This is a genomic window from Kribbella sp. NBC_01510, from assembly GCF_045040325.1.
Lineage (GTDB): Bacteria > Actinomycetota > Actinomycetes > Propionibacteriales > Kribbellaceae > Kribbella.
In genome coordinates this window covers 7,724,242-7,838,512 of the sequence record NZ_CP109418.1, presented here as the reverse complement: position 1 = coordinate 7,838,512, position 114,271 = coordinate 7,724,242, and the positions used below count along the sequence as shown (strand labels likewise).

General features: G+C 68.7%; 109 protein-coding genes (2 of these 109 running past the window's edge). 72 read left to right on the top strand and 37 right to left on the bottom strand.

The window, feature by feature from the left end:
* A protein-coding gene (locus OG558_RS38365; protein WP_329476207.1) for a MarR family transcriptional regulator crosses the window boundary here: on the top strand, nt 1-165 show its 3' end. It extends 333 nt beyond the left edge of the window; 165 of the gene's 498 nt are visible here — the last part of the coding sequence; its start codon lies beyond the left edge, outside the window; its stop codon occupies nt 163-165.
* Between the two features lie 5 nt (nt 166-170).
* Nucleotides 171-1,373 carry a methyltransferase, FxLD system gene (gene fxlM / locus OG558_RS38360; protein WP_405067394.1) on the top strand — a complete coding sequence of 401 codons (1,203 nt, stop codon included), beginning with the start codon at nt 171-173 and terminating at the stop codon, nt 1,371-1,373.
* On the opposite strand, the gene OG558_RS38355 is transcribed toward fxlM, so the two are convergent.
* Nucleotides 1,357-2,076 (bottom strand): hypothetical protein, encoded by a 720-nt coding sequence (locus tag OG558_RS38355; RefSeq protein WP_405067393.1) that lies wholly within the window; start codon nt 2,074-2,076, stop codon nt 1,357-1,359. The genes fxlM and OG558_RS38355 overlap by 17 nt on opposite strands.
* A gap of 135 nt (nt 2,077-2,211) precedes the next feature.
* Here OG558_RS38355 and efp point away from each other — a divergent pair, with 135 nt between their 5' ends.
* Together efp and nusB are read left to right on the top strand one after the other, a co-directional pair.
* On the top strand, nt 2,212-2,775 hold the full coding sequence (gene efp, locus OG558_RS38350; RefSeq protein ID WP_405067392.1) for an elongation factor P: 564 nt from the start codon (nt 2,212-2,214) through the stop codon (nt 2,773-2,775).
* Nucleotides 2,776-2,801: 26 nt separating this feature from the next.
* Complete coding sequence (nusB, locus tag OG558_RS38345; protein ID WP_328520027.1) at nt 2,802-3,212, top strand: transcription antitermination factor NusB; 411 nt, start codon at nt 2,802-2,804, stop codon at nt 3,210-3,212.
* Nucleotides 3,213-3,436: 224 nt separating this feature from the next.
* Here the strand turns inward: nusB and OG558_RS38340 are convergent, their stop codons facing one another.
* Nucleotides 3,437-3,949 carry a transcriptional regulator gene (locus OG558_RS38340; RefSeq protein ID WP_134119831.1) on the bottom strand — a complete coding sequence of 171 codons (513 nt, stop codon included), beginning with the start codon at nt 3,947-3,949 and terminating at the stop codon, nt 3,437-3,439.
* A gap of 205 nt (nt 3,950-4,154) precedes the next feature.
* On the opposite strand from OG558_RS38340, the gene pyrR reads away from it, so the two are divergent.
* From pyrR to OG558_RS38295, 9 genes are all read left to right on the top strand, one after another.
* Nucleotides 4,155-4,790: a bifunctional pyr operon transcriptional regulator/uracil phosphoribosyltransferase PyrR gene (gene pyrR, locus OG558_RS38335; protein ID WP_329476211.1), complete on the top strand. Its 636-nt coding sequence runs from the start codon at nt 4,155-4,157 to the stop codon at nt 4,788-4,790.
* Nucleotides 4,790-5,731, top strand: coding sequence for an aspartate carbamoyltransferase catalytic subunit (locus OG558_RS38330; protein ID WP_329476212.1), 942 nt, complete (start codon nt 4,790-4,792; stop codon nt 5,729-5,731). The genes pyrR and OG558_RS38330 overlap by 1 nt, the downstream gene beginning before the upstream one ends.
* Nucleotides 5,728-7,020: a dihydroorotase gene (locus OG558_RS38325; protein ID WP_405067391.1), complete on the top strand. Its 1,293-nt coding sequence runs from the start codon at nt 5,728-5,730 to the stop codon at nt 7,018-7,020. Before OG558_RS38330 ends, OG558_RS38325 begins: the two co-directional genes overlap by 4 nt.
* On the top strand, nt 7,017-7,508 hold the full coding sequence (locus OG558_RS38320; protein ID WP_405067390.1) for a hypothetical protein: 492 nt from the start codon (nt 7,017-7,019) through the stop codon (nt 7,506-7,508). The genes OG558_RS38325 and OG558_RS38320 overlap by 4 nt, the downstream gene beginning before the upstream one ends.
* Nucleotides 7,505-8,626, top strand: a complete 1,122-nt coding sequence (carA, locus tag OG558_RS38315; protein WP_405067389.1) for a glutamine-hydrolyzing carbamoyl-phosphate synthase small subunit — start codon at nt 7,505-7,507, stop codon at nt 8,624-8,626. Before OG558_RS38320 ends, carA begins: the two co-directional genes overlap by 4 nt.
* Nucleotides 8,626-11,931, top strand: coding sequence for a carbamoyl-phosphate synthase large subunit (carB, locus tag OG558_RS38310; RefSeq protein ID WP_405067388.1), 3,306 nt, complete (start codon nt 8,626-8,628; stop codon nt 11,929-11,931). Before carA ends, carB begins: the two co-directional genes overlap by 1 nt.
* The gene (locus OG558_RS38305) at nt 11,924-12,964 is read left to right on the top strand and encodes a quinone-dependent dihydroorotate dehydrogenase (RefSeq protein WP_405067387.1); all 1,041 of its coding nucleotides are present in this window, start codon (nt 11,924-11,926) and stop codon (nt 12,962-12,964) included. Before carB ends, OG558_RS38305 begins: the two co-directional genes overlap by 8 nt.
* 23 nt (nt 12,965-12,987) lie before the next feature.
* On the top strand, nt 12,988-13,824 hold the full coding sequence (gene pyrF / locus OG558_RS38300) for an orotidine-5'-phosphate decarboxylase (RefSeq protein ID WP_405067386.1): 837 nt from the start codon (nt 12,988-12,990) through the stop codon (nt 13,822-13,824).
* A gap of 112 nt (nt 13,825-13,936) precedes the next feature.
* On the top strand, nt 13,937-14,899 hold the full coding sequence (locus OG558_RS38295) for a DUF4037 domain-containing protein (RefSeq protein WP_405067385.1): 963 nt from the start codon (nt 13,937-13,939) through the stop codon (nt 14,897-14,899).
* Here OG558_RS38295 and OG558_RS38290 read toward each other — a convergent pair.
* Nucleotides 14,872-15,741: a LysR family transcriptional regulator gene (locus OG558_RS38290; RefSeq protein ID WP_405067384.1), complete on the bottom strand. Its 870-nt coding sequence runs from the start codon at nt 15,739-15,741 to the stop codon at nt 14,872-14,874. The two genes, OG558_RS38295 and OG558_RS38290, sit on opposite strands and share 28 nt — an antisense overlap.
* Nucleotides 15,742-15,809: 68 nt before the next feature.
* Here OG558_RS38290 and OG558_RS38285 point away from each other — a divergent pair, with 68 nt between their 5' ends.
* From OG558_RS38285 to OG558_RS38250, 8 genes are all read left to right on the top strand, one after another.
* Nucleotides 15,810-16,781, top strand: coding sequence for an EamA family transporter (locus tag OG558_RS38285; protein ID WP_405067383.1), 972 nt, complete (start codon nt 15,810-15,812; stop codon nt 16,779-16,781).
* Nucleotides 16,782-16,789: 8 nt separating this feature from the next.
* Entirely contained in the window at nt 16,790-17,158 is a 369-nt protein-coding gene (locus OG558_RS38280) for a hypothetical protein (RefSeq protein WP_405067382.1), read from the top strand.
* A 100-nt stretch (nt 17,159-17,258) separates the two neighbouring features.
* On the top strand, nt 17,259-17,633 hold the full coding sequence (locus OG558_RS38275; protein ID WP_328520041.1) for a hypothetical protein: 375 nt from the start codon (nt 17,259-17,261) through the stop codon (nt 17,631-17,633).
* 116 nt (nt 17,634-17,749) lie between these two features.
* Nucleotides 17,750-18,064: an integration host factor, actinobacterial type gene (gene mihF, locus OG558_RS38270; RefSeq protein ID WP_329476222.1), complete on the top strand. Its 315-nt coding sequence runs from the start codon at nt 17,750-17,752 to the stop codon at nt 18,062-18,064.
* 44 nt (nt 18,065-18,108) lie between these two features.
* Nucleotides 18,109-18,747, top strand: a complete 639-nt coding sequence (gene gmk, locus OG558_RS38265) for a guanylate kinase (RefSeq protein WP_405072269.1) — start codon at nt 18,109-18,111, stop codon at nt 18,745-18,747.
* A gap of 3 nt (nt 18,748-18,750) precedes the next feature.
* Nucleotides 18,751-19,053: a DNA-directed RNA polymerase subunit omega gene (rpoZ, locus tag OG558_RS38260; protein WP_325039561.1), complete on the top strand. Its 303-nt coding sequence runs from the start codon at nt 18,751-18,753 to the stop codon at nt 19,051-19,053.
* Between the two features lie 90 nt (nt 19,054-19,143).
* A complete protein-coding gene (gene coaBC / locus OG558_RS38255) occupies nt 19,144-20,382 on the top strand; it encodes a bifunctional phosphopantothenoylcysteine decarboxylase/phosphopantothenate--cysteine ligase CoaBC (RefSeq protein ID WP_405067381.1) in 1,239 nt (412 codons plus the stop codon).
* Between the two features lie 329 nt (nt 20,383-20,711).
* Nucleotides 20,712-21,650 carry a type IV toxin-antitoxin system AbiEi family antitoxin domain-containing protein gene (locus OG558_RS38250; protein ID WP_405067380.1) on the top strand — a complete coding sequence of 313 codons (939 nt, stop codon included), beginning with the start codon at nt 20,712-20,714 and terminating at the stop codon, nt 21,648-21,650.
* Nucleotides 21,651-21,830: 180 nt separating this feature from the next.
* On the opposite strand, the gene OG558_RS38245 is transcribed toward OG558_RS38250, so the two are convergent.
* Nucleotides 21,831-23,216 carry an IS110 family transposase gene (locus tag OG558_RS38245; RefSeq protein WP_405067379.1) on the bottom strand — a complete coding sequence of 462 codons (1,386 nt, stop codon included), beginning with the start codon at nt 23,214-23,216 and terminating at the stop codon, nt 21,831-21,833.
* Nucleotides 23,217-23,612: 396 nt separating this feature from the next.
* Between OG558_RS38245 and OG558_RS38240 the strand changes: the two genes are divergently transcribed.
* The 3 genes from OG558_RS38240 to OG558_RS38230 all read left to right on the top strand — a co-directional run bounded on the left by OG558_RS38240 (nt 23,613) and on the right by OG558_RS38230 (nt 28,191).
* Nucleotides 23,613-24,722 carry a winged helix DNA-binding domain-containing protein gene (locus OG558_RS38240; RefSeq protein WP_405067378.1) on the top strand — a complete coding sequence of 370 codons (1,110 nt, stop codon included), beginning with the start codon at nt 23,613-23,615 and terminating at the stop codon, nt 24,720-24,722.
* A gap of 179 nt (nt 24,723-24,901) precedes the next feature.
* Complete coding sequence (metK, locus tag OG558_RS38235; protein ID WP_329476227.1) at nt 24,902-26,095, top strand: methionine adenosyltransferase; 1,194 nt, start codon at nt 24,902-24,904, stop codon at nt 26,093-26,095.
* 62 nt (nt 26,096-26,157) lie between these two features.
* On the top strand, nt 26,158-28,191 hold the full coding sequence (locus tag OG558_RS38230; protein WP_405067377.1) for a primosomal protein N': 2,034 nt from the start codon (nt 26,158-26,160) through the stop codon (nt 28,189-28,191).
* Nucleotides 28,192-28,309: 118 nt separating this feature from the next.
* Here OG558_RS38230 and OG558_RS38225 read toward each other — a convergent pair whose 3' ends face one another.
* Nucleotides 28,310-28,501, bottom strand: coding sequence for a hypothetical protein (locus OG558_RS38225; protein WP_405067376.1), 192 nt, complete (start codon nt 28,499-28,501; stop codon nt 28,310-28,312).
* Between the two features lie 170 nt (nt 28,502-28,671).
* A complete protein-coding gene (locus OG558_RS38220; RefSeq protein ID WP_405067375.1) occupies nt 28,672-29,832 on the bottom strand; it encodes an FAD-dependent monooxygenase in 1,161 nt (386 codons plus the stop codon).
* Nucleotides 29,833-29,921: 89 nt separating this feature from the next.
* On the opposite strand from OG558_RS38220, the gene OG558_RS38215 reads away from it, so the two are divergent.
* Nucleotides 29,922-30,539, top strand: a complete 618-nt coding sequence (locus OG558_RS38215; RefSeq protein ID WP_405067374.1) for a TetR/AcrR family transcriptional regulator — start codon at nt 29,922-29,924, stop codon at nt 30,537-30,539.
* Between the two features lie 20 nt (nt 30,540-30,559).
* Here the strand turns inward: OG558_RS38215 and OG558_RS38210 are convergent, their stop codons facing one another.
* Nucleotides 30,560-31,549, bottom strand: coding sequence for a helix-turn-helix domain-containing protein (locus OG558_RS38210; protein ID WP_405067373.1), 990 nt, complete (start codon nt 31,547-31,549; stop codon nt 30,560-30,562).
* A 72-nt stretch (nt 31,550-31,621) separates the two neighbouring features.
* On the opposite strand from OG558_RS38210, the gene OG558_RS38205 reads away from it, so the two are divergent.
* Genes OG558_RS38205 through OG558_RS38195 form a run of 3 tightly spaced genes read left to right on the top strand, consistent with a single transcriptional unit; the run spans nt 31,622 to nt 34,057 of the window.
* Nucleotides 31,622-32,836, top strand: coding sequence for an MDR family MFS transporter (locus OG558_RS38205; RefSeq protein WP_405067372.1), 1,215 nt, complete (start codon nt 31,622-31,624; stop codon nt 32,834-32,836).
* Nucleotides 32,837-32,883: 47 nt separating this feature from the next.
* On the top strand, nt 32,884-33,501 hold the full coding sequence (locus OG558_RS38200) for an HAD family hydrolase (protein WP_405067371.1): 618 nt from the start codon (nt 32,884-32,886) through the stop codon (nt 33,499-33,501).
* A 13-nt stretch (nt 33,502-33,514) separates the two neighbouring features.
* Nucleotides 33,515-34,057 carry a DUF1707 domain-containing protein gene (locus OG558_RS38195; protein ID WP_405067370.1) on the top strand — a complete coding sequence of 181 codons (543 nt, stop codon included), beginning with the start codon at nt 33,515-33,517 and terminating at the stop codon, nt 34,055-34,057.
* Between the two features lie 9 nt (nt 34,058-34,066).
* Here the strand turns inward: OG558_RS38195 and OG558_RS38190 are convergent, their stop codons facing one another.
* Together OG558_RS38190 and OG558_RS38185 are read right to left on the bottom strand one after the other, a co-directional pair.
* Nucleotides 34,067-35,197 carry a hypothetical protein gene (locus OG558_RS38190; protein WP_405067369.1) on the bottom strand — a complete coding sequence of 377 codons (1,131 nt, stop codon included), beginning with the start codon at nt 35,195-35,197 and terminating at the stop codon, nt 34,067-34,069.
* Entirely contained in the window at nt 35,197-36,351 is a 1,155-nt protein-coding gene (locus OG558_RS38185) for a C39 family peptidase (RefSeq protein WP_405067368.1), read from the bottom strand. The genes OG558_RS38190 and OG558_RS38185 overlap by 1 nt, the downstream gene beginning before the upstream one ends.
* 382 nt (nt 36,352-36,733) lie before the next feature.
* On the opposite strand from OG558_RS38185, the gene def reads away from it, so the two are divergent.
* The 4 genes from def to OG558_RS38165 are packed head-to-tail and all read left to right on the top strand — an operon-like array spanning nt 36,734 to nt 40,627.
* Complete coding sequence (def, locus tag OG558_RS38180) at nt 36,734-37,282, top strand: peptide deformylase (protein WP_329476238.1); 549 nt, start codon at nt 36,734-36,736, stop codon at nt 37,280-37,282.
* A complete protein-coding gene (gene fmt / locus OG558_RS38175) occupies nt 37,279-38,211 on the top strand; it encodes a methionyl-tRNA formyltransferase (RefSeq protein WP_405067367.1) in 933 nt (310 codons plus the stop codon). Before def ends, fmt begins: the two co-directional genes overlap by 4 nt.
* Nucleotides 38,208-39,590 (top strand): RsmB/NOP family class I SAM-dependent RNA methyltransferase, encoded by a 1,383-nt coding sequence (locus OG558_RS38170; RefSeq protein WP_405067366.1) that lies wholly within the window; start codon nt 38,208-38,210, stop codon nt 39,588-39,590. Before fmt ends, OG558_RS38170 begins: the two co-directional genes overlap by 4 nt.
* A 47-nt stretch (nt 39,591-39,637) precedes the next feature.
* Nucleotides 39,638-40,627 carry a DMT family transporter gene (locus tag OG558_RS38165; protein ID WP_405067365.1) on the top strand — a complete coding sequence of 330 codons (990 nt, stop codon included), beginning with the start codon at nt 39,638-39,640 and terminating at the stop codon, nt 40,625-40,627.
* Between the two features lie 385 nt (nt 40,628-41,012).
* Here OG558_RS38165 and OG558_RS38160 read toward each other — a convergent pair whose 3' ends face one another.
* Nucleotides 41,013-41,969 (bottom strand): DMT family transporter, encoded by a 957-nt coding sequence (locus OG558_RS38160; protein ID WP_405067364.1) that lies wholly within the window; start codon nt 41,967-41,969, stop codon nt 41,013-41,015.
* Nucleotides 41,970-42,098: 129 nt separating this feature from the next.
* Here OG558_RS38160 and OG558_RS38155 point away from each other — a divergent pair, with 129 nt between their 5' ends.
* The 4 genes from OG558_RS38155 to OG558_RS38140 all read left to right on the top strand — a co-directional run bounded on the left by OG558_RS38155 (nt 42,099) and on the right by OG558_RS38140 (nt 47,452).
* Nucleotides 42,099-43,301, top strand: a complete 1,203-nt coding sequence (locus tag OG558_RS38155) for a cysteine desulfurase-like protein (protein ID WP_405067363.1) — start codon at nt 42,099-42,101, stop codon at nt 43,299-43,301.
* Between the two features lie 38 nt (nt 43,302-43,339).
* Entirely contained in the window at nt 43,340-44,911 is a 1,572-nt protein-coding gene (locus OG558_RS38150) for a hypothetical protein (RefSeq protein WP_405067362.1), read from the top strand.
* Nucleotides 44,912-44,981: 70 nt separating this feature from the next.
* Nucleotides 44,982-46,169 (top strand): ROK family transcriptional regulator, encoded by a 1,188-nt coding sequence (locus OG558_RS38145; protein ID WP_405067361.1) that lies wholly within the window; start codon nt 44,982-44,984, stop codon nt 46,167-46,169.
* Nucleotides 46,166-47,452 carry a glycoside hydrolase family 125 protein gene (locus tag OG558_RS38140; protein WP_405067360.1) on the top strand — a complete coding sequence of 429 codons (1,287 nt, stop codon included), beginning with the start codon at nt 46,166-46,168 and terminating at the stop codon, nt 47,450-47,452. The genes OG558_RS38145 and OG558_RS38140 overlap by 4 nt, the downstream gene beginning before the upstream one ends.
* Here OG558_RS38140 and OG558_RS38135 read toward each other — a convergent pair.
* Nucleotides 47,445-48,290, bottom strand: a complete 846-nt coding sequence (locus OG558_RS38135; protein WP_405067359.1) for an ABC transporter permease subunit — start codon at nt 48,288-48,290, stop codon at nt 47,445-47,447. The genes OG558_RS38140 and OG558_RS38135 overlap by 8 nt on opposite strands.
* On the bottom strand, nt 48,280-49,188 hold the full coding sequence (locus OG558_RS38130; protein ID WP_405067358.1) for an ABC transporter ATP-binding protein: 909 nt from the start codon (nt 49,186-49,188) through the stop codon (nt 48,280-48,282). Before OG558_RS38130 ends, OG558_RS38135 begins: the two co-directional genes overlap by 11 nt.
* 98 nt (nt 49,189-49,286) lie before the next feature.
* On the opposite strand from OG558_RS38130, the gene OG558_RS38125 reads away from it, so the two are divergent.
* Nucleotides 49,287-49,871: a GNAT family N-acetyltransferase gene (locus tag OG558_RS38125; RefSeq protein WP_405067357.1), complete on the top strand. Its 585-nt coding sequence runs from the start codon at nt 49,287-49,289 to the stop codon at nt 49,869-49,871.
* 3 nt (nt 49,872-49,874) lie between these two features.
* Here the strand turns inward: OG558_RS38125 and OG558_RS38120 are convergent, their stop codons facing one another.
* The 4 genes from OG558_RS38120 to OG558_RS38105 all read right to left on the bottom strand — a co-directional run bounded on the left by OG558_RS38120 (nt 49,875) and on the right by OG558_RS38105 (nt 53,359).
* On the bottom strand, nt 49,875-50,540 hold the full coding sequence (locus OG558_RS38120) for a response regulator transcription factor (RefSeq protein WP_329476250.1): 666 nt from the start codon (nt 50,538-50,540) through the stop codon (nt 49,875-49,877).
* A 21-nt stretch (nt 50,541-50,561) separates the two neighbouring features.
* Complete coding sequence (locus OG558_RS38115) at nt 50,562-51,218, bottom strand: response regulator (RefSeq protein ID WP_405067356.1); 657 nt, start codon at nt 51,216-51,218, stop codon at nt 50,562-50,564.
* A gap of 76 nt (nt 51,219-51,294) precedes the next feature.
* Nucleotides 51,295-52,443, bottom strand: a complete 1,149-nt coding sequence (locus tag OG558_RS38110; RefSeq protein ID WP_405067355.1) for a sensor histidine kinase — start codon at nt 52,441-52,443, stop codon at nt 51,295-51,297.
* Between the two features lie 217 nt (nt 52,444-52,660).
* A complete protein-coding gene (locus tag OG558_RS38105; protein WP_405067354.1) occupies nt 52,661-53,359 on the bottom strand; it encodes a FadR/GntR family transcriptional regulator in 699 nt (232 codons plus the stop codon).
* 246 nt (nt 53,360-53,605) lie between these two features.
* On the opposite strand from OG558_RS38105, the gene OG558_RS38100 reads away from it, so the two are divergent.
* The gene (locus OG558_RS38100) at nt 53,606-54,817 is read left to right on the top strand and encodes an alpha-hydroxy acid oxidase (RefSeq protein ID WP_329476255.1); all 1,212 of its coding nucleotides are present in this window, start codon (nt 53,606-53,608) and stop codon (nt 54,815-54,817) included.
* Here OG558_RS38100 and OG558_RS38095 read toward each other — a convergent pair.
* The 3 genes from OG558_RS38095 to OG558_RS38085 all read right to left on the bottom strand — a co-directional run bounded on the left by OG558_RS38095 (nt 54,764) and on the right by OG558_RS38085 (nt 57,957).
* Nucleotides 54,764-55,963 (bottom strand): sensor histidine kinase, encoded by a 1,200-nt coding sequence (locus OG558_RS38095; protein WP_405067353.1) that lies wholly within the window; start codon nt 55,961-55,963, stop codon nt 54,764-54,766. The two genes, OG558_RS38100 and OG558_RS38095, sit on opposite strands and share 54 nt — an antisense overlap.
* A gap of 78 nt (nt 55,964-56,041) precedes the next feature.
* Nucleotides 56,042-56,680, bottom strand: a complete 639-nt coding sequence (locus tag OG558_RS38090; protein ID WP_405067352.1) for a pyridoxamine 5'-phosphate oxidase family protein — start codon at nt 56,678-56,680, stop codon at nt 56,042-56,044.
* On the bottom strand, nt 56,680-57,957 hold the full coding sequence (locus OG558_RS38085) for an MFS transporter (RefSeq protein WP_405067351.1): 1,278 nt from the start codon (nt 57,955-57,957) through the stop codon (nt 56,680-56,682). Before OG558_RS38085 ends, OG558_RS38090 begins: the two co-directional genes overlap by 1 nt.
* 143 nt (nt 57,958-58,100) lie before the next feature.
* On the opposite strand from OG558_RS38085, the gene OG558_RS38080 reads away from it, so the two are divergent.
* Entirely contained in the window at nt 58,101-58,553 is a 453-nt protein-coding gene (locus OG558_RS38080; protein ID WP_329476259.1) for a hypothetical protein, read from the top strand.
* Between the two features lie 25 nt (nt 58,554-58,578).
* On the opposite strand, the gene OG558_RS38075 is transcribed toward OG558_RS38080, so the two are convergent.
* Nucleotides 58,579-59,226 (bottom strand): alpha-ketoglutarate-dependent dioxygenase AlkB, encoded by a 648-nt coding sequence (locus tag OG558_RS38075; protein ID WP_405067350.1) that lies wholly within the window; start codon nt 59,224-59,226, stop codon nt 58,579-58,581.
* Between the two features lie 224 nt (nt 59,227-59,450).
* Here OG558_RS38075 and OG558_RS38070 point away from each other — a divergent pair, with 224 nt between their 5' ends.
* Nucleotides 59,451-60,431 (top strand): VOC family protein, encoded by a 981-nt coding sequence (locus OG558_RS38070; protein WP_405067349.1) that lies wholly within the window; start codon nt 59,451-59,453, stop codon nt 60,429-60,431.
* 54 nt (nt 60,432-60,485) lie between these two features.
* Here the strand turns inward: OG558_RS38070 and OG558_RS38065 are convergent, their stop codons facing one another.
* Nucleotides 60,486-62,084 carry an alkaline phosphatase family protein gene (locus tag OG558_RS38065; protein ID WP_405067348.1) on the bottom strand — a complete coding sequence of 533 codons (1,599 nt, stop codon included), beginning with the start codon at nt 62,082-62,084 and terminating at the stop codon, nt 60,486-60,488.
* Nucleotides 62,085-62,353: 269 nt separating this feature from the next.
* Here OG558_RS38065 and OG558_RS38060 point away from each other — a divergent pair, with 269 nt between their 5' ends.
* Nucleotides 62,354-62,530 (top strand): hypothetical protein, encoded by a 177-nt coding sequence (locus OG558_RS38060; RefSeq protein ID WP_405067347.1) that lies wholly within the window; start codon nt 62,354-62,356, stop codon nt 62,528-62,530.
* Nucleotides 62,531-62,630: 100 nt separating this feature from the next.
* Here OG558_RS38060 and OG558_RS38055 read toward each other — a convergent pair whose 3' ends face one another.
* Nucleotides 62,631-63,347 carry a hypothetical protein gene (locus OG558_RS38055; RefSeq protein ID WP_405067346.1) on the bottom strand — a complete coding sequence of 239 codons (717 nt, stop codon included), beginning with the start codon at nt 63,345-63,347 and terminating at the stop codon, nt 62,631-62,633.
* A 259-nt stretch (nt 63,348-63,606) separates the two neighbouring features.
* Complete coding sequence (locus tag OG558_RS38050; RefSeq protein WP_405067345.1) at nt 63,607-66,483, bottom strand: S8 family serine peptidase; 2,877 nt, start codon at nt 66,481-66,483, stop codon at nt 63,607-63,609.
* A gap of 157 nt (nt 66,484-66,640) precedes the next feature.
* Between OG558_RS38050 and OG558_RS38045 the strand changes: the two genes are divergently transcribed.
* The 3 genes from OG558_RS38045 (at nt 66,641) to OG558_RS38035 (ending at nt 68,890) form a co-directional block, all read left to right on the top strand.
* Entirely contained in the window at nt 66,641-66,985 is a 345-nt protein-coding gene (locus OG558_RS38045) for a YciI family protein (protein WP_329476266.1), read from the top strand.
* A gap of 58 nt (nt 66,986-67,043) precedes the next feature.
* Complete coding sequence (locus OG558_RS38040) at nt 67,044-67,853, top strand: dienelactone hydrolase family protein (RefSeq protein WP_405067344.1); 810 nt, start codon at nt 67,044-67,046, stop codon at nt 67,851-67,853.
* A gap of 257 nt (nt 67,854-68,110) precedes the next feature.
* Entirely contained in the window at nt 68,111-68,890 is a 780-nt protein-coding gene (locus OG558_RS38035; RefSeq protein WP_405067343.1) for a hypothetical protein, read from the top strand.
* A 24-nt stretch (nt 68,891-68,914) separates the two neighbouring features.
* Here the strand turns inward: OG558_RS38035 and OG558_RS38030 are convergent, their stop codons facing one another.
* A complete protein-coding gene (locus OG558_RS38030; RefSeq protein ID WP_405067342.1) occupies nt 68,915-69,181 on the bottom strand; it encodes a hypothetical protein in 267 nt (88 codons plus the stop codon).
* A 133-nt stretch (nt 69,182-69,314) separates the two neighbouring features.
* On the opposite strand from OG558_RS38030, the gene OG558_RS38025 reads away from it, so the two are divergent.
* Genes OG558_RS38025 through OG558_RS38010 form a run of 4 tightly spaced genes read left to right on the top strand, consistent with a single transcriptional unit; the run spans nt 69,315 to nt 73,962 of the window.
* On the top strand, nt 69,315-70,586 hold the full coding sequence (locus OG558_RS38025; RefSeq protein ID WP_405067341.1) for an ROK family protein: 1,272 nt from the start codon (nt 69,315-69,317) through the stop codon (nt 70,584-70,586).
* 27 nt (nt 70,587-70,613) lie between these two features.
* Nucleotides 70,614-71,777: a Gfo/Idh/MocA family protein gene (locus OG558_RS38020; protein WP_405067340.1), complete on the top strand. Its 1,164-nt coding sequence runs from the start codon at nt 70,614-70,616 to the stop codon at nt 71,775-71,777.
* On the top strand, nt 71,774-72,934 hold the full coding sequence (gene xylA / locus OG558_RS38015; RefSeq protein ID WP_329476272.1) for a xylose isomerase: 1,161 nt from the start codon (nt 71,774-71,776) through the stop codon (nt 72,932-72,934). The genes OG558_RS38020 and xylA overlap by 4 nt, the downstream gene beginning before the upstream one ends.
* Nucleotides 72,935-72,960: 26 nt before the next feature.
* Nucleotides 72,961-73,962, top strand: coding sequence for a sugar phosphate isomerase/epimerase family protein (locus OG558_RS38010; protein ID WP_329476273.1), 1,002 nt, complete (start codon nt 72,961-72,963; stop codon nt 73,960-73,962).
* A 31-nt stretch (nt 73,963-73,993) separates the two neighbouring features.
* Here the strand turns inward: OG558_RS38010 and OG558_RS38005 are convergent, their stop codons facing one another.
* Nucleotides 73,994-74,938, bottom strand: coding sequence for a LysR family transcriptional regulator (locus tag OG558_RS38005; protein WP_405067339.1), 945 nt, complete (start codon nt 74,936-74,938; stop codon nt 73,994-73,996).
* A gap of 96 nt (nt 74,939-75,034) precedes the next feature.
* On the opposite strand from OG558_RS38005, the gene OG558_RS38000 reads away from it, so the two are divergent.
* The 7 genes from OG558_RS38000 to OG558_RS37970 are packed head-to-tail and all read left to right on the top strand — an operon-like array spanning nt 75,035 to nt 80,131.
* Complete coding sequence (locus tag OG558_RS38000) at nt 75,035-75,922, top strand: acetaldehyde dehydrogenase (acetylating) (protein ID WP_405067338.1); 888 nt, start codon at nt 75,035-75,037, stop codon at nt 75,920-75,922.
* Entirely contained in the window at nt 75,919-76,929 is a 1,011-nt protein-coding gene (gene dmpG, locus OG558_RS37995; RefSeq protein ID WP_405067337.1) for a 4-hydroxy-2-oxovalerate aldolase, read from the top strand. Before OG558_RS38000 ends, dmpG begins: the two co-directional genes overlap by 4 nt.
* On the top strand, nt 76,926-77,789 hold the full coding sequence (locus tag OG558_RS37990) for a 2-keto-4-pentenoate hydratase (protein ID WP_405067336.1): 864 nt from the start codon (nt 76,926-76,928) through the stop codon (nt 77,787-77,789). Before dmpG ends, OG558_RS37990 begins: the two co-directional genes overlap by 4 nt.
* On the top strand, nt 77,786-78,529 hold the full coding sequence (locus OG558_RS37985) for an aspartate/glutamate racemase family protein (protein WP_405067335.1): 744 nt from the start codon (nt 77,786-77,788) through the stop codon (nt 78,527-78,529). Before OG558_RS37990 ends, OG558_RS37985 begins: the two co-directional genes overlap by 4 nt.
* Nucleotides 78,526-78,996 carry a RidA family protein gene (locus tag OG558_RS37980; RefSeq protein WP_405067334.1) on the top strand — a complete coding sequence of 157 codons (471 nt, stop codon included), beginning with the start codon at nt 78,526-78,528 and terminating at the stop codon, nt 78,994-78,996. The genes OG558_RS37985 and OG558_RS37980 overlap by 4 nt, the downstream gene beginning before the upstream one ends.
* 24 nt (nt 78,997-79,020) lie before the next feature.
* Nucleotides 79,021-79,341: a hypothetical protein gene (locus OG558_RS37975; RefSeq protein WP_405067333.1), complete on the top strand. Its 321-nt coding sequence runs from the start codon at nt 79,021-79,023 to the stop codon at nt 79,339-79,341.
* 40 nt (nt 79,342-79,381) lie between these two features.
* Nucleotides 79,382-80,131, top strand: coding sequence for a YqjF family protein (locus OG558_RS37970; RefSeq protein WP_405067332.1), 750 nt, complete (start codon nt 79,382-79,384; stop codon nt 80,129-80,131).
* Here OG558_RS37970 and OG558_RS37965 read toward each other — a convergent pair.
* Entirely contained in the window at nt 80,103-80,903 is an 801-nt protein-coding gene (locus OG558_RS37965) for a hypothetical protein (protein WP_405067331.1), read from the bottom strand. The two genes, OG558_RS37970 and OG558_RS37965, sit on opposite strands and share 29 nt — an antisense overlap.
* 98 nt (nt 80,904-81,001) lie before the next feature.
* Between OG558_RS37965 and OG558_RS37960 the strand changes: the two genes are divergently transcribed.
* The 3 genes from OG558_RS37960 to OG558_RS37950 all read left to right on the top strand — a co-directional run bounded on the left by OG558_RS37960 (nt 81,002) and on the right by OG558_RS37950 (nt 82,697).
* Nucleotides 81,002-81,499 carry a MarR family winged helix-turn-helix transcriptional regulator gene (locus OG558_RS37960; protein WP_405067330.1) on the top strand — a complete coding sequence of 166 codons (498 nt, stop codon included), beginning with the start codon at nt 81,002-81,004 and terminating at the stop codon, nt 81,497-81,499.
* A 78-nt stretch (nt 81,500-81,577) separates the two neighbouring features.
* Nucleotides 81,578-81,760 carry a hypothetical protein gene (locus tag OG558_RS37955; RefSeq protein ID WP_329476284.1) on the top strand — a complete coding sequence of 61 codons (183 nt, stop codon included), beginning with the start codon at nt 81,578-81,580 and terminating at the stop codon, nt 81,758-81,760.
* Nucleotides 81,761-81,902: 142 nt separating this feature from the next.
* Complete coding sequence (locus tag OG558_RS37950; RefSeq protein ID WP_405067329.1) at nt 81,903-82,697, top strand: GNAT family N-acetyltransferase; 795 nt, start codon at nt 81,903-81,905, stop codon at nt 82,695-82,697.
* A gap of 1 nt (nt 82,698) precedes the next feature.
* Here OG558_RS37950 and OG558_RS37945 read toward each other — a convergent pair whose 3' ends face one another.
* Both OG558_RS37945 and OG558_RS37940 read right to left on the bottom strand, forming a co-directional pair.
* Nucleotides 82,699-83,283 (bottom strand): GNAT family N-acetyltransferase, encoded by a 585-nt coding sequence (locus OG558_RS37945; protein WP_405067328.1) that lies wholly within the window; start codon nt 83,281-83,283, stop codon nt 82,699-82,701.
* A complete protein-coding gene (locus OG558_RS37940; protein ID WP_405067327.1) occupies nt 83,280-84,077 on the bottom strand; it encodes an SGNH/GDSL hydrolase family protein in 798 nt (265 codons plus the stop codon). Before OG558_RS37940 ends, OG558_RS37945 begins: the two co-directional genes overlap by 4 nt.
* A gap of 57 nt (nt 84,078-84,134) precedes the next feature.
* On the opposite strand from OG558_RS37940, the gene OG558_RS37935 reads away from it, so the two are divergent.
* Nucleotides 84,135-87,131 carry a sacsin N-terminal ATP-binding-like domain-containing protein gene (locus OG558_RS37935; RefSeq protein ID WP_405067326.1) on the top strand — a complete coding sequence of 999 codons (2,997 nt, stop codon included), beginning with the start codon at nt 84,135-84,137 and terminating at the stop codon, nt 87,129-87,131.
* On the opposite strand, the gene OG558_RS37930 is transcribed toward OG558_RS37935, so the two are convergent.
* Nucleotides 87,099-88,874, bottom strand: a complete 1,776-nt coding sequence (locus tag OG558_RS37930) for a BTAD domain-containing putative transcriptional regulator (RefSeq protein ID WP_405067325.1) — start codon at nt 88,872-88,874, stop codon at nt 87,099-87,101. The genes OG558_RS37935 and OG558_RS37930 overlap by 33 nt on opposite strands.
* Before the next feature lie 53 nt (nt 88,875-88,927).
* On the bottom strand, nt 88,928-89,743 hold the full coding sequence (locus OG558_RS37925; RefSeq protein ID WP_405067324.1) for a class I SAM-dependent methyltransferase: 816 nt from the start codon (nt 89,741-89,743) through the stop codon (nt 88,928-88,930).
* 313 nt (nt 89,744-90,056) lie between these two features.
* Here OG558_RS37925 and OG558_RS37920 point away from each other — a divergent pair, with 313 nt between their 5' ends.
* Nucleotides 90,057-91,898, top strand: a complete 1,842-nt coding sequence (locus tag OG558_RS37920; RefSeq protein ID WP_405067323.1) for an ABC transporter substrate-binding protein — start codon at nt 90,057-90,059, stop codon at nt 91,896-91,898.
* Nucleotides 91,895-92,989, top strand: a complete 1,095-nt coding sequence (locus OG558_RS37915; protein ID WP_405067322.1) for an ABC transporter permease — start codon at nt 91,895-91,897, stop codon at nt 92,987-92,989. The genes OG558_RS37920 and OG558_RS37915 overlap by 4 nt, the downstream gene beginning before the upstream one ends.
* A 37-nt stretch (nt 92,990-93,026) precedes the next feature.
* Here OG558_RS37915 and OG558_RS37910 read toward each other — a convergent pair whose 3' ends face one another.
* Complete coding sequence (locus OG558_RS37910; protein ID WP_405067321.1) at nt 93,027-94,217, bottom strand: RNA-guided endonuclease InsQ/TnpB family protein; 1,191 nt, start codon at nt 94,215-94,217, stop codon at nt 93,027-93,029.
* Nucleotides 94,218-94,321: 104 nt separating this feature from the next.
* Between OG558_RS37910 and OG558_RS37905 the strand changes: the two genes are divergently transcribed.
* The 3 genes from OG558_RS37905 to OG558_RS37895 are packed head-to-tail and all read left to right on the top strand — an operon-like array spanning nt 94,322 to nt 96,895.
* Nucleotides 94,322-95,200, top strand: a complete 879-nt coding sequence (locus OG558_RS37905; protein ID WP_405067320.1) for an ABC transporter permease — start codon at nt 94,322-94,324, stop codon at nt 95,198-95,200.
* Nucleotides 95,193-96,011, top strand: coding sequence for an ABC transporter ATP-binding protein (locus OG558_RS37900; RefSeq protein WP_405067319.1), 819 nt, complete (start codon nt 95,193-95,195; stop codon nt 96,009-96,011). Before OG558_RS37905 ends, OG558_RS37900 begins: the two co-directional genes overlap by 8 nt.
* Complete coding sequence (locus OG558_RS37895) at nt 96,008-96,895, top strand: ABC transporter ATP-binding protein (RefSeq protein WP_329476296.1); 888 nt, start codon at nt 96,008-96,010, stop codon at nt 96,893-96,895. Before OG558_RS37900 ends, OG558_RS37895 begins: the two co-directional genes overlap by 4 nt.
* A gap of 572 nt (nt 96,896-97,467) precedes the next feature.
* On the opposite strand, the gene OG558_RS37890 is transcribed toward OG558_RS37895, so the two are convergent.
* Nucleotides 97,468-99,501 carry a phosphocholine-specific phospholipase C gene (locus OG558_RS37890; protein WP_405067318.1) on the bottom strand — a complete coding sequence of 678 codons (2,034 nt, stop codon included), beginning with the start codon at nt 99,499-99,501 and terminating at the stop codon, nt 97,468-97,470.
* 235 nt (nt 99,502-99,736) lie between these two features.
* On the opposite strand from OG558_RS37890, the gene OG558_RS37885 reads away from it, so the two are divergent.
* From OG558_RS37885 to OG558_RS37865, 5 genes are read left to right on the top strand one after another with little or no spacing between them, the layout of a single operon-like run.
* Nucleotides 99,737-101,977: a GAF domain-containing protein gene (locus OG558_RS37885; protein WP_405067317.1), complete on the top strand. Its 2,241-nt coding sequence runs from the start codon at nt 99,737-99,739 to the stop codon at nt 101,975-101,977.
* Complete coding sequence (locus OG558_RS37880) at nt 101,974-102,357, top strand: response regulator (protein ID WP_328520112.1); 384 nt, start codon at nt 101,974-101,976, stop codon at nt 102,355-102,357. The genes OG558_RS37885 and OG558_RS37880 overlap by 4 nt, the downstream gene beginning before the upstream one ends.
* On the top strand, nt 102,354-103,472 hold the full coding sequence (locus OG558_RS37875) for a response regulator (protein WP_405067316.1): 1,119 nt from the start codon (nt 102,354-102,356) through the stop codon (nt 103,470-103,472). The genes OG558_RS37880 and OG558_RS37875 overlap by 4 nt, the downstream gene beginning before the upstream one ends.
* Nucleotides 103,469-105,061, top strand: a complete 1,593-nt coding sequence (locus OG558_RS37870; RefSeq protein WP_405067315.1) for a peptide ligase PGM1-related protein — start codon at nt 103,469-103,471, stop codon at nt 105,059-105,061. Before OG558_RS37875 ends, OG558_RS37870 begins: the two co-directional genes overlap by 4 nt.
* A gap of 8 nt (nt 105,062-105,069) precedes the next feature.
* Nucleotides 105,070-105,693, top strand: a complete 624-nt coding sequence (locus tag OG558_RS37865; protein WP_405067314.1) for a histone deacetylase — start codon at nt 105,070-105,072, stop codon at nt 105,691-105,693.
* Nucleotides 105,694-105,696: 3 nt separating this feature from the next.
* On the opposite strand, the gene OG558_RS37860 is transcribed toward OG558_RS37865, so the two are convergent.
* From OG558_RS37860 to OG558_RS37850, 3 genes are all read right to left on the bottom strand, one after another.
* Entirely contained in the window at nt 105,697-106,206 is a 510-nt protein-coding gene (locus OG558_RS37860) for a hypothetical protein (protein ID WP_405067313.1), read from the bottom strand.
* Nucleotides 106,207-106,345: 139 nt separating this feature from the next.
* Nucleotides 106,346-107,239 carry a hypothetical protein gene (locus OG558_RS37855; protein WP_405067312.1) on the bottom strand — a complete coding sequence of 298 codons (894 nt, stop codon included), beginning with the start codon at nt 107,237-107,239 and terminating at the stop codon, nt 106,346-106,348.
* A gap of 262 nt (nt 107,240-107,501) precedes the next feature.
* Entirely contained in the window at nt 107,502-109,622 is a 2,121-nt protein-coding gene (locus OG558_RS37850) for a M6 family metalloprotease domain-containing protein (protein ID WP_405067311.1), read from the bottom strand.
* Nucleotides 109,623-109,814: 192 nt separating this feature from the next.
* Here OG558_RS37850 and OG558_RS37845 point away from each other — a divergent pair, with 192 nt between their 5' ends.
* Complete coding sequence (locus tag OG558_RS37845; RefSeq protein ID WP_405067310.1) at nt 109,815-110,720, top strand: universal stress protein; 906 nt, start codon at nt 109,815-109,817, stop codon at nt 110,718-110,720.
* Between the two features lie 313 nt (nt 110,721-111,033).
* Nucleotides 111,034-111,930: a hypothetical protein gene (locus OG558_RS37840; protein ID WP_329476305.1), complete on the top strand. Its 897-nt coding sequence runs from the start codon at nt 111,034-111,036 to the stop codon at nt 111,928-111,930.
* Here the strand turns inward: OG558_RS37840 and OG558_RS37835 are convergent.
* Nucleotides 111,870-112,526 (bottom strand): excalibur calcium-binding domain-containing protein, encoded by a 657-nt coding sequence (locus tag OG558_RS37835; protein WP_405067309.1) that lies wholly within the window; start codon nt 112,524-112,526, stop codon nt 111,870-111,872. The two genes, OG558_RS37840 and OG558_RS37835, sit on opposite strands and share 61 nt — an antisense overlap.
* 174 nt (nt 112,527-112,700) lie before the next feature.
* Here OG558_RS37835 and OG558_RS37830 point away from each other — a divergent pair, with 174 nt between their 5' ends.
* Complete coding sequence (locus OG558_RS37830) at nt 112,701-113,240, top strand: PaaI family thioesterase (RefSeq protein WP_405067308.1); 540 nt, start codon at nt 112,701-112,703, stop codon at nt 113,238-113,240.
* Here OG558_RS37830 and OG558_RS37825 read toward each other — a convergent pair.
* Nucleotides 113,231-114,271: the 3' portion of an aminotransferase class I/II-fold pyridoxal phosphate-dependent enzyme gene (locus OG558_RS37825; RefSeq protein ID WP_405067307.1), read on the bottom strand. 222 nt of this gene lie beyond the right edge of the window; only the last 1,041 of its 1,263 coding nucleotides appear in the window; its start codon lies off the right edge, out of view — the gene reads right to left on this strand; it ends in the stop codon at nt 113,231-113,233. The genes OG558_RS37830 and OG558_RS37825 overlap by 10 nt on opposite strands.

The following is a 114,271-nucleotide window of genomic DNA, read 5'->3' as shown; positions in this document are numbered from 1 at the left end:
CGGGTGACGCTGACCGCCGAGGGTCTGCGGTTGATCGATGCCGTGCTGCCGACCCACGTCGACACCGAGAGCCGGCTGCTCGCCGGGCTGTCCGGGGCCGAGCGCGACCAGCTCGCCGGTCTGCTGCGGACGCTGCTGGAATCGCTCGGGGACCAACAGGACTGACCGCCATGGCTGCCCTCGGCAACGACTCGGCCCAGGCGGAGTTGTTGCGTGCGGCCCTCATCCGGCATTTGGTTGCCGAAGGCACCATCCGCGACGAGCGGGTGGCTGCCGCGTTCCGGACGGTGCCGCGGCACCTGTTCGTCCCGTACACTCCGCTCGACCTCGCGTACGCCGACGATGTCGTGCTGATGAAGCGGAACCAGGCCGGCGTGGTGATCAGCTCGGTGTCGCAGCCGAGCATCGTCGCACTGATGCTCGAGCAGGCCGGGATCGAGCCCGGTGACCAGGTGCTGGAGATCGGCTCCGGCGGCTACAACGCCGCCCTGATGCGGGAGCTGACCGGGCCGAAGGGATCCGTGACCACGGTCGACATCGACCCCGAGGTCACCGCCCGCGCCCGTGCGCTTCTGGACCAGGCTGGGTACGACGACGTCCTGGTCGTGCAGGCGGACGGCGAGTACGGTGCGCCGGGTCAGGCGCCGTACGACCGGATCGTGGTGACCGTGACGGCCTGGGACATCCCGCTGGCTTGGATCGACCAGCTTCGGCCTGGTGGGCGGATCGTCGTACCGCTGCGGGTGCGTGGGCAGACGCGGGCGATCGCGTTCGACCGGGTGCACGGTCACCTGGACAGCCGGTCGATGACTTGGTGCGGATTCGTCTGCATGCAAGGGGCCGGTGCGAACTATGAGCGGCTCGTCCCGATCAGGGGCGACGAGGTGGGCGTCTGCTTCGACGAGGATCAGGAGGTCGACGCGCATCCGTACGACGGTGTGCTGGAGCAACCGGGGGAGCGGGTCTGGTCAGGGGTGGTGGTGAACCGCGAGGAGCCGCTGTTCGATCTCAACCTCTGGCTCGCGACCACACTGCCTGGGTACTGCGTTCTGTCCGGTGACGGACCGGGTGTCGTCGCGCCGACGCCGCACTGGGGAGCCGCAGCGGTGGCGACCCGCGACAGCGTCGCCTATCTGACGTCCCGTCAGGCTCGGAGCGCCCTGGCCTCGTTCGTGGAGCTGGGATGCAACGGCCACGGCCCGGACGCACGTGACCTGATCGATCGGATGGTCGACCAGGTGCGGATCTGGGACGTCCATCACCGGCGTGGTCCTGGGCCGGCGTTCCAGGTGCACCCGGTCGGCGACGAACTGCCGCCGGGCTTCCACATTGGCCGGCGGCACAGTTACATCACGGTCAGCTGGCCGGAGTGACTCCGGGGCGCGGCGGGTTGCGGACGGTCTGCCAGAGTTCGTCGATGTCGGAGCGGTCGTCGGGCTCGGGGGTGTCGACCCAGCCACTGGCCCAGACGTCCTCCTCGCGGTCCAGGTCGAAGATCGACTCGGCGAACGCGGCCGAGCCGACGTACCGGGACTCGTCCTCGTCCGGCTCGGCGTCCGCGGACTGCGGCGAGCCGGCGGTGGTGCCGGTCGGCGCGACCAGGGCGCGGGCGTACTTCTGCGCGTCGAGGATGCCCAGGTCCCGCTCGTCGCACAGCAGCCTGATCGCGCCCACCTCGTGGCCGGTGCGCATCAGCTCGCGCACCCGGGTGTCGAGATCCTGCTTCGGTGCGGGCAGGTTGTTCTGCGGCGGGCGATGCGCGGGCGGCTGATTGGCCGGCGACCAGGTCTCAGCCGGCTGGTACTGCGGGGCCGACTGGGCCGGCAGTTGATTGGACTGGCCGGGTGACGTCCGCTCACCCAGGTGCCGCGGCTGGCGGCCGGCCTGCATGCTCTGCTGGAGCGCGGCGGCCACCTGCTGACTGCCCGGCGCGGTCCCCTGCTGCGCCTGGATCCGCTCGATCAGCTTCTGGACCCGCGGGCTCGGCGTACCGGTGCGCTTGGTCGACTGCTGCTTCAGCTTCCCGATCACGCTGAGCACGATCATGATGACGATGAAGATCGCGAACTCGGCCACCGGGTGCCTCCGTAGTGCTCGGGACTGCCAGCGTAGTCGCCGCCAGGGCCGCCGGCCGCCACGGAATCGGAGGAAAGCGGTGGTGACCGCTACAATCCGGTGTTACCGCTGATCGATTTCGAAGGGCATACCCGCGTGGCAACGACGAACGACCTCAAGAACGGCATGGTGCTCGACCTGGACGGGCAGCTGTGGTCCGTCGTGTGGTTCCAGCACCACAAGCCGGGCAAGGGCGGCGCCATCGTCCGGACGAAGCTGAAGAACGTGCTGTCCGGCAAGGTGGTCGACAAGACCTTCAACGCCGACGTCAAGGTCGACGTGGCCACGGTCGACAAGCGTGACATGACGTACCTGTACAACGACGGCTCGGCGTACGTGTTCATGGACAAGAGCACCTACGACCAGCTGCAACTGCAGCCCGAGGTGGTCGGCGACGCCGTGCACTTCCTGCTGGAGAACCAGGACGCCATCGTCGCCGTGCACGACGACCTCCCGCTGTACGTCGAGCTCCCGGCCTCGGTCGAGCTCACGGTGCAGTACACCGAGCCGGGTCTGCAGGGCGACCGCTCCAGCGGCGGCACCAAGCCGGCCAAGCTGGAGACCGGCTACGACATCCAGGTCCCGCTGTTCCTGACCACTGGTGAGAAGGTCAAGGTCGACACCCGCACCGGGGACTACCTCGGCCGCGTCACCTCCTGAGGCTTTGAGAGAGCTGACAACAGAACATGTCTGCCCGTAGCAAGGCCCGCAAGCGCGCACTGGACGTGCTGTTCGAGTCGGAGGTCAGGGGACTGCCGGTCGGCGGCACCCTGGCCGACCGGGTGGCTGACAACGATCCGCCGGTGAACGAGTTCACCGTGGCGCTGGTCGAGGGTGTCGCGAAGCACATCGACGTGATCGATGACCTGCTGGAGACGCACTCGGTGGGCTGGTCGCTGGACCGGATGCCCGCGGTCGACCGGAACATCCTGCGGATCGGGACCTACGAGCTGTTGTTCGACGACCAGGTGCCGGACGTGGTCGCGGTGAGCGAGGCGGTGGCCATGGCGCGGGACCTGTCCACCGACGAGTCGCCGGCGTTCGTCAACGGGCTGCTGGCCAGACTGCTGCAGTTGAAGCCCACCCTCGGCGTCTGAAGAAATTTCGAGCTGAGGAACGAGGGGGGGCGAGCCCTCCGGGAAGTCAGGCCCGAAACCGTCTCGGTACGGTCTCGGGCCGGGTCTACGTCCCCGTAGTGATGGCGCGGGGGGAACGGCCCCGGCGTCGATGGTGCTGTTGTGACGTACTGCGGTACTGCGAGGCGGGCGGCCGTGGGCCAGCTGCTACGAGCCCCGACCGTCTCTGCTGCCTCCGTCCGGCGTCAGGCGCCGGCTGCCTCGGACTCCTCGACGTCGCCCTTCGCCTCTGGGTTCAGCACACCCCAGGAGATGAAGCGCTCGGTCAGAGTCGTCGGCGACTCGTCGTAGATCACGGCGAGGGTCCGCATGTCGTCCTGACGGATCGACAGCACCTTGCCGTTGTAGTCCCCACGCTGAGCCTGGATCGTGGCCGCGTACCGCGTCAGCGGACCGGCCTCGCTCGCGTCGAGGTGTTGCAGGGCCTCCAGGTCGAGGATCAACCGGGGAGGAGCGGCAGCCGCGGCGGCCGCGCTGGCGTTACCAGGCAGCAACTCACGGATCGGCACGCCGTAGAAATCGGCGAGCTCGGCGAGCTTCTGGACCGTGACGGCTCGATCGCCGCGCTCGTACGAGCCGACGACGACCGCCTTCCAGCGACCCTTGGACTTCTCTTCCACGCCATGCAGCGACAACCCCTGCTGCTGGCGGATGGCGCGTAGCTTGCCACCCAGTGTCTTCGCGTATTCGCTAGGCACGCTGGTTCTTCCCTCCGACTAGATTTCGTCATGTCCGGCCCGCCGGAACGGGCCGGTCGGTGAAACCCCCTCGATTACTGAGAGTAACAATATTCTGGGCCGGAGGCCAGCGTCAAGACGGCGTGTCACATCCGATACCATGTCAATCGGTCCGAACCTGCTTTAAAGACCCGTCCAGAGAGGCGGGAAAGGAGGAACGGTTGCGATGAACCATGCCCACAACGCCGCGCCCCAACCGGCGCCGCGCGAGGTCCTGGACGCTTCCGACATTTCCCGGGCGTTGACCCGGATCGCGCACGAGATCCTCGAGCGCAACCGCGGTGCCGACCCGGTCGTCCTGCTCGGCATCCCCACCCGAGGCGTCGGCCTGGCCGCACGCATCTCCGCCCGGATCGCGGCGGTCGAGGGGCAGAGTGTGCCGACAGGGTCACTCGACGTGACGATGTACCGCGACGACATCGGCCTCAAACCACCCCGCGGCCTGGAACACACCGACATCCCGCCGGGCGGTATCGACGGCAAGGTCGTCGTGCTGGTCGACGATGTGCTGTTCTCCGGCCGCACCATTCGCGCGGCCCTGGACGCCATCGGCGACATCGGCCGTCCGCGCGCGGTCCAGCTCGCGGTGCTCGTCGACCGCGGCCACCGCGAACTGCCCATTCGCGCCGACTACGTGGGCAAGAACCTGCCGACCTCCCTGGTCGAGCGGGTCACCGTCCACCTGACCGAGTACGACGGTGCCGACGCGGTGCTGATCGCCGACAAAACGACGCCGACGTCCGAAGATCCGAGGTTCAGGACCCACGGTTCTTCGGACGTAAGGGATGGGGTGAGGTCGTGATGAAGCATCTGCTGAGTGCGGGGGATCTGAGCCGGGACGAGGCGAACCTGATCCTGGACACCGCCGAGGAGATGCGGTCGCTGGCCGACCGCCCGATCAAGAAACTGCCGGCCCTGCGCGGCCGGACCGTGGTGAACCTCTTCTTCGAGGACTCCACCCGGACCCGGATCTCGTTCGAGGCCGCCGCCAAGCGGCTGTCGGCGGACGTGATCAACTTCTCCGCCAAGGGCTCCAGTGTGAGCAAGGGGGAGAGTCTCAAGGACACCGCCCTCACGCTGCAGGCGATGGGCGCGGACGGCGTGGTCTGCCGGCACGGATCCTCCGGGGCGCCGCACCTGCTCGCGACCTCGGGCTGGATGACCGGGGCGGTGGTCAACGCCGGCGACGGCACCCATGAGCACCCGACGCAGGCGTTGCTCGACGCGTTCACGATGCGGCGGCACCTCGGTGCGCTGGACGGCCGCCGGATCACGATCGTCGGCGACGTCCTGCACTCCCGCGTCGCCCGGTCGAACGTGCTGCTGCTGTCGACGCTCGGCGCCGAGGTCACGGTGGTCGCGCCGCCGACGCTGCTGCCCGTCGACATGACGAACTGGCCGTGCGCCACGTCGTACGACCTGGACGCCGCGCTCGCCAAGAGCGACGCGGTGATGATGCTGCGGGTGCAGCGGGAGCGGATGAACGACGCGTTCTTCCCGAGCGCCCGCGAGTACACCCGCCGCTACGGTCTCGACGTCCACCGGATGGCGCAACTGCCGGACGACGCGATCGTGCTGCACCCCGGCCCGATGAACCGTGGCATGGAGATCAGCGCCGACGTGGCCGACTCCACCCGCTCGGTCATCGTCGAGCAGGTCACCAACGGCGTGGCCATCCGGATGGCCGTCCTTTACCTGCTGCTCTCGGGCAGCAACGACACGAACGAGGAGCAGACCGCATGACGGCGTACCTGATCACCGGAGCGAAGATCCTGGGTGGTGAGGTGGCGGACCTGCTGATCGACGACGGCGAGATCGTTGCCATCGGCACCAACCTGGAGGCGCCGGGCGAGGTCGAGACGATCGACGCCGCCGGGCTGATCGCGCTGCCGGGACTGGTCGACCTGCACACGCACCTGCGTGAGCCCGGCCGTGAGGACGCCGAGACCGTCCTCACCGGCACCCGGGCCGCCGCGCTGGGCGGGTTCACCGCGGTCTTCGCGATGGCCAACACCGACCCGGTGGCCGACACCGCCGGGGTCGTCGAGCAGGTCTGGCGCCTCGGCCGCGAAGCCGGGTACGCCGACGTCTACCCGATCGGCGCGGTCACGGTCGGCCGGAAGGGCACGCAGCTCGCGGAGCTGGGCGCGATGGCGGACTCGGCGGCCCGCGTGCGAGTGTTCTCCGACGACGGCGACTGCGTCTGGGACGCCGCCTTGATGCGGCGCGCCCTCGAGTACGTGAAGGCCTTCGGCGGCACGATCGCCCAGCACGCACAGGAGCCGCGGCTCACCCAGGGCGCGCAGATGAACGAGGGCGCGCTGTCCGGCGTCCTCGGCCTGACCGGCTGGCCGGCTGTCGCCGAGGAGGCGATCATCGCCCGCGACGTCCTGCTGAACGCGCACGTCGGCTCGAAGCTGCACATCTGCCACCTGTCCACCAAGGGCTCGGTGGAGATCGTCCGGGCGGCGAAACGCCGCGGGCTCGACGTGACCGCCGAGGTGACGCCGCACCACCTGCTGCTGACCGAGGACCTGGCCGCGTCGTACAACCCAGTCTTCAAGGTGAACCCGCCGCTGCGGACCAAGGAGGACGTCGAGGCGGTCCGCGAGGGCCTGGCCGACGGCACGATCGACATCGTCGCCACCGACCACGCGCCGCACCCGGTCGAGGACAAGGACTGCGAGTGGAGCGCGGCCGCGCCCGGCATGCTCGGCCTCGAGACCGCGCTCAGCGTGGTCCAGCACGCGATGGTCGACACCAAGCTGCTGACCTGGGCGGAGGTCGCGGACCGGATGAGCTACCGGCCGGCCGCGATCGGCCAGATCGGCGACCACGGCCGGCCCTTGGAGGCGGGGAGCCCGGCCAACCTTGTCCTGGTGGATCCGGCGGTCGTGCGGACGGTCGTCCCCCGGGAGACGGCGTCGCTGTCGCGGAATACGCCGTTCGACGGGATGACACTGCCGGGCAAGGTGGTCGCGACGTTCCGGAAGGGTACGGCGACCGTCCTGGACGGGAAGCTGGCCAGGTGAAGGCGTTCCTCGGCATTCTCGGCACGCTGCTGATCCTGGCGGCGGCCTACTACGGCATGTACCGGGGCTGGCGGAACCGCAAGTCCCGGCAGGCCGATCTCGCGCCGCTGCCCGCGGTGCCGGAAGGCAGGACGCGGGGCGTGGAAGGTGTGTACGTCGCCACCACGTCGGCCGGCGACTGGATGGACCGGATCGCCGTGCACGAACTGGGCGTCCGCAGTACCGCGGACCTGGCCGTCAGTGCGGCCGGCCTGATCTTCCATCGGCAGGGTGCGGCGGATGTGTTCATTCCCGCGGACCACCTGACCGGCGTCCGGACCGACCGCGGGATCGCCGGCAAGGTGACCGCGGAGAAGTCCGGCCTGGTGGTGGTCACCTGGAACCACGACGGCCGCGCGCTGGACACCGGCTTCCGGCCCCGCCGCAAGGCCGACACCGCCCCCTTGACCGAATCCATCGCAACTCTGATCGGAGCCGAGCAGACATGAGCCAGCCTGCATTGCTGGTCCTGGAGGACGGCCGGTCGTTCGCCGGTACGTCGTACGGGGCGACCGGAGAGACCTTCGGCGAGGCGGTGTTCACCACCGGCATGACCGGCTACCAGGAGACGCTGACCGACCCGTCGTACCACCGTCAGATCGTCACCCAGACCGCGCCGCACATCGGCAACACCGGGGTGAACGACGAGGACGACGAATCACAGAAGATCTGGGTCGCGGGGTACGTCGTCCGCGACCCTGCCCGGGTGCCGTCGAACTGGCGCGCGACCCGGTCCCTCGACGACCAGCTCAAGGGTCAGGGCATCGTCGGGATCTCCGGTATCGACACCCGCGCGCTGACCCGGCACCTGCGCGAACGCGGCGCGATGCGGGCCGGGATCTCGACCGAGATCCTGGACCCCGCCCAGCTGCTGACGAAGGTGCTCGAGCAGCCGCCGATGGTCGGGGCGGACCTCGCCGACGAGGTCACCACGGCCGAGACGTACGTCGTCCCGGCCGAAGGGGAGAAGCGGTTCACCGTGGTCGCACTCGACCTCGGGATCAAGTCGATGACGCCGAAGCGGATGGCCGAGCGCGGCATCGAGGTGCACGTGCTGCCGGCCACCGCGACGCTCGACGAGGTACTCGCGGTCGACCCGGACGGCATCTTCATGAGCAACGGTCCCGGCGACCCGGAGACCACCGAGCACCCGACGGAGCTGCTCAAGGCCCTGCTGCAGCGGGGGAAGCCGTACTTCGGGATCTGCTTCGGCAACCAGGTGTTCGGCCGGGCGCTCGGCCTGGGCACGTTCAAGCTCAAGTACGGGCACCGGGGGATCAACCAGCCGGTGCTCGACCGGGCCACCGGCAAGGTGGAGATCACCGCGCAGAACCACGGGTTCGCGGTGGACGCCCCGCTCGACGAGACGGTCGAGACGCCGTACGGCACGGCTGAGGTGTCGCATGTGTCCTTGAACGACAACGTGGTCGAAGGACTCAAGCTCACCGGCCGCGACGGCCGGGTGCTCGCGTTCTCTGTGCAGTACCACCCTGAAGCGGCAGCAGGGCCGCATGATTCGGCCTACCTGTTCGACCGGTTCGTAGAACTGATGGAAGGACGGGTCTGATGCCGCGGCGTACAGACATCGAGTCGGTCCTGGTGATCGGCTCCGGCCCGATCGTGATCGGGCAGGCCTGCGAGTTCGACTACTCCGGCACCCAGGCCTGTCGCGTGTTGCGCGAAGAGGGCTTCCGGGTCGTGCTGGTGAACTCCAACCCGGCCACGATCATGACCGATCCGGAGTTCGCCGACGCGACCTACGTCGAGCCGATCACGCCGGAGTTCGTGGAGAAGGTGATCGAGAGGGAGCGCCCGAACGCGCTGCTCGCCACGCTGGGCGGTCAGACCGCGCTGAACGCGGCGATCGCCCTGCACGACAACGGCGTCCTGGAGAAGTACGGCGTCGAGCTGATCGGCGCGTCCGTCGACGCGATCCAGCGCGGCGAGAACCGGGAGTCGTTCAAGCACATCGTCGAGAAGCTCGGCGCGAACGTCGCGCGGTCGCGGATCTGTCACACCCTGGACGACGTGATGGGTGCGGCCGCGGAGCTCGGCTACCCGCTGGTGGTGCGGCCGTCGTTCACGATGGGCGGCGTCGGCTCCGGGATGGCGTACGACGAAGCCGACCTGCGCCGGATCGCCGGCGCCGGACTGCACGCCAGCCCGACCACCGAGGTGCTGATCGAGGAATCGATCCTCGGCTGGAAGGAGTACGAGCTGGAGGTGATGCGCGACAAGGCGGACAACGTCGTGATCATCTGCTCGATCGAGAACGTCGACCCGATGGGCGTGCACACCGGCGACTCGGTCACGGTCGCGCCGGCGATGACGCTCACCGACCGCGAGTACCAGGTGATGCGGGACCTTGCCATCGGCATCATTCGCGAGGTCGGGGTCGATACCGGCGGCTGCAACATCCAGTTCGCGGTGAACCCCGACGACGGCCGGCTGATCGTGATCGAGATGAACCCGCGGGTGTCGCGCTCGTCCGCACTGGCGTCGAAGGCGACCGGCTTCCCGATCGCCAAGATCGCGGCGAAGGTTGCCATCGGCTACACCCTGGACGAGATCCCGAACGACATCACCCGGCAGACGCCGGCCAGCTTCGAGCCGACGCTGGACTACGTGGTGGTGAAGGTGCCGCGGTTCGCGTTCGAGAAGTTCCCGGCCGCGGACGCGACGCTCACCACGCACATGAAGAGCGTCGGCGAGGCGATGGCCATCGGCCGCAACTACACCGAGGCGCTGCAGAAGGCGCTCCGCTCGCTGGAGAAGCCGGAGGCCCGGTTCTCCTGGGCCGGAGCGCCGTCGACCGAGCTAGAGCCGTTGCTGGAGGCAATCAAGACGCCGCACGACGGCCGGCTGCGGACCATCATGGACGCGATCCGGGCCGGGGCCACGCCGGAGCAGATCTTCGACTCCACTCGCATTGATCCCTGGTTCGTGGACCAGCTCTACCTGATCCACGAGACCGCTCTCCAGGTCTCGGCCGCACCGCGGCTGACACCGGAGGTGATCAAGCTGGCCAAGCGGCACGGGTTCTCGGATCTGCAGCTGGCCGAGATCCGCGGTCTGACCGAGGACGTCGTCCGCGGGGTCCGGCAGGCGCTCGGGATCCGGCCGGTCTACAAGACGGTCGACACCTGTGCGGCCGAGTTCAAGGCCGAGACGCCGTACCACTACTCGTCGTACGACGAGGAGACGGAGGTCGCACCTCGTGAGACCCCGGCCGTGCTGATCCTCGGCTCCGGGCCGAACCGGATCGGCCAGGGGATCGAGTTCGACTACTCCTGTGTGCACGCGTCGATGGCGCTGCGCGAGGCCGGCTACTGCACGGTGATGGTCAACTGCAACCCGGAAACGGTCTCGACCGACTACGACACCTCCGACCGGCTGTACTTCGAGCCGCTCACCTGCGAGGACGTTCTCGAGATCGTGCACGCCGAGCTGCAGGCCGGCCCGGTCGCCGGGGTGATCGTGCAGCTCGGCGGGCAGACGCCACTGGGTCTGGCGCAGCGGCTGGCGGATGCCGGCGTACCGATCGTCGGGACCTCGCCGGCCGCGATCCATCTCGCGGAAGAACGGGGTGCGTTCGGCAAGGTTCTCGCCGAGGCGGCGCTGCCGGCGCCCAAGCACGGTACGGCGATGTCCTTCGACGAGGCGCAGCTGATCGCCACCGAGATCGGCTACCCGGTGCTGGTGCGGCCGTCGTACGTGCTGGGCGGTCGGGGCATGGAGATCGTCTACAGTGAGGCGGAGCTGACCGCGGCGCTGAACCGGTTGAGCGCGGGGTACGGGTCGTGGGAGCATCCGGTGCTGATCGACCGGTTCCTCGACGACGCGGTCGAGATCGACGTGGACGGGCTGTTCGACGGCGACGAGTTGTTCCTCGGCGGCGTGATGGAGCACATCGAGGAGGCCGGGGTGCACTCGGGCGACTCGTCGTGTGCGCTGCCGCCGATCACGCTCGGGAACGCCGACATCGAGAAGATCCGGACGTCGACCGAGGCGATCGCCCGTGGCGTCGGCGTACGGGGGCTGCTGAACGTGCAGTACGCGCTGGCCGGGGACGTTCTCTACGTGCTCGAGGCGAACCCGCGGGCGTCGCGGACGGTGCCGTTCGTGTCGAAGGCGACCGCGACTCCGCTGGCCAAGGCGGCGGCCCGAGTGATGCTCGGGGCAACCATTTCCGAGCTGCGGACCGAGGGACTGCTGCCGGCCGAGGGCGACGGTGGGACCCTACCGACCTCGACGCCGATCGCGGTGAAGGAAGCCGTGATGCCGTTCAACCGATTCCGGACCATCGACGGCGCGTCGGTCGACACCGTGCTCGGGCCGGAGATGCGGTCCACCGGCGAGGTGATGGGCATCGACGACACCTTCGGGACCGCGTTCGCCAAGTCGCAGGCCGGGGCGTCACAGCCGCTGCCGAGCTCGGGCAAGGTCTTCGTGTCGGTCGCCAACCGGGACAAGCGGCACATGATCTTCCCGGTGAAGCGGCTCGCTGATCTCGGCTTCCAGATCTACGCGACCGAGGGTACGGCGGACGTCCTGCGGCGCAACGGGGTCGAGGCGGTCACGGTCCGCAAGAGCAGCCAGGGTCCGGGGCCGAACGGTGAGCCGACGATCGTGCAGATGGTCCAGGACGGCGAGCTGAACCTGATCGTCAACACGCCGATCGGGATCACCAAGGGCGGGTCGCCGCGGCTGGACGGCTACGAGATCCGGAGTGCGGCGGTGGCACGCAACATCCCGTGCATCACCACGGTGCAGGGGCTGGCGGCCGCCGTCCAGGGGATCGAGGCGCAGCAGGCGGGAGACATCGGTGTCCGGTCGCTGCAGGACTGGGTGCCGAGGATCCGCGGTGTATAGGCGGGTCGTCCGGCCGGTCCTGTACCGGCTGGGAAAGGGCGACGCGGAGGTCGCGCACGAGCAGACGCTGCACGGCCTCCGCCGCCTCGGCCGGATCCCCGGCGCGGTCGCGGCACTGTCCCGGACGTACGGCGCGCTGCCGACCGGATCGCCCCGGACGGTCTTTGGCGTCCGCTTCCCCTCCCCGGTCGGTCTGGCCGCAGGGATGGACAAGAACGGGATCGCCCTGCCCGCCTGGCGCGCGCTCGGCTTCGGCTTCGTCGAGGTCGGCACCGTGACCGCCCATCCGCAGCCGGGGAACGAGAAGCCGCGGCTGTTCCGGCTGGTCGAGGACGAGGCCGTGATCAACCGGATGGGCTTCAACAACCTCGGCTCGTCCGCGCTGGCCGACCGGCTGGCGGCGTACGGCGACCTGGGCTACCCGCTGGGGATCTCGATCGGGAAGTCAAAGGTGACTCCGCTCGACGACGCGGTCGAGGACTACGTGACCTCACTGCGGCGGCTCTCGGCGTACGGCGACTACTTCGCGGTCAACGTGTCATCGCCGAACACGCCGGGACTGCGGTCACTGCAGGACGCCGGACACCTGCGTGAACTGCTGACCGCGCTGCACGCCGAGGCGGCCTCGCTGAGCGTCGGTGGCCTGGGCGGGAAGCCGATCCTGGTGAAGATCGCACCGGACCTGACGCCGTCCGCCATCGACGAGTTGCTCGCAGTGTGCACCGAGGTCGGCGTGGCGGGGATCATCGCGACCAACACCACCATCGGGCGGCCGGGGGTCGAATCCCATCCACTGGCAGCGGAGACCGGCGGGTTGTCCGGGCGTCCGTTGACCGAGATCGCGGCCAAGACGGTCGCGCACATCCACGCGGAGACCGGGGGAGCGCTGCCGATCATCGGGGTCGGCGGCATCCTCGAGCCCGCCGACGCGATGCGGCTGTTCGACGCCGGGGCCAGCCTGGTCCAGCTGTACACCGGACTGATCTACCGCGGGCCCGGCCTGATCCGCCGCATCAACCGAGGACTGACATGAGCCACCGACCCATCGGGAGTGACATGAGGAACGAACCCTTCGGCACCCGGCTCCGGGCGGCCATGGACACCCGTGGCCCGCTGTGCGTCGGGATCGACCCGCACGCCCACCTGCTCGAGAAGTGGGGCCTCCCGGACACCGCGGAGGGTCTGGCGTCGTTCACGTACGGCGTGGTGGACGCGCTGGCCGACCGGGTCGCGGTGTTCAAGCCGCAGTCCGCGTTCTTCGAGCGGTTCGGGTCGGCCGGGATCGCCGTACTCGAGCAGGCGACGATCCGGCTGCGGGACGCCGGCGCGCTGGTGATCATCGACGCGAAGCGCGGTGACATCGGGTCGACGATGGCCGGCTACGCGGCGGCGTACCTGGCGGAGAAGGGGCCGCTGGCGTGTGACGCGCTGACGGTCAGTCCGTACCTCGGGTTCGGGTCGTTGCAGCCGGCGATCGAGGTGGCGCGCTCGGCTGGTGCGGGGTTGTTCGTGCTGGCGCTGACATCGAATCCGGAGGGGCCGCAGTTCCAGTCCGCGCGGACGGTCGATGGTCCGACCGTTGCCGGCGCGGTGCTGGACGGCCTGCGTGCGCTGAATGCGGACGCCGACGATCTCGGGTCGTTCGGCGCCGTCGTCGGCGCGACGATCGCGTCGACCGAGGAGAACCTCGACATTCGTGGTCCGCTCCTCGCGCCGGGCCTCGGCGCCCAGGGCGGCACGGCGGACGGGTTGGTCAAGGTGTTCGGCCCGGCGGTGCGGAACGTCGTACCGTCGAGCTCGCGCGAGATCCTCGGCGCGGGGCCGTCGGCCGTCGCGCTGCAGGATGCGGCCGATCGGGCAAATGACGGGTTCCGGGCCGTCCTGGGGTACTGACAAAGGCCGGTGAAATCCGGTAGGATTTGATTTACCAAATGGCGCGATCAATTTCGCGCCATTTGGTGTTTTTTCTTGCATTGACCGGATTGCGCATGCGATCTTTCTCAACATGTCTCCGGGTCTGGAATTGTGTCGGCGGTTCTACGGCGAGGTGGTGCGTCCGCTCCTGACGGTGCCGCACAGCGCGGCACTGATGGGCCGCGGCTCCGAGGTGCTCGGGTTCGACGACGAGATGTCGACGGACCACAACTGCGAGGCGCGAGCCCTGCTCTTCGTCGAGGGGGGAATCGAGTGTCAACCTGAGGTGCCGAATCGCTTCGCCGGGCGTCCGGCCTTTGTCGAGGTGCACACGATCCGCTCGTATTTCGAGCAGCAACTGGGATTCGATCCGGCCCAGGGCCTCGCGGTGCGGGACTGGTTCACGTTCCCTGAGCACAAGCTCCGCATGTTCACGGCGGGCGCGGTCTTCCACGACGATCTCGGGCTGCAATCCGTGCGGGATCGGCTGGCGTACTACCCGGTTGACGTCTGGCGCTATCTGATGATCGCGGCGTGGTGGCGGGTGCATCCGGAGATGAATCTGGTCGGCCGGTCCGGATATGTCGGCGACGAACTCGGGTCCGCGGTGATCGGCGCGCAACTCGTGCAGGACCTGATGCGGTTGTGTTTCCTGATGGAGCGCGAGTACGCGCCGTACTCGAAGTGGTTCGGTACGGCGTTCAGCCGGCTGTCCTGTGGTTCGACGATGGAGCCGGTGCTGCGCGATGTGTTGCGAGCCGAGTCGTGGCAAGAGCGCGAGCAGGCGCTGATGGCGGCGTATCGGCTGGTGGGGGAGTTCCACAACCGGCTGGAGATCACAGCGCCGGTGGAACTCGGGATCGAGCAGATGTGCGGTCGGCCGTTCAAGGTGGTGTGGGGTGACTTCCCCGGCGCGCTCGCCGCCGAGATCCAGGATCCGGAGGTACGGCGGATCGCCGAACACTGGCCGGTCGGCGGGATCGACCACATCCGCAACGTGATTCTCTGGAAGGCCCAGGACCTCCGTCAGTTGGTCGGGCTCCTCGACTCCTGAAAGAGGCTGGTGAGCAGGGCGACGGCGGCTTCTGTCGCCGGGTGCGGGTCCTGACGGTGCCAGATCAGGTGTACGTCGACCGGCGGAGCGTCACGGAGTGGACGGTAGACGACGCCGTCGCGGCGGTACTGCGTCGTCGTCGCCTGCGGGGTCACACCCACGCAGCGCCCGGAGGCGATCGCGGCCAGCCAGTCGTCGACATCGTGGGTGTACTCGATCTTCGGACGCGCCTCCTCCGGCCAGAGGTCCACGGTCGTGCTCCCGGTCCGGCGGTCGATCGACAGCGTGCGGTCGCGCAGCTGGTCGAGCGTGAGCGTTCGCTTCCGGGCCAGCGGGTCGTCGGCGGGCAACGCGGCGTACCGCCGCTCCTGAGCCACCGTGGCATGCGCGAACCGTCGCAGATCGATGTGTGTCCGCACCACTGCGAGATCACACAATCCCTCCGCCAGGCCGCCCGTCGCCGTGTTGGTCCGGATCAGCTGCAACTCGATGCCCGGATGCTCGCCGGCCCACCGCCGCTGAAACTCCGTCGTCAACCGCCCCAACGCCGACCACGCATGCCCGATGCGCAACCGCGAATGCCCGCTCGTTGCCTCGATCACCAACTCGTCGACCTCGGCAAGCACCTGCCGCGCCCGCGCCAGCACCCGCACGCCCGCGGTCGTCGGCGTCACCGACCGACTGGTCCGATGCAGCAACCGCACGCCCAGTTCCCGCTCCAGCGCCATCACGGTGCGCGACACCGCCGCCTGCGACACCCCTAGCTCGATGGCCGCATCCGTAAACGTCCCCGCATCCACCACCGCGACCAGACACCGCAACTGCCTGACCTCGAGATCCATAACCCCAGCGTATAGATCACCCCACCGATGCATTTTGCGGATGACCTCCGCGGCCTGACGCTCGGAGCATGCGCAGAGGCAGGCTCGGTGGAGTACTGATGATGCTCGGGAGCGGGCTCTCGAACCAGGTGGGCGCGTCGGTGGCCGCGCTGGCGTTCCCGGTCATCGGGCCCGTGGGTGTGGTGGCTATCCGGCAGTGGATGGCTGGGGTTGTGTTGCTGGCGGTCGGGCGGCCTCGGCTGCGGAGTTTCACGGCTCGGCAGTGGCGGGTGGTGCTGGGGCTGGCGGCCGTGTTCGCGGTGATGAATGTGTCGCTGTACACGGCGATCGACCGGATCGGGCTCGGGCTGGCGGTGACGCTCGAGTTTCTCGGGCCGCTGGCGGTGGCGCTGCTGGGGTCGCGGCGGCTGCTCGACCTGATGTGTGCGCTCGCGGCTGCGCCTGCGGTGGTGTTGTTGACGCGACCTGAGGCGACGACGGATTACCTGGGTGTCGGGCTCGGGTTGCTGGCGGCGGTGTGCTGGGCCTGCTACATCCTGCTCAACCGGGTGGTCGGACGGGAGTTGCCGGGAGCAACGGGGTCGGCCGCGGCGGCGGGGGTGTCCGGGCTGGTCTACGTCCCGGTCGGCGTGGTCGTGCTGTGGCATCACCCGCCGACGCTCGCGGCCGCGGCGTACGCGTTGGTGGCCGGGGTGCTGTCGAGTGCCGTGCCGTTCCTCGTCGATCTGCTCACGCTCCGGCGGGTGCCGGCCCAGTTCTTCGGGGTGTTCATGAGCGTCAACCCGGTTCTCGCGGCCCTGGTCGGGCTCGTCGTGCTGAACCAGCACCTCGGGACGCTCGACTGGCTGGCGATCGCGGTGATCGTGGCAGCCAACGCGGTCGCGATCTCGTTCGGCGTACGGCGCGCCGCGCCACATCACAGCCCGGTTCCAGTCGGCCGCTGCGACGTTGTTCACGGCGTGCCGGCCGGGGCGTTGACCCCGCGGTTCGGAAAGGTGTCCGCGGACGGGGAGCGACGGTCTTCCCGCGCGACACAGTAAGGATCGGAATGCGCAAGGTGGCGGCCCTCGCGGCGGCAGTGACAATCGGCGCCGGCCTGTTGACGGCGTGCTCAGGTGGCGACTACTGCGGCGACCTGAAGAACTATGCCGAGTCGGCGAAGAACCTCGACATCAAGGACTCCGACGCCGTCGGCAAGATGCTCGACCAGGCCAAGAGCGTGTCGAAGTCGGCGCCGGACGACCTGAAGGACGACTGGAAGACCGTCATCGACTACGCCGAGAAGGCGCAGGACGCCAAGGGTGACACGGGCAAGCTGACCGAGCTGGCCAAGAACGACGGCGAGAAGATCACGCCGGCCATGGACGCGATCACCAAGCAGGCCAAGGACAGCTGCAAGGTGGACCTCGGGGCCTGACTCGCCAGGACGGCGGCCGTCCCCGCCGTTCTGCCCCGCTACTGCGCTGCGGAAAGTATTCGTTTCGGATGGTTTGGTGACCGCCGGTAGCGTCGGGCCTGTGAAGCGCACACTCGCCCTCGCCCTGACCGTGATCGCCGGTGCCGCCACGTTGACCGCCTGCACCGATGAACAGGCCTACTGTGTGGATCTCGCCAAGTACGCCGCCGGTGCGGTGAACGTCGACCCGCAGAAGCCGGCCGACTACGTGAAGATCCTCGACGACGCGAAGAAACTGCAGGACTCCGCGCCCGACGCGGTGAAGGACGACTGGGGCGTCGTGGTGGCGTTCGCCGAGAAGGCCCAGAAGGCGGGCTCGGACCGGGTCGAGCTGGCCAAGCTGAGCAAGGAGACCGGCGGCGTGATGACGGCGTACAAGGCCATCAGCAGTCACGCCAAAGACTCCTGCAAGGTCGACGTTCCCGCCCTGAACTGATCATACGATCGTTCCAATCCGTCACCTGGTGTCCGACTCCGCTCACCAGCGCCGGATCAGAGGCTGGACCCGTGTTAGGTTCCCTTGCGAAGCCATACAACGGGACAGGTGAGACGGTGCCACTTCCTACTTTGACCCCGGAGCAGCGAGCGGCGGCTCTGGACAAGGCCGCGGCGGCGCGGCGTGAGCGAGCCGAGATCAAGAACCGGATCCGGCATTCGGGAGCGTCTCCGACGGAGGTGCTCCACGAGGGGCAGACGAACGACGTGATCGGCAAGATGCGGGTCAGCGCGCTGCTGCAGTGCATCCCCGGCGTCGGCAAGGTGCGCGCCCAGCAGATCATGGAGCGGGCGGGGATCTCGGAGACGCGGCGGGTGCGCGGCCTCGGCTCGAACCAGATCGCCGCGCTCGAGCGCGAATTCGCCGAGTGAGCCAGACCGAAACCCTGACCGGCTCGTTGGACACTGGTGTGACGATGACCACGCACCCGAAGAACACGACGAACGAGCCGGCGACGGGAGGACCCGCGGCCGGCGGTGGGCGGCCCGCGCGGCTGACCGTGCTGGCCGGCCCGACGGCGGTCGGGAAGGGGACCGTCGCCGCGGACATCCGTGAGCGATTCCCGGACATCTGGATCTCGGTGTCCGCGACGACCCGCAAGCCCCGGCCGGCCGAGGTGCACGGTGTGCACTACCTGTTCGTGTCCGATGCCGAGTTCGACCGGATGATCGCCGACGGTGAGCTGCTCGAGTGGGCCGTCGTGCACAAGGCGGCCCGGTACGGGACGCCGAAGCAGCCGGTGCTCGACAAGCTGGCCGATGGCCGGCCGGCGCTGCTGGAGATCGACCTGCAGGGCGCCCGCCAGGTCCGCGAGACGATGCCGGAGGCGCAGTTCGTCTTCCTGGCCCCGCCGAGCTGGGACGAACTGGTCCGGCGTCTGGTCGGCCGCGGGACCGAAACGGTCGAGGAGCGCGAGCGCCGGCTGGAGACCGCGACCCTCGAACTGGCCTCCGAGAAGGAGTTCGACGTGACGATCGTGAACGCGTCGGTTCGGGAAGCCGCCGATCAGTTGGTAAAGTTGATTCGATCACCCAAAATCTCTGAAAAGAGCTGACACTTGTCTGGCAACCAGCCCGTCGCCATCGGCATCACCTCCCCGCCGATCGACGACCTGCTCACCCACACCGACTCCAAGTACAAGCTCGTGCTGTACTCGGCCAAGCGGGCGCGGCAGATCAACGCCTACTACTCCCAGCTCGGCGAGGGCCTGCTGGAGTACGTCGGGCCGCTGGTCGAGACGCACGTGCAGGAGAAGCCGCTCTCGATCGCGATGCGCGAGATCAACGAGGGCGTGCTGACCTGCACCGACATCGACCCGGAGGCCGAGGCGGAAGCCGCCGCGGCGGAGAAGTCCGAGTAGTCCTGACCCGGCGACCGGGAAACGGAGTCCACGGAGATGTCCGCAACCGGTGAAACCCCCGGAGCCGCAACCGGCCCGGGGGCTGTCGTCGTGCCCAGGACCCGGCCGAATGTGGTGCTCGGGGTCGGTGGCGGGATCGCGGCGTACAAGGTCTGTGATCTGCTCCGGCGGCTGACCGAGTCCGGCCACAGTGTGCGGGTGGTGCCGACGGCGGCCGCGCTGGAGTTCGTCGGCGCGGCGACCTGGGCGGCGCTGTCCGGGCAGCCGGTGACGGCCGATCCGTTCGACAACGTCGAAGAGGTCCCGCACGTCCGGATCGGCAAGGCGGCCGAGCTCGTCGTGGTCGCCCCCGCGACGGCCAACCTGATCGCCAAGGCCGCCCACGGCCTGGCCGACGACCTGCTCACCAACACGCTGCTCACCGCCCGCTGCCCGATCCTGTTCGCGGCCGCGATGCACACCGAGATGTGGGAGCACTCGGCCACCCAGGCCAACGTCGCGACCCTGCGGTCCCGCGGCATCACCGTCCTCGATCCCGCCGTCGGCCGCCTGACCGGTGCCGACACCGGGCGCGGCCGGCTGCCGGAGCCGTCCGAGATCTTCGCGATCAGTCAGTTGATGCTCGCCGACGAGGCCGCCCGCGCGGCCGGTCAGTCGGTCGCCGATCTGACCGGCAAGCACGTCCTGATCAGCGCCGGCGGCACACGCGAACACCTCGACCCGGTCCGGTACCTCGGCAACTCGAGCTCCGGCAAGCAGGGCTACGCGCTCGCCCGGATCGCGGCCGCCCGGGGCGCCAAGGTCACGCTGGTCGCGGCCAACTCCGAGCTGCCCGACCCGGCCGGCGTCCAGGTCGTCCCGGTGACCAGCACGCGGAACCTGTACGACGAGATCACCGCCCGCGCGGGTGACGCGGACGCGATCGTGATGGCGGCTGCCCCGGCCGACTTCCGCCCGGCCGACGTCGCCGAGCACAAGATCAAGAAGACCGCCGACGGCTCGGTCCCCGCGGTCAACCTGGTGCAGAACCCTGACATCCTGCAGACGATCTCGCGCGACCGCGCCCGCGCCGACCAGGTGATCGTCGGCTTCGCGGCGGAGACCGGCGATGCGGAGCACAGCGTGATGGAACTGGGCCGCGCCAAGCTCGAGCGCAAGGGCTGCGATCTGCTCGTGGTGAACGACGTCTCCGGCGGCAAGGTCTTCGGCAGCGACCTGAACGAGGCCGTCATCCTCGACCGCGACGGCAACGCCCTCCCGGTCCCGTCGGGTTCGAAGGACGCGCTAGCCGGCGTGATCTGGAATCTGGTCGCCGCTCACTGGCACTAACCTCTCTGGCCGACTGACCACCACCGCCACGCCACACCACACCCCCGCCACGCCACCGCCGCCCGACCACCCCACCGCCACACCCCCGCCACGCCACACCCCCGCCGCCTGACCACCCCACCGCCGGCGCCCACACCGGCTCGGTCAGCGCACCCAGCTCAGCTGGCGGCCATTTCAGGGGTGAACCCCTGACCTCGCCCGTTCGCCTTGCGCATGCAAGGGGCGAACCCGCCATTTCAGGGGTGAACCCCCTGAAATGGCTATCCACAGGTTGATGGTTGAGGGTCTGTGGGGTGCCCGGAGCGGTGATGCTTGGTGGGGTGAACCCCATGTTGAAGCTGCTGGCCGAGCAGCAGGGCGGTGTGTTCAGTCGTCAGCAGGCCATCTGCGGTGGCTACACGGCGAAACAGGTCCGGTCGCGCCTCGACGACGGTCGCTGGGTCCGGATCCGGCACGGGCAGTACGCCGAGCAGCAGGATCTGAGTGCACTAGAGCCCTGGGTTCGTATCCGGCAGGAGCACCGGCGCATGGTCCATGCCGTGGTGAACTCATGGCGGCGGGGCGCCATCGCGGTCAGTCATCAGTCGGCTCTGGCGCTGCACGGCCTGCCGCTGTGGGGGCTCGATCTGCTGCAGGTGCACGTCACGCGGTTGGACGACCTGACCGGTGGCACCGTCTCTGGCGTACGCCACCACGTCGGCAAGCTGGCTGAGTCCGACCTCACCGAGGTTGAGGGGCTGACGGCAACCTCCGTTGCTCGTGCCGTCTTCGAGACGGCCTGTACGACGTCCTTCGAGGTGGCGGTGGTCAGCCTCGATGCGGCATTGCGCGATCGTCTGATCAGCTCGGATGACATTGTCCGACTTCTCGATGTCACCGAGTTCTGGCCCGGCAGTGCGACGGTTCGCGCTGCACTCGGCTTCAGCGACGCTCGGTCGGAGTCGGTCGGCGAGTCACGCCTCCGGGTTCTTCTGCACAATCACGGACTGCCGGCGCCGGTCCTGCAATACGAGTTCCACGATGCCAATGGGTTCGTGGCTCGAGTCGACTTCTACTTCCCAGAGTTTCACACCGTGGTGGAGTTCGACGGGAGAGCGAAGTACGGCGATGCTTCCGCCGATGTACTGGTGCGGGAGAAGATCCGCGAGGACCGGCTACGAGCGCTCGGCCTGCAGGTCGTTCGATCCGATTGGACGGATTTCAACCGGCCCGATCTTCTCCTGGCCCGAATCCACCAAGCCTTCGCCAGGTCACAACGCGCCGCCTGACGCCCTTCCTCGGGTTAACCCCTGACCTTGCCCCTTCTCCCTGCGGATGCGGTAGGGAGAAGGGGCATCTTGAAGGGTTCTGACCGGAAAATAACGACCTTGGCTGGGCAGGGTGGGGTGGTCTCGCGGGTGGGGCGAGGCTGGATTGGGTGTGCGGTGGGGTGGTGGTGGTGGTGGGGGTCAGGTGGTGGTGAGGGTTACGTGGTAGCCGAGGGCTTGGAGTTGGCGGAGGTGGGTGCGGACTTTGCGGTTCTTGTCGATGCGGGTGTTGTGGTAGTCGCGGCCGAGGTCGTGGTAGCGGGCGTGGGGGTTGGCGAGGAGTTGCCAGATGATGACGAGGATGGAGCGGGCGACGGCGACGAGGGCTTTGAGTTTGCCGCGGCGTTTGACCAGTCGCCGGTAGCGTTCGCCGAGGAAGGTGTCGGTCCGGGAGGCTGCGGCGGCGGCTTCGCCGAGGACGCTTTTGAGGTAGGGGTTGCCCTTGCCGGTCTGCCCGGATCGGTTCCTCGGCCCGGACTGGATGGTGCGGGGGGAGAGTTTTGCCCAGGACGCCAGGTGTTTCGCGGTGGGGAATTGGCGCATGTCCAGGCCGATCTCGGCGATGATCACCTGGGCCGCTTTGAGGCCGATGCCAGGGATCTCGGCGAGCCGCTGGGCTGGCGGGTAGTACCGCGAGGCCTCGCACGGTGCAGATCCGCCACTGCCCTCGCCACTGCCCTCGCCCCCGCCCTCGCCGCTGTCCTGGCCACTGGTGGTGGGGTCGACAGGTTCGGGGATGTCGGTGAGGAGTTGGTCGATCCGCGCGGTGATGCGGTCGATCTGCGCGTCGAGGCTGTCGACCTGGTCGAGCAGCATCCGGGCGATCTCGGCGTGGTGGTCGTCGAACCGGCCGGTCAGCGCCTCGACCAGCGCGGCCTGTTTGACCCGCAGCTTGCCCCGCGCCAGGTCGGCCAGCTGGCGCGGGTCGCGGCGGCCGGCGATCAGCGCCTCGAGCATCACCCGCCCGGAGACACCGAAGATGTCCGAGGCCACCGTGGACAGCTTGATCAGCGCGTCCTCGAGCAGCTTCTCCAGCCGCTGCTTGTGCCGGGACCGTTCCGCGACCAGATCCGAGCGCAGCCGGGTGTAGTCGCGCAACTGACGGATCTGGGCGGGTGGCACGAACGAGGGCCGCAGCATCCCCCGCTCGTTCAGCTTGGCCAGCCAGACCGCGTCGATCGTGTCGGTCTTGGGCCGGCCCGGGACATTCTTGACCTCGCGGGCGTTCACCAGCCACACCCTCAGCCCAGCCGCACCGAGCAGATACACAAACGGCCGCCAATAATCCGAGGTCGACTCCACCACCACCCGCTCGACCCCCTCAACCATCAACTGATCACCCAGTTCGATGATCGCGTTGGTCGTGGCCGGCACCTCCCACACCCTGGTCACCCGTTTCCCGCGACGGCCCGGATCAGGCAGCCGGGTGCACACCCTGCCCGTCGCCTTGGCCACATCGACCGCGGCAACCCGCTCGAGAGTCTCCTCCTGCTCGGCATCAACGACCACTACCGGCTCTGACCTCACCCCGACCACCCTCCCACCCACAACGACACCGCTCGGCGGGATGCCCGGGGGCCACGGTCGGGAACCGAAATTCTGACCGGCGTGCTCGAAGCAACAATGCATGACCCATCAGGTCGGGCCCCGGCGCCAGACTCCACCTACGGACTCCTACGACCAAGAACCAACCGGCGTCAACGGGCACCCCAACCCCATTTTCACGACCGCAAGACGTCACCACCAGTGCCACAACGACTCCCCTCAAATGGCCGTGGCGGGAGGGTGGATCGGCGCGGGGTGGGTGGATGGGCGGGGTCAGGGGTGGGTGGATCGGCGGGGTCAGGGGTGGGGTTCCGGGTGTGAGGGGGGATGCCGTGGTTAGGACAGGAGTTGTCCGTTTCTGTGGTTAGGGTCGGAGGAATGGAGATCACCTGGCAGGCCGTTGTTGCCCAGCGGATGCGGCGGCACTACCTCACCGAGTTCGCTGCGGCACCGGTTGACGCCGTACGTGCGATGTCTGGGGCGCATGCGCAGATCCTGGCGGCGGGGGAGTTGTCGGTGGCGCTGCGGGTCGCCGGCGCTACCCGGGAGAGCGTGCAGCAGGCGGACGGGCTGGTGAAGACGTTCGGACCACGCGGGACCGTGCACCTGCTGCCCCTCGAGGACCTGCCGTTGTGGACCGGCGCGCTGTCCGCGTTGCCGCGGGGTGCCCAGGCGCCTGAGGTGATGCGGATGACTCCTGGCCAGACGGCCGAGGTGATCGCCGCGATCGGTGCTGCCCTCACGCACGATGATCTGACCGCCGACGAGCTCACGGTCGAAGTCGTACGGCGTACTGGCGCCTGGGCCGGCGATCTCGTCATGCCGGCGTTCCAGGGCTACTGGCCGCGCTGGCGGCAGTCGATCTCGGATGCGGCGAACGCCGGTGTCCTCTGCTACGGCCCGATGCGCGGCCGCGTCACGACGTACTCGAACCCGCACCGCATCAAGCCCTTCGAACCGCTGCCGGCCGAGAAGGCGCTCACCGAACTCCTGCACCGCTACCTCTACGCCTACGGACCGGCCACGCCGCAGCACTTCGCCCGCTGGCTGAAGACGACGCCGACGTTCGTCAAGCCGTACTTCGACGACCTCCCGCAGGCCGAGCTGGACGGGCAGACCGTGTGGCATGCGCCGGGCGACGAGTTCCCGGACGACCGGGCAGACGGTGTGCGGCTGCTGCCGTACTTCGATGCGTACGGCGTCGGCAGCTACCCCAGGGAGCGGCTCTTCCCCGGCCAGGCCTTCACGAGGGCGACCGCGCGCGGCCAGGCCGGCAACTACCCGCTCCTGCTGATCGACGGCATCGTCGCCGGGGTCTGGCACCAGAAGAAGGCCGGCCGGACACTGCAGGTCACCGTCGAGACCCTCGGCACCCTGAATCGCCGGCGGCGCACGCTGCTGGACGCCGAGGTGGACCGGTTGGCTGCGATCCTTGCCTGCACACCGTCGCTCACCCTGGGCGACGTGGCGGTCGGTCCGCACGCCTGAATCCGGACCGCCCGTCCAACATATGGCCGCGAGTCTCGGATAGTGGGCGAATTCGGAGCGTCACCGGGACTCCGGGGAAAACTGCTGGCATACTTTCCGAGATGCATCGCCAACCGCCGGTGCATGGGGGGATCGTGCGGCCTCGGTCGCGCGGCACAAGAGGAATCCGAGGGAGAACTGTGGCGAGGCGCCTTTTCACGTCCGAGTCAGTGACCGAGGGTCACCCGGACAAGATCGCTGACCAGATCAGCGACTCCATCCTCGATGCCTTGCTGGCCGAGGACCCGAAGAGCCGCGTAGCGGTCGAGACCCTGATCACCACGGGTCTGGTCGTCGTCGCGGGCGAGGTCACCACGACGGCGTACGTCGATATCCCGGGGATCGTGCGTGCACGCATCCTGGAGATCGGCTACGACTCGTCGCTGAAGGGTTTCGACGGCGCGTCCTGTGGGGTGCAGGTCGCCATCGGCAGCCAGTCGCCGGATATCGCGCAGGGCGTCGACACGGCGTACGAGACGCGGTCGGACGCGTCGAAGGACGAGCTGGACCTGCAGGGGGCGGGCGACCAGGGACTGATGTTCGGGTACGCGTCGGACGAGACGCCCGAGCTGATGCCGCTGCCGATCACGATCGCGCACCGGCTGTCCGAGCGGCTGTCCGAGGTCCGCAAGAACGGCACGCTGGCCTACCTGCGGCCCGACGGCAAGACCCAGGTCACGGTCGAGTACGACGGTGACAAGGCGGTCCGGATCGACACCGTGGTGGTGTCGAGCCAGCACGCGTCCGACATCAGCCTGGACACGATGCTGACGCCGGACATCAAGAAGCACGTGGTCGACCCGGTGCTCGAGCAGTTCGACATCGACTCGGCCGGCTACAAGCTGCTGGTGAACCCGACCGGCCGGTTCGAGGTCGGCGGCCCGATGGGCGACGCCGGGCTGACCGGGCGGAAGATCATCATCGACACCTACGGCGGGATGGCGCGGCACGGTGGTGGCGCGTTCTCCGGCAAGGACCCGTCGAAGGTGGACCGCTCGGCGTCGTACGCGATGCGCTGGGTGGCGAAGAACATCGTCGCCGCCGGGCTCGCCGCGCGGGCCGAGTGCCAGGTCGCGTACGCGATCGGCAAGGCGGCGCCGGTCGGTTTCTACGTCGACACGTTCGGCACCGAGACCGTGCCGGTGGAGCAGATCACCGCGGCGGTCCGCGAGGTGTTCGACCTGCGGCCGGCCGCGATCATCCGCGACCTGGACCTGCTCCGGCCGATCTACGCCCAGACCGCCCGCAACGGCCACTTCGGCCGCACCGGCGAGGACTTCACCTGGGAGCGCACCGACCGCGTCGAGGCGCTGAAGGCAGCCGTCAACAAGTAGTTGTCCACAGGGGGACGGCAGTGCGCACCCGCACTGTCGTCCCACCGGACTAGCATTCCCCAGTGACATCGAACGGGGACTCACCGGAGCAGCTGACGCTGTTGCGGGACACCGTTCGCAAGTCCCGGACCAAGGAGCCGGCCGGGATCACGTCGTCGCTCCCGGTGGCCCGGATCGCGGTCGACGTCTCGTTGCCACATCTCGACCGGCCGTTCGACTACCTCGTTCCCGAGGATCTGGCCGCGGCCGCTCAACCCGGCGCGCGCGTGAAGGTCCGCTTCGCCGGCAAGGACCTCGACGGCTTCGTCCTGGAGCGCCTCGAATCGTCCGACCACGACGGCAAGCTGGCCCGGATCCGCAAGGTCGTCTCGCCCGAGCAGGTGCTGACGCCGGAGATCGCCGACCTCTGCCGCGCGGTCGCCGACCGGTATGCCGGAGTGTTCGCGGACGTCACCCGGTTGGCCGTCCCGCCCCGGCACGCGAAGGTCGAGGGTGAGCCGCTGCGCTGCAACCAGCCCGCGCCCCCGCCGCTGTCCACCTCGCGTTCCGAGTGGTCGGCGTACCCGACCGGCTTCCTCGACGCGATCGCCCGGTCGGAATCACCGCGCGCGATCTGGACCGCCGTACCAGGGGCCGATTGGGCGCTCGCGTTCGCGCAGGCGGCGGCGGTGTGTGCGGCGTCCGGTCGGGGCGCGTTGCTGCTCGTGCCGGACGCGCGTGACCTCGAGCGGTTGGCAGCGGCCTGTACGACGGTGCTCGGGGAGGCGGGGTTCGTCACGCTGTCCGCGGACCTCGGGCCGACGGCTCGCTACCGGGCATTCCTCGCGGCACTGCGCGGGTGTGCGCGGGTGGTGATCGGGACGCGGGCGGCCGCGTTCGCGCCGGTGGCGGAGCTCGGGCTGGTCGCGTTGTGGGACGACGGCGACGACTCGTACGCCGAGCCGCGGGCGCCGTACCCGCATGCGCGGGAAGTCTTGCTGCTCAGGGCTTTCCGGCAGAAGTGTGCGGTGCTGCTCGGTGGGTTCGCGCGTACGGCGGAGTCGGCCGCGCTGGTGGAGTCGGGGTACGCCAACGAGCTGATCGCGGATCGGGCGGTGATCCGGACAGCGGCTCCGGCGGTGCACATCGCGGGGGAGTCGGACACGGACCTGGCCCGCGATCCTGCGGCTCGGGCGGCGCGGTTGCCGCATCGCGCTTTCGAGATCGCCCGTGAGGGGCTGCGGTCGGGGCCGGTGCTCGTGCAGGTGCCGCGGGCCGGGTATCTGCCGAGCCTGGTGTGTCAGACCTGCCGGGCGCCTTCGCGGTGCCCGACGTGCGGTGGGACGCTGCGTCGTACCGGTGGATCCGGGCCGGCGAGTTGCAGCGTGTGCGGTCGACCGGCGACGGATCATCGCTGCCCGGAGTGCGGTGACACCCGGATGCGCGCCGCGGTCGTCGGAGCTCGTCGTACGGCGGAGGAGTTGGGCCGCGCGTTTCCCGGCGTGGTCGTGCGTACGTCGGGGGGCGACAACGTGCTCGACGTCGTGTCGGACAGCCCGGCGTTGATCGTCAGCACCCCCGGAGCCGAGCCGGTCGCGGACGGCGGCTACAGCGCGGCGCTGCTGCTGGACACGTGGCTGATGCTCGCTCGTCCTGATCTGCGTGCGCCGGAGGAGGCAGTACGACGCTGGTTCAACGCGGCAGCGCTGGTCCGCCCGGCCCGCGACGGCGGAACCGTGATCCTGGTTGGCGAGCCCTCCGCGCTTCCGCTGCAGGCGGTGGTCCGCTGGAGCCCGGAGGGCTTTGCCTTGCGCGAGGTCGAGGACCGCCGGGCTGCCCGCCTCGCCCCGGCCGGCAAACTCGCCGAGCTGACCGGCTCGTCCGAGGCCGTGGCCGACCTGATCGCTCGCGTTCGCGAGTTGATCCCGGCCAACGCTGGGCTGGAAGTCCTGGGGCCGGTCGATGTTGACGAAGAGACCGTCAGGGCTGTTGTCAGGATTCCGCGGACGGCCGGCTCGACCCTGGCTCGCGCGCTGAAGGAGGCGCAATCCGCCCGCAGCGCGAAGAAGAGCCCAGGCTCGGTCCGGGTGCAGGTGGACCCACCGAGCTTCGGCTAGTCAGGCGGTGGGAGCCAGCTGAGTGGACGCGGTCAGCAGCTGGTTGCCGAGCGAGGTCCGGTCGGATCATTGTGGACGGCTACGCAGCGACGTGGTGGCTCTTGCTCGCCGCGAGAATTTAGTGGTGATTCCAAAGAGGCTGATAATCAGCGATCAGAAACCCACCAAGCGTCAGCCACGCGGTCACGTCGAATGCGATCGTCACCCGGTAAAGCACCGGCTTGCGGCCTGCCGCTATGAGTTCGAGATAGGTCGCTGGCAAGGAACTGGTCGTACCCACCGGAAGGATGAGGGTGATGAACAAGACCATGAGAGCCAGGTAGGCAAGTCCTGTCAACGGTGCCCAACGCGATAGAAAACTGTGCCAATTCACGTCGCTTGCGCCGTCTGACAAGGTGGTGCGAACTCGGTCTCGATGTGCTGGTGTTTGCACTGTTCTGATCTCCTGGTCGCGTGTCGTGATGTGCGTGCACCACGCGCTCAGGTGGGCCGAAGGCGGCGGCGCAGCGATCCGGCGGCGGTCATGACGGGGAAGAACAGGCGGGTTGCCATGTTCCGGGCCGCGATTCCCTTTCGGGTGGCTGGGACGATCAGGGCGGCGGCTGAGGCGAAGCCCCGCTGCTTGGGGTCCACGAGGGTACGGTGCCGGGTTTCGTATCGGCGAAAAGCGGTTGCCGGGTCGGTACGGTTGGCGGCCAGTTCCTCGGCGAGGGTGTGGGCGCCCGCTATCGCGAGGGTGGAGCCGTCTCCGAACAGCGACATGCATGAGGCGGCGTCGCCGAGTACCGTGATGCGTCCATTCGACCATTGGGGCAGGCGGACTTGGCTGACGGAGTCGAAGTAGATGTCGTCGGCGGCTTGTACGCGTTCCAGGAGTTCGGGTATCCGCCAGGAACCGTCCCTGAAGATGGTCGTCACCAGCTGTTTGTGTTGCTCGGTGTCGCGATGGTCGAAGTTGGGCAGCGCCGGGCTGCGGAACATGAAGGCGGCGACAGCGTGGCCGCGCGAGGGGTGGACAGAGACCATCCGGCCGGGGGTGTTGTACAGGGTCACTTCCCGGTGGTTGTCGACTGAGCCGTCGATCGGCAGTGTCGCGACATAGATTCCCATGTGGTGAACGAAGTCGTTCTCGGGGCCGAACGTCAGTCGGCGGACCGCCGAGTGCAGCCCATCGGCTCCGATCACCAGGTCGAAGCGGCGGGGTTCGGCGCGGTCGAAGGTGACGTTTACTCCGTCCTTGTCCCGGCTGAGGGCGACGATGGCGTCGTCCCACAAGAATTCGGCGCTGTCGCGGCTTGCCTCGAGCAGAATCGAGGCAAGCTCTGCGCGTGGCACTTCCGGTTCGCGATCTCCAGCTGACATCTGAAAGGCCTGCAGGTTGATCCGCCCGACGCGGCGACCGGCGGCATTGACGAAACTCATGTGCGTCACAGCGGAGTCGGCCGCGCGCAGGCGTGGCATGAGGCCCATCCGCTGTGCCACCTCCATCGCCGGCCCCTTGACGTCCACCGGATTTCCGCTGGAGCGAAGCCCCGTCGCGCGTTCGACCACGGTGGGACGAAACCCGTGCCGCGCCAGCCAATACGCCAGCGTGGATCCGGCGATGCCGGCTCCGGAGATCAGCACCGTTTGGTCTCTCATGCTCTCCTCGCTATCTGGACGAATTTCGTCCGGTTACGGCACGCTACACTATCCGGAGGAAATTCGTCCAGTTGACTGTGGGAGCTCCGATGTCGAAAGAGCTGGGGTTGCGCGCCGACGCCCAGCGCAACAGGGACCAGATCGTCGCTGCGGCCCAGATCCACTTCCGGGAATCCGGGTTCGACGTGCCGATGGAGGAGATCGCCCGGGGTGCCGGCGTCGGCGTAGGCACGCTCTATCGCCGTTTCCCTGATCGAGATTCGTTGATCTGGGCGACGGCTCAGGCGGTCTTGCGCGACTTGGCGGACATGGCGGAAACCGCCTGGCGCGAAGAGCCCGACGCCTGGGCCGCGCTCTGTCGGTTCCTGCGTGGCTGTGCCGAGCGACGGCTGGGCGCGCTGGCATCGGCGATTGAACCCCGCCTGCATGCCTCGATCCAGTCCGATCCCGAGCTGCGCAGTTCACGGCAGACGGTGAGTGACCTCGTCGAGCGGATGACGGCGGGGGCCAAAGCGGACGGAGCGATGCGTCCCGACGTCAGCCCAGCAGAGGTGGGCCTCCTGATGACCCTTCGGATCTACACGCCGTCGGACATGTCCGACGACCAAGCCATGCGCCGTGTTGTCGACATCGTGCTGGACGGATTACGAACCGGACGAGAGCCGGACCCGCGCAAAGCCACCCAGGCTCGGTCCGGGTGCAGGTAGACCCACCGAGCTTCGGCGAGTCAGGCGGTGGAAGCGAGGGGAGTGGACGCGATCAGCAGCTGGTTGCCGAGCGAGGTGCGGTAGTAGAGCACGGCCCGGCCATCCCTCCGCGAGTCGACCACACCGGCGTTGCGCAGGATGCTCAGATGCACGCTCAACGTCGGTGCGGACACCCCGAGTTGATGCGCCAGGTGCGTCGTTGACATCGGCAGATCCAGATGACTCACGATCGCGGCCCGTGTCCGCCCGACCAGGTCCGCGAGCGGTGACTCGGTCGCGTCCTGCCGGTCCTCCCACAGGCGCCCCAGGCCGCGCGGCGGATACGTGATGGTCGGCACGTGCGGTGCCTCGGACACCGGGAGCGCGGCAGGCCAGGTGAACACGCACGGCACCAGCAACACCCCCTGGCCGGCCAGCGGTTCACCGTCGCACGCGAACGGGCGATCGATGTCGATCCGATCGCCACTGAACCGCACCGACGGATGCAGGTTGCGGAACAGCCGCTCGATCCCACCGCTGGCCAACTCGTCCAGCCGGAACGCCAGATCCTCCTGGAGCAGTGCGCGCATCCGGCGCCAGTCCGGCTCGAGCGCGCGCCGCCAATAGGTCTCCAGTGCCGACGTGATCAGGTCGAGGGCCTTGGCCGGATTGTCGATCAGGTCCGGCAGGAGAGGGTGCGGGTTGTGCCGGTGCAGCCTGCCGATCTCGTTCACGACCAGGTCGTGCGGCGTTGCCGCGATCGCGGCGAGACCGGATTCCAGGCTGGTCGAGCGCCGCGGCGGGGCCGGCGTGATGAAGTCCGGGATGTAGCCGAAGGACGGGATGAGGGCCTTCAGCAACGTCAGGTCCGGGCCCTCGATGATCGGCCGGACCTTCTGCAGCCACGGGCCGTGCACGCTGCGCGCGGTGTTGTTGCTGAGCGCCCGCACACTGGTGACGGCCTCCCACACGGGCGACAGTGCGAACCGGATCCGCCCGACGTCCTCCGCGTTCAGCCTGATCGTGATCACGGGACCACTCTAGCTGATTAGTTCTCTGCCTAATCGTCGACACCGGCCGGGTGGGCCACCAGAGTTGTGCGCATGACGACTGCCGCTGCTGTCGAAGCCCCCGCTCCGACTGCTCTGCCCAGGGCCTTCTGGGCGCTGTGGGTGTGCCAACTGGTCAACCGGCTCGGCAGCTTCGTGCAGCCGTTCCTGGTCCTCTACCTCACCCACGACCGTCACCTCTCCGCCGGTACGGCGGGTGCCGTGGCGGCCGCGGTCGGTGCCGGGACCGTGGCCGCGCAGCTCGCCGGCGGGTGGCTGGCCGACCGGGTCGGTCGCCGGCTGACCATGCTGATCTGCTTCTTCGGCACCGCCGCGGCGCTGATCCTGCTCGGCTCGGCCCGAGCGATGGTGATGATCTGGGTGGCCGCGTTCCTGGTCGGTCTGCTCGGTGACCTGTTCCGGCCGGCGGTGCAGGCGACGGTGGCCGACATGCTCCAGCCGGGCGAACGGGTCCGTGCGTACGGGCTGCTGTTCTGGGCGATCAACCTCGGGTTCTCGGTCTCGACCGTGAGTGCGGGGGTGCTGGCGTCGATCGGCTACGGCCTGCTGTTCTGGCTGAACGCCGGTACGTCGGTGATCGCCGGCGTGGTGATCTGGGCGATGGTGCCGGAGAGCCGCCCGGTGCTGGACGAGGACGCGCCTCGTCGGCCGCTGTTGGCGGTGGCTCTGCACGACACCGTGTTCCTGCTGATGATCCTGATCCAGATCGGGTACGCGACGATCTACTTCCAGGGGTACTCGACGCTGCCGCTGGCGATGGCGGCTGACGGTCTGCCGTCGCAGACCTACGGACTGGTGATCGCGCTCAACGGTGTCGTGATCGTGCTGATCCAGCCGTTCCTCGGCAAGTGGCTGGTGAAGATGGACCGGCCGAAGCTGCTGTCCGCGTCGATGCTGGTGGTCGGTCTCGGGTTCGGGCTGGGCGCGGTCGTGCACAGCTGGTGGGGCTACGGTCTGTCGGTCGTGGTGTGGACGATCGGCGAGATCGGGTTCGCAGCGGTGATCGGCGCGGTGTTCGCCGATCTCGCTCCGGTTGACCTGCGCGGGCGCTACATGGGCCTGTCCGGGATGGCCTTCGGCGTCGGCACGGTGATCGGGCCGCTGGCCGGGACCAACGCTCTCGAGCACCTCGGCCCGACCGTGACCTGGATCGGCTGTGCCCTGCTCGGCGTGGTGATCTTCGTCGGGCAGTACTCGCTGGCTCCCGCGCTGCACGCCCGGGCCGCGGCGAACGCGGCGACCGTTTGAGCTGAGTCGTCCGGCCCCGTCACATCCGGTCTCGTAGGGTTGCAGGCATGACTGAGCGGACGATCGACGTGGTGGTGTTCGACATCGGCGGGGTGCTGCTGGACTGGAGCCCCACCTACCTGTACGCCGACCTGATTCCCGACGACCAGGCGCGGACACATTTCCTGACCAACGTGACCACCCCGGCCTGGAACCACAAGCAGGACGAGGGTCGCCCCTGGGCCGAGGCGATCGAGGAGCTCACCAGCCTGCATCCCGAGCACTCCGAATGGATCGAGGCCTACGACACCGGCTGGCTGAAGATGGTCAAGGGCGTGTTCGAGGACACCGTCGCAGTTCTCACCGACCTGCAGGCTCTCGGCATCCCGACATACGCGCTGACCAACTTCTCCGGCGAGAAGTGGGGGGTCGCGAAGGACGCGTTCCCGATCCTCACCCACTTCGACGGCGAGGTCGTCTCGGGCATGGAGCAGACCGTCAAGCCGGACGAGAAGATCTACCGCATCCTGATCGATCGCTACGGTCTCGACCCCGCGCGCACCTTCTACACCGACGACATGCAGTACAACGTGGACGGCGCCCGTACGGTCGGCCTCGACGCCGAACTCTTCTCCGGCGCCACCGAACTCCGCACGCAGCTCCGCAGCCGCGGCATCTCCGTGTAGCTACAGTGGAACGGTGAGCATCCGGCCCGAAGACCGCTCGTCCCTGGTCAGGGATACCGACCGGGACACGGCCGTCCGACGCGTGCAGGAGGCCTACACCGAGGGGTACATCTCGTACGAGGAGATGGACCGGCGCCTCCACCAGGTGCTCACCGCCACGACCCGCCACGAGATCGCGTCGGCGCTGGCCTCGCTGCCGGCAGAGGACCCTGGCACCACGTCGACGATCTCCGCGGCGGCCGGCCGGATCCAGCGGCGTGGCGAGTGGCGCGTGCCCAGAACCCTCAAGGTTCAGTCCGCCTTCGGCCGGGTGCAGCTTGACCTGTCCCGGGCGGTTTTCGAGCACCGGGTCGTCGACCTCGAGCTGCACCTCGGCACCGGCGGCGCCAAGATCACCGTGCCACGCGACGCGATCGTCGATCTCGAAGGTCTGCGCACCGGCTGGAAGGACTCGCAGTACACCCCGCGGCGGCAGCCCCGCCCGGGCGGGCCGACGATCCGGATCTCCGGGATCATGGGGTTCGGGCGGTTGAGGATCCGCCACGCGTGGCGCTGAGCTCCGTCGTCAGACGACGGCTGCCGCGATGGTTTCCGTGTACGCCGGTGAGTTCGAGAGGTACGCCGCCTCGACGTACACCGTGCCGTCCTGGCAGGTGAGGGGAGTGAGCGCGGCACCGGCCGGACTGGTGTAGATGCGCTGGGGTTGGGCGAGGTCGGGGCGCCACCGGTTGATCTGATAGGCCTCGGTGCCGGCGGTAACGGTGCGCGTCTCCCAGAGGATCCAGTTGCCGCAGGCAAGAATCGTGTCGGTGACGACGGTGCCGAGGGAACGGGCGGGGGAGTCGCCGGTTGGGCGGACGTACGCCTTGCTCTGGTACTGGTCCGGGTCGGACGCGGCGACCTCCGACCAGACGGTCGCACCGCGCAGCGAGGCACCGCTCCACTGGATGCAGTTGGTTGCCGCTGGCACCGGTTGGGCGGACCCGGCGGTGAGCGATGCGGTGAGGAGGCGCTTGCAGCGGCGCGCGGTCTCGGGGGCGGTGATCTCGCTGAAGGTGACGGTGTCGGCCGACACGACCGGATCGGCGATGTAGCCGGGGGCGGCGACGCAGGTGACGGTGCGCGACTTGAGGGTCGCCAGGTCGGCGACGATCAGGCACGAGCGGTTCTTCGTGTCGGTGGAGGAGTAGGCGAAGGTGCCGTCGTACGCACCGATCTCGGGCTCGGAGATCTGGGGGAGTCCGGTCAGGGGGGCCGGGCGGCCGGTGGTGAGGTCGTAGCGAAAGAGTTTGATCTGCGGGTCGGGTCCGTCGGAGCGGATGTCTTCGATGAGCGCCCAGTGATCGTCGATCACGACGGGGGATTGCGCGACGAACCCGGTCGCGGGGGTGTGCCGGACCACGACCTTCTTGGTGGTCCGGTCCGCGACCGTTGTCCTGCCGGCTTCGTCGCTGCCGCGGGTGACGACGTACTTGCGCTGCTGGGTGACGAGATGCTGCCCGTCCACCGGTTGCCGTAGCACGTTCGCCCAGGCCGGGATCGCCGTACCGGAATCGGTCGGCGGCGCCGGGGTCGACGGCCTGCCCATCGGTGTGTTGGCCGGCGAGTTGGTGGGGCCTGCCTCCTTCGACGGCGACGAGCAGCCGGCCACGAGCAGGACGAAGAGGGTGCCTACGGCAACGGTGGTACGGCGCATCAGAGCCCGATGTTCTGGAAGGAGTTGGCCAGGGTGGCGTTGAAGAGGGCACTCGCCGGGACGTTCTTCGGGCCGTCGGTCACGTTGCCGCGGCTGTTGAAGCGGCGTTCGTTGAACACCTCGTAGATGGCGATCGTGCCCTTGGCCCGGTCATAGCCGCGGCCGACCTGGTAGTGGCCGCTGTGGTTGAAGGCGAGGTACGGGAAGTACCGCTTCAGCAGTTGCACGTGCTCGATCACCGGCGCCTTGTAGACGCCCAGGTGCTTCTGGTGGACGGTGAAGAAGGTCTGCGCGTTCCAGTGCGACACGCTCTGCACGATGTAGGCGCCGGCCGGCTTGTCCCAGTTGGTCTTCAGATTGGTCTGCTGGGCCATCGCGGAGATCGCCGTCCCGGACGTGGTCGAGCCGAGATCCTTGGCCCACGACGCCTGGGTGTCCTTCTGGTTGTCGTCCGCCCAGTCGATCGACTGGAACGTGGCCGGACCACACCAGTACCCCTTCTCCTGCGAGGTCTGGAATCCCTTCATGATGTACGCCGAAGCCGGCAGCTTCACCGGCACCGCCGGCGGATTCACCGGCGTGGGCGGCACCGGCGTCGGCGTGCCTTGTGTGGGCGTAGTCCGGGTCGGCGTAACCGGAGGCAGAGTAGGCGGTGTAGCAGTCGGCGTCGGCCCAACCGGAGTCGGCTGAGGCGTCGCCGCGGTCCCCGGACCAACGGGAGTCGGCTGAGGCGTCCCAGGACTGACCGGAGTCGGCTGAGCGGTCGACGGCTCCCCGCTCTCCGTAGGTGCAGCGGACTCGGCGAGCAGGCGCAGTTCACGTGCCTTGGCCCGTCCGTCCCAGGCCGCCTGCATCTCGTCGAGTTCGGCGTTCACGCGGGTGCTCCTCGGCATGGCCGCACGTTCCGCCACGAAGGCGGCAGGCGTGAGATCGCCCGTGGGGATGTCCTGCTCGACCGCCACCTCGCCGTCGGTATGCCGCTCCGGCGGGCTGAGCGTCGCCCGCAGTTGAGCCCCGGTCGGGATCTGGTCGACGAACCCGAGCCCAAGACAGTAGTTCTCGGTCTCGAGCTTGAAGCACCGCATCATCGATGCGGCCTGCGCGGACGTGTCCGCCGACCGCACCTGCAGATCACCCGGCGACGTCTCGGTCACCTGCGCCACCACCTCGCTCCACGACCGCGCCGCCGGCTGCTCAAGCACCGGCTGGCTGGGGGCGGTTGTGAGGGCCTCGGTAGGACTCGGGACAGGCTCGGCCGGAGGAGCTACGCCGGCCGGTTCAGGATCGCGGGGCTGATAGGCGGCGGCTGTGAGGGGTGCCTGTGCAAGCAGTGCACCCAGGAGGATCAGAGTTGCCCCCCGTGCTGCTGTGGGCATTGGGTCTCCCGTTGGGCGTGTGACGGCAGTGACTGTAGGTACGCCTGAGACCACAGTACGTGCTTATGGCAACAATGTGGAGGGGCCCTGCCCCCTAGGCCCCCGCCCGCGGCCAACTAGACTTAGCCGGTCCTGGTCCGTGGAATGCTGTGGAGAATCTGTGTCGGTCCAACCCATCCGCCTGTTCGGCGACCCCGTCCTGACCACGAAGGCCGAGCCGGTCGTCGACTTCGACGCCGAGCTGCGCCGCCTGGTCGCGGACCTCACCGACACCATGCAGGCCGCGCCCGGCTCCGGCCTGGCCGCGCCGCAGATCGGGGTCGGGCTGCGCGTGTTCACCTACCACGTGGAGGGCGAGCTCGGGCACCTGATCAACCCGGAGCTGACGCTCTCGGCCGACGAGCAGTTCGGCCCGGAGGGCTGCCTCTCGATCCCCGGCCTGACGTTCGACTGCCGCCGGGCGCTCTCGGTGATCGCCAAGGGTTTCAACATGTACGGCGACCCGATCGTGATCGAGGGCTCCGAGCTCCTGGCCCGCGCCATCCAGCACGAGACCGACCACCTCGACGGCATCCTGTTCGTCGACCGGCTCGACACCGACACCCGCAAGCAGGCGATGAAGGCGATCCGCGAGGCCGACTGGTCCGGCCTGTCCGGCCCCCCGCAGATCAGGGTCTCGCCACACCCGACGAACGGATTCGGCCTGTGAGAGTCGTCTTTGCCGGTACGCCGGAGCCCGCCGTCACCGCTCTCAAGGCGATCGTTGCCAGCCGCCACGAACTCGTCGGCGTGGTCACGCGTCCGGACGCCCCGGCGGGCCGTGGCCGCAAGCTGGTCGCCTCGCCGGTCGCGCAGTACGCCGAGGAGCTCGGTGGGATCGAGATCCTCAAGCCGGTGAAGCCGAGGGACCCCGACTTCTTGGCGCGGCTGGCCGAGATCGCGCCGGACTGCTGCCCGGTGGTCGCGTACGGCGGCCTGTTGCCGCAGGCGGCCCTGGACATCCCGCGGCACGGCTGGATCAACCTGCACTTCTCGGTGCTGCCCGCCTGGCGTGGCGCCGCGCCGGTGCAGCACTCGATCATCGCCGGGGACGACGTGACCGGGGCCAGCACGTTCCAGATCGTGAAGGCGCTCGACGCCGGCCCGGTGTACGGCGTACTCACCGAGCCGATCGGTCCTTCGGACACCTCGGGTGATCTGCTGAACCGGCTCGCGGTGTCCGGCGCGAAGCTCCTGGTGGACACGCTGGACGGGGTCGAGGCCGGCGTACTGGAAGCTCGCGAGCAACCGGCCGACGGCGTGACGCTGGCGCCGAAGATCACCGTCGAGGACGCCGAGCTGGATCTGGCCGCGCCGGCGCAGCGGGTGGATCGGCTGGTGCGTGGGTGCAACCCGGCGCCGGGGGCGTGGACGATGTTCCGGGGCGAGCGCTTGAAGGTTCTCGCCGTACGGCTGACCGACGAGGAGCTGAAGCCTGGTGAGCTTCAGGCGACCAAGTCGAGCGTGAAGGCCGGCACCGGGAGTAAGGCGGTGGAGCTGGTGACGGTTCAGCCGCAGGGCAAGAAGCCGATGGCCGCCGCCGACTGGGCTCGTGGTGTCCGCCTCACCGACGAGGACCGCTTGGGACGGTCCGCGTGAGCGATAGGTCGCCGCGCAATCGGACGCCGCAGCGGCGCCCGGATCGGGTACGGCGGGTCGCGTACCAGGTCATCCGGCAGGTGAACGGCGAGGCCGGCTACGCGAACCTCGTCCTCAACAAGGCTCTGCGTGAGTCGCGCCTCGGCGGTCGCGACGCCGCGTTCTGCACCGAGCTGGTGCACGGGACGCTCCGCTGGCAAGGCACGTACGACGCCTTCCTCGCGCGCAGCGTGTCCCGCCCACTCGAGGACCTCGACCCCGAACTCCTCGACCTCCTCCGGCTCGGCAGCCACCAGCTCCTCCGGATGCGCGTCGACTCGTACGCTGCCGTCTCGGAAATGGTCACGCTCACCCGGGCCGAGATCGGCCAGAAACGCAGCGGCCTGGTCAACGCCGTCCTCCGCAAGATCAGCCAACGCACTCTCGACCAGTGGATCGCCGCGGTGGCGCCGCCGGCCGCCGAGGATGCCTACGGCTACCTGGCGATCGCCAAAGCCCACCCCCGCTGGGTGATCGAGGCCTTCGCCCAGGCACTGGGTGACGCCAGTGGGCTGGAGCGGTTGCTTGATGCGGACAACGAGCCGCCTCGGGTGACGCTGGTGGCTCGGCCGGGGCTGGCCGAGGTAGACGAGTTGGTCGCGGCTGGGGCCACTGCGGGGAAGTGGTCGCCCTACGCTGCCGTGCTGCAGGGTGGTGGCGATCCCGGGCGGATCGACGCGGTTGCCACCGGTCGGGCCGGCGTGCAGGACGAAGGATCGCAGCTCGTCGCGCTCGCCCTGGCCGCGGCTCCGATCGAAGAATCGGACAGCAAGTGGTTGGACCTCTGCGCCGGACCAGGCGGCAAGTCGGCGCTGCTCGCAGCACTCGTGCAACAACGTGACGGCCAACTGACCGCGGTCGAGCCACTCAAGCATCGGGCCGAGCTGGTCCGCGCCAACCTCCGGGCGATCCCCGGCGAACACAAGGTTCTCGTCGGTGACGGGACCAAACCGACCTGGCCGGCCGGATCCTTCGACCGGGTGCTGGCCGATGTGCCGTGCACCGGCCTGGGAGCGCTCCGGCGTCGCCCGGAAGCCCGCTGGCGCCGTACGCCGGACGACGTGAAGGAACTGCGGCCACTCCAGGAAGACCTCCTGGACTCGGCGATCACCTCGGCGCGTCCCGGCGGCGTGGTCGCGTACGTCACTTGCTCACCGCACCCCGACGAGACCCGCGCCGTGGTCGACGCCGTACTGCGCAAACGGGACGACGCGACCCTCGAGGACGCGCGACCGCTGTTCCCCGGCGTACCGGACCTCGGCGACGGTCCCGACGTGCAGTTGTGGCCGCATCTCCACGGCACCGATGCGATGTACCTGGCCCTGATCCGCCGGTCATAGGGTGGACCGGTGTCAGGCGCAATCCGGCGAACGGTCATGATGGTGACGTGACAACGACCGCGACCCGCCCGCCGGCCTCGACCCGTCAGCACCACCTGGTCGGGCTCACGGCCGCCTTCGGCATCGGCATGCTGTTCGCGATCCAGTCCCGGATCAACGGCGAACTCGGCGATGTCCTCGGCGACGGCGTCGCGGCCGCGCTGATCTCGTTCGGCACCGGCCTGCTGATCCTGCTGATCGGTACGGCGCTCATCCCCGCGGTAAGGCGCTCTCTCGGCAAGGTCTGGAAGGCGATCCGCGAGCCGGTGCGTGCGCACGGCGGCCTGCGCTGGTGGCAGTGCATCGGCGGACTCGCGGGCGCCTACCTCGTCGCGACCCAGTCGATCACCGTCTCCGTGATCGGTGTCGCGGTCTTCACCGTGGCCGTCGTCGCGGGTCAGGCGGTCAGCAGTCTGGTCGTCGACCGGCTCGGCTTCGGCCCGGCCGGCCCGCAGCCGTTCACCAGCTTGCGCGTCGTCGGCGCGCTCATCGCTTTGGTGGCCGTCGTACTCGCGGTGTCGGACCAACTGAATCACCCCGCCGGCCTGCTCCTCGCTGTACTGCCCGCGCTCGGAGGCGTCTTCACCGCGGTCCAGCAGGCGATCAACGGACGTGTCGCGCGCACCGCGTCACCGGACGCGTACGGCGCGGTCGCGGCCGGCGTGGTCAACTTCCTGGTCGGGCTCGCCGCGTTGCTGGTGGTGTTCCTCGCCGACCTCGCAGTGCGGGGTGCGCCGCATCACCTGCCGAGCAACCCGTGGCTGTACCTCGGTGGCGCGTGCGGTGTGATCTTCATCAGCGCGGCGGCGGCCGTGGTTCGGGTGGTCGGCGTGTTCGTGCTCGGTCTCGGGACCATCGCCGGTCAGTTGATCGCGAGCCTGTTCATCGACCTGTTCCTCCCGGCCGCGGACAAGGCGGTCACGTTCCCGGTCGTCGCCGGGACCGTGCTGGCCCTCGCCGCCGTGGTGATCGCCGCCGTCCCCAACCTCCGCCGCTAGTCCCGTTGGTGTGCAGTTCGACAGGAGGTGTCGGTCCGCGGGTGGTGGTCGGGCGGCGTGCGCAGGCGTGAACCCGGCCGGGTGAGGCCGGACCCGAGCCGACACTTCCTGTCCATCTGCACCAGCACCACGCAGGGATAACCCTCAACACTCCGCGCGGGGATACCCAGCGCTCCGGTCGGTTCGGTGGGTGTTGCAGGGGTGGCTACATGCCGGAGCGGTAGGTGCCCGTGCCGTCGACCGGATCGCCAGGCCATCACAACGAGGCGGGGACGATGGCCTCCCGCGGGCGGTCGCGACGTCTCGGTGATTGTGATGGCCTGGAGGTCCGTTCTCCACTGGTGTGCCGGGGGAGTGACGGCCCTGGTGGCGACCAGGCGCGGCGCTAGGTCGTCGCCGGCGCCTCGGCCGCGACGATCGGCTTGCGCCGCGGCGGACGCAGCAACCCTTGCGAGACGGCGACCCCGAGCAACACGACCAGACCGCCGACCGGCTGGTACCAGGTGATGTGCTCGTGCAGCACGAGCACGCCGACCACGATCGAGAAGACCGGCATCAGGTAGGTCACCATCGACGACCGGCTGGCCCCGATCAGCCGGATGTTCCGCAGGCTGAGCACGAACGCGAGCCCACTGCCGAGCGCACCCAGCGCGACCACACTGAGCACGACCTCGATCGACAGCGACCACGGGGCCGGCGGCGCCTGCCGGGTGACGATCGGCGCCACGATCGCGAGCTGGACCGTTGCGCACAGCAACAAACTCGCGGACAGCGCCGTCCCGGACAGCGTGGTCCCGGCGATGAACCGCTTCTGGTAGGGAATCGCCAACCCGTAGAAGACCGCGGCCAGCATGCACAGCGCCTGCCCGGTCAGATCCGCTCCGGCGTCGACATGCCAAGCACCGAGTACGACGAGCATGCCGGCGAACCCGATGATCAGCCCGAGCACCCGCTGCAGCGAGAACGTCTCGGTGCGGAAGATGAGCACGGCGATCGGCAGCACGACCAGGGGGGTGATCCCGTTCCAGATCCCCGCCAGGAGGGACGGAATGCGCTGCTCGCCGTACCCGAACAGCGTCCAGGGGATCGCGGAGCCGATCGCGCCGAGCACGAACGAGTGCAGCCACAGCCGCGGGTCGCGGGGTAACGACTCGCGCTTCACCGCCAGGATCACCAGCAGGACGACGGAGCCCGCGATCACGCGGCCGAGCGCCAGATAGAGCGGCGGAAGCTCGCGCACGCCGACCGAGATGAACAGGAAGCTGCAACCCCAGATGGCGGCCAGGGTCAGCATCGTCGGAAGCCAGGCCCGCACCGGGGCGGCCGTGTCAGTAGTCGTCACCGTGCTCACTCCTGACATCCTGCACTACCGCTGCGACATTCCGAAGATTTTTATCCGGGATCGGGCAAGCCTGGTGAGAAATGGACAACCGATGGCAGCGAGTGCGGTCGCCGGGGGAGGATGACAGCCATGGGTGCCTTCGAGGTCGTGTCCGTCCGTAAGCAGTTCCCCGCGCTCGACGAGGGCGCGGCGCATTTCGACGGTCCGGGTGGATCGCAGACCCCGCAGGTGGTCGCCGACGCGGTGGCCCGGACCCTGACGTCGGCGCTGGCGAACCGCGGCCGGCTCACGACTGCCGACCGCCGGGCCGACGAGATCGTCATCGAAGCGCGGGAGGCGATGGCCGATCTGCTCGGCACTCAGGCGAATGGCATCGTCTTCGGCCGCAGCATGACTCAGCTGACCTACGACTTCTCGCGCACGCTCGCCAAGACCTGGTCGGAGGGCGACGAGGTCGTCGTGACCCGCCTCGACCACGACGCCAACGTCCGCCCGTGGGTGCAGGCCGCCGAGGCCGTTGGCGCGACCGTGAAGTGGCTCGGCTTCGACCCCGGGACCTCGGAGCTGGACGACATCGCGCCGCTCCTGACCGATCGGACTCGCCTGGTCGCCGTCACCGGCGCATCCAACCTGCTCGGCACCCGTCCGGACGTCGCCCGGATCGCGGATCAGGTCCACGCGGCCGGTGTGCTGATCTACGTCGACGGGGTGCACCTGACCGCGCACGCCCCGGTCGATGCGGCGTACGCCGACTTCTACGTCTGCTCGCCGTACAAGTTCTTCGGGCCGCACCTCGGGGTGCTGACCGCCAAGCCCGAGCTGCTGGAGACGCTCCGGCCGGACAAGCTGCTCCCGTCGTCGGACGCTGTACCCGAGCGCTTCGAGTTCGGCACGCTCCCGTATGAGCTGCTGGCCGGCACAACCGCGGCCGTCGACTTCATTGCCGGTCTCGGCGGGACTGGAGCCACCCGACGCGAGCGCCTGCTCAGCTCGATGCAGCTGGTCGAGGAGTACGAGGACGGCCTGCGTGAGGATCTCGAGTCTCGGCTGGCCGCCATCCCGGGCGTCACCCTTTACGGCCATGCGGCTCGCCGTACGCCGACCCTGCTCTTCACCGTCGAGGGCCATCCGCCGACCGCGGTGGCCGAGCATCTGGCCGCCGCCGGGGTCAACGCTCCGGCGGGCTCGTTCTACGCCTACGAGGCCGCCCGCCACCTTGGCCTGGCGGCTGCCGGAGCCGTCCGCGCCGGCCTCGCGCCGTACTCCGACCAGTCCGACATCGACCGTCTCGTCTCGGCGGTGGAGAGCCTTGACGGTTCTTCTGACCATTAACTAAAGTCCGTGGGGAAATTCGCCGCCGAGGGAGTCAGGTGAGAGAACCGAACGCTGTTTTCGTCCAGGCGGGACTCTCGGACGGGCTGTCCAGCACGGTCCGGACCGGCGCGACCTGGTCGGCCGACGGCATCGATGTCAGCTGGTCGGACGGCGCCATCGACGTCACCGGGCCGACCGTCTCGCGCGTCGCGCTCCGCTGGTCCGAACGGCTCCCCGCCGACGCGCTGATCCTCGGCGACGCCTGGGAACGCTCGTACGGCGACCTGCAGTGGCGTCACCAGCAACCCGAGCGACTGCTGCCGTGGTACTTCCTCGCCCACGACCCGCAGACCGGTACGACGACCGGCGCAGGCGTCGACGTGCAGCCGAACGCATTCTGCTCGTGGACCGTCGACGCCGACGGGTTCACGCTCTGGCTCGATCTCCGCAACGGCGGGGGTCCGTCCCAGCTGAACGGACGTACGCTGGCCGCAGCGACTGTCCGTCGGTTCGAGGACGCCGGCTCGCCCTGGCTGACGCTGCACGCAGCGGTCGCCACCATGAGCACCCGGCTACCGGCGCGACCTGAGCCCGCGCCGGTGGTCGGGGCGAACAACTGGTACTACGCGTACGGCGAGAACTTCGACCAAAAAGCAGTAGAGGTCGACGCCGCGACCATCGTGGAGCTCGCCGACGGTCACCCGGTCAAGCCGTTCAGCGTCGTCGACGACGGCTGGTACCCGGGCGGCATCGCGTCGGGCGGTCCGTGGGACGCGGGTGCGCCGGGAGTCTTCGACGACATGGCCGGCACAGCCGCGGCGATCACGGCGATCGGCGCCCGCCCGGGGCTGTGGTTCCGCCCGCTCCTGGTTCGCGAGGCCGGTCCGTGGGGTCGCCCCGGGCCGCACGACAAACCCGGTCGCGCGCTCGATCCGTCGTACCCGGAGGTGCTCGAGCTGGTCCGCGCCGATCTGCGGCGGTTCAAGGACTGGGGTTTCGAGCTGGTGAAGCACGACTTCAGCACGTACGACGTGTTCGGCCGGTTCGGGCCCGCGATGGGATCGCGGCTGACGAGCAGCGGCTGGCAGTTGCATGATCCGTCCCGGACGACGGCGGAGATCGTGCTCGCGTTCTATCGCGAGATCCGGGCGGCCGCGGACGACGTCGTCCTGATCGGCTGCAACACCGTCGGGCACCTCGCGGCCGGGCTGGTCGACGTGCAGCGGACCGGCGACGACACGTCCGGACGGGACTGGGAGCGGACCCGCAAGATGGGCGTCAACACGCTCGCATTCCGGTTGCCGCAGCACAACCGCTTCTTCGCCGTCGACGCCGACTGCGTCCCGTGTACGCCGCAGACGCCGTGGGAGCTGAACCGGCGGTTCCTGGATCTGGTCGCACGGTCGGGTACGGCGCTGTTCGTGTCGATCGATCCACAAGCCCGCACCGAGCGGTCGGACCGCGCGCTGAGCGACGGTATACGGTTGGCGCTCAGTGGTGGTGACGCGTCCGGGATCGAGCCGCTGGACTGGCTGACGAACACGACCCCGACCTCCTGGCGCTCGGGCGCCGAGACGATCCAGTACGACTGGTCACGTCCGTGGGGTGCGGACCCGATCTCCGACTGAGTTGGGGGGAGTTGTGACTGTACGCCGGGGCACGAACCTGGGTCGTGTGGGCGGTTTCAACGATGCTGTCGTGCTCGATGCGATTCGCCGGAGCGAGCAACTGAGCCGGGTCGAGCTCGCCGAGGTGACCGGCCTGTCCGGTCAGGCGATCTCCAACATCGCCCGCCGCCTCCTCGACGCCGGTCTGGTCCGCGAAGCCGGCCGCCAGCGCAGCGCGGGCCTGGGCAAGCCGCGCACTCTGCTCGAGCTCGAACCCACCGGCCAGTACGCCGTCGGCGTTCACCTCGACCCCGCCGTCGTGACCGTGGTGCTGCTCGACCTCACCGGCGATGTGGTCGCCCGCCGACGGGTGGACACGCCATACGCCGACGATCCCGACGTACTGATCGCCGGAATCGCGGCGACGATCGAGGACGTGATGACTCTCGCTGCCGCGTCACGGGATCGCGTGGTGGGTGTTGGAATCGCCGCACCCGGGCCGATCGATGCCGAGCGTGGTTTCGTGGTCGACCCACCCAACCTGGCGGCCTGGCATCTGGTCCCGATCCGCGACGAGCTCCGCGAGCGGACCGGGCTGCCGGTGCTCCTCGACAAGGATGTGACCGCTGCGGCGTCGGCCGAGAAGTGGGCCGGCGGAGGTGGGAGCTTCGTGTTCTTCTACCTGGGCACCGGCGTGGGGGCCGGCCTGGTGATCGGTGACGAGGTGGTCCGCGGTTCGTCCAGCAACGTGGGCGAGATCGGTCACGTCATCGTCGATCCGGATGGGCCGGTCTGCTACTGCGGCCGGCGCGGCTGCGTCGGCGAGGCGAGTCAGCCGCGGTACCTGGTGCAGCAGGCGGTCCGGGCCGGGGTGCTTGCCTCAGGCATCGATCTCGACGACCGGCAGGCTGTGGACGCGGAGTTCGCCCGACTGTGTTCGCTGGCCGCGGCGGATCCCGGGCCGGCCCGGGAGATCGTTGCCGCACTGGCCGTCCGGATCGCCAAGGTGGTCGAGGACATCGCGAACCTCCTCGACCTGGAGCGGGTGGTGTTCGGTGGCCCGCACTGGGAGCGGCTCGCGCCCCTGTTCGGCGATGCGGTCCGGGCCGCCCTGGACGGACGTTTCCTGGTCCGCTCCGTCCACCCCTTCGAAGTCGCCGGTACGGTGCTCGGAGTCGACGTCGGCGCGATCGGCGCGGCCAGCCTGGTCCTCGACCAGACCTTCTCGCCGAACCCCTCGGTACTGTTGCAGAGCCGCGAACTCGTGGCAGATAGGTGACTGTGTTGATAATCGATCCCGAGGTCCTCGCCCGGGCTACCGCGGCGGTCCACCGGGCGACCGGCGACGAGACGATCGCGGAGATGTTCCGGCGCTCGATGGCCGAGAACCTGCCCGCCGTCGCCGAACGGCTGCCGGACGGGACGACGTTCGTGCTCACCGGCGACATCCCGGCGATGTGGCTGCGCGACTCCGCCGCCCAGCTCCGGCCGTACCTGCTGCTGTGCAAGGACGATCCGGGCTTGCAGGAGGTGCTGATCGGTGTCCTGCACCGGCAACTGGAGTACGTCGTCCTCGACCCGTACGCCAACGCGTTCAACCGCGAAGCGAACGGCGCCGGTCACACCACCGACGAGACCGAGATGTCGCCGTGGGTGTGGGAGCGCAAGTACGAGATCGACTCACTCTGTTTCCCGCTCGAGCTGGCGTACCGGCTGTGGCGGATCACCGGTCGGGCGGACGTGATCGACGAGCGCTTCCGGGCGGCGGCGTCGGCGATCATCGACCTGTGGACCGTGGAGCAGGATCACGAGGCGAGGTCGCCGTACCGGTTCCAGCGGGACGAGCCGGACATGCTGCCGTCGGACACGCTGGTCCGCGAAGGGCGGGGCCGGCTGACCCGGCCGACCGGGATGTCGTGGAGCGCGTTCCGGCCGAGTGACGACGCGACCGAGCTCGGGTTCAACGTGCCCGGCAACATGTTCGCGTCCGTCGTCCTCGGCTATCTGCAGGAGATCGCGGCCGAGGTGCTGGACGACGAGCCGCTGTCCGCGCGAGCCAAGGAACTCAAGGCCGACATCGACGACGGCATCGCACGGCACGGCACGATCGATCATCCGGAACGCGGTCACGTCTACGCCTATGAGGTCGACGGCGCCGGGGCGACGCTGCTGATGGACGACGCGAACATGCCGAGCCTGCTGGGGATCCCCTTGACCGGGTACGCCGCGGCCGACGATCCGACGTACGTCGCCACTCGCGGGCTGCTGCTGAGCCCGGAGAACCCGTACTTCTACAGCGGTACGCACGCCGCCGGCATCGGCAGCCCGCACACCCCGCCGAACCAGGTGTGGCCGATTGCCCTTGCTGTGCAGGGATTGACGAGCACGTCGGCGGAGGAGCGCCAGCGGTTGCTGGAGCTTCTCCGCGACACCACGGGCGGCACCGGTCTGATGCACGAGTCGTTCCACGTCGAGGATCCAGCCGTCTTCACCCGCGAGTGGTTCTCGTGGGCGAACGCGATGTTCTGCGAGCTCGCGCTGGTGCACGCCGGGATCAGGTGACGTCCCGGCGCCGCGTCGTCCAGACCGCGAGTACGGCGAAGATCGCGCAGTAAGCGATCAGGGTCAGCAAGGCACGCCCACCGCCGACGGCATCGCGAACGCCGGGCGGTGCGTCGTTGGCTGCCATGCCGGTGACGCTGAACACCAGCGAGCCCGCGTTCGTGCCGGGCAACACGTTGGCGAGGAACTTGAGATCCGGCAGCAGGCTGCTGACCACGCCGGCCACCAAGGTCTCGATGCCGAGAATCCACACCACACCGAGGCCGATCGGCAACGCGACGTTGCGGAAGGCAACGGCCAGGACCGCGCCGGCCAGGCACCACATCATCAGCACCAGCCAGCCACCGCCGAGACCTCGCAGCAGGTCGAACGGGCCGGGCCACTTCATCGCGGCGCCCTCGGCGGCCGCGATGCCGATGCTGGAGAGCGCGCAGGCCGCGAAGATGCCGAGCACCCAGAGCGCGATCATCGTGGCGAGTGCGAGGAACTGCGCCGCGAGTACGGCGCCGCGGCCGGGTCGCTGGGTGAGGATCGTCTTCAGCGTGCCCCAGGTGTACTCGCCGCCGATCACGATCGCGCCGAGCACGAGGGCGAGCGCGCCGGCGAAGATCGGGTAGCCGCCGATCGTGTTGTCCAGGACGCGTTCCGGCAGCATGCCGCGGAGGATCTCGGCGCGCGGGATCCCGCTGGTCTGCGGGTTGTCGTCGCCGGTCGCGTAGCCCAGGTACGGCAGCAGGTAGCCGAAGATCAGGCTCAGCACCAGCCCGGCACCGAACAGGACCCAGACGGCCGATCGCTTGCGGAGCTTCAGCAGCTCCGCTCGATAGCTACCCAGCATCCGTCTTCTCCCCGCTGGTGGTGAGCTCGAAGAAGATGTCCTCGAGAGCTCGTTCGGTGCTGTGCAGTTCGGATACCGCGATCCCGGCCTGGACCAGCACCTGGTTCACCTCGGCGGCCCGGCCCGGGTCCACCTTTACCCTGAGCGTGTCGTCGTACAGGTGCACGGTGCCGGTGCCGAGGAAGTCGGTGAGGACCGATTGGGCGGCGTCGCGCGGTGTGGCGCGGACGACCAGCTCCTGCTCGCCGCGCAGCTCCTCGACGTTGTGCTCGGCAACCATCCGGCCGGCGTTGATGATCCCGACCCGATCGCAGATCTGCTGCACCTCGCCGAGCAGGTGGCTGGACAGCAGTACGGTCCGGCCGTCGGAGCCGAGTTCGCGGATCAGGCGGCGCATGTCCCGCATTCCGGCCGGGTCGAGCCCGTTGGTCGGCTCGTCCAGGATTACCAGTTCCGGATCCTTCAGCAACGCGGCCGCGACGCCGAGCCGCTGCTTCATCCCCAGGGAGTACGTCGAGAACCGGTCCTTCGCCCGCTCGGCGAGATCAACCTGCTCCAGGACCTCGTCGGTCCGCTGTCGTGGCACTTCGGCGTACTCGGCCAGCAGGCGCAGGTTGTCCAAGCCGGAGAGGTACGGATAGAACGCGGGCGACTCGATCATCGACCCGGTCCGGCCCAGTACGTCGGCCTGCCCAGGACGACCGCCGAGCACGCGGACGTCACCACTCGTCGGCGCGATCAACCCGGTCAGAATCCTGAGCGTGGTCGTCTTCCCGGCCCCGTTCGGCCCGAGGAACCCGTAGACCTCCCCGGGCAGAACCGTCAGGTCGACACCGTCCACCGCGAGGGTGTCGCCGTACCTCTTCGTCAGCCCGCTGACCTCGACTAGCGCATCCATACCCCAGAGCGTGCCGGTGCGGGCCCGCCGACCGCGTCGCCCAGGAGGAGTGACCGCAGCTACCCCACTCGGAGTACTGCCGAGCATACTGAGTGATCGTGGAGCGTCGAGAAGCAGTCCTGTCGGTCCGGCCGCTGGACGCTGAGACCTGGCCGGCGTTCGCCGCGCTGGTCGAGGCGAACAACGGGGTGTGGGGTGGGTGCTGGTGCATGGGCTTCCATGTGAAGCTGGGAAAGGGACGCACCGCGGCCCAGAACCGTGCCGAGAAGGAGCAACGCGTCCGGGACGGGAGCACCCATGCCGCGCTGGTCTTCGACGGCGACCAGTGCGTCGGCTGGTGCCAGTTCGGCACACCTGAGGAGCTGCCCGAAGTCAAGAGCAAACGCCTGTACGAGAAGGGCCTGACCGACCTCCCGGCCTGGCGCATCACCTGCTTCTTCACCGGCAAAGGGCACCGCGGCCGCGGTGTCGCCGACGCGGCCCTGACGGGCGCCCTCGCCCAGATCGCCCAGTACGGCGGTGGCACCGTGGAGGGCTACCCCGAGGAAACCGACGACCGGAAAGTCTCCGGCTCCTTCCTCCACACCGGCCCCATGCCCGCCTTCGAGTCGCACGGCTTTACCCGGGTCCGTCCGATCTCCCCGCACCGCTGGGTCGTCGCACGCACAGTCACCCCGGACTGACCTTCAGCCGAGCCAACCCGGTCGGACCAAGCCGGTCTGGTAGGCGACCACGACCAGCTGGGCGCGGTCGCGGACGCCGAGTTTGATCATTGCGCGGCTGACATGGGTCTTCGCCGTGGCCGGGCTGAGGACCAGGCGCTCGGCGATCTCGTCGTTCGAGAGGCCTTCGCCGACCAGGGCGACGATCTCCTTCTCGCGTTCGGTGAGGACGTCGAGTTCCTTGCTGGCGTGCGGTTGGCGGCTGCGGGAGGCGAACTCCGCGACCAGGCGGCGCGTGACCCCGGGGGACAGGAGCGCATCGCCGCGCGCGACCACCCGGACCGCCTGCAGTAGCTCGACCGGCTCGGTGTCCTTCACCAAGAACCCGCTGGCCCCGACCCGCAGTGCCTCGAAGACGTACTCGTCGAGGTCGAACGTCGTCAGGATCACCACATGCACATCGGCCAGCTCCGCGTCGGCGCCGATCTGCCGCGTCGCCTCCAGCCCGTCGGTGCCAGGCATCCGGATGTCCATCAGCACCACATCGGGCTTCTCGGCCCGCGCCGCTGTGACCGCCTCGGCTCCGTCCGCCACCTCGCCGATCACCGTGATGTCGTCCTCGGCATTCAGCAACGACCGGAACCCGGCCCGCACCAACGCCTGATCGTCCGCCAGCAGCACCCTGATCATGCGCTCACGCTAGAGCATCGGTCAGGCCAAGCCCGCGTCGTGCGCCAGCAGCGCGATCTGGGTACGGTTCCCGAGCTCGAGCTTGGTGAGGATGTGCGAGATGTGTGCCTTCACTGTCGCGACGCTCATGTAGAGCTCCGCCGCGATCTGCGCGTTCGCCTTCCCCTGGGCGACCGCGAGCATCACGTCGTACTCGCGGGGTGACAGCCGCTTGAGCGACGTCTGCGCGATCGTGTGCGCGTCGGCCTGGGTCGCGGCCTGGTCCATCAATCGCCGGGTGATCGCCGGTGACAGGATCGGGTCGCCGGCGGCCACCCGCCGTACCGCTTCGACGATCTGCGCCGGTGGCGTGTCCTTCAGCAGGAAGCCGCTCGCCCCGGCGCGGAGCGCGTGCAGCACGTTCTCGTCGGTGTCGAACGTCGTGAGGACGACGACCTCCGGCGGATTGGTCCGCGCCCGCAGCCGCCGCGTCGCGACGATCCCGTCCACCCTCGGCATCCGCAGGTCCATCAGCACGATGTCCGGAAAATGCGCGTCCACCGCGGCCGGTACCTCGTCGCCGTCGGCGGCCTGGCCGACCACGGCGATCCCGTTCGCGCCGTCGAGCATCATCTCCAGGCTCGCCCGGACCAACGCGTCGTCGTCCACCACCAGGACCCGGATGGTCGTCTCACTCATCCGCGTCCTCGCTTCGCTCCGGGCGCGGCTGAGGCACAAGTCGCCCTGTGCTTGATGATGAACTCGCTCCGCTCGCTCATGGGGGCCACGGTAGCGAGGCCTCGAGCCGGAAGCCGCCACCGGGCACCCGCCCATGGTCCAGCGTGCCGCCGGCGAGTTGCACCCGCTCCGTCAGGCCGACCAGCCCGGTCCCGCTGCCGGGGGTGAGCGGCGTCCCATTGGACGCCGGATTGGTCAGCTCGATCCGCAGCCCGTCACCCGGCCGGCCCGCCACCGTCAGCGTGACCGGATGCCCGGCCGCGTGTTTGCGCGCATTGGTGAGCCCTTCTTGCACGATCCGGTACGCCGTCCGCCCCGTTGCCGGCGGCAACGACGTGGCGTCGGCGACACGATCGTCGTACGAGATCGCCGTACCGGCCTCGCGGGACTCCTCGACGAGCGCCCGGAGGTCGCCGAACGTCGGCTGCGGCCGGCCGCCCGGGAGATCGTCGATCTCGGTGTCGCGCAGCACGCTGATCACCTCACGCAACTCGTCGAGCGCCTGGTGCACACCGGTGCGGATCACGCCGGCCGCCTTGGCGAGCTTCTCCGGCGACGAATCCGGGCGATACTCGAGGGCACCGGCGTACGTCGCCAGCAGGGACAGGCGATGCGCGAGTACGTCGTGCATCTCGCGGGCCATCTGGGTCCGTTCGAGGGTCCGCGCCTCGGCGACCCGGCGGCCCTGCTCGGCCTCGGCCCGTTGCGCCCGCTCCCGGAGCGAGGAGAGGAGTTGCTGCCGGGCCTGGACCCATTGACCCCAGCCGAGCAGTGCGGCGTGGACGGCGAAGTCGAGTACGGCGAACCACAGGAACGGGAGATTGCCGATCGGCCACAACAGACCTTGGACGAGGTGCGCCGTGGCCTGGAAGAGGGCGACGGGGGCCGCCGTACGCAGGGGGAACCGCAGGGCGACGGTCAGCGTGGCGGCCGTCGACGGCGGTGTTGCAGCGGGGGAGACAGCGGCCAGTACTGCGAGTGCGATCGCTGTCGGTATCGGGTGGCGGCGCAACCCCAGCATCAGCCCGCAGGCGACGACGCCGACCACGATGTCCAGCGCGAGCCACTTGTGGTGCGCGGGATCGGACATCCGGCCGACGATCGTCAGTGCCGACAGCAACCCGATCGCGGCGACGCCTGACACCTCGGCGGCCAGATTGCGCCGCGCCGGCAGACAACTCACCATGCCGCCGACCCTAGGCCCTGCCCTCATCCGTCACCACCGACCAAAGTCGATGCCTGGCCGACTTCGGACCACCTCACCTGCATCGTGTCCGTGGGCAGCCCGCTGTTCAACGGCATCGGCGTCGAGGCCAAGCTCGGCCTCGCCTCGCTCCACCTCGTCGTCGGCGCCTGGTGATCGTCGGACTCCGCCGTACGGCCCTCACTGCCATCGACCGCTGCTAAGGCAACTGGAGTTGGGCGGCCTGATAGAAGCCACGGATGTGCGCGGTGACCAACTCGGCCGCGCTGTCCGGCTGACCGGTGCGGACCGCGGTCAGGATCGCGCGATGCTCAGCGCGCAGTCCGACCGCGGTCGCCTCCCAGTCCGGCAGATTCGGTACGGCGGCCAGCACGTACTCGTGGATCGCCGACCGCAGCGACGCCATCACCGCCGCGATCAGCACGTTGCCGGCCAGCCTCGAGAGCGCGACGTGGAACTCCGCGTCGAGCAGATGAAACTCCTCGGGTGACAAGCCTGGGCGATCCATCCGGTCGAGCAACGCCTCGGCGACCTCGAGTTCACTCGGCTCCACCTGCCGCCCAGCCGCCTCCCGGGCCGCCCACGACTCCAGCAGCAGGCGGGTCTGGACGACGTCCCCCATCGGCAGATGATTCGTTGCCAGATGCAACCGCAGTACGGCGGTCAGCGGCGACACCGGCTCCGCCACGATGACCGCGCCGGCCTCCGGCCCGGAGCCGGTCGCGGTCCGCACCACGCCCATCGCCTCGAGCACCCGGACCGCCTCCCGCACCGACGGTCGGCTGATCCCGAGCTGCTCGGCCAGCACCCGCTCGCCCGGCAGCCGCCCTCCGATCCGCAGCCGCCCGGCCGCGAGATCCGCCTCAACCCGATGCAACACCAACTCGTAGTTCTTCACGCCCACCACCCCAACCCGGCGCGGGCAGGATTCCTGCGGAGTTCGGGGAGGGTTTTACCCCCGATTCCGGCAGAAAACCTCCCCGAAGCCCGCGGCCTCCACGCCAGGGAGGGAGGTGGGTTGTTGTGCACTTGGACGACTCTACTGTGTGGTCGGACCACAGGCTATGCTGTGGTCCGACCACAGATCGGGCGTGCCGGTTCGCCGTATGCATGCCTGGTCTCCGCCGGCCGTTCCGGAGTACTGATGACCGATCGACAGCTGCCCAAATGGTCCGAGCTGAAGCCGCTGCTGCGGCCGAAGCCGATCACGGCGAACCCGACCGACCGGCGGCTGGAGAAGGCGCTCACGATCGCGGATCTGCGCGCGATCGCCAAGCGCCGGACGCCGCGGTCGGTGTTCGACTACACCGACGGCGCCGCCGAGGCGGAGATCAGCCTGAGCCGGGCCCGCCGGCTGTTCGCCGAGATGGAGCTGCAGCCGTCGATCCTGCGCAACGTCTCCGAGATCGACCTGGGTACGTCGATCCTGGGCGGGCGCTCGGAGCTGCCGTTCGCGTTCGCGCCGACCGGATTCACCCGGATGATGAACCACGAGGGCGAGAGCGCGGTCGTCAAGGTCGCCGAGCAGATCGGGATCCCGTACGCGCTGTCCACGATGGGCACCACGTCGATCGAGGACGTCGCGGCCGCCGCGCCGGACGCGCGGAAGTGGTTCCAGCTGTACGTGTGGAAGGACCGGGACGCGGGGGAGGACCTGGTCAAGCGATCCGCGGCCGCTGGGTACGAGGCGCTGATGCTGACGGTCGACGTGCCGGTTGCGGGGGCACGGCTGCGCGACGTACGCAACGGCTTCACGATCCCGCCGTCGCTGACCGCGAAGACTGTGCTCGACGCGTCGCTGCACCCGGCCTGGTGGGCGAACCTGCTGACCACACGGCCGCTGACCTTCGCATCGCTGTCCACCTGGCACGGTACGGTCGCCGAGCTGCTGGACAAGCTGTTCGACCCGACCATGACGATCGACGACCTGACCTGGCTGCGCTCGATCTGGTCCGGGCCGTTGATTGTCAAAGGCATCCAGACCGTCGAGGACGCCCGCCGGGTGGTCGACGCCGGCGCCGACGCGATCGTCCTGTCGAACCACGGTGGCCGTCAGCTCGACCGGGCGCCGACGCCGCTGCGCATCCTCCCCGACGTCCGCAAGGCAGTGGGCACTGACGCCGAGATCTACCTCGACACGGGGATCATGTCGGGTGCGGACATCGTCGCCGCGATCGCACTGGGTGCGGACGCCTGCCTGGTCGGCCGCGCGTACCTCTACGGTCTGATGGCCGGCGGTCAGCGTGGCGTGGCCCGGTCCGCTGAGATCCTCACCAAGGAGGTCCGGCGGACGATGGCTCTGCTAGGCGTGTCCCGGGTCGCCGACCTCAACCCGTCCCACGTCCGCCTGCCCTGACCGTTCGGGCAGCGGCAACGTCGCGATGATCCGCAGGCCGCCGGTCGGCCTGCGGGTCGCGGTGAGGGTGCCGCCGAGAGCGGTGGCGCGTTCCCGCATGCCGACGATGCCGTTGCCTTCCGCCGGCGGGCCGGTGAGCGACTGGCCGTCGTCGTCGACCTGGAGTACGAGCGCCTCGTCGCCGTACTGGATCCGCACCGTCGCCTCGGTCGCCCTGGCATGCCGTACGACGTTCGTGAGCGACTCCTGGATGATCCGCAAGGCGGCCCGGTCCAGCCCGATCGGCAGCGGCTCCGGGTCGCCGTGCACGATGGTGTGCACCTCGAGGCCGGCCCGGGACGTCCGGCTGACCAGGTGCTCCAGCCGATCGAGCCCGGTGACCGGCTGCCGGGGCGCCGACTCGTCGGACTGCCGCAGGATCCCGACGATCGACCGTAGCTCGACCAGCGCTTCCTTGCTGGCGTCCTTGATCGCCGACAGTGCCGGGCCGGCCTGCTCGGGCTGCCGATCGACCAGGTGCAGCGCGGTCGACGCCTGCACGTTGATCAGCGAGATGTGGTGGGCCACGACGTCGTGCAACTCCTGCGCGATCCGCAGCCGCTCCTCACCGGCCTGCCGCAGCTCAGCTTCCTTCCGGGTCCGTGCCGCCGCCATCACGCGGTCGCGGTGTGCGCGGAAGAGCTCCGCCACGAACCCCAGTACGACGAAGCACGCGCCGACCAGGAGGACCTGGTACACGCCGTCGTGGTTGATGCCGAGCACCATTCGCCCGCCGACGTGCCCGAGGTACAGACCGGCCAGGGCCGACCAGCCCGCGAGCCGATACCCGAGCCGGATGCTCGTGAAGACGGCGATGACGAACGGGAGGATGACCGGACCCCACGGGTACTGCATCAGCATGTAGACGAGCGTCGCGACGACAGTTGCCCACAGCACCGGAATCGGGTGGGTCCGGAGCCAGTAGAGCGCCAGCGACGCCTTCAGGAGCAGCAGCACCATGAACCAGTCGGCGGGCCGGCGATCCGGCTGGCCGTCGGCCGCTCCGAACGAGCCGACGACCAGGAAAACGGCCAGGAACAGCGGCAGCGCGAGCCGGCGCACCCGGGACCCGACGGTGGGTGCGGCGATCGGCTCGGTCGTGCTCACAGTACGAAACCGTAGAGGTCCGCGGGGCAGGTGTCATCGTCGCCACGGAGTATCCCGACCTGCTCCCTGCGCGGTAGTTCAGTACTTGACGTTATAGATCTTCTCCTCATAGGCCTTGCCGTAGTACTGCTCGAGCTCGGCCAGGTCGGTGTCCTGCCGTTCGAGCGTCTTGGAGATCTGCGCGCGCCTCGGCATCGCGTCCGGCTCCCAGGTCTCGGGCTTCCAGAGCTTCGAGCGCAGGAACGCCTTCGAGCAGTGGTGGAAGATCTCCTCGATCTCCACCAGCAACGCCAGCTGCGGGCGGTTCCCCTGCACGATCATCTCGTCGAAGAACGGCGCTTCCTTGACGATCCGGGCCCGCCCGTTGATCCGCAGCGTGTCGCCGCGGCCGGGGATGAAGTAGATCAGCCCGACGTGCGGGTTGCTCAGGATGTTGGTGAACCCGTCGACCCGCCGGTTCCCCGCGCGCTCGGGGATCGCGATCGTCGTGTCGTCGAAGACCTTGGTGAACCCCGCCGGGTCGCCCTTCGGCGAGACGTCGCAGCTGCCGTCGGCGGCCGACGTGGCGATGAGGCAGAACGGCGACGCGGTCAGCCACTGCCGGTCCAGGTCGTGCAACTCCTTGCGGGCCTTGCCGGCCGCGGCGGCCAGCGGCTGCGGAACCACGTCCCGCAGTTCGTCGTGGGATGTGATTTCAACCAGTCCGGGGATCTCCATCAGGCGGCGTTCTCCTTTGCCGGCAACGGCTGGACGGCCCTCGTCCGTGCTGCCCATCGTACGGCGGGACCAGTTGCGCAACTGGTCCCCAGGAACAGTGCACCGACGACGATCCAGCCGATCGGACCCCAGCCGAGGATGACGGTGGTGAGCAGCGCCGGGCCGAGCATGCGGGCGATCGCGGGGCCGGTGCCGAAGAAGCCCTGGTACTGGCCCTGCTTGTCGGCCGGTGCGAGACCGAAGCTGATCTCCCACGCACCGGACGCCAGTTTCATCTCTCCGAGCGTCAACAGAGTGGCGGCGAGCACCAGTACGACGGCAGCCGTCGCCGCGCTCATCTTGGCGGCGGAGATCGCGAAGACCCCGCAGGCGGCCAGCATGGCGACTCCGGCGTACCGGACCGAGCGGGTAGCGGTGTGGAGGTCCGTCACGCGCTTGGCGATCCGCACCTGGAACAGTGTGACTCCCACCGTGTTGACGATCAGCAGCGAGGCGACGACCCAGTTGGGCGCATCGGTGTGCGAGACGATCCACAGCGGGGCGACGAGGCTGAGCAGCGGCATGAAGAGCAACATGATCGCGTTCAGCAGCGCGAGGACGGCGTACGGCCGGTCCCGCAGTACGGCGAGACGGGGCTCGCCCTTGACCCTTGTGCTGACCGCGACCGGCGGGACGCGGTGGATCAGGCGTGCCGCGATCAGGAAGCTGACCGCGTCGATCGCGAAGACCGTCAGGTACGCCGCTGAGGTGTCGAAGCGGAGCGCGATACCGCCGAGCGCGGCGCCGACCGCGAGTCCGCCGTTGACCGTGGACTGGAGGAACGCGCGGATCCGGGTGCGCTCGGCCGGCTGCACCAGCCCTGCGAGCAGTGCCTGGCGCGCGGCGGTCAGTCCGGTCTGACTGCTTGCGTAGGTGATCGCCGCAACCAGGAACAACGGGAAGCTTCGCACGAACAGGAACGAGCCGACCGAGACTGCCGTGGTCAACGCCAGCGCGACCGCGACCCCACGGGCGCCCTTCCGGTCGGCCAGGTTGCCCAGCGGGATACCCGTGAGGAAGCCGATCAACCAGGCGACCGTGAGTCCGAGTCCGACCTCGGCGGTCGACAGCCCGACCACCCGGGTGAAGAACAGCGCTGAGGTGACGATGAAGGCTCCGTCGCCCACCGAGTTCGCCAGTTGCGCCATCGCCAGGTCCCGGGCCGCTCCGGCCGGCGGCAGGATGCTGGAAGGCCCGCGGTCACGCTTGCTGCGGATGCGGTCGGCGGTGAGGCTCATCGGGGTCTCCCTCGGCTCGGTGTATCTCGAGCCTAGGAGCGTGGCGGCCCAGCGGGCAGGTCCACCTTCACCCTCAGATGATGGGCCACATTGGTCTGTGGACAACTCAGATCCGGGGTCGGAATCACGGCACCTTGTTAAGTATGAGCTTCCAAAACCTGGCACCGACCTGGGCCACTCAACCCCTCTCCGACCCCGCGCTCGCCACCGATGTCGTCGACCTGATGGTCAGCCTCGGCGATCGCCGGAGCGGCACGTTCACCGCCGTGCTGTGCGACCACGACGACCGCTACATCGCCACGGTCGCCATCGACCTGCCGTCCGAGTTCGAGCACCTCGAGCCGTCCCTGCGGAGCGATGGCCTCTGCGGCTCAGCCCTCAGCCCGATCATCCCCGCCCTCCGGACCACCCCCGGCGCCGCCCTCATCCTGGCTCTGGGCCGCCCCGGCCCGGCGGTCTGGCCCGACCTGGACACCGAATGGGCCGAAGCCGCCACCCACATCTGTACCGCGGCCGAAGTCCGCCTCCTCGGCTTCTACATAGCCTCAGCCACCCACATCTACCAACCAGCCGTGCGAGCGTCGGCAGCCGCCTGACCGGCCGCCTGCTGCGGCGAGGCCGTCAGCGCACGCCGCGGGGGCGGAACTGGATGCTGATCCGCGGACCTACCCGCCCCGACGCCTTGGGGATCGCGTGTTCCCAGGTGCGCTGACACGAGCCGCCCATCACGATCAGGTCCCCGTGCCCGAGCGGATATCGGACAGTCGACCCCACCGGCCCGGCGGAACCACCACCCGGTCGCGGCCGCAGCGCGAGCACCCGCGGCTCACCGACGGACAGGATCGCCACCATCGTGTCCTCGTGGTTCCCACGCCCGATGCGGTCCCCATGCCACGCGACGCTGTCCCGGCCGTCCCGGTAGAAGCACAACCCCGCCGTCCGGAACGGCTCGCCCAGCTCCTCGGCGTAGCGCGCACTCAACGCATCCTGGGCCTCGTCCAGGATCGGCAGCGGCAGGTCCTCGTTCTCGCCGTAGAAGCAGAGCAGTCGCGGCACGTCGACCACCCGGTCGTACATCTGCCGGCGCTCCGCCTGCCACGGCACGTCCCGCGCCAGCCGCTCGTACACCTGATCCGCCCCGGTCAACCATCCCGGCAGCACATCGATCCACGCACCGCGCCCGAGCTCGGTCCGCCCGAGCCCATCCAAAGACCCCAACGCCGGATCCTCGAACGCATCCAGCAACGAGCCCTGAAGGTCAGCACCCATGCCCCCACCATACCCCGGGATTCGAACACCCGTTCCCTTAAGATCAGATGCTGTGATCCCGAGGTCTGAAAAGCGGAGAGCGGCGGTTCGAAACCGCCCCTGACCACGCCGCCCCTGACGTCCGGTTCCATGTCGCGAGACCGCCGACCAATTCGCTAGCCCAGGTCCAGCCCCCGGGCTGGCCGAGTCTTGATCGGGTGGCCCGCCGGCATGAGACTTCGGAGATGCCGCGAGACCTCGTCGAAGTCGCATGCCGCTGGGTCGACGCGTCGGAGCAAGCGGACGTACCAGCGGCCAACGCGGTCAGCGGTCTCCTCGGATGGGATCCAGGTCCGTGGATCGCCGAGGCGTGGCAGCCAGATGTGGAAGAGCTCGCGGGTTCGGACCGGACGGTGAGCAGTGCGCGGCAGGTCAACGACCACATGGTCCGCGTCGTCCTGGTCGGCAACCGTGGACAGGCACTCGTGAGCGTGGTGCTCGACGAGGCCGCCAAGGTCGTCGGTACGTCGGTCGACCCCGACGAGCAGGACGGACGATTCTGGGTCGTCGTGGGCTGCCCCCAGGAGCGAGAGGACGAGTTGCGCGCGTTCTACTCGATGCTCACCCATGGACGGATCGGGTCAGGCGAGGGCCAGATGCGCCCTCCACGCTGGCGCGACCCGGCAAACCCAACGCAGATCCACCTCGACGTGCACGTCGCCGACCTGGAGGCCGCCGAGCGCGCGGTGCTGGAGCACGGCGCGACGAAGCTGGAGGATTTCCCCGGCTGGCGCGTGTACGCCGACCCGGTGGGCCATCCCTTCTGCCTGTACCCCGGCCTCACCAAACCCACGGACCGATTCGGCACGCTCGTCCGCGTGGTGATCGACTGCGCCGATCCAGCACCGCTGGCGCGGTTCTGGGGTGCCGTGCTGGACATGCCCCGTACGGTCGAAGACTCACCCGACCGGATCGTGATCGCCCGCGACGACGACCGGCTGCCGATGCTCTCCCTGCAGCGCGTCCCCGACTACCAACCACCACGCTGGCCCGACCCCGAATACCCGCCGCAGATGCACTTCGACATCGGCTTCGACGACCGCGCCGAGAAGGAACGCCTCGCCCACGGGCTCGGAGCGACACGGCTACCGCCGCAGGGCGGCAGCTGCCCCGTGTACGCCGACCCCGCCGGCCACCCGTTCTGCCTTTGCTACAAGGGCGAATGAGCCGACGGCAACGGTCTTCAGGAGGTCTGTCGGTCTTCTGCAGCGCGGCCGGAATCAGGCGGTGCCTGGGGCGCCTGGTCCCGGAGCGGCAGGAGCCAGCAGAGGGAAGATGGTGGCGAGGAAGTTCCGCAGCACATTCAGCGCCTGTTCTGGGGGCACGTCGGCCTTGGGGTCCTTGGGCAGGCCTTCGATCTCGATGTGGTTTTGATCGGCGTGCTCCCGTATCCCCTGGTACAGGGTCTTGCCTAGCGTGGACAGGCTCGTGCCCAGGGCTACCGCATCCTCCATGAACTGTGGCACCGGTCGCGGATCGGGGACGGGCCAGGTGGCCGGGTCTCGCGGAGTGTCGAGGGTGAAGACGTGGGAGAACGTCCGGGCAGCAGCATCACGCGCCGTGAACGGGTCTCCCAGACCCCACTGTTCCCGCAGCGTGGCGATCAAGGAGGTGTGCCGGTACTCCTCGTTGAACACCTCGGCTTCGGCTACCCATGGCGACACGATGATGGCCGGGACCCGGTAGCCCGAGCGGTCGAACGTGAAGCCGTCCTGGCCTGCCGGAGCGGACGGGTCCGGTGACGGCACCGAAGGGGGCACAACGTGGTCGTAGGTGCCGCCTGGCTCGTCCCAGCCGATCAGCAGGGCCGTGTTCCAGACGTTGGACCCGGTGGGGGACTGCATCCCTTTGTAGGCGTTGTAGATCCGTGCCAGGAGGGCCTCACCGCCCAGAATCGAGGACGGCGGGTCAAAACTCTGCACCGCGATCCCGTGCCCCAGGGCTCGCCCGCACGCCGGGTGGTAGTCGTTGTGCCCCACCCCCAGGGACGGCTCGAGGAACGAGAAGTCGGGCAGGTCCCCGTGAGCGGCGTCGGCCTCGAACTGGGCGAACGGCACGACGTGTGTCGCGAACCGGTCCTTCAGCCGGGAGAAGTGGATCAGGCCCGTGGCGGAGAGCTGCATCGGCTCGGCGACGTACACCTTCCAGGTCTTGCCGTGGTCCTCGAGCCGGTTGAAGATCGTCTCCGCAGTGTTCTTCTGCACGAAGTTCTTGACCGGCGAGTTCACGGAGAATCCCGAGGACGTCGCGGCGGTCCAGAACGACCGGTTGGGCAGCGTCTGCGACGGCACCTCGCAGAACCAGTGATCGAACACCCCGAACCCCCGCGCCAGCCCGCTCAGCACCGGGATCTGCTCCGGGGTGAACCCGGTCATGATCTGCGAGTACTCCTCGTAAGTGGGCTGGCGGCCCATCTCGGCGGTGAAGCAACTGATGTAGTCGGTGACGTAGCCGTCCATCGTCGGCACCTGGCCGGGCGCCGGCGCGTTATAGGGCGCCGTGATCTCCTCGCCGAGCTTGAACCGGTTCTGCTCGTTCTGGATGTTGAACAGCTGGGTGTTGGTGTGCGGGTACTCCTCGCCGGAGTCGGGATTGGGGCTGTCCATGTCGGTGGCCACCGTGTACGGCACCACCTTGCGATCGGCACCATGCTCGGCCCACTCCGGGATCGGGTTCGAAAGGTCCCTGCCGAGCACGCCCTCGAATGTCTTGCCGTCCGCAGGCCCGTACAGGCGACCGAGCACGTTATCCAGTGACCGGTTCTCGAACAGCACCACGACCACGTGATCAAGCGCGTTGTCCCTGCTCTGACCCGCCATCCCAGACTCCTGATCTCCCGATAGAGCACCGCCGCCACTGACCGCCGCAGGCGAGCCGGTGTTCTGGTTTTAGGCCGAATGTAGGCAAGTTGTGCCACAGATGAGCCACCCCGCGAGGGTGATCTCGGCTGGAGGACCGGACCGAGAGGTGCAACCTCGGCGGATCGTCGTGGTTGGTGAGCAGCGAGACATGTAGCACTGCATCCGATGGCCCGACTGTCCACGAGACTGCCTTACGACGCCCACCGACTGGAGGACGGATGTCACGCGTGCTGATTCGGAACGTCGCGGTGCTGGTTGTGCCGGAGACCGGTGAGTGCCGGGTCGACGAGGCTCAGGACATTCACGTCGACAGCGGCCGGATCACCGCGATCACGCCGACGCCCGCCACCTCCCACGAGCCCGCGACATCGCGGCGTCGGGGGAGCCGGGGGAGTGGGAGGTGATCGACAGGGCTGGGTTGCTGGCTGTGCCTGGGTTGGTGAACTCGCATACGCACAGTCCGATGGTGATGATGCGCGGTGCGGGTCGTCCGACCCGAGGGGCCTACTGGGCTGTGAGCGCCTGCACGATGAGTTCGTTGCGTGCATCCTGCCCGCCGGGCACCGTGGTGTGGACGCCTTCGCGCAGGTACATGGTGAGGCGCGCCGGCTTGGCCGCGAGGTATTCGGCCCAGCGGACGATGCGGAGGTTCGGGTATTTCTTCTGCGCGTCGGACAGTTGGGAATTGACCCAGGCGCTGTTGCGCTGATCCGCGAGCTGAACGGTCGCGGACTTGGTGGTCCGGGCGATCTGGGTGTTGACCCAGACGACGGTGCGGTGCGATCCGACGATGTTCATCGTGCGATCCACCTGGGCGGCGAACGCCGGTGGATTGAAGATGTCGTTGGTGCCGGTGGCCATCAGGATCCGTCGCGGCAGGCCGTACCTGGAGGCCCAGCTCTGGAGCGCGTCGACCGCGGGCGCCGTGGGCCGCCCCGACCAGTTGTTGACCGCCAAGCTTGCGCCGGAGCGGCTCAGCAGCCGGGTGGCCAGCGCCTTGCCGTCCTGGACCGCGATACTGTCGCCGAACATGTACACGCCGTCGTGGTCGCGGACGTAGGTGATCGTCGCCTCGCTCGCGATCGCCCGGCTGAGGACGGTCCAGTTCACGAGCTCGCCGGATCCGTAAAGGTCGGCCGCGGTAGCGCTCTCGGCAGCTACAACGGTCGAAACCGCCGCCACCGCCCCGGCCATCAGGACATGCCGTCGATTCGGTCTCATAGTGATTCCCCCCAGACAAGAACTGTGAGGAAGGCCCCCGCCCCCGCAGCTCGAACGTTAAAATCCTTGCCACGTTGACGATTGGTCAACGGCGGCGGCCTGAACGATACAGGCCTAGTCCGCACGGGCGTCAAGGCAGCGAGACCGAACGGAGACCTGATCTGCAGCTTGCTGCAATTCCTGTAACGCCGATACGGGCCTGACCGATAAGCCAGCACACCCCGGCCAGGAATGGCCGGGGTGTGCGTGGGTCGAGCTGTCAGCTCACCGTGAGGATCTTGTTCACGGTGTACGCCTGGGCGTGGTCGGCGTCGGCCGGGAACCACACGCGGTAGGCGATCTGGCCACGGATGGCCGGCTTGATGCCGAACGCGTAAGCACCGGACGTGCTCAGCTTCACCGAGGCGATCGACTTCCAGACCTTGTTCCCGTACTGCTGCAGGTACACCAGTTTGCCCGAATGCGCCGGTGCGACGTACCCGTTGAACTTCGTCACACCGCCCAGCCGGATCGACGCCGGCGCCAGCGTCGCCGAGATCGTCGGCGCCACCTGCACCGTGACGTCCGCGGTCCGGGTCCCCATCAGGTCACCGTTGCCCGGGAAGGTCAGCATGATCACCGACGACACGGCCGGCTTGTACGCGTAGCTGAGCGTGCCGGTCGACGACGTCTTCAGCGCCGCCAGCAACTTGAACGCCGTCACGTTCTTCGGCCGTACGTAGATGTTGACCGGCAGCCCGGCGTACGCCTTGTTGTCGATACGCAGCGTGCTGCCCTTGATGGTGATCGACCCGCCGTAATTGATCAGCGTCGACGTGACGGCGATCCCCGACTTCATGCCGAGCAGTTGGGTGGTCGCGACCGGGCTGACCTTCCCACCCCGGTCCTTGACCCACGCCGCATAGGTGTACGTCGTCCCCTGCAGCAACCCGGTGTCCTTCACCGCGGACCCGGACCCCGCGTAGACCAGCACCCCGGTGGTGATCGTCGGCGCCTTGCTTCCGGCGTTCCGCCGCACGATCACCTGATCGAGGTCGGGGGTCGCCGGCACCTTCCACGACAGGTTCGCCGCCAGGTAGGCGCCAGTGGCGTCGAACGTCCCCACCGCCTGCGGTGCGAGGTCGGCCGTGCTGAACACCGTCCTGACCAATGGCAGCACCGTGCCGTCAGCAGCCTTGAGAGTCTCGCCGATGATCTTGTACGCGGTGTTGTCCAGCAGCGGCGCGGTCGGCGTGATCGTTGCCTTCCGCGTTGCCGCGTCGTACGTGAGGGTTGCCGGAACGACCGCGTCCGTCTTGCCGTTCAGCAGCTTGACCGTGGCCGGGATCACGGTCGCCGGATCCATGTCGCGTGCGAACGTCAGTGTCGGCTTGACGGACACCGCTGCCGACGTCGACAGGTCAGCCGGAGACACGTCGCGCACGGGGTACGGCAAGCCCCAGCTGGAGCCACCGGGGCCTTCCGCGCTGACGGTCAACGTGTACGCCCGCGTGTCCCGCGACCCATTGTCGTTGCGCACGGCAATGAACGTGCTGCCGGCCTGTACGCTGACGTTCGCGGTCGCGGTCAGCTGTACGGGCGCGTTGCACCCCGTGTCCGGGTCGATCGGCGTCGTCGGGTACGGGTTCGCCGCATCGGTGAGCGGGAGCAGGTCGCCGTCGTACACCGCCACCCGGGGCCCGAAGTTCGACGAGAAGGCGCAGTTGAACTGCGGCCCGGTCAGCGACACCTTGAGGTTGCGCGCGGCCGCCGAGGTCACCTCGTACCAGTCGACGTCACCCTCGACGCTGATGGTCGAGCTGATCGAGCCGGTGTCGGTCGACACCGCGATCGCCCGCTCAGGCTGATCGTTGCCGTCCGCCGCGTTGACCGGGAAGTCCGTCGTCCACTTGCCGCCGAGAGCGGCGTACGCGTCGAGCATGCCGGCGCCGTAGTACGGGTCGTTCCCGCGTGGTCCGGCGTCACGTGCCAGAACCTTGAGTCGCTGGGCGACCTGGGCGGGGGTGAACGTCGGCCACTTGTTCTTCACCAGCGCGGCCACACCCGCGACGATCGGCGCCGAGCAGGAGGTGCCGGTGCAGTACCAGTACGGCAGGAAGCCGGGCGGGGTCAGCGACCGCGCGCCGGTGCTGAGGATGTCCCAGCCCGGGGCGGCGATGTCGACCCAGTCGCCGTACGAGCTGAAGTCCGTCAGGACGCCGCCGGCGTTGGTCGCCGCGACGGCGATGACCTCGGGGTAGGCCGCGGGGAACTGGCGGTCCGAGTTGCCCGAGTTACCGGCCGCCACGACCACCACGACGCCACTGGCCACGGCACGCCGCACCGCGTCGTGCAGGACCGCGTTGTCGTCCGGTCCGCCGAGCGACATGTTGATGACCTTGGCGCCGTGGGCGACCGCCCAGTCGATGCCCTCGGCGATGTCGACGTCGTACCCGGTGCCGTTGGCGGCCAGGACCTTGACCGGCATCGCCTTCGTGGACCAGCCGACGCCGGCGACGCCGACGCCGTTGTTGGCGCCGGCAGCGATGATGCCGAGCGTCATGGTGCCGTGACCGTTGTCGTCGATCGGCCCGCGGTTGGGCGAGGTGGCGTTGTAGCCGGGCACGAGGTGACCGACGAGGTCGGGGTGACCGGCGTCGACGCCGGTGTCCAGGACGGCGACGATCTGGCTGCCGGTCGACTTGGACAGGTCCCAGGCCTGCGGAACCCGGACGGTGTTCAGGTAGGTCTTCTGATCGGTGCTGTAGAACTCGTCGTTCGGGACGGCCGAGATGCTGCGCTTGTAGTTCAGCGAGGCGAGCTCGACCGTCGGGTCGGCCTTCACCTTCTTCAGCAGGTCCGGGGCCGGGAGGTCGCCGGTGAGCTTGACGACATCCGACGAGACGGAGTCCTCGGTGGTGGCGCGGAACTTGGAGACCGCGGCCTTCCGGGCCGAGGACGTCGCCTTCTTCTTGAACTTCACCATCACTGCGTTCGGCTCGAACTCGGTCTTCGCGGCGTTGTGGTGAGCGGTCAAGGGCGGCCGGTACGGACCTTGGGCCGCGGAACCGGAGGAACTGGTCAGGACGACCAGTCCGCCCGCGACCAGGGCGGCGGGTAAGCCCAGGCGTAGCAAGTGGGCGGGGCGGAAGGACAAGGGGACCCCCCCAAGGGTCTCAGAGTGATAGTCGCCCGGAGTATGTCAGAGGTCTGGACCGCTGTGCGTGCCGGACCAGATGTCAAAAGCTGCAATCGTGCAACGACGTCCTGGCTGAGTGCCGACGTACGGCGCTCGACACTACGAAAGGTGATCGATGAAGTACATGTTGCTGATCCGGCCGGATGACGACTACGCCGACGGCGTGCCGGAGGACATGGTCCGGAGGACCGAGGCCTGGGTGGCCGAGGTGACGGCTCGCGGCATCCGTCGCGAGGGCGCCGCCCTCCAGCCGCCGGCCGAGTCGACCGGCGTACGACGCCGCGCGGGCAAAGTGGTGACCACCGACGGCCCGTTCGCCGAGTCCAAGGAGCAGATGGGCGGCTTCGACCTGATCGACTGCCGGGACCTGGACGAGGCGATCGAGATCGCCTCCAAGCACCCGGTCGCCGAGTTCGGCATGGTCGAGATCCGCGCGATCGTTGAGGACCTCCGAGAGTGAAGATCGGCGCCGACCCGACAACAGCTTGTTGCCGATCGCGCACTCTAAGCTTGCGCTCATGACTGCGGCACCGAGCTCCGACCTGGCCGGCTGGCGGCGGGCGCCGTTCACCGGCGCCGGCCTGACGTTCGACTGCTTCGAGAAGGGTGCAGGCCCGGGGGTCGTGCTGATCCCGGAGATCCCCGGCCTGACGCCCGAGGTGCTGGGTCTCGGCGAGCACCTGGTCGCCGAGGGATTCACCGTGGTGATCCCGTCGCCCTTCGGTACGCCGGGACGCCCCGAGACCATGGGGTACACGCTGGGCATGGTGGCGCGCCTGTGTGTTTCCAAGGAGTTCCGGTGCTTCGCGGCCAACGCCGAGCGTCCGATCACGAAGTACCTGGGTGCCGTCGCCAACGACTTGGCCGCGCGTACGCCGGGACGCGGGGTCGGCGTGATCGGGATGTGCTTCACCGGTGGGTTCGCGCTCGCCACGGCGGTCGAGGACGCAGTCAAGGCGCCGGTGCTGAGCCAGCCGTCGACGCCGTTCCCGATGTCGGCGCGGCTGCGGCGCGATCCGGGCTTGTCCGAGGCCGAGCTCGAGGTCGTCAAGGAGCGGACCCGCACCGACGGGCTGTGCGTGCTCGGCATGCGGTTCAGCCACGACCGGATGTCGCCGTCCGAGCGGTTCACCACTTTGCGGGCGCAACTCGGTGACGCGTTCGAGGTGATCGAGCTCGACTCCGCGCCGGGCAATCCGGAGGGGTACGGCCGGAGCGCTCACGCAGTGCTCACCCGGGACCTGCGGGAGGACCCGCCGAACACGGCCTTTCACGCCCGCGCCCGGATGGTCGAATTCCTCCGGCAGCACCTCACTGCTACCGGCTGACACCCGCTGGTGACTGTCAGTGTGGAAATGTTAAAGCAACGTTGAGGAATGCAGAGCGTGTGATTCAGTGGACGCTGCGTGGGGGAGGCTTGCCGTATCTGGGGTGAATTGTTGCGGAGTGCAAGGGCGGGGGCGCGGTGGGTGACGCGCGGGCATTTCCTCTGGTCTCAAGCGCTGCAGGCATGGCACGATCGGCCACCGGAGGCACTTCAGGGGGCGCGCATGGCGATGGCCAGGCACTTGACGAGTGAGGCTGCATGAACGGGCGGACAGCGCAGGAGAGCCGAGTCCCGGTGAACGGGGCCGCGGCCGCGAACGGGACCAATGGTCACGGTCCGCAACCGGAAGCCCGGCTCGGACAAGTCCCGGCGGACGACCCGGCCGGCGCCGGCTGGCAGGCCGACCAGAAGATCGCGGAGATCCCGGTGGGAGAAGGCGAGGCCCAGGTCAAGGACGCGGGCGAGAAGCAGGCCCAGGACCCAAGCCGGAAGGGTCCGCCGCGCAGCGACTGGACCAAGGAGGTCCGCGACCGCCCGAGGGTGCCGAACGGTACGCTCGGCCAGTTCAACACGCCCGTCCGGGTCGACGAGATCGCCGTCGCCGCGATGGCCCTGTCCGAGAACCTGCAGGCCGCGACCCGTGGCATGCCCGAGACCGTCGAACTGCGGCGGTTCCGCCGCGACCTCGACCAGGCCGCGAGCACCTTCCGCACGATCGCGAGCGAACTGGAGGTCACCGCCGGTCAGCTGATCCGCCTGGCGGCGAACGAAGGCCAGGCCTGCGGTGTCGGCTGGGGTGTCTGTCCCAAGCACGGCCTCACCCTGATGAACGTCGGTGAGACCGTCACGTGCCACATCCTCGGCTGCGAGCACACGAACGAGGGCGCTGTCGAGCGCTGTCAGCACCCCGTCGCGTACCGGGTGGTCGATGCGGCCGGCCCGGCGCTCCTCACCTGCGCCGGCCACGCGATCGCCTGCCGCCTCTACTTGGACAACCCGGTCATCTCCGCCGCCGCGGACAGCATGGAGCTGTTCTAGGAGATCCGGCAGGACGTCAGCTGGTCATTCGCGTTCGGCGAGAGCGCGATGAAGTTCGGCATGTCCGAGGTCCTGGTCCACGCCGGACGCGCTGCCGTAGTCGACGCGTTCGTAGAAGATCACGCCACCCGTGCCCTGGCTCGGCATCGGACCGTCGGCTGGACCGACGTCACCGATGCCTGCCCCTTGAACATCCGACCGCCGTTGGTCAACCGCAGGTAGTAGTCGGCGCAGCACGCCGTACCGTCCTCGTCCAGCGCGCGGATCCCTGAGCCGGCCAGCGAGCTTCATGGCTGACTCCTGTGGGGGCGGTAGGAAATCTTGAACAGACTCTTGCAAGAAAGCGATCGTCGCAAGCTCTTGACGCCGTTCTCGCGTGAACTTAGTTTGTTGGGTCAACAGACAAAGTCGGGAGGGGTGGCAGATGACGCTGACCGACGGTCGTCGCCCGGGGAACCGGGGGGTCGCTGCCGATCACGTCTCGCTCCGCCGCAACAACCTGTCCGTGGTGCTGCGGCACGTTCGCGACCTCGGTCCGCGATCGCGCGCCCGGATCGCCGCAGACACCGGACTGAACAAGGCGACCGTCAGCAGCCTGGTCGCCGAGCTCGTCGAGCGCGGCCTGCTCCGCGAAGGCCCGGCCGACTCCACTCGCGCCCTCGGCCGCCCCGGCCAGCTCGTCGAGCTCGACGGCACCGGCGTCTGCGGCGTCGGCGCCGAGATCAACGTCGACTATCTCGCCGTCGCCGCGCTCGACCTGGCCGGCAACGTCGTCCTCGAGAAGCGGGTCCCGCTCGACGTCGCCCACCTCGACCCGGGTACGACGCTCGACCGGTTCGCGGGCCTGGTCGGTGAGGCGGTCGCGGCCGTGGATGCACGCGGTGGACAGCTTGCCGGTGTGACGCTCGCCGTGCCCGGTCTGGTCGAAGGCGAGACCGGTGACCTGAAGCTCGCTCCGAACCTGGGCTGGGGTGAGCTCTCGGTCGCTCAGGAGATGCGCGCCCGGCTGGGCGAGCCGACGTACCCGTTGCACGTGGACAACGAGGCGAACCTCGCGGCCCTGGCGGCGTACTCCGAGATCCGGCAGCACGACCAGGTGCACGATCTCGTCCTGCTGACCGGGGCAGTCGGTGTCGGCGGCGGGGTGGTCACCGGAGGGCACCTGCTCCGCGGCGGGCACGGGTTCAGCGGTGAGGTCGGGCACATGCCGGTGGCGCCGCCCGGCCGGGTCTGCGGCTGCGGCCGGACCGGCTGCTGGGAGACCGTCGTCGGGCTGCCCGCACTGTTGCACGAGGCAACGGACGGCGACGATCCGGTCCGCGATCCGTCCCTGGACGTGGAGCAACGGCTGGCCGGCATCGTGCGGCGCGCCGAGGCGGGTGACGCACGGACACTGACCGCGCTGAAGGACGTCGGCACCTGGCTGGGGATCGGGGGAGCGATCCTGGTCAACATCCTGAACCCCGACGTGCTCGTGCTCGGCGGCTACTTCGCGGTGCTCGGACCGTGGCTGCAAGAGCCACTGGAGAAGGCTGTCCGCGACCGCGTGATCGCCCCGGACGGCGGCGGTTGCCGGGTGGTCCGGTCCGAGCTCGGCTTCGCCGCCGCGGTCCGGGGCGGCGCGCAGATCTCGCTCGACCAGGTCTTCGTCGATCCGACCCTGGTCGGCCGCGTGACCACGGGGATAGCCCAATGACCGATTTCGAGAGCTAAGAGGAGAGCAATGACGAACCTGGGCATCGGCCTGATCGGCTACGCGTTCATGGGCGCGGCCCACTCGCAGGCCTGGCGGAGCGCGCCGCGCTTCTTCGACCTGCCGCTGGACCCCGCGATGAACGTGCTCTGCGGCCGCAACGCCGAGGCCGTCCAGGCGGCCGCGACGAAGCTCGGCTGGAAGGAGACCGAGACCGACTGGCGCAAGCTGCTCGGCCGCGACGACATCCAGCTGATCGACGTGTGCACGCCGGGCGACAGTCACGCCGAGATCGCGATCGCGGCGCTGGAGGCGGGCAAGCACGTGCTGTGCGAGAAGCCGCTGGCGAACACGGTCGAGGAGGCCGAGGCGATGACCGCCGCGGCCGAGGCAGCGGCCGCGAACGGGATCAGGTCGATGGTCGGGTTCACCTATCGCCGGGTGCCGGCGATCGGGCTGGCTCGCCAGCTCGTTGCCGAGGGCAAGCTCGGCACCATCCGGCACGTCCGGGCGCAGTACCTGCAGGACTGGATCGCCGACCCGGAGGCGCCGCTGTCGTGGCGGCTGGACAAGGAGAAGGCCGGCTCGGGCGCGCTCGGTGACATCGGCGCGCACATCATCGACATGGCGCAGTACATCACCGGAGACACCATCGGCGAGGTGAGCGCCCGGCTCGAGACGTTTGTGAAGGAGCGCCCGGTCGCCGCCGAGCACTCCGGCCTGGCCGGTACGGCGGGCACCGAACGCGGACCGGTCACAGTCGACGACGCGGCCGTGTTCCTGGCCACCTTCCGCTCCGGCGCGCTGGGCGTCTTCGAGGCGACGCGGTTCGCCACCGGCCGCAAGAACGCGATCCGGATCGAGATCAACGGCAGCCTGGGCAGCCTCGCGTTCGACTTCGAGGACATGAACCTCCTGCACTTCTACGACGCCACCGAAGACTCGAGGACCGCCGGCTTCCGCCGCATCCTCGCCACCGAACCCGCCCACCCGTACGTCGCCGCGTGGTGGCCGCCCGGCCACCTGCTCGGTTACGAACACGGGTTCACCCATCAGGTCGTCGACCTGGTCACCGCGATCGCCGAAGGAGCCGATCCGGCACCGTCGTTCGCCGACGGGCTGCAGGTCCAGCGTGTGCTGGCCGCGGTCGAGTCCAGTTCCACGACACGACAATGGCAGGAGATTGCCGAATGAACAGCTACACCCCGACCAAGGACGACAAGTTCTCCTTCGGTCTGTGGACCGTCGGTTGGCAAGGCGTCGACGTCTTCGGTACGGCGGTCCGCCCCGCGATGGACCCGGTCCACGCGGTGGAGAAGCTCGCGGAACTGGGCGCGGCCGCGGTCACGTTCCACGACGACGACGTCGTACCCGACGACGCCACTCGCGGGCAGGTGCTCGAGCGGTTCACCAAGGCGCTGGCCGACACCGGCCTGGGCGTCGAGATGATGACCACGAACCTGTTCAGCCACCCCGTCTTCAAGGACGGCGGCCTGACCGCGAACGATCGCCAGGTCCGGCGGTATGCCCTGGCGAAGGTGCTCCGCAATGTCGACCTCGCGGCCGAGCTGGGGGCGGCGACGTACGTGCTCTGGGGTGGGCGTGAGGGCGCCGAGTCCGGCGGTTCGAAGGACGTGCGGGCCGCGCTCGATCGGTACAAGGAGTCGATGGATCTGCTCTGCGCGTACGTGCGGGAGCAGGGCTACAACATCCGCTTCGCGATCGAGCCGAAGCCGAACGAGCCGCGCGGTGACATCCTGCTGCCGTCGATCGGTCACGCGATTGCCTTCATCAACGATCTGGCGGATCCCGAGCTGGTCGGCATCAACCCCGAGGTGGGGCACGAGCAGATGGCCTCGCTGAACTACGCGCATGGCATCGCGCAGGCGTTGTGGCACGGCAAGCTGTACCACATCGACCTGAACGGGCAGCACGGTCCGCGGTTCGACCAGGACCTGCGGTTCGGGGCCGGGAACCTGCGGGAGGCCTTCTGGACGGTCGACGTCCTGCAGGGATCCGGAAGCTACCCGGCGTACGACGGGCACGTCCACTTCGACTACAAGCCGCCGCGCACCGAGGACGAGGAAGGCGTCTGGGAGACCGCGAAGGCCTGCATGCGGAACTACCTGATCCTGCGCGACAAGGCGCGCGCGTTCCGGGCCGACCCCGAGGTCGCGGAGGCCCTTGCCGCCGCACGCGTCGCGGAGTTGTCCGAGCCCACGCTGGCCGAGGGTGAGACGCTGGCCGACCTCCGCAGCGAGAAGTACGACCGGGAGGCGCTGGCCGACCGCGGTCTCGGTTTCGAGAAGCTGGACCAGCTGGCGATGGAGCACCTGCTCGGTGTCCGCTGACCATGATCGCCTGAGGAGTGGACCATATGGCTCGACCGATCACGTTGTTCACCGGCCAGTGGGCCGACCTGCCGTTCGAGGAGGTGGCCCGGCTGGCGTCGTCCTGGGGATACGAGGGACTGGAGATCGCCTGCTGGGGTGACCATCTCGACGTACGGCGTGCCGCCGAGGACGAGGCGTACGTGCGCGACCGCCTCGACATCCTCGAGAAGCACAACCTGAAGGTCTGGACGATCTCGAACCACCTGCTCGGGCAGGCGGTCTGCGACGACCCGATCGACCAGCGGCACCAGGCGATCCTGCCCGCGCACATCTGGGGCGACGGCGAGCCGGAAGGCGTCCGGCAGCGCGCCGCCGAGGAGATGAAGACGACGGCCCGCGCCGCCCGCGCGCTCGGGGTGGACGTGGTCGTCGGCTTCACCGGGTCGTCGATCTGGAAGACGGTCGCGATGTTCCCGCCGGTGCCGCCGGCCATGATCGAGGCCGGGTACCAGGACTTCGCCGACCGATGGAACCCGATCCTCGACGTGTTCGACGAGGTCGGGGTCCGGTTCGCGCACGAGGTGCACCCGTCGGAGATCGCGTACGACTACTGGTCGACGACGGCGACCCTGGACGCTATCGGTCACCGGCCGGCGTTCGGGCTGAACTGGGACCCGTCGCACTTCGTCTGGCAGGACCTCGACCCGGTCGGTTTCCTGTGGGACTTCAAGGACCGGATCTACCACGTCGACTGCAAGGACGCGAAGCGCCAGGTCGGCAACGGGCGCAACGGCCGGATGGGTTCGCACCTGGCCTGGGGCGACCCGCGCCGCGGCTGGGACTTCGTGTCCACCGGCCACGGCGACGTCCCCTGGGAGGCATGCTTCCGGATGCTCAACACCATCGGGTACGCCGGCCCGATCTCGGTGGAATGGGAAGACGCCGGGATGGACCGCCTGGTCGGCGCCGCCGAAGCCGTCCAGTTCGTCCGCTCGCTCGCCTTCGACCCACCCACCGCCTCCTTCGACGCGGCCTTCTCGTCCTAGAGCTTGGCGAAGAAGTCCTGGAGGTCCCTGATCACATGGTCGGGGGCTTCCAGGACGGCGAAGTGGCCGACGCGGTCAGGTGCCGGGCTTGATGCCGCTGAAGAATCGCCAGGCAGCGCTCGAGGACGGCCGACCTGTTGCCGTTGGCAATCGTGATGAAGTGCGTCACGTGGTAGTCGGCCAGCGGGCGTGCGCGTACGCCGACCCGTCGGAGCGAGCGATACGACTGCGCCATCAACGCCGCACCGACCCTGGCCGCGACAAGTGCGAGAATCGCCTGCACCGTGTGAGCGGTCGCAACGCAGTGGGGGACCGCACCGAGGTCTTGGTAGATGGCCATCACCTCGTCATAGGCCTGGGGCGCGGATTCGCGCGGCCACATCACCAGGTTCAAGTTCCTCAGCGCCTCTGATGCGAGCGGCCCGGTGTCGGCCGCCAGCGGAGAGTTGTCGGGAAGGAAGACACTCAACGGCTCCTGCGCCCAGGGGATGCTCAGGAGTTCCGGGGCCCTGATCGGGAGGCGATGCACCGCGAGGTCGAGGTCGCCGGCCTTGATCTCCGCCATCAGCGACATGTCGTCGAAGGACTCCCGCAGCTGCAGTTCGACCTCTGGCAGCTCGCTGCGCAGCCGCGCGATGGCGGGACCCAACGGTCCATTGATGGCAGATCCAACAAAGCCGATCCGGAGACGTCCGGCGTGCCCGCGGGCGACGGCGCGGACCTCGGCGTCGAGGTTGTCGACACTGCGGAGAATGTCAGCCGCCCGTGCGACGAACACATCCCCGGCGGCGGTCAGGGTGACCCCTCGAGGCGTCCGGTCCAGCAGCGCCACGCCAAGCCGCCGCTCGAGGTCGCGAACCTGTCTGGTCAGCGACGGCTGGCTGATGGTGAGCCGATCGGCCGCCGCGGTGATCGATCCCTCGTCAGCGATCGCGCACACGTAGGACAGCAGCCGAAGGGTATAGGCGAAAGGCATGACTCAGATGCTAAGTCATGCCTTTTGCTCGCGAGCCTGTCCGCGGCCCCGCATCCTCGTAACGACCACCGACACGCCGGAGGGAAGCGACATACGGTGACTACGAAGACCTTGACCGCCGCGATCGTCGGCTCGGGAAACATCGGTACGGACCTGATGTTCAAGCTGCTGCGCTCGCGACAGATCGAACCTCGATGGATGGTGGGAATCGATCCCGAGAGCGCCGGTCTGGCCCGCGCCCGCGATGCCGGGCTGGAAACGACCGCGGAGGGCGTGAATTGGCTGCTCGGCCGGTCCGAACTGCCCGACATCGTGTTCGAGGCGACCTCGGCCGCCGTTCACGCGGCGAATGCGCCTCGCTATGCCGCGGCCGGTATCACGGCGATCGACCTGACGCCGGCCGGTGTCGGGCCCGCCGTGATCCCGGCCGTCAACCTCGACGATCACCTCGAGGCCCCGAACGTGAATCTCGTGAGTTGCGCCGGGCAGGCGACCATCCCCATGCTCGCCGCGATCAAGTCCGCGGCGAACGTGACGTACGGCGAGATCGTCGCCTCGATCGCCTCCGCGTCGGCCGGACCCGGCACCCGGCAGAACCTCAGCGAGTTCTGCCTCAAGACGGCGGACGCCCTGCGGTCCGTGGTCGGCATTCCGCGTGCGAAGGCGATCTCGGTCATCAACCCGGCGGAGCCCGCGATGACGATGCGGGCCACCGTCTACGCCTCCGTGACCGACGCGGACGAATCCGCGATCGAGGCCGCCGTGACGGCGATGGTCGCTTCGGTGGCGACGTACGTCCCCGGTTATGAACTGCAACTGCTCGACGTCGACCGCGACGTCGTCACGTGCATGGTCAACGTCGAGGGTGCCGGCGACTATCTGCCTCGTTATGCCGGAAACCTGGACATCATCACCGCCGCGGCTGTCGCGGTCGCGGACGGAATCGCCCTCACCCGATCCGCGCGGACGGAGACCCTGGGATGACCTTGAACCTCGTGGACACGAGCCTGCGCGACGGCATGAGCAGCGTCTCGCACCAGTTCACCACAGACCAGGTCGCGGCGATCGCCGGTGGCCTCGCACGGGCCGGCGTCCGGACCATCGAGGTCGCCCACGGTGTCGGCATCGGCGGTTCGTCACTGCAGTACGGTCGTGCTGCCGCCACTGACAAGGAGTACGTCGAAGCCGCTGTCAAAGCGGCTCCCGGAGCGTCGATCGCCGCCCTCTACGTCCCTGGCATCTCGACCTTTGCCGACCTCGACGACATCGAGCTGGCCGGAGCCACCACTCTGCGGGTGGCGGTCCACTGCACCGAGGCCGATTGCGCGGAGCAGGCCGTGCGACGGGCCCGCCAGGATGGTCTCACCGCCATGTGCTTCCTGATGATGAGTCACAAGATCGAGCCGGCTGAGCTTGCGCAGCAGGCATCCAAGCTCGAGAGCTACGGCGCGCAGGTCGTGTACGTTGTTGACTCGGCCGGAGCCATGGTCCCCACTCAGGCAGCGGCACGCGTTGCGGCCCTGCGCGGCGCTGTCGACATCCCAGTGGGCTTTCACGCTCACAACAATCTCGGTCTCGCGATCGGCAACTCGCTCGCTGCCGCTGAGAACGGAGCGACCTACATCGACGGCTCGCTGCGCGGGCTCGGTGCCAGCGCGGGGAACGCGCAGACGGAGGTGCTGGCGGTAGCGCTCACCCGGTCGGGCTTCCAGCTGGACGTCGATGCCTTCGCCCTCGCCGAGCTCGCCGAGCAGGTGGTCGCGGCCTGCATGAAGGCTCCCCAGATCATCGACGAGGCCGCGCTCCTCATCGGCTACGCCGGTGTCTACTCCACCTTCTTCCACCCGACGAAACGTGCCGCCGCCAAGTTCGGCACACCCGTGCGTGACATTCTGCTGGAGCTGGGCCGACGCAACATCATCGGCGGTCAAGAGGACATGATCATCGACGTCGCGGCCGAGTTGGCCGGGCAGCGCGAGGCCTCCCGATGACAGTGGCATCGCGCGATCACCAGGCGGCGAGTCAGATCGCCCAGGAGCTACTGACGGCCCGGCGAGGACGCCTGCCGATGCCGCCGATCTCCAGAACGCACCCGGCGCTCGACATCGACGACGCCTACTCCATCCAGTCTCACCAGGTCGATCAATGGCTCCTCGACGGCGACACGATCGCCGGATTCAAGATCGGCCTGGTGGCCGAAGCGATGCAGCAGCAGATGGGAGTCCACGAGCCGGACTTCGGGCACGTGATGGCCAGTTCGATCCATCGGCCGTCGACGGAGCTGGACCGGGCTGGATACGTCGCACCCTTGGTGGAGCCAGAGCTCGGCTTCGTCCTCGCCGCTGACCTGCCCAGTACGGGCGTCACCGCCGATGATGTCCTCGCCGCCACGGCGTACGTCGTACCGCTCGTCGAAGTCGTCGACTCCCGGATCAGCAACTGGGAACTGACCATCGTCGACACCGTCGCGGACAACGCCTCCTCGGGCGGCGTCTACCTCGGTGCGAGCCGGCACTCCCCGGGCAGCATCACGCTCACCGATGTCACCTGCACCCTCCTGGTCAACGGGGTCGAGCGTGCCAGCGGTACCGGGCGCGACGTTCTCGGCAATCCCGCCGAGGCCGTTGCCTGGCTCGCCAATGAGCTGGGGCGCCGAGGCGTCCGGCTCGGGGCCGGCCATCTCATCCTGTCCGGCGCGATGACGCGGGCTGTTCGCGTCGACGTCGGTGATTCGATCACCGCGAACTTCGGGCAGTTGGGTACTGTGCGACTCCCGGTGACCTGTTCCGCCGCAACACCAACTCACGACATCTCGTTCGACGCAGAAGCGAGGAAGGGCTCCGGATCATGAGCGTGCCAACCACCGCCTCCCACGTCGGCGTTCTCGGCCACACGATCGAAGGCGCGGCGTTGTGCTGGACCGAGGTCGCCCGCCACAGCGCGAAGCTCGGGCAGCCCCAGCATCCTGACATCACCATGGACTGCATCTCCTTCGAACGAGTGATGCCGGCCTGGGAGGCGGGCGATCTCGCAACGGTGCGGGCCGTTCTCCGCACCAGCGCCGAGAGACTCGCGAAGGCCGACGCGGAGTTCTTCGTCTGCCCCGACAACACCGCGCACCTGGCGCTCGAGGCCGCCGGGCCGGAGTTTCCGCTTCCGGGCTTGCACATCGTCGACGTCGTCGCCGACGCCGCCCAGGTTGCCAGCTACCAGCGAGTCGCCATCCTGGGTACGCGCTTCACGATGAATGGTCCCCTCTATCCGCGCGAACTGGCCAAGCGTGGCATCACAGCGGTGATCCCGGCGGAGGCCGAACGCGAACGTATCCACGACGCGATCTTCACCGAGCTCGTCTACGGGCGGGTGCCGGAGAGCGTGCGGAGTACCTTCCACGGCATCGCCGAGCGGATGCAGGCGGAGGAAGGCTGCGACGCGGTTGCCGCTGTGTGCACGGAGATCCCCCTGGCCATCGACTCCTCCACCTCCCCGATCCCCGTCCTGGACTCGACCCGCCTCCTCGGCCGCGCGGCCGCCGAGGTGGCGCTCGGGCGCCGCCCGCTTCCGGTGTGGAGCGGGGGCGCGTTCGGGTGAACCGACCACAGGACCACCTCGCCAGAGCTGGTCTCGAGCTGCCCCCGCACCCACCCGGGCCGGCTGGGGCTTATCGGTCCGCCACCCTCGACAGGGGCCTGCTGTTCACCTCTGGACAGGTCCCGCTGACCGATGGGCAACTGCTTGCCCAAGGCAAGGTCGGCCAGGAGGTCGAGCCCGACATCGCAGCGTTGTGCGCACAGGCGGCCGCTCTGAACGCCCTCGCGGCGGCGGCCGAGGTGATCGACCTCGCCGAAACCCGCGGCTGTGTCTCACTGCGTGTCTTCGTCGCCGGTACGCCGGCCTTCACCGACTATGTATCGGTTGCCGACGGCGCATCACGAGTCATCGCGGCCGCGTTCCCGGACGCAGGCCTGCCCGTTCGCACCGCAGTCGGTGTGGTGTCACTCCCGCTGGACGCCCCTGTTGAGGTGGAACTGATCCTCACACTGGACGACGCCCGCTGACCACTGGGGGCTACGCTCGGTGGCATGACTGCTGGCAAGTACGTCGCGCGGATCGTCGAGGTCCCGGATCACGGCATCAAGCTGGAGCCCGCGGAAGGTTCGGTCACGCCGGAGGAGCCGACCGAGGTGAACCTCCTCGGGATGGCGATCGCGCTGGCGCTCGGCGCGGCCGGGTATCGGCATCACGCCGAGCAGCGTGATCCGGAGCTGCAGACACTCGACACGTTGCTGAGCGGTGACGCCGTGATGCCGTGGCGACCGGCCGACGACGGTGCTACGCCGTACATCGTCTGCGCGCTGAACGACGGGCGCCCGACGTGCGAGGTCCGCCCGACCGCCGACTGATGGCGTGCCGGCGGCGTAGGGACCTGCGGTCTGCTGACTGATGGCCGACGCGATCTGGCCGGCGGCGCCGGAGCTGCGCCGGCCGCGGATCCTGCGGCAGCGGTGGCTCGATCTGACGTTCCTGCACTGGGCCGTCGAACCGGCTGACGTCGCGCAGTTCTTCCCGGCGGGCACCCGTCCCGACACCTTCGAGGGACGCACGTACGTCGGCCTCGTTCCGTTCCGGATGGTCGACACCGGGTTGCCGCACGGACCCGCCGTACCGTATGTGGGCACGTTCCTGGAGACGAACGTGCGCCTGTACTCCGTCGACGAGGCCGGCCGGCGTGGTGTCGTCTTCCTCAGCCTCGACGCGAACCGCCTGGCTGTCGTCACCGCGGCCCGTACCGTCTTCGGCCTGCCATACCGCTGGGCTCGGATGACGCACATCCGCGACGGCAACCACCACACCTACACATCGACTCTCCGCTGGCCCGGCGTTCAGGCGAGCGCGACCATCGACGTCGAGGTCGGCGCTCGCCTGGAACTCGGGCCGCTCGAACACTTCCTCACCGCCCGCTGGGCCCTTCACACCCACCGCGCCGGCCGCACCTGGTACCTCCCCAACCACCACCCACCCTGGATCCTCCACACCGCCGAGCTTGTTGCGCTGGATGCCGACGACGTCCTGACCTCGGTCGGCCTGACCGCGCCGGGCCGACCTCCCGATCACGTCGCCTTCAGCCCCGGCGTACCTGCCGAGTTCGGCCTGCCGCCGAGGGCTACTTCAGCAGGGCGTCCGTCTGGCTGACGAGGAACGGGAGTTCGACCTGCCGGGCCCAGCGGTTGACCTCGGTCGCGAGCGCCCGGGATCCGGCGAGGTCCCCTTCATCCCGAAGCAGCACGGCGAGCAGAGCCTGCTGAGCCAGCGCACCCAGTAGATGCCCGACCTTCTGCCGGAGCTCCGTCGACCGCTCCCACTGCTCCCGCGCAAGCACGAGATCCCCGGCAGTATGAGCGTGATCCCCGAGATGCCGCAGCGCGAGCGAGGCGAGCAGCTCATCGCCGCTCTTCTCACCGAGCTCCAGCGCGGCAGTGAAGTGGACGAACGCCTCGTCGCTGCGGCCCCGGAGATTGTCGGCGATCAGGCCGGCGTAGAAACTCACCGCACCGCGTCGAGCGTCACCGGGAGCGTTCTCGCCGAGCCGTTCCGCGCGGCTGGCGAGAGCGGCCGACGTAGCCTCGTCACGCCCCTCTGGGCCGAAGCTCAGATCGCCCGACTGGACCAGGGCTGTGCCGTAGTCCTTGCGCAATCGCAGCATCTCGACGTGCCAGGTGACTGTTGCATCGGTCGACTCGCCGATCAGTTGGGTGATGGCGGTGAGCGCCGTGGGGGCATGGGTTGTCTGTTGGGCGAAGTCTTGGTCGACGGCGACCTCGGCGCGGGCCAATGCAAGGGCTTGGTGCTCGGCGGGGTTCTCGGCTTGGCTGGCGCGGAGGAGTTCGGTGGCGGCAGTCCATTGGCCGGCGCGCATGAGGTGGGCGGCGGCGGTGACGACGGCGGTGGCGGCGAGGTGGGTCATGGGGGTGCTCCTCACGATGAGCTGGAGGCTGGAGCAGCAGGGTATTTCGACGTCGAAATATTTGACAACTAACCTTCAGCGGATGAAAAGTTAGACGGGTGAAGGATTGGGTGGATGACCATGTCGACCTCTGGTCTGCGGAGTGGCCGGAGCTCGATCGCCGGGTCGAGGGCATCGCGGTCCGGCTGCAGGCGCTGGCGCGCTACCTGGATCGGCATCGGGACGCGGTGCTGGCGGAGTTCGGGATGCAGTGGTGGGAGTTCAAGACGCTCCACATGCTCCGCCGCGGCGGTTCGCCGTACCAGGCGACCCCGGGCGAGCTCGCCAAGCAGCTGGGGATGTCGGCGGCGGCGCTCACCAACCGCCTGGACGCACTCGAACGCCGCGGCTATGTCGAGCGCTCGCACGACCGTGACGACCGCCGCAAGGTGGTCGCCACGCTCACCCCGTCCGGCCACGAGATCTGGGAGCGCGGCATCGGCCAGATCCAGCACGTCGAACAGGACCTGATCCACAGCGTGTCCTCCAGCGACCGCATCCGCCTCGAGGCGCTCCTCCGCCGGCTACTCATGGCGACCGAGAAATCCGACGGCTGATTCACGCACGGGATGTCAAGATCGCGTCCGCGGCTCCGACCTCTGGTTGTACGGACCAGAGAATCGGAGGACGGACTGATGGAACCGCTGAACCTGATGGTGTCGCTGAGTCACTTCGCGAACCAGAAGCCGAAGAACAAGCGCGGGCTGAGTGAGCGGGTCGGGCGCGGCCGGCGGGGTGAGGAGCGTCCGCAGCCGGAGCGTACGCACGGATGGTGGCGGAGCCGGTTGCACGGGGTGGCGAGGATCGCCACGCGGTGAGCCGCAGCGGCGGGAGGCCGGTGGTCACGGATGGTGGGGCTCGGCTGCAAGGAGTGGCGAGGACAGCCACGCGGTGACGGGCTGGCATTTCAGCAGGGTGAAATACAGGGCGGATTCCGGGGAGTCGTGGAAGAGTCCTCTCGTGACCGATGCGAAGAGTGAGCAGGCCCGGCAGTTGCTGGCGGTGTACGACGACCAGCTGCGTGGGACGAGCGAGAGCGCGGACGTGCCGACGAGCATGGACGGCCCGGTGATCCGGGTCGAGTACCCGAACCGTGGGTTCGTCAGCTACCGATCGCTGGAGGGGCTCGACGGCGCTGAGGTCGACGCGCTGATCGCCCGCCAGCGGGACTACTTCGCGGCCATGGGCCAGTCGGTCGAATGGAAGCTGCGCGGTCACGACCTGCCGGCGGATCTGCCGGAGCGGCTGCGCGCGGCCGGGTTCGAGCCTGAGGAGCAGGAGACCGTCCTGGTCGTGGAGAGCGCGGACATCGTCGAGCGGCTGCGCGGACGCACGTCCGTCGACGGCATCACCATCGGCCTCGTGAACGACCGCGCCGACTTCGAGCGCATCGCGGCGATGGAGTCGACCGTCTGGAACGACGACTGGTCCTGGCTCACCGACGATCTGGTTCGCCGTCACGCGACCGGGCTGACCGACATCTACGTAGCCGAGGCGGACGGCGAGGTCGTCTCCGCAGCGTGGGCGGTTTACAAGAAGGGCACCGAGTTCACCGGTCTGTGGGGCGGCTCGACGCTCGCGGAGTGGCGTGGCAAGGGCATCTACAAAGCCCTCGTCGCGGTCCGCGCCGCCCGCGCGGTCGAGCTCGGCTACAAATACCTCCACGTGGACGCGTCCGACGACAGTTCCCCGATCCTGCAGCGCCTCGGCTTCCTCGCGGTCACCACCACCACGCCGTACGTCTACACCCCGTGAGTCAGTTGGGTGGGCGGTAAAGGGCGTAGTGCATCGGGCCGTTGTGGGGGAGTTCCAGTTCGGCGATCGTGGTGAAGCCCATAGACTCGTAGAACGAGAGGTTCGCGGGGTCCTGGGTCTCGAGGTACGCCGGTAAATGCTCGCGGTCCGCGGCGGCCAGGCCGGGCGCGACGACCGCTCGGCCCAGGCCCTGGTGCTGCCGGTCGGGGGCGACGCCGAGGATGGCGAGGAGCCACAGCGGAGTGCGCGGTCGGAAGATGCCCATCGCCTGGCCGTACTCCGCGGCGACGGCCGCGCGTGATCCGGCGAGTTCGTTGAAGGCGTCGGCGAGCTGGGCCAAGGCATCCGGGGGAGTGGCGGGCGTCGTCCAGATGGCGACGGCGCTGACGTCGTCGGTGACCCAGACCCGGCCGTGCGGGATGCCGATGCCGGTGAGGAAGTGGCGGTTGTACTGCGAGAGCCGGGTGAGGTAGTCGTCGGGGTCGAGCCCGGCCCGGGTCATCGGGTAGTCCTCGAACGCCTGCGTCAGGGTCCGGACCGCCGCGTCGATGTCGGAGGTCGTTGCCTGACGCACCCTTTCGGTCATGATCGGAGCGTGTGCACGATCAGGTCGGCGACGGCGCGCATGCCGGTCGCGTTCGGGTGGTACGGGACGAAGCCGCGGAGGCGGCCGAGCAGGCCCCGACTGAACCCGGTCGTCCACGGCTCGGGGGAGCCGATGCCGTGGTCGCGGCTCGCGGCCGAGGCCGTGATCAGCTCGGCGCCCGTGCTGGCCGCAGCCTTCGCGAACGCCGCCGCCAGGCCGTCGGCCATCAGGGCGACGCTCGGCAGTTGTTCCTCGTTCAGTGGTACGTCGCGACGCGGACGGGTGCTCGGCCCGACGAGGGTGAGATAGTCGACGAGCACGACCTGGGCGTCCGGCGCACGCTCCCGGACGCGCTCGACCACGGCGACGAGGGAATCCGTGACGGCCTGGTAGGCCGCGTCGTCCTTGAGGTAGCTGACCCGCGCCCGGATCCGGTTCGCGACGCGCCGGCCGAAGACGGTGGCCGGCTTGGCCAGCAGGTTGAGGTAGCTGCCGCGGATGAACGTCCCGACGTAGTCGAGATCGTTGCCGCCGACAGTGATCGTGACGAGGGCCGTCTCCGGGGTGACGGCGTCGAGCTGCGGGGCGGACTCGTCCTGCCGGGTGTCGAGGAGGTGCGCGGTGGTCGCACCGGAGTAGGTGACGTCGGTCAGCTCCAGCCCGAGCTCCGCCGCGACCAGGTGCGCGTAGTTGTTGCCCGATCGGCCCGCCGGCGCAGACACGACCGGGTCGATCCCCGGACCGGAGGCGAACGAACTTCCGAGGGCGACGTACCGGCTGCCGGGAGAGATCACCGGACCACGATAACCGGGTCGGCGGGCCGGCTCGCGGCGTTGGGGCATACTGCACCGGTGAGCGACGACGTGTTCGGTACGGCGGGGATTCGCGAGCGGGTGCTGGCCGGGTGGTCGGCGGCGCCGGTGCGGTTCCGGGAGGACGCGAACGCCGAGGAGGATCTGGCGCTCGGTGGGTACGTCGACCGGCTCGTGATCGAGCTCGCGCAGAACGCCGCGGATGCGGCCGCGCGGGCGGGGGTGCCGGGCCGGGTGCTGTACGAGTTCCGCGGCAGCACGCTGGTGGTTGCCAACACCGGTACGCCGCTGTCGGCCGAGGGAGTCGAGTCACTTGCGACGCTGCGTGCGTCGGCGAAGCGAGACGAGCCGACGGTCGGGCGTTTCGGGGTGGGGTTCTCGGCCGTACTCGCGGTGACGGATGAGCCGGTGATCCTGTCGCGGACCGGTGGGGTGCGGTTCTCCAAGGCGGACACGGCGGCCGCGATCGCCGGGCTCGGGTCGGCCGGCCTAGACACCGAAGTACGCCGGCGGGACGGGCAGGTGCCGGTATTGCGGCTCCCGTTCGAGGCCGAGGGCGAACCACCCGAGGGCTACGACACCGCGGTCATCCTGCCCCTCCGCGACGAGGCCGCCGCCGCACTCGTCCGTCGACTGCTGGCTGAGGCCGGAGACGCGCTGTTGCTCGCACTACCCGGTCTCGAACGCATCGAGATCGAGACCGACGAGGGACGCCGGGTCCTGCAGGACGCCGAGTCCCGCTGGTGGATCCACCGCGCCGCCGGAGTCTTCGACGACCTAGAACGCGAAACGCTCCTCGCCGACCGCCCCGTAGAAGAACGCTCCCGCCCCAACTGGTCGGTCCTGTGGGCCCTTCCACGCCACGAGGTCGCGGTGGGAGAATCGTCGGGCGGCGGTGTGGAGTTGCCAGGGGTTGTCCAGGCCCCTACGCCTACGGACGAGCCGTTGTCGCTGCCTGCGTTGCTGTCGGCCAGTTTTCCGTTGGATCCGACGCGGCGGCATGTGGCCAAGGGGCCGTTGGCGGATCGGCTGGTGTGGGAGGCGGCCAAGGCGTACGGCGAGTTGGTGCGAGAGCGGGCTGGGGCCGGGGGTGACGTGCTGCATCTGGTGCCGACCGGGCTGGCGGCGGGTGCTCTTGATGGTGCATTGAGGGACGAGATCGGCAAGGTGCTGCCCGGCACCCCGATGGTGCGGGCGGTTGAGGACGGCGTCTTGCTCAGGCCGCGAGATGCCGTGGTGGTGGAAGGCGCGGACGACGCGTTCAACCGGGTGCTTGCACCGATCGTGCGCGGGTTGATCCGGTCGCCACGACAGGACCGCCTGGCGTTGGATGCGCTCCAAGTACGGCGGTTCGAGCTGGCGGAGGTGGTGGATCAGCTCGGGGGAGTGGCGGCCGACGAGCCACCCGAGTGGTGGCGGAACCTCTACGGCTCGCTGGCCGGCATGGTGACGGATGCCTTGCTGCGTGAGTCTCTCGGCACCCTGCCCGTCCCGCTCGCCGACGGAAGGCTCGTCCGGGGCGCCCGCGGTCTGCTGCTCCCACGCCCGGAGATCCCGACCGACAACCTGGCCGCCTTCGGGGAGTACGGCGTCCGCGTCGTGCACCCGGAGGCCGTCGACCCGGCGCTCGAGCGACTGGGCGCGCTCCCGGCGACACCACGGACGTTGCTCGAGGACAGCGCCGTACGCACGGCGGTCGAGCACTCGATCGAGGCCGACGATCCCGACGCCATCGCGCACGCCGTCCTCAGCCTGGTCGCGGCCGACCCGTCCCAAGCCGACGGGCTGTGGTGGCTCTCCGACCTGGTCCTCCGCGACGCCGACGGCGACCACGTCCCCGCGAACGCGCTCGTCGTCCCCGGATCCGAGGCCGAGGCGGTGCTCGACGACGAGGAGGTCGCGCCGGTCGCCCGCGAGGTGCTGGACCGCTACGGACAGCCCGCGCTGGAGGCGGTCGGCGTACTCGCGACCCTCGGCCTGGTGACGTCCTCGGACGTCGCCCTCGATCAGTTGCCCGAGGCACTCAAAGACCTCGACGGCATCGAGGACTGGGCGTACGACGTGGCGCCCGACGGATCGCGGTACGGCGCAACCGTCGGAGAACTCCTGGCGATCCGCGACCTCGACTGGATCACCGGCGACGCCTGGCCGCGCGTCCTCGAACTGCTCGGATCGTCACCGGAACTCCGGCGCGCCCTGGTCACCCAGGTCCGCGTCGTCGGGCCGGACGACCGTCCCCTCGGCGTACCGTCGTACGCGGCCTGGTGGATCCGCGACCGCGTGCTGCTGGACGACGGCGAACCCTTGGCCGGGCGCGCCGATCCGGACGCCGAGCCCGTGCTGGCGACCTTCCTGGACGACGCGCCCGAGTGGACGGCCGGCCTCGACCCCGAGGTGCGTACGGCGGTCGGTCTGGTCCGCGAGGTCGGGGACCTCGACGCCGACGGCCTCAGCCTGTTGCTGGAACGGCTGGCGGACCCCGACCGAGAGGTGGAGGAGGTCGATCTGCTGCGGCTCTGGCGTCACCTCGGCACGCTGTCGCTGTTTCCGGGCGACGCGCCGGACCACGTCCGGGTCCTCGCGGACGACGGCCTGACCCGGGTCACCGATGCCGGTCGCGCGGTCGTCGTCGACGGCCCGATGTGGTTGCAGCGTGCGGATCTGGGCGGTTTCGTGGTGGCGTCGGGTGCCGCGGCGGACGGTTTGAGCGACCTGTTCGACGTACCGATGGCGCAGGAAGTTGCCGAGGGCAAGATCGATGGTCCGGGTACGGCGGCCGACGTGCCGGCGATCGTCCGCGAGCTGGTCCCCGGGGTCCCGCCGACGTGGTGGGAGCACGAGGAGCTCACCGTCGATGGCGTCGAGGTGTCGTGGTGGGTCGACGCCGGCGGCGCACCGCACGCGGCGACGTTCGACGGCCTCGCGAAAGCGCTGGCGTGGGCGAGCGGCCGCTGGGATCAGCGCCATGTGATCCGCGCCGTGCTCAACGAACCGGACCGCAGTTCAGAGCTCCTGATCGACGCCGCCTACGACTGACCGCAGCGCGGGGTTGTCGATCGAGGTGCTGAGCGACTGGGCCGAGGCTGCGGCTCGGGGGTCGCCCAGGCGGCCGAGGTGGAGTTGAGCGTGGACCAGGAGTTCGCGCAGGTCGCACCGAGCAGCCAGGGCGGAGAGTCTGGTGGTCAAGGTCAGCGCGCGTTCGGTCTCGGATCGATCCAGGGCAGCCGTGATCGCGGCGTCCAGCACGTGTGCGTGGACCCATTGGTAGCGGTCCGGCTCGGTGCTGGCCCGGGTCAGGGCCACGTCGAGCCACTTCGTCGCGGCCGAGTAGTCGCCTCGCCGGGCGTTCAGCAGGGCGAGACCCCGGCCGGCCATGCCTTCCCAGCAAGGGTCGCCGAGTTGGCAGCTCAAGGCCCAGGCCTCCTCGAAACCGTCCGTGGCCGTGTCGAGCTTCCCGGCGTACAGGTCGAGCTCGGCGGCGAGCGCTTGCGGCCAAGGCTGGAAGGCGATCCAGCGTTCCTGCCGGACCAGGTCCAGCGTCTCGGCCAGTGCAGCCCCTGCCTCGCTGTACTCCGAACGCAGCAGATGTGCGCGCCCGACGAGTGACAACGACCACGCCTGCTGGCGGCGATCGCCACAGCGGGCGGCGAGCTCGACCGATGCGTGCAGTTGCTCGAACGCGAGCGCATAGTCGGACCGGTCGGAGGAGTTCATGCCGCGGACGCCGAGGATCGCGGCCCGCTCGTCGTCGGTCTCGGCCACCGCCTGTGCCTTGCCCAGCCACTCGTCGGCGGTACCACGCCGTCCGGCCTGCACCTCGATGAATCCCAGTTCGCGCATTGCAAGCACCGCGGTCGCTCGCTCGCCGGCCTGATCGGCGACGAGGAGCGCTTCGTTCAGGATGATCGCACCCTCCTCGTCGTGGCCGCGGATCGCGTGCACGAGCGCGCCGCCGAGAGCTGCGAGCGCACGGGCTTGCAGCGTCTTGTCGTTGCACCGCACGGCCGATGCAGCTGCTTGCCGTAGGCAAAGGATGCCGGCATCCACGGCACCGGCCACCAATGCGGCACGTCCGGCCTGGAGCTGGCTCACGGCCGCCGCGCGGCTGCTGAGCGGAGGCCCCTGCTGGGTCCCGATCAGGGCGGCTCCGCGCAAGGATTCGGTCACCTCGACTCCCAGCTCGTTCCGGAACAGGTCCTCACACAACGTGATCTGGCGCAGCGCGCCGGCCTCGTCGCCCGACTGCGCCAGGCTGCGGACGAGCAGTTCGTGATTGCCCTGCTCGAGCGGATGGGCGGCAACCGCCTTGGCCGCGAACGGGATCGCGTCGGCAGCCTGTCCACTTGCCAGCAAGGCGATCGCGTGCTGCCGCAGCCGCGCCTCGATGGCGCCGGCGACCCGGCGACGCTCGACCAGCAGCCACGACTCGAACTCGGGACATGACTCGAGCTCCACACCCTCCAGCAGTTCGCCGCTCGACATCAGCAACAAGTCGTCCAACTGCAGGACATCCACCGTCGTGGCGTCGAGCCCGGCGGACACCGGATCGCCGGTCAGCACCTCCGGTACGCCGATCGCCCGGCGGAGCTCGGCCAGGGTCCAGCGGAGTGCGCCGAGCGGGTCCTCGGCATCCGCGAAGAACAGCTCGGCGAGCCGGCGGCGGCTGGGGGGCCGCTCGGCCAGCAACACATACCCGAGCAGCCCCCAAGCCTTCTTCCCCCGCGGCTGACGTCCCGGCTTCTCGATCACCGGCGGTCCGAGCAATCGGATCAGCGGCACAGATCTCATCCCCTCCCGTGAGACCTCCAGTGTCGCCCGGTGCGTCACCCGTGTCAGCGTCGGACGCCGACCGCCTCCAGGTACTCCGCGCGCGCCGCGACCGTACCGTCGTCTGCGTAGTCGAATGCTCGCGGTACGTCGGCGAGATCCGTGGCGAAGTGGCGATAGTCCTCGCCGTCCAGCGACCCGGCCAGGCGGGTGATCGGTCCGTAGAAGTCCATGAACCACATCGCGAAGTGCTCCGGCGAGTGGTAGCGGAACACGTACTCACGCTTGGTCAGCGCCGTCCACTCGACCCGATCACCGAACAGTTCGGCCAAATGGTCCTCGGTGCCCCACAGCGTCGGCGACTGCACCCCGGCCGGCGGCGGCGCCCACTTGGACACCACCTTGAACAGCTGACCGATCATCCCGGCCGGCGTCCAGCTCGCCAGTGCGATCTTGCCGCCCGGCTTGACGACCCGGACGAGCTCGTCCGCCGCGCGCTGGTGATCGGGCGCGAACATCACACCGACCGTGCTCAGCGCGAGATCGAACGCCTGACCCGGGACCGGCAGCTTCTCTGCGTCGCCTTCGGTGAAGGTGACCGGAAGGTGCTCCGCCGCGGCCCGTTCGCGGCCCTGCTCCAGCAGGTTCGCCGCGTAGTCGACACCGGTCGCCTCGGCGAACCGCCGGGCCGCCGCCAGCGCCGCGTTGCCCTGACCACAGGCGACGTCGAGGGCGCGCTGCCCGGCCCGGACGTCGGCGGCCTCGACCAAGAGCTCGGCGATGATCTGCAACGTGTTGCCCACCCGTGGGTAGTCGCCGGTCTGCCACCCGGCCCGCTGCTTGTCCTTGATCGCCTCGAAGTCCACGGCCGTACTCGTCATCTGTTTCCCCCTGGAAGTCACTACCACTTCGGTGGCCGGATCTGGCCATCTGGATCCCAGCCAAAACGGTCACCGTGTGACGCGGCGTGTGACGACGCACGGCGTCGTACGACGGGACCAACACCCGCACTGGTCACACAGAGCAAAACATCGTTGTCATAGGTTGGTATATCGACTGATCTGCGGATATGACTTCATCTTTCCAACGTGGCAACGAACTCTTGCCAACGTTGTCATCGCTACTTATAGTCCGACACACCTCTCGGTCGGTGACCGCCCTGTCCGCGCAACGGAAACGGAGGTGACTTTCGTCATGAACGAAGCGCCGCGCCCCCAGTTCGAAGATGTCGAGGATGTCGTCCGCTATCAGCTGAGTCGGCGAAGCCTGGTCGGAGGAGGTGCCGCGGCCGCGATGACCGCCTTCCTGGCGGCCTGCTCCGGCGGTGGCGGCTCGTACTCCGACAAGCCCGCCAACGACAACAAGCCCGCCGCCACCAAGTCGATCCAGATCGGTAAGGCCAACATCCCGGTCCCACGGGACCAATCGGTGATCGTCGGCCAGGTCGAGTACACGGTCTTCGACAGCTTCAACGGGATGATCCCGAACGGCTCGCCGTCGGGTGCCGGCGTGGAGCTGAGCACCGAGCCGCTGTTCTACCTCAGCTTCGCCACCGGTGAGATGAAGCCTTGGCTGGCGACCGAGTACAAGTACAACGACGACCACACCGAGGTGACCTTCAAGTTCGACCCGAAGGCGCACTGGAACGATGGACAGCCGCTGGGCGCGAACGACTTCAAGTTCACCATCATGCTGCTGAAGGATCGCCCGGACCTGTTCGGCGGCGGCGGTGAGCTGAAGGAGTTCGTCAAGGACATCGAGGTCCCGGACGCTCAGACCGCGGTGGTCAAGATGACCAAACCGGGACCACGGTTCCACTACAACTTCATCTCCGCGATCGCCGGTCCGCCGCTCGGGATCATGCCCGAGCACATCTGGAAGTCGCAGGACCCGACGAAGTACAAGGACAACCCGCCGGTGCACAGCGGTCCGTACAAGCTGAAGCAGGCGATCCGGAACCAGAAGATGTTCGTCTGGGAGAAGGATCCGAACTACTGGAACAAGGACAAGCTCGACGTCAAGCCGCAGTACGTCGTCTACCAGAGCACGTCGAAGCAGCTCGACCAGGCGTCACTGGCGTTCGAGCGCGCCGAGTTCGACGTCGGCTCGGTGGACGAGCAGCACGCCAAGCAGTTGCGCAACACCGGCTACCCGGCCTTGCAGACCACGCAGTTCCACGACCCGAACCCGCGGGTGATGTGGCTGAACTGTGACCCGTCCCGGGGTGTGATCTCGGAGCCGAAGATGCGCTGGGCGATCAACTACTGCCTCGACCGGGAGAAGATCGGCAAGTCGATCTGGCCGGTCCCGGTGCCGCCGGCGCAGTACCCGTGGGCGGACTACCCGACCAACGACAAGTGGAAGAACGACGAACTCGCGAACAAGTACAAGTTCGAGTTCAACCCGGACAAGGCGACCCAGCTGCTCGACGAGATCGCGCCGAAGAACGCCGCCGGCAAGCGCACCTACAAGGGCAAGGAGATCAACCTCGAGATCATCACGCCCTCGCCGGTCGACGGCGGTGAGTACGCGATCGCCAACGTGCTGAAGACCGAGCTGGCCAAGGTCGGTGTCCCGGCCACCCTGCGCAGCCTGGCCGGCAACGTGCACGACGAGAAGTTCCAGCGCGGCCTCTACGACATCGACTCCAGCTGGGCCGGGATCGCGGTCGACCCCGAGCAGCTGTACTCGGACTGGACCAGCGACAAGTACCAGCCGGTCGGCAAGAACGCGGCCGGCAAGAACAAGCTGCGGTACCGGAACCCGAAGTTCGACGAGATCTCCGAGAAGCTCGCCCAGCTCGACCCGAACAGCGAGGAAGCCAAGCCGCTGCTCAACCAGGCGCTGGAGATCTACTTCCAGGACCTGCCGATGCTGTCGGTGATCCAGACCGGCTACCCGTCGTACTTCAACACGACGTTCTGGAAGGGCTGGCCGACCGACGAAGACCTGTACGAGGTCCCGCTGAACTGGTGGCAGCACTTCATCTTCGTGCTGGGCAAGATCGAGCCCACCGGGCAGAAGGGACCGGCGTGACGGCGGAGGCCCCGCCTGCGGTAGCTGTCGACAAGAGCCAGGACTCCGCACCCGTCTCGGGGGTGCGGGCCTGGCTGTCGCGGCATCCGCTGGCGGCGTACGCGATCCGCCGGTTCGGGCTGTATCTGATCGAGCTCTGGGGCGCACTGACCATCGCGTTCTTCTTCTTCCGGCTGATGCCGGGTGACCCGATCCAGACGCTGATCCAGACCCTGCAGCAGAACTACATCTACAACGCGCAGGCGAGTGCCGAGATCATCGCCCGCTACAAGCACGAGTTCGGGCTGGACGGGAACCTGCTGACGCAGTACCTGACGTACATGCAGAAGCTGATTCTGCACGGTGATCTCGGGCCGAGCCTGATCAACTACCCGACGCCGGCCCAGACCGTGATCCTGCGATCGTTGCCCTGGACGATCGGTCTGCTCGGCATCTCCGCCGTACTGGCCTGGATCCTCGGCATCGCGATCGGCGCGGTCGCCGGCTGGCGGCGCGGCAAGGCCGGCTCCGCGATCGCCACCAATCTGTCGATCGCGCTGTCGCACGTGCCGTACTTCTTCGTCGCGCTGGTCCTGGTGTACATCTTCGCGTACTCGATGGGTGTGCTGCCGGCCAGATCGGCGTACGACTCCAACATCAATCCGGGGATCAGTCCGCAGTTCGTCGGCAGCGTGCTGAAGTACGGGTTGTTGCCGGCGCTGTCGATCGTGATCATCGGGACGTTCAGCTGGATCCTGTCGACCCGGATGCTGATGGTTCCGATTCTCGGCGAGGACTACCTGGTGTACGCCGAGGCGAAGGGACTGAAAGGCCGGCGGATCCTGACCCGGTACGCGCTGCGGAACTGCTACCTCCCGCAGGTGACCGCGTTCGGGATCTCGCTGGGCTTCATCTTCAACGGGAACGTGCTGGTCGAGCAGCTTTTCAACTACCCGGGACTGGGGACCACGCTGGTCACCGCGATCCAGCAGCTCGACTTCAACACGATCCTCGGCGTGACCGACATCGCGATCTTCTCGGTCCTGACCGCCGTCCTGCTCCTCGACCTCGTGCTCCCGCTGCTTGACCCGCGGGTCAAGTACTGGAATTGACGTCCTCCCCGCCCGTGAAGGATGGGGATTCCAACTACTACGCGGAGGTAGCGAGTTGAGGTTCACGCTTCGGCGAGACCCGTGCGGACGTCTCTCGGCGTGCGCTGACGGCCCGTCCGGCCGCGATGTTCACTGCAGCGTTCATGTCGGCGTTCGCCCGATGTCCGCAGGCCACGCACCGGAACACCGCTTGGCTCTCGCGGTTTTCCGGTGCGCTATGCCCGCAGACGCTGCAGGTTTGCGACGTGTACGCAGGGTTGACCTTCTCGACGCGTCTGGGTGCCTTGTGCTCCAGACGACGTACCAGGGCGCCCCACCCGTTGGCCAGGATGCCGCGGTTGAGTCCGGCCTTTGCATGGCGCTGGTTATGCAGGTACGCGCCTGGTTGTGCGGGATCGGGCTTGGGTTTGGGGCGTCGGGTCATCGGGGCGATGCGCAGGTCTTCCACGCGGATGATGTCGAATCGCCGCGCGAGGTCGGTGCTGGTCTTCTCGACCCAGTCCCTGCGGCGGTCAGCGGCGCGGGCATGCAGTTTGGTGATCGCGTCTCGGACCCGTCGGTGCCGGTTGGAGCCGCGGCGGCACCGGGCGAGACGGCGCTGCTGCTGCTTCAGCCGGTCCTCCTCACGCCTCGACAGGCCGGGACACGACAGGAGTTCCCCGGTGGAGAGGGCCGCCGAGACAGATACGCCGCGGTCCACGCCGACGATCTCCCCCGTGCCGGGTGCGGGGATCGGCGGAGGGATGACGGCGAACGCGAGGTTCCAGCGACCCGCCCGGTCGCAGGTGATGCGGTACGACTTCGCCTCGGGAATGGCACGGGACAGCCGGACCCAGCCGACCTTCGGCACGTTGACCTTGGCCCACCTCCGGTTGAGCCTGACGATCCGGGATGCCTGGGGACCGACGATGCGGAACCCTTCGTGCCGCCCGGCCTTGCGCCACGTCGGGCGCCTGTGGGTGCGTGCGTGGAAGTTCTTGATGGCCTGGTCGAAGTCTCGCAGGGCCTGCTGTTGGACGGTCTGAGATCCGGATCGCAGCCACGCGCACGCGGCCCGTGCTGCGGTCAGTCGCCGGCACTGCGCAGGAAAGTCTGGCGTCGGGCCTTTGTCGCGGGTCCACATCGACCACTGCTCGAGCGCCAGGTTCCACACATATCGGGCATGCCCGCACTGCTCCAGCAACGCAGCTTGCTGTGCGGGAGTCGGGTACATCCGGAACCGGGACATGCCACCTACCCAATCAGCCGGGACCGACAGTCCCCGACCTCCGAAGGGAGGCAGTCGCGGGTCCGCCCCGCCCCGAGGGCCGGGGCCTCCCCGCGAGCAACCCGATGAGAAGAGCACTTGCTGCAGTACTACGGACCATCCGGCACAGCAGACGGCTGGCGACCGGACTGGTCATCCTCGGACTGCTGATCCTGATCGCGCTGTTCAGCCCGCTGATCACCAAGGCCATCGGTGGTGGCCAGGACCCGATCGAGCTGGCGGCGTACGACAAGTGGCTGGTGCCCGGGCCGGACCACCTGCTCGGCACCGACCAGTTCGGGCGGGACGTGTTCGCGATGGTCGTGAAGGCACTCGCGGTGTCTCTCCAGATCGGTGCGATCGCCGGTGTCATCTCGACGGTGATCGGTGTGATCGTGGCGTTCGTCGCCGGGTACAAGGGCGGCTGGATCGACAACGTGCTCTCGACGTTCACCGGGATCCTGCTGGTGATCCCGACGTTCCCGTTGCTGATCGCGCTGTCGGCGTACGCGAAGAGCGTGAGTCTGTTCCAGGTCGGCGTGATGATCTCGATCTTCGCCTGGCCGTTCGCGGCCAAGACGATCCGGTCGCAGGTGCTGAGCCTGCGGACCCGTCCGTACGTCGACCTGGCGCGGGTCAGTAAGGCGCGCGACCTGGAGATCATCACCACCGAGCTGCTGCCGAACCTGCTGCCCTTCATCGGCGTCGGGTTCGCGGCGTCGGCGCTCGGCGCGATCTTCGGCCTCGTCGGCCTGGAGATCATCGGCCTCGGGCCGGCCGGCGTGATCGACCTCGGCCAGATCATCTTCAACGCGATCGGCACCGGCGCGCTGACGCTGGGTGCCTGGCCGATGTTCGTCGTGCCGATCGCACTGCTGACCTTGTTGTTCGCGGCGCTGAACATGGTCAACATCGGCCTCGAAGAGGTCTACAACCCGCGACTGAGGGGAGTGGCCGGTGAGTGACTCGGCGAACGTGCTGGAGATCATGGGACTCGAGGTCGCCTACTCGACCAACCGTGGCGACGTGAAGGCGGTCCGCGGGATCGACCTCGACGTACGGCGCGGCGAGATCCTCGGCATCGCCGGGGAGTCGGGCAGCGGCAAGAGCACGCTCGCGGTCGCACTGCTCCGGCTGCTGAAGCCGCCGGGCAAGGTGACCGGTGGGTCGGCGATGTTCCACCCGGCCGGGCGGTCGCCGGTGGACCTGCTCAAGGTGCAGGGCGAGGAGCTCCGGGTGCTGCGGTGGTCCGCATTGTCGTACCTGCCGCAGGGGTCGATGAGTTCGCTCAACCCGGTGATGCGGGTGCGCGACCAGTTCAAGGACGTGATCCTGGAGCATGCGCCGGGGCGACGCGACTCGCTGTCCGAGTTGATCCCGCGGCTGCTGGGACAGGTCGGGCTGGAGCCGCGGGTCGCCTCGATGTATCCGCACGAGCTGTCCGGTGGGATGAAGCAGCGCGTGCTGATGGCGATCGCGGTCGCGCTCGAACCGGATCTGGTGATCGCGGACGAGCCGACCACCGCGCTGGACGTGACGATCCAGCGGGTGATCCTGCAGTCGCTGGCCGACCTGCGCACCGACTTCGGGGTCACGCTGATGGTGATCTCGCACGACATGGGTGTGCACGCCCAGCTGGCCGACCGGGTCGCGGTGATGTACGACGGCGAGTTGGTCGAGGTCGGCGGCGTACGTCAGGTCTTCAAGAATCCACGGGATCCCTACACCCGGCAGTTGATCGAGTCGATCCCACGACTGGGACGGAGGGCATCGTGACGTTGGAGCTCGAACTTCGTGGCGTACAGCAACGATTCCATGCGCGCGGTGTGGCCGGCGGGTATGTGACCGCGGTGGACGACGTGAGCTTCACGCTCGCCGCGTCGCCGCCGCAGATCGTGAGTCTGGTCGGTCAGAGTGGCAGCGGGAAGAGCACGATCGCGCGGAACGTTCTCGGCCTGCAGAAGCCGACCGCCGGATCGGTGCGGTACGGCGGGAAGGACATCTTCCGGCTGAGTCGCGCGGAGTACGACGAGTACCGGCGCGACGTCCAGCCGGTGTTCCAGGATCCGTATGCGATCTTCAACCCCTTCTATCGCGTGGATCGCGCGCTGTGGAAGGCGGTGAAGAAGTTCGGGCTGGCCTCCACGCGGTCAGCCGGTCTGGAGCTGATCGAGGAGTCCCTGCGGGCGGTGCGGCTGGAACCGGAGAACGTCCTCGGCCGGTATCCGCATCAACTGTCAGGCGGCCAGCGGCAACGCATCATGCTGGCCCGGGTGCACATGCTGCGTCCGTCGTTCATCATCGCCGACGAGCCCGTGTCGATGCTGGACGCCCAGGTCCGCAAGCACTTCCTGGACATCCTGCTCGACTTCCAGCGCGAGCACGGGATGACCACGCTCTTCATCACCCACGACCTGTCCACCGTCTACTACCTCGGCGGCGAGGTCATGGTCATCACCAAGGGCCAGATCGTCGAACGCGGCCCGGTCTCCACCGTGATGCACGAGCCGTCCCACCCGTACACCGAGCTCCTGCTCGACTCGATCCCGCAACCCGACCCCGACAACCGCTGGACCACCCGCATCCAGGTCGACGAACTGGACCGCGTCGACGACAACACCCCCGCCGACGCCACCAAGCCGGAAGCCCCGATCCTCTGAGCGACCGTCTCACGGGTCAACCCCCGAGCCTGTGGGTTGCCCCCTCGAAATCCCAGGGGGCAACCCACCAGGTGAGGGGTCGACCCCTCAAAGGGGGCTCTACTGCGCGATGTGTTGGGGGGTCTGGTTGGTCGCTGGGCCGGCGAGAGCTCACGGCCACCCGGACCGCCCAGGTGAGCTGAACGCCTCCCCTGCGGCCAGGACCCGTGCTCGGCGCCAGCGTTGCGCCCGCCTCCGCCCCCGGCCCAGTCCGGGGAGGGTTTTACCCCCGTGAGAGGACATTTCCCTCCCAGTTCACCCACCTCCCGGAGCTGGGACACCTACTGGGCACCAGTCCACGGCCGCTCGGAGCGGACCCAACCGATCCACGATCCGAACCCCACCTCAGCGGACGCTGAGTCGTGGATCCAGGCGATCAAACCAGCGCGTCGACAACCCCGATCCACGACTCGACGACCGTCCTGCCGTTGACACCTCGCTCCACGACTCGCCAAAACACAACCACGATCCCTGTGCACGCCCGACGACTGCGCCCGGGGGGGGTGACGCCACGGCTTGGGGCGAGGGTGCGGTCAGATGGTTTTGATGGCTGGGTCGCTGATGCCGGGGGTGCCGGTTTCGACGTGGCCGGCGAAGCGGCGCAGGTACGACGGCTCCGAGTCGATGGCCACCGAGACGTCGTACCAGCGGCTGGTGGTGGTGACGGTGTGCGTGGTCATGCCGGGGCGGAGGTCGAGCCGCTTCGGCTTGCCGCCGTACGCGTCGGTGATGGTGACGCGGCGGGCGGTGTCGGTGGTGAGGGTGAGGTCGACGTTGCCCGTGCGGGTGTTCTCGCGGGCGGTGATCTCCAGGCCGGTGGCGGGCTTGCCCTTGAAGGTGCGGAGGAAGCCGTTCGGGCCGTGCACGGTCAGGTCGTAGACGCCGTTGGAGTAGCTGGTGTTCCAGCTGTCGGCGACGCTCTTGCCGGCCTCGGTCGTGTAGGTCCACGGGCCGTCGGTCCGGTTCGCGGACGTGATCAGGAACTGGGCGCCGGCCTGCGCGCCGGAGCTGAAGGTCAGCTTGTACTTGCCTCCGGCAACCACGCCGTCGACGATCGACGCGTAGGGCAACGGCCTGGTACGGCGGCTGCCGCGCTCCTGAGCCGGGATCCGGCCGACCGCCGGTGGCGTCGGCACGTAGTCCGGGTGCCGCTTGTCGTCCGGCGGCTCGTAGGCCGTGGTGTCCGGGAGCCGCGCCGGCCGGGTGGCCGTCGTACCGAAGTCGAAGGCCGAGGTCAGGTCACCGCAGATCGCCCGCCGCCACGGCGAGATGTTCGGCTCGTGCACGCCGAACCGCTGCTCCATGAACCGGATGATCGAGGTGTGGTCGAACACCTCCGAGCAGGTGTAGCCGCCGGTGCTCCAGGGCGACACGACGAGCATCGGCACGCGCTGACCCAGACCGTACGGGCCCGGGGCGACCTTGGTCCCGGTGTACAGGTCGGGCCCGACGTCGACGGTCGACAGGCCCTTTGCCGCGGACATCGGCGGGTACGGCGGTACGGCGTGATCGAAGAAGCCGTCGTTCTCGTCGTACGTGATGAATAGCGCGGTCTTGCTCCAGACCTCGGGGTTCGACGTGAGGGCGTCGAGGACCTGGGAGATGTACCAGGCGCCGTAGTTGGCCGGCCAGTTCGGGTGCTCGGTGAAGGCCTCCGGCGCGGCGATCCAGGAGATCTTCGGCAGCCGGTTGTTCTTCACGTCGGCGGTCAGCTGGGCGAACAGGCTCTCGCCGGCCTTCGCGTTCGTGCCGGTGCGGGCCTTGTCGTACAAAGGATTCCCGGCCTGGGCGTTGCGGTAGGTGTTGAAGTACAGCAGCGAGTTGTCGCCGTAGTTGCCGCGGTAGGCGTCGTCGATCCAGCCCCAGCCGCCGGCGGCGTCCAGGCCGTCGCCGATGTCCTGGTAGATCTTCCACGAGACGCCTGCCTGCTCGAGCCGCTCCGGGTACGTCGTCCAGCCGTAGCCGGCCTCGTCGTTCCCGAGGACCGGGCCGCCGCCGGTGCCGTCGTTGCCCGTGTAGCCGGTCCACATGTAGTACCGGTTCGGGTCGGTCGAGCCCATGAACGAGCAGTGGTACGCGTCGCACACAGTGAACTTGTCCGCGAGCGCGTAGTGGAACGGGATGTCCTCGCGGGTCAGGTACGCCATCGTGGTCGAGGTCTTGGCCGGGATCCACTGGTCGCACTTGCCGTTGTTGTGCGCTTGGTGCGCGTCGGGCCAGCTGTGCGCGAGGTCCTGGATGAACTGCAGGCCGAGGTTGTCCGCCTCCGGCCGGAACGGCAGGATCTCCCGGCCGGCGGCGTCCGTCTGATGCCATACGGGCTGACCGCTCGGCAAGACGACCGGCCGCGGGTCACCGAAGCCGCGGACACCGTTGAGGGTGCCGAAGTAGTGGTCGAACGATCGGTTCTCCTGCATCAGTACGACGATGTGCTCGACGTCCTTGATGTCGCCGAACCGGCGACGGGCCGGGATCGCGGCGGCCTGCTCGATACTGTTCGTCATGGCGGCGAACGCGGCCGATGCTCCCGCGAGCTGCAGGAACCTCCGGCGGTTGATGTCTGGCATACGGGTCTCCTGACGGGCGGTGGGGCGGATGGAGTCTGGAACACCAGGACTGCGTCGCAGGCACCCTAGTCTGAACGATTAACACCCGGAAGATGAACTCTGCTGTCCGTTCCCGGTGACTTCCAAACTGTTCCGAACGCCGCGTCCGTAGTTCGATCACCGGCAGCGATTGCTCTCCGCGACGTTCGGCGGGAGACTGGACTAGCGCGCGGCCTGGGGGTTGGGGGAGGCTGCGATGGGCGGGCCGGCGCTCGCTGGAGGCGCCGCAACAGAGGTGGAGCGGCAGCGGCTCCAAGGGCAGCTCGCGGCCTTGACCGACCAGTTCGCCGCCGCCAACGAAGTACTCTCCGCGGTCGGCCGCTCGGCCGGCGACCCGGACACCGTTCTCACCACGATCGTCGAAAGCGCCCGCCGGCTCTGCCGCTCGCAGGCCGCGCAGCTGTATCTGTTCGAGGACGGAAGCTACCGACTCAGCAAAGCAGTTGGTATGTCGGCGGAGTCGATCCGCTACATCACCGACCACCCGATCCCGATGGACCGGGGAACGTTGATCGGCCGGGCCGGCCTGGACCGGACGACCCAGCAGATCGCCGACGTCCTGGCCGACCCCGACTACAGCCGCCAGGACCTGCAGCAGGTGGGCGGCTTCCGGACGACGATGGGCGCGCCGATGCTGATCGACGACGAGGTGGTCGGGGCGCTCTGCGTGTGGCGCAACGAGGTCAGTCCGTTCGACCAGCGCGAGCGGGATCTGGTAACCGCGTTCGCCGGGCAGGCGGCGATGGCGGTCAACAGCGTGAAGCTCGTGCAGCAGCTCGAGGCGCGCGGCGCCGAACTCGCCCGCAAGGTCGGTGAGCTGGAGGCGCTGCGCGAGGTCGGCGAGGCGGTGACGTCCAGCCTCGACGTGTCCAAGGTGCTGGCGACGATCGCCAAACACGCGGTCCGGATCTCCGCCACCGACGGCGGCTCGATCATGGAGTACGACGAGGTCCAGCGACAGTTCCTGGTCCGCAGCGTCTACCGGACCGACCAGAGTGTGATCGAGCGGCTGCGGGCGACACGGATCCATCTCGACGAAACGCTGGTCGGTCGTGCGGCCAAGCTGGGCCGGCCGCTGGCGGTGCCCGACCTCAGTACCGCGGAACGCGATCCACATCTCGCGGTGCTGTACGAGGCCGGCTGGCGTTCGCTGGTCGCCGTACCACTGCTCCGGGAGGGGCAGATCGTCGGTTCGCTGGTGGTCCGGCGGAAGCGACCCGGGGAGTTCTCGGCGGAGACGCTCGCGCTCCTGGAGATGTTCGCAGACCAGTCGACGCTCGCGCTCCTGAACGCGCAGCTGTACCGAGAGCTCAAGCAGAGCAGTGCGGAGCTGGAGGTGGCCAGCCGGCACAAGTCCGAGTTCCTGGCCAGCATGTCGCACGAGCTTCGGACGCCGCTCAACGCCGTCCTCGGTTTCTCCGAAGTCCTGCTGGAGCGGATGTTCGGGGACCTCAACGAGCGGCAGGAGGAATACCTGCGCGACATCCACGGCTCGGGCAAGCACCTGCTCGAGTTGCTGAACGAGATCCTCGACCTGTCCAAGGTCGAGGCCGGCCGGATGGAGCTGGAGTACACGACGTTCCCGCTGCGCCGGTTGCTCGACAACACCGCGGCGATGTTGCGCGAGCGGGCCACCCTGCACGGCATCGACCTGCGGGTCGAGGTCGGGCCCGACATCGACGAGGTGTACGCCGACGAGCTGCGGCTGAAGCAGGTCGTGCTGAACCTGATGACCAACGCGGTGAAGTTCACCGGCGACGGCGGCTCGGTGGTGGTCAGCGCGACCCGGTCCGGGGCCGAGGTCCACATCGCGGTCACCGACACCGGTCGCGGCGTACCGCCGGAGGACCGGGAGCGGATCTTCGAGTCGTTCCAGCAGGGCGGTCGCGGTCCGTCGCAGGAAGAGGGCACCGGCCTCGGGTTGACGTTGTCGCGGCGGATCGTGGAGCTGCTCGGCGGCCGGATGTGGTTGGAGAGCGAGGTCGGGGTCGGCAGCACGTTCGGGTTCTCCTTACGCAGCAGGGAGAACGTGGACCGGCCGGACCCGGCCCGGACAGTCGGCGACGTCGTGGTCATCGAGGACGACCGGCCATCGCTCGACCTGATCACGGCCTATCTGTCCGGCGCGGCTCTGCAGGTCACGGTCGCCGCCGACGGTCAGTCCGGGCTGGACGCGGTCCGGCGAGTCCGGCCGGCCGCCGTGCTGCTGGATATCCGGCTGCCGGGAATCGACGGGTGGGCCGTGCTGCAGGCGTTGAAGGCCGAGGCGGCCACCCACGACATCCCGGTGATCATCGTGTCGATCGTCGAGGAACGGGCTCGGGGCGCGGCGCTCGGGGCCGCCGCGTATCTGGTCAAGCCGGTCAGTCGGGACGCGTTGTTGCAGGCACTGCGATCGGTCGGCGTGATGGCCGGCCTCGAGGGGGAGAATCGATGAATCCGGGCCGGATCCTGGTGGTGGAAGACAATCCGAAGAACCTCAAGCTGGTACGGGACGTGCTGAGATTCTCCGGGTACGAGGTGATCGAGGCGACCTCGGGTGAGGACGGGGTCCGGCTCGCGGCCTCCGAGCATCCCGACCTGATCCTGATGGACCTGCAGCTGCCCGGCATCGACGGTGCCGAGGCGTTGCGCCGGATCCGGGCCGGCGAGCAGACCCGCGCCGTACCGGTGGTCGCGGTGACCGCGTTTGCGATGGACCACGATCGGCAGCGGGCCTTTGACTCCGGCTTCACCGGGTACGTCGAGAAGCCGATCAGCGTGCGCCGGTTACCGCAGCAGGTCAGGGACTTCCTCAGATTGGGCGGTGCGACATGACGAAGGTGCTCGTGGTCGACGACCAGCCACCGAACGTCCGGCTGCTGGAGGCCATCCTCAGTCCGCGCGGGTACGACGTACTGACCGCGTCGTCGGGTGAGCAGGCGCTGGAGCTGATCGATGCCGAGGACATCGATCTCGTCCTGCTCGACATCCTGATGCCGGGGATGGACGGGTACGAGGTGTGCCGGCGGATCCGGGACCAGGTGGACACGGCGTACCTACCGGTCGTGATGGTGACGGCCAGCGGCGACGAGCAGAAGGTGAAGGCGCTCGAGGCCGGGGCGGACGACTTCCTCACCAAGCCGGTCAACCAGAGCGAACTGCTCGCCCGGGTGGCGTCGCTGGCCCGGATCAAGCGGTACCAGGACACGATCAAGCGGCAGGCTGCCGAGCTGACCGCGTGGAACCAGGAACTGGAGACGCGGGTCGAGAGCCAGGTGTCGCAGCTGCAGCGGATGGGCCGGCTACGCCGGTTCCTCAGCCCGCAGCTGGCCGAGCTGATCGTGGACTCCGGGGACGAGTCGTTCCTGGCCAGCCACCGGCGCGAGATCGTCGTGGTCTTCTGCGACCTGCGCGGCTTCACCACGTTCGCGGAGGCGAGCGAGCCGGAGGAGGTGATGGGCGTGCTGGAGGAGTACCACCACGCGCTCGGCGACCTGATCTTCCGATTCGAGGGCACGCTGGAACGCTTCGCGGGCGACGGCCTGATGGTGTTCTTCAACGATCCGGTCCGCTGTGAAGACGGCCCGTTGCGGGCGCTGCGGATGAGCGTCGCGATGCGGACCCGGGTCCGTGGGCTGGCCGAGACGTGGGGCCGGCACGGGCACGACCTGGCGCTCGGCATCGGCGTCGCCCAGGGGTACGCGACGCTCGGGACCATCGGGTTCGATGGACGGCTCGACTACGCGGCGATCGGGAGCGTGACCAACCTGGCCTCGCGGTTGTGCGACGTCGCCGAACCTTGGCAGATCCTGGCCACCGAACGCGTCTACAGCGCCGCCGATGGCGCGGTCATCGGCGAGGACGCCGGACTCCGCGAGGTCCGTGGTTTCAGCCGGACCGTGCATGCCTACAGCATTCGTGGTCTCGACAACTCCCGGATCGCATCATGACCGGCGACCTGTGGACCGCTCCGGGCGAGGCGGCCCGTCGACTGTCCGCCATGACCGAGGACGAGCGGTACCACTACTTCGACCAGTTGCAGTCGCGGCTGGTCGGGGTGTGGGAGGCCATCGGGCTCAACTACAGCGACGAGTCGGTGGTCGTCGTACCGTCCCTCACGCTGGACCGGACCGAGGCCATCGGCACCGGGACGATGATGCAGGCTTACGAGGAACGGTTCCTGTTCCTCCTGATCCTGCTGCGGGAACCGCGGCTGCGGATGATCTACGTGACGTCGCTGCCGATCACGCCCGAGATCGTCGAGTACTACCTGGCGCTGCTGCCCGGGGTGATCCCGAGCCACGCCCGCGCCCGACTGTCGCTGATCGCGGTCAACGACGCCAGGCCCATCTCGCTCAGCGAGAAGCTGCTGGCCCGGCCGCGGCTGCTCCAGCGGATCGCGGACCTGATCCCGAACCGGATGCGCTCGCATCTGATTCCCTACAACACGACCGAGCTCGAGCGGGATGTCGCGATCAGTCTCGGTATCCCGATGTACGCCGCCGATCCGCGGCTGGCCCCGCTGGGTTCGAAGTCCGGGTGCCGCCGGATGTTCGCGGAGGTCGGCGTACCGCACCCGCTCGGCGCGGAGAACCTGCACACGCTCGACGACCTCGCCGACGCGCTGCTCGCGATGCGGGCCGAGCGGCCGGCGATGGACAGCGCGATCGTGAAGCTCAACGAGGGTGTGTCCGGCGAGGGCAACGCGGTGGTGCGGCTGAAAGGCCTACCGGCGTCGGGCTCGGCGGGGGAGCGGGACGAAGTGCTCGAGCGACTCCGATCGATGGAGCTGGAGTCCGAGAAGATGTCGTTCGAGACGTACATCGCCAAGTTCGCCGAGAACGCCGGGATCGTCGAGGAACGGATCGTCGGTACCGATCTGGAAAGCCCGAGTGTCCAGCTGCGCGTGCTGCCCGGTGGCGAGGTCGAGCTGCTGTCGACGCACGACCAGTTGCTCGGCGGGGCGAGCGGTCAGAGCTACCTGGGGTGCGTCTTCCCGGCGGCGGCGGAGTACGCGCGGCTCATCACCGAACATGCCGCGACGATCGGGCGGCGGCTGGCGAGCGAGGGTGCGCTCGGGCGATTCGCGATCGACTTCGTGGTGGTCAAGGACGCGGCCGGCGGCTGGACGCCGTACGCGATCGAACTGAACCTGCGCAAGGGCGGGACGACCCATCCGTTCCTCACCCTGCAGTTCCTGACCGACGGGCGCTACGACCCGCGGACCGCACTCTTCCTGACGCCGGGAGGTGACGAGAAACATCTGGTCGCGACCGACCACCTCGAGTCCGAACTGCTGACCGGCCTGACGCCGGCGGACCTGTTCGACATCGTGGCGCGGAACAAGTTGCACTTCGACCAGTCCCGGCAGGTCGGCGTGGTGTTCCACATGATCAGCTGCCTGACCGAGAAGGGCCGGCTGGGCCTGACGGCCGTTGGCAACACGCCGGCCGACGCGGATCGCCGGTACCGTGATGCTTCCCGCATTGTGCTGGCGGAGGCCGAGCAGGCCTTCGTCGAACGTCCGCTCCCGGTCTGAGAGGTTCGATGCAGCGAGTTTGGTACGTCGCCTACGGTTCCAACCTCGCGCTCGACCGATTCCGCTGCTACCTGGCCGGCGGCCGCCCCGCCGGCGGCGCCCGCGTGTACGTCGGCTGCCGCGACCACAGCGACCCGGGGCGGAACGTCGGCGTCCAGATACCCGGCGGGATCGTCTTCGCCGGCGAGTCGCGAGTCTGGGGCGGCGGTTCGGCCTTCTACGACCTCGCCGCCCCACGCCAGGTCGCCGGCCGCGCCTACCTGCTGACTGCCGACCAGCTCGGCGACGTCGCGGCTCAAGAGATGCGCCGAGAACCGGGCGGCGAGTTCGCCCGCGACCTGGCCGCCCTGCTGCCGGACGTCGACGCAGTCCACACGATGGGCCCCGGCCGCTACGAAACCGTGGTCCGCCTGGGCGACCACGACGGCCTTCCCATGTTCACCGTCACCCACGACACAGTCGCCGACCTCGAGCCGGCCGCGCCCACAGCGCCGTACCTCCGCTGGATCGCCGCCGGCCTGACTGAAGCCCACGGCTGGAACACGCAGCAGGTCGTGGAATACCTGCAGGCCGCGCCGGGCGTCCAGAAAGCCTGGACGCCCGCCGCGCTGACGGACCTGCTTACCGCTTGAGCGTCAGCGCGGGACCACGTCGACGATCGCGACGACCTTGCCGGACGCCAACACGGCTCCGAAGTTCTTCGCATCGCCGCGTGACACCAGGAAGACCGCGCCGTTCTCTCTGCTGAGCAAGACGCCGGGCACGGTGAACTCCTGCTTGCTGGCCACGCCGTAGAAGATCACCCGGCCACCCACCGCGGCGGTCGCCGGCAAGGTCGCCGGATCTGCGATCCGCAGCGCTACCGGATCCCGCGGCAACGCAGTCGAAACCCCGATCGAGGCAACATCCGACGTTGCCACAACGGCGCCCACCGGGAGATCTTTGAGGGCCACAGTCATGGCCAACGGAAACTCGGCGGGCAACTGGCCGGCGGCGGCCTCGCGCATCTCGACCTTGAGATCGCCCGGATTCAGCATTGAGAACGCCGAGATCGCCCGATTCACAACCAGAACTGGTCTGGTCTCATCTCCGTCGGGGCGATTGGCCAGCCAGGTGACGACGGGGACTGCGATCAGAATGACCACGAGGAAAAGCAGCGACCCGGCGATCGGGGAAATCCCGCGCCGTCGTCCCTTTGGTTGGGGCGGTCGGGGCGGAAGCGTCGACTCTGCCTGCTCGGCGGCCGGGCCGGACTGGGATGACACGCAAGGAGACTACGGCTTGTCAGGCGCCGCCCGTCGGAGGCGCGCTGGTCCGGCGGTACTGCTCCATGTCTGCAGGTCTGGCCTGCCGAACAAACTTGTCGAACGCCCTCCACATTCGCTTCTCTTCCTCGAGGCTACCGGGCGTTTTGAGCCCTAGCGCAGCCAGCAACTGTCCTCGGTGAAGCTCGAAACCTGCTTTAATCCGTTCGCCGTACTCCATCGCGGCGGAGAGAGACGATTCGTAGGCGAGCGTGGCACCGACAGCGCCGACGAGAAGACACAAGCAGGCGACCCATGGTGCGGCGCCGGTAACACTCAGGATGATGAAGTCCGCCACGCCGAAAGCTGCCCAGAACAGGCAAGTGACGAGGAGGAACTCGAGGGTGGCGCGTCTGTCCTCGACGTCGCGCTGAACTGATTCGGGGAGGAGATGGTAAAGCCGCGGCCATATGACGATGGTGTCGGCGTTGTAGCGCGCGAACGGGTATCGCTCGGCTGTTCGCAGGATGTTACCCAGCCGGGTCGGCAGGACCTCATCTTCGTCAGGATACTCAAGATAATGCTGCCATTGTGTCGCCTCGGTGCGTCGTCTCCTGTGCCAGTCGGCACTACGCTGTCCTAACGGAGTTCGCTCGATCGGGTACCCCTCGAACAAGCGGATGATATTGCGCCACTGGCTTGCGACGATGGCAGCGAAGAACCAGGTGACTACGAAGTAGGCCAGTCCGAGAACAATCCTCCCGGCAGTAGACAGGCTCTCCCACCATGCCGCGAGCCGGTCGAGTCGACCGCTTTGGATGAGAATTGGCCAGCTGAGAATTACAGGAAAGACGGCAACTGGCAGGAAGGCATTCTTGAGGAAGCGGCGCTCCAGCAGGCTGGATGCCCGGTCGTAAAGGTCAGTGAGTGCCACTCGGGCCTTCCTCTATGGCCCGAACGCTGTGAGTCTGATGGGGACGCCTCCTCTGCATGGGGCAGTTGCCCGGAACGACCTGTTGCCAGGCACCCCAGCCGCAATCGCATTCGCACCAGACGGATTCGTGGTCCTGCGTCGGATTGCCTGCAAGCGAGTCACTCATGCGCCCCACCCCTCATCTCCTCCATGAGAGCAGGTCGTTGCCGTCTAGTCCATATGATCCGGGCGGGGAAGTGGTCTCCCCGCCCCGGACCGGGAATCAGCGCTTGACGGCGATGCAGGTGGCGGCGGTGGTTTTGGTGGGGTCGCTTTCGGAGGTGGCGGTGAGGGTGATCTTGGCGAGGGGGGTCGTGCCGGGCTTGGTGTAGACGGGGACGGTGACCTGTTGGCCGGCGTTGGCGGTGGTCAGGGCGTTGGGGAGAGCGATTGACCAGTCCTTGCCGTTCACCTCGGCGGAGACGCGGTAGACGTCGCCCTTCAGGTACGGCGTGATGTCCTCGGGGTGCTCGGAGACGGTGCCGGCCGTGCCGGTGTTGGTGAGTGAGAAGTTGCAGGTCTGGACACCGTTGGACGCCGGCTTGGCGACGGTCGGCAGGACGCGGACGCCACGCTTCTGGGCGCCGGAGCCGTCCAGCGAGCGGACCGCGACCGTGTAGGACAGCACGCCCGCGCGGTCCCGGTGCACGTTGGTGATGTAGAAGTGCAGCCGGTTGGCGGTGTCGGTGTACTCGTACTCGCTGCCCGAGTTCGTGCCGGCGTGGAACAGCGCGTCCGACAGTTGGCGGTAGTCGCCGATCGTGATCGGGACCTTGGTGCCGTCGGGCAGCACGTAGTCGGTCATGTTGATGTCCTGCGGGTTGGCGTCGACGACCCACTCGAACGGCGCCTGATCCTGGTTCTTGGTCTTCGCCAGCAGTACGCCGGAATCGGGCGTGAACGAGTCCGTGCCCATCCGGTCCACCACCTCGACCGTGTAGTTCTGGTATCCGCGCCCGTCACACAGCGGGTCCGTGTTCACATCACAAGGCGGCGCCAGATCGCCCGTACCGCCGAGCTGGATGTTGATCCCGGACAAGCCCGTCGACCCAGGTTGCGCGGTCCGCGCGGTGACGTTCGCGATCACCACGCCCGACGTCGCCAGCGCCTCCCGCGACAACCGCAGCACGTTCTGCTCGTCGACCATCTGCAGCTTGATCTTGTTGCGCAGCATGTGTTGCGCGCCCATCGAGGCACCACCGGTCGCCGGGATCATCCACCGGCTGTGTGGTCCGCCGGGTCCGTTGAAGCTGCCCCGGCTGAGCATCTCCCAGATCCCGGTATACGCGCGCCGGGCGGGAACGCCGTACGGATTGTTGTAGTTGTCGCCGATGCCCAGGATGTGGCTGAACTCGTGGGCGAACACGGCCATGCCCGAGCTCTCCGCCTGGGTCGACGAACCACCGCCGGCGTTCGGCCAGATCGACGCTCCCGCGGCCCACGAGGTCCAGTCGACGTAGCGGGTGTTCGACCAGTTCGGCAGGCTCGGGTCCGGCGGCCCGAAGTCGTCGGTGACGTCCTCCTTGGTCGGGAACTTCATCATCCCGAACTCCTGCCAGGTGGACGACTCGTCCTGGCCGGCACTCAGAAAGAACACGAAATCGAACCCGGCCGGTACGTCGGGACCCTGATCGGCCACCCACGCCGCGCGACCGTCGGTGCGGATGTTCTTCGTGCAGTTGTCACCGGCCGGGCAGGCGGTGCCACCCTGGAACTCCATCGCGTACTCGTGCGACTTGCCGGGCATCCGGTACGGGCCGAACGCGGTCAGGTCGACGCCGTACCGGCCGCCGGAGTCCTCCATCCAGTACTCGTGCAGGGTGTGGCCGCGGTTCAGCGCGTTGGGCGTGTTGAGGAAGTTCTTGTAGAACTCGCCGACCTGGTCCCGCGGTACGCCGTTCGCCTCGGCACTCGGGTTGCCGAACACGGTCGAGCCCTTGGGCTTGGTGATGACGAAGTCCTGGTTCGGATAGTCGAGCAGCACGAGGGCACCCTTGAACGTCCGGACCGAGCCCTTCGTCGCCGGGTTCGCCCAGTCGGTCCCGGGCGGCTTGACGTAGTCGCTCCAGGTCATGTGGTCCGGGTTCTCCCAGTTCTGCGGGTCGATCGGACCCGGCAGACCCTGGGAGGTGGTGGCGGCGATCCGCTGGTCCTGGCCCGGCTCCTGCCACGGCTGCTTCTGCGGCCAGTGCGGATACTGCCAGGCATTCACGGGATCCGGGGGAGCGGCCGCCGAGTCGGTGGTCGCGGGAGCAGGTGCGGTCAGGGCCACGCCTGCGACGGCTGCGGCGCCGAGCACGGCGGCCAGCCGTACGGCGAAACGGGACTTCCGGAGGTTGGGCACGGGCGGTGTCCGATCGACGAGGGCGGATAACGGATCGGGATTTTGCCCGTCAGCATGCCCTTTTCACGGGCTGCCGACACGGCGGTTTTCCCCTGCGTCACCGAGCCCGGCGTTTTCCGCAACCATCGAGCCCGGGGGGTGGAATCGGCGCGGGGCAGGCGGACAATCACAGCATCGGGAAAGGGGCCGGAGATGGCCGACGACGTGATCATCGTGGGAATCGACGCCGCGTGGCAGCGCAGCAAGGCACTCGACTGGGGGGTGACCGAGGCGCTGCTGCGGGAGTTGCCGCTGCGTGCGATCCACAGCGTCGAGGAGCCGAGGCGTTACAGCGACACCCACGCTCCGGTGCGGCTCGACGGGGAATCGGTCGTCCCGGTGAGGATCGACAAGGCGGCCGCCCGGGTGGTCGACGAAGTGCGCCCGTACCTGGCGGGAATCGACACCGAGCTGGACTTTGGCGTCGACCTGCGCGTCGGGAAGCCGGATGACGTGCTGGTCGACCTCAGTGCGACCGCGACGATGCTGGTGCTCGGCCGGCGCGGGCACGGCGTCTTCGCCGACCTGCTGATCGGCTCCACCTCCGACGCGGTCGGCAACCGCGGCCGCGGCCCGGTGGTCGTCGTACCGAGCGGCTGGCAGCAGCAGGAGCATCGCACCGCCCCGGTCCTGGTCGGCGTCGACTGGATCCAGTCCGAGCCCGACCAGCCGGCCATCGAGTTCGCCGCGGACCACGCCGCCGCGCACGGCGTACAGCTCACCCTCGTCCTGGTCTGGGACTTCCCCTGGGAGGTCGCCACCGACCAGCCCGCGTCCGCCGAAGATATCGACCAGTGGCACGACATGGCTGATGCCCGCGGCGCCGAACTCGTCGAGGAGTGGCGCGCCAAACGGCCCGGCCTCGAGATCACGCATGACGTCCACCAGGGCCACCCTGTCGAAGGCCTCCTCGCCGCCGCCGAGGACTTGAACCCCCAACTTCTCGCCGTCGGCGGCCGCCCCCGCTCCCGCCTCGCCGAACACCTCCTGGGCTCCACCGCCCGAGGCGTCCTGCACCACACCACCCACCCCATCGCCATAGTCCACCAACGCCCGTAGGTGCCGTCGTAGCCGACGACCGAACGTTCGACGGGAACGAGCAAGAAGTCGATCCGGCTGTGAATCCACCACAGCGACGACTACACGCTGATGTCGCCATTGGGCGGGGACGTCGTCCGTGGCTTCGACTCCTCACCGGAGGCGTTGCAGAGCACGCGCGAGCTCTTCCGCGCCGGGGAGGCTTCGGTCAACTGTCCGAACTGGCGCGAGGGGCCGCCGGCTGACACGCCCGGAGGCCCGCACGGCATGCCGGGTGGCCACCGCGAGCGCATACTGCGAGATGTAGGGGGAGCTCGTATCAGGGGGGCCGACGATGCCTGTGCCCGGTGGTTACTCCATCAAGACCTATCGCTATCTGCGGATGGCGATGATCGCCATGATCGTCCTGCTCGGCGCATCGCTGGTGATCGAGTGGTCGAAGACCGATCCGCACTGCCTGCAGAACTCGATCAGTGCCTACTACTACACGCCAGTACGCGCGATCTTCGTCGGCTCGCTGATCACGATCGGCGTGTGCATGGTGGTGCTGAAGGGCAACACCGAGCCGGAGGACATCCTGCTCAACGTGGCCGGCATCCTCGCGCCCGGTGTCGCGCTGGTCCCGACGCCGGGGCGGGGCACCTGCCACTCGGTGCCGGTGGACCTCGGCGATGCGGCGGCGAACGTCTCGAACAACATGCTCGCGTTGTTCATCATCGCCGTACCGTGCCTGGTCGTCGCCGCGATCTTCATCATCCGCGATCGCATCCAGCACCCGAACCAGTGGACGTGGATGTACGTGGTCGGTCTGGCCGTGTCGACGCTGATCTTCGGTGGTGGGCTCGTGTGGTTCTTCGTCGACCGCGAGGGTTTCATCGACAACGCGCACTACGCGGCCGCGATCACGATGTTCGTGTGCATCGTCGCCGTGGTCCTGCTGAATGCGGAGCAGTTCCGGCGCAAGCAGCGCAAGCACGCGGTCCCGCACTCGCCGGCGAACCGGTACTCGGTGATCGCGCTGCTGATGGTGATCGCGCCGCTCGTGATGGTCGGCTGGAAGGCGCTCTTCGGCTGGCAGCACGCCGTCCTGTGGATCGAGGGCACCCTGATCCTGCTGTTCGCCGCCTTCTGGGTGAGTCAGACCCAGGAACTGTGGAACGACGGCATCCGTCAGGAATTGCCGCGGTCACAGGCGACGCCGTCACCGTTGCGATCCAGTTCGGTCGAGTAGCCGGGGTCGCCACGGTGGAGCGGCGCCTTACCGGCGGCGCGCACCTCGGCACAGTTCTTGTAGACCACGGTCGTGGTGGTGGCCTGGGGCGCGGTCGGCTCGGTAGTCGGCAGCGGCTCGGTCTGTGTGGGCGTCGGTTCCGATGGTTGCGTCTGCGTCGGCGTAGGGCTCGGTGTCTGCGTCGGCGTCTCGGTCGGCGTCCGGGTCGGCTCGTGCGTGGGTTCGGTGGTCGGTGCTGTCGTTGGCCCCTCGGTCTGTGGTGCGGTCGGCGTGCTCCCCGGCGCCGGAGTTGTCCCGGCCTCGGTCGTCGCTGCGCGGGTGGGCGCCGTACTGGCCGACTCGCCGCCGCCGAACGGGTTGAACAGCACCAACGCGATCAGGGCGACCGGGATCGCCGCGATCGCGCCGACCTTGACCCTGCTCGTGCCGCCGAACCGGCCCAGCGGACCGCGAACGGCGTGGCCATCCTCGTCGACCCAGAACGCCCAGCCGTCCGGAGCGGGCGGCCACGACTCCTGTGGCCGCCAACGTTTCGGTGGTCGCCACCGCGCGGTCGGCGGATCGGGCCAACCAGGTGGTGCATTGAACTGCCTCACTCCCAACCTCCCCAGTGCGTGCAGCAGCCTAGCGACAGCACGCAGAGACGGAAGGCCGGGGCCAGGAATCCGCCGTGTTTCATGCGTTTGACCGATGTCCCCGCGGAGATGGGCCGACGTAGTGAGGGCTAAGTCTCGTTGACAGACCCAGCGGGGTGATGTGAGGCTCGGTGCATGACTGAGACGCAGGAGCAGGCGCCCGGGGTGGCGGACGACCCGACGAGCCGCAGCCGGACCTTCTCCTGGACGGACCCGGCGCTGACGGCGGCGCGGATCGGGAGCACCCCGGGCCTGGAGATGCTGCGGGCAATGCAGGGCGGGGAGATCCCGGCGCCACCGATCCTGCAGTTGGTCGGCGCGACCGGGTTGGAGGCGGAGGAGGGGCGCGTGACGGTGTTCATGCCGGCGGCCGAGTTCCACTACAACCCGCTCGGCACGGTCCACGGCGGGATCATCGCGACACTCCTCGACACCGCGGCCGGCTGCACCGTGCACTCGACTCTGCCGGCCGGCGTCGGCTACACGTCCCTCGACCTGATGACCCGGTTCATCAAGCCGGTCACCACCAAGTCAGGTCTGCTCCGCTGCGAAGGCACCATCATCAGCCGAGGCCGCCGTACCGCGGTCGCCGAAGCCCGCTTGTTCGACGAAGGCGGCACGCTGCTGGCCCAGGCGACTTCTACGTGCCTGATCTTCGAGGTGCCTCAGGCCTGATCGGCGAGCAGCTTCTCGGTGGCTACCAGACGGACGCAGGTGGCGAGGCCGGTGATGGCGGCTTCCACCTCGGGGAGTTCGGGGTAGGTGGGGGCGATGCGGATGGTCTGGTCGGTGGGGTCGTCGCCGTACGGGTGGGTGGCGCCGGCCGGGGTGATGGCGATGCCGGCCGCCTTGGCCTTGGCGACGACCTCGCGCGCGCAACCCTCCGGCACCTGCAGGCTGATGAAGTAGCCGCCGGCCGGGTTGGTCCACGAGGCCAGGCCGGTACCGCCGAGCTCGGCGGTGAGGATCTTGTCGACCACGTCGAACTTGGGCCGGATCAGCTCGGCCAGCGTCCGCATGTGCGCGTGCAGCCCGTCGGCGTCGCGGAGGAACTGAACGTGCCGCAGCTGGTTGATCTTGTCCGGACCGATGCTCCGCTTCACCGTGTGGCTCAGCCACCACTCGAGGTTGGCCGGTGACGATCCGATGAACGCGACGCCGGCGCCGGCGAACGTGATCTTCGAGCTGGACCCGAACACGAAGACCCGATCCGGGTGACCGTTCTCAGCGCACAGCGCGAGTACGTCGGCGATCGTCGCGGGCGAGTCGGTCAGGTGATGGACGGCGTACGCGTTGTCCCAGAAGATGCGGAAGTCCGGTGCCGCCGTCTCCATCGCGGCGAGCCGGCGGACGGTCTCGTCGGAGTAGACAGCGCCGTCCGGGTTGCTGTACTTCGGCACGCACCAGATGCCCTTGATCCGCGCGTCCTCGGCGACGAGCCGCTCGACGACGTCCATGTCGGGTCCGTCGGCAGTCATCGGCACCGGGATCATCCGGATCCCGAACCGCTCGCAGATCCCGAAATGCCTGTCGTACCCCGGCACCGGGCACAGGAACGCGAGCCCGTCCACGTCGGCCCACCGCTGCTCGGCCCCCGGCACCTTCCCGAGTAGCGCGAACACGACGGCGTCGTGCATCAGTTCGAGGCTCGAGTTCCCCGCCGCCAGCAACTGCTCGACCGGCACCTGCAGATCCTCGGCGAAGAT

Coding starts and splice junctions, on each gene's coding strand:
- fxlM (WP_405067394.1), top strand. CDS start 171: ATGGCTGCCCTCGGCAACGACTCGGCCCAGGCGGAGTTGTTGCGTGCG.
- nusB (WP_328520027.1), top strand. CDS start 2,802: ATGTCTGCCCGTAGCAAGGCCCGCAAGCGCGCACTGGACGTGCTGTTC.
- pyrR (WP_329476211.1), top strand. CDS start 4,155: ATGAACCATGCCCACAACGCCGCGCCCCAACCGGCGCCGCGCGAGGTC.
- OG558_RS38330 (WP_329476212.1), top strand. CDS start 4,790: ATGAAGCATCTGCTGAGTGCGGGGGATCTGAGCCGGGACGAGGCGAAC.
- OG558_RS38325 (WP_405067391.1), top strand. CDS start 5,728: ATGACGGCGTACCTGATCACCGGAGCGAAGATCCTGGGTGGTGAGGTG.
- carA (WP_405067389.1), top strand. CDS start 7,505: ATGAGCCAGCCTGCATTGCTGGTCCTGGAGGACGGCCGGTCGTTCGCC.
- carB (WP_405067388.1), top strand. CDS start 8,626: ATGCCGCGGCGTACAGACATCGAGTCGGTCCTGGTGATCGGCTCCGGC.
- pyrF (WP_405067386.1), top strand. CDS start 12,988: ATGAGGAACGAACCCTTCGGCACCCGGCTCCGGGCGGCCATGGACACC.
- OG558_RS38295 (WP_405067385.1), top strand. CDS start 13,937: ATGTCTCCGGGTCTGGAATTGTGTCGGCGGTTCTACGGCGAGGTGGTG.
- OG558_RS38290 (WP_405067384.1), bottom strand. CDS start 15,741: ATGGATCTCGAGGTCAGGCAGTTGCGGTGTCTGGTCGCGGTGGTGGAT.
- OG558_RS38285 (WP_405067383.1), top strand. CDS start 15,810: ATGCGCAGAGGCAGGCTCGGTGGAGTACTGATGATGCTCGGGAGCGGG.
- OG558_RS38280 (WP_405067382.1), top strand. CDS start 16,790: ATGCGCAAGGTGGCGGCCCTCGCGGCGGCAGTGACAATCGGCGCCGGC.
- gmk (WP_405072269.1), top strand. CDS start 18,109: ATGACCACGCACCCGAAGAACACGACGAACGAGCCGGCGACGGGAGGA.
- OG558_RS38250 (WP_405067380.1), top strand. CDS start 20,712: ATGTTGAAGCTGCTGGCCGAGCAGCAGGGCGGTGTGTTCAGTCGTCAG.
- OG558_RS38240 (WP_405067378.1), top strand. CDS start 23,613: ATGGAGATCACCTGGCAGGCCGTTGTTGCCCAGCGGATGCGGCGGCAC.
- OG558_RS38225 (WP_405067376.1), bottom strand. CDS start 28,501: ATGGTCTTGTTCATCACCCTCATCCTTCCGGTGGGTACGACCAGTTCC.
- OG558_RS38220 (WP_405067375.1), bottom strand. CDS start 29,832: ATGAGAGACCAAACGGTGCTGATCTCCGGAGCCGGCATCGCCGGATCC.
- OG558_RS38215 (WP_405067374.1), top strand. CDS start 29,922: ATGTCGAAAGAGCTGGGGTTGCGCGCCGACGCCCAGCGCAACAGGGAC.
- OG558_RS38205 (WP_405067372.1), top strand. CDS start 31,622: ATGACGACTGCCGCTGCTGTCGAAGCCCCCGCTCCGACTGCTCTGCCC.
- OG558_RS38200 (WP_405067371.1), top strand. CDS start 32,884: ATGACTGAGCGGACGATCGACGTGGTGGTGTTCGACATCGGCGGGGTG.
- OG558_RS38190 (WP_405067369.1), bottom strand. CDS start 35,197: ATGCGCCGTACCACCGTTGCCGTAGGCACCCTCTTCGTCCTGCTCGTG.
- OG558_RS38155 (WP_405067363.1), top strand. CDS start 42,099: ATGGGTGCCTTCGAGGTCGTGTCCGTCCGTAAGCAGTTCCCCGCGCTC.
- OG558_RS38135 (WP_405067359.1), bottom strand. CDS start 48,290: ATGCTGGGTAGCTATCGAGCGGAGCTGCTGAAGCTCCGCAAGCGATCG.
- OG558_RS38130 (WP_405067358.1), bottom strand. CDS start 49,188: ATGGATGCGCTAGTCGAGGTCAGCGGGCTGACGAAGAGGTACGGCGAC.
- OG558_RS38120 (WP_329476250.1), bottom strand. CDS start 50,540: ATGATCAGGGTGCTGCTGGCGGACGATCAGGCGTTGGTGCGGGCCGGG.
- OG558_RS38115 (WP_405067356.1), bottom strand. CDS start 51,218: ATGAGTGAGACGACCATCCGGGTCCTGGTGGTGGACGACGACGCGTTG.
- OG558_RS38110 (WP_405067355.1), bottom strand. CDS start 52,443: ATGGTGAGTTGTCTGCCGGCGCGGCGCAATCTGGCCGCCGAGGTGTCA.
- OG558_RS38100 (WP_329476255.1), top strand. CDS start 53,606: ATGACCGATCGACAGCTGCCCAAATGGTCCGAGCTGAAGCCGCTGCTG.
- OG558_RS38090 (WP_405067352.1), bottom strand. CDS start 56,680: ATGGAGATCCCCGGACTGGTTGAAATCACATCCCACGACGAACTGCGG.
- OG558_RS38085 (WP_405067351.1), bottom strand. CDS start 57,957: ATGAGCCTCACCGCCGACCGCATCCGCAGCAAGCGTGACCGCGGGCCT.
- OG558_RS38080 (WP_329476259.1), top strand. CDS start 58,101: ATGAGCTTCCAAAACCTGGCACCGACCTGGGCCACTCAACCCCTCTCC.
- OG558_RS38075 (WP_405067350.1), bottom strand. CDS start 59,226: ATGGGTGCTGACCTTCAGGGCTCGTTGCTGGATGCGTTCGAGGATCCG.
- OG558_RS38070 (WP_405067349.1), top strand. CDS start 59,451: ATGCCGCGAGACCTCGTCGAAGTCGCATGCCGCTGGGTCGACGCGTCG.
- OG558_RS38065 (WP_405067348.1), bottom strand. CDS start 62,084: ATGGCGGGTCAGAGCAGGGACAACGCGCTTGATCACGTGGTCGTGGTG.
- OG558_RS38055 (WP_405067346.1), bottom strand. CDS start 63,347: ATGAGACCGAATCGACGGCATGTCCTGATGGCCGGGGCGGTGGCGGCG.
- OG558_RS38045 (WP_329476266.1), top strand. CDS start 66,641: ATGAAGTACATGTTGCTGATCCGGCCGGATGACGACTACGCCGACGGC.
- OG558_RS38040 (WP_405067344.1), top strand. CDS start 67,044: ATGACTGCGGCACCGAGCTCCGACCTGGCCGGCTGGCGGCGGGCGCCG.
- OG558_RS38035 (WP_405067343.1), top strand. CDS start 68,111: ATGAACGGGCGGACAGCGCAGGAGAGCCGAGTCCCGGTGAACGGGGCC.
- OG558_RS38030 (WP_405067342.1), bottom strand. CDS start 69,181: ATGAAGCTCGCTGGCCGGCTCAGGGATCCGCGCGCTGGACGAGGACGG.
- OG558_RS38025 (WP_405067341.1), top strand. CDS start 69,315: ATGACGCTGACCGACGGTCGTCGCCCGGGGAACCGGGGGGTCGCTGCC.
- OG558_RS38020 (WP_405067340.1), top strand. CDS start 70,614: ATGACGAACCTGGGCATCGGCCTGATCGGCTACGCGTTCATGGGCGCG.
- xylA (WP_329476272.1), top strand. CDS start 71,774: ATGAACAGCTACACCCCGACCAAGGACGACAAGTTCTCCTTCGGTCTG.
- OG558_RS38010 (WP_329476273.1), top strand. CDS start 72,961: ATGGCTCGACCGATCACGTTGTTCACCGGCCAGTGGGCCGACCTGCCG.
- OG558_RS38005 (WP_405067339.1), bottom strand. CDS start 74,938: ATGCCTTTCGCCTATACCCTTCGGCTGCTGTCCTACGTGTGCGCGATC.
- dmpG (WP_405067337.1), top strand. CDS start 75,919: ATGACCTTGAACCTCGTGGACACGAGCCTGCGCGACGGCATGAGCAGC.
- OG558_RS37990 (WP_405067336.1), top strand. CDS start 76,926: ATGACAGTGGCATCGCGCGATCACCAGGCGGCGAGTCAGATCGCCCAG.
- OG558_RS37985 (WP_405067335.1), top strand. CDS start 77,786: ATGAGCGTGCCAACCACCGCCTCCCACGTCGGCGTTCTCGGCCACACG.
- OG558_RS37975 (WP_405067333.1), top strand. CDS start 79,021: ATGACTGCTGGCAAGTACGTCGCGCGGATCGTCGAGGTCCCGGATCAC.
- OG558_RS37970 (WP_405067332.1), top strand. CDS start 79,382: ATGGCCGACGCGATCTGGCCGGCGGCGCCGGAGCTGCGCCGGCCGCGG.
- OG558_RS37965 (WP_405067331.1), bottom strand. CDS start 80,903: ATGACCCACCTCGCCGCCACCGCCGTCGTCACCGCCGCCGCCCACCTC.
- OG558_RS37955 (WP_329476284.1), top strand. CDS start 81,578: ATGGAACCGCTGAACCTGATGGTGTCGCTGAGTCACTTCGCGAACCAG.
- OG558_RS37945 (WP_405067328.1), bottom strand. CDS start 83,283: ATGACCGAAAGGGTGCGTCAGGCAACGACCTCCGACATCGACGCGGCG.
- OG558_RS37925 (WP_405067324.1), bottom strand. CDS start 89,743: ATGACGAGTACGGCCGTGGACTTCGAGGCGATCAAGGACAAGCAGCGG.
- OG558_RS37920 (WP_405067323.1), top strand. CDS start 90,057: ATGAACGAAGCGCCGCGCCCCCAGTTCGAAGATGTCGAGGATGTCGTC.
- OG558_RS37910 (WP_405067321.1), bottom strand. CDS start 94,217: ATGTCCCGGTTCCGGATGTACCCGACTCCCGCACAGCAAGCTGCGTTG.
- OG558_RS37905 (WP_405067320.1), top strand. CDS start 94,322: ATGAGAAGAGCACTTGCTGCAGTACTACGGACCATCCGGCACAGCAGA.
- OG558_RS37890 (WP_405067318.1), bottom strand. CDS start 99,501: ATGCCAGACATCAACCGCCGGAGGTTCCTGCAGCTCGCGGGAGCATCG.
- OG558_RS37885 (WP_405067317.1), top strand. CDS start 99,737: ATGGGCGGGCCGGCGCTCGCTGGAGGCGCCGCAACAGAGGTGGAGCGG.
- OG558_RS37880 (WP_328520112.1), top strand. CDS start 101,974: ATGAATCCGGGCCGGATCCTGGTGGTGGAAGACAATCCGAAGAACCTC.
- OG558_RS37875 (WP_405067316.1), top strand. CDS start 102,354: ATGACGAAGGTGCTCGTGGTCGACGACCAGCCACCGAACGTCCGGCTG.
- OG558_RS37870 (WP_405067315.1), top strand. CDS start 103,469: ATGACCGGCGACCTGTGGACCGCTCCGGGCGAGGCGGCCCGTCGACTG.
- OG558_RS37865 (WP_405067314.1), top strand. CDS start 105,070: ATGCAGCGAGTTTGGTACGTCGCCTACGGTTCCAACCTCGCGCTCGAC.
- OG558_RS37845 (WP_405067310.1), top strand. CDS start 109,815: ATGGCCGACGACGTGATCATCGTGGGAATCGACGCCGCGTGGCAGCGC.
- OG558_RS37840 (WP_329476305.1), top strand. CDS start 111,034: ATGCCTGTGCCCGGTGGTTACTCCATCAAGACCTATCGCTATCTGCGG.
- OG558_RS37830 (WP_405067308.1), top strand. CDS start 112,701: ATGACTGAGACGCAGGAGCAGGCGCCCGGGGTGGCGGACGACCCGACG.